This window comes from Paenibacillus chartarius (assembly GCF_042432825.1).
GTDB lineage: Bacteria > Bacillota > Bacilli > Paenibacillales > NBRC-103111 > Gordoniibacillus > Gordoniibacillus chartarius.
The window spans coordinates 1-111,013 of record NZ_JBHLWN010000021.1 but is presented as its reverse complement, the minus strand read 5'-3'; the positions used below and the strand labels follow the sequence as shown (position 1 = coordinate 111,013).

At 56.9% G+C, this 111,013-nt stretch carries 111 protein-coding genes, 1 pseudogene and 1 riboswitch (1 of these 113 cut by a window edge); of the genes and pseudogenes, 72 read left to right on the top strand and 40 right to left on the bottom strand.

Annotated elements, in window-relative coordinates:
• The 3 genes from xylA to ACFFK0_RS04355 all read left to right on the top strand — a co-directional run.
• Positions 1-958, top strand: partial view of a xylose isomerase gene (gene xylA / locus ACFFK0_RS04365; protein WP_377468678.1) — the 3' portion only. Its footprint begins 353 nt before the window's first position; the window shows 958 of its 1,311 coding nt (coding positions 354-1,311); its start codon lies beyond the left edge, outside the window; it ends in the stop codon at positions 956-958.
• Between the two features lie 160 nt (positions 959-1,118).
• Positions 1,119-1,274: a DUF1540 domain-containing protein gene (locus ACFFK0_RS04360; protein ID WP_377468677.1), complete on the top strand. Its 156-nt coding sequence runs from the start codon at positions 1,119-1,121 to the stop codon at positions 1,272-1,274.
• Between the two features lie 797 nt (positions 1,275-2,071).
• Entirely contained in the window at positions 2,072-2,281 is a 210-nt protein-coding gene (locus ACFFK0_RS04355) for a hypothetical protein (protein WP_377468675.1), read from the top strand.
• 73 nt (positions 2,282-2,354) lie between these two features.
• On the opposite strand, the gene ACFFK0_RS04350 is transcribed toward ACFFK0_RS04355, so the two are convergent.
• Genes ACFFK0_RS04350 through ACFFK0_RS04340 form a run of 3 tightly spaced genes read right to left on the bottom strand, consistent with a single transcriptional unit; the run spans position 2,355 to position 5,223 of the window.
• On the bottom strand, positions 2,355-3,167 hold the full coding sequence (locus tag ACFFK0_RS04350) for an ABC transporter ATP-binding protein (protein ID WP_377468674.1): 813 nt from the start codon (positions 3,165-3,167) through the stop codon (positions 2,355-2,357).
• Positions 3,168-3,200: 33 nt separating this feature from the next.
• A complete protein-coding gene (locus tag ACFFK0_RS04345) occupies positions 3,201-4,241 on the bottom strand; it encodes a FecCD family ABC transporter permease (protein ID WP_377468673.1) in 1,041 nt (346 codons plus the stop codon).
• A 1-nt stretch (position 4,242) separates the two neighbouring features.
• The gene (locus ACFFK0_RS04340; protein WP_377468672.1) at positions 4,243-5,223 is read right to left on the bottom strand and encodes a FecCD family ABC transporter permease; all 981 of its coding nucleotides are present in this window, start codon (positions 5,221-5,223) and stop codon (positions 4,243-4,245) included.
• Positions 5,224-5,425: 202 nt separating this feature from the next.
• On the opposite strand from ACFFK0_RS04340, the gene ACFFK0_RS04335 reads away from it, so the two are divergent.
• The 5 genes from ACFFK0_RS04335 to hisC all read left to right on the top strand — a co-directional run bounded on the left by ACFFK0_RS04335 (position 5,426) and on the right by hisC (position 10,353).
• Positions 5,426-6,430, top strand: coding sequence for an ABC transporter substrate-binding protein (locus ACFFK0_RS04335; protein ID WP_377468703.1), 1,005 nt, complete (start codon positions 5,426-5,428; stop codon positions 6,428-6,430).
• Between the two features lie 96 nt (positions 6,431-6,526).
• Entirely contained in the window at positions 6,527-7,339 is an 813-nt protein-coding gene (locus tag ACFFK0_RS04330) for an IucA/IucC family C-terminal-domain containing protein (RefSeq protein ID WP_377468671.1), read from the top strand.
• 130 nt (positions 7,340-7,469) lie between these two features.
• Positions 7,470-7,940: a low molecular weight protein-tyrosine-phosphatase gene (locus ACFFK0_RS04325; protein WP_377468670.1), complete on the top strand. Its 471-nt coding sequence runs from the start codon at positions 7,470-7,472 to the stop codon at positions 7,938-7,940.
• Positions 7,941-8,030: 90 nt separating this feature from the next.
• On the top strand, positions 8,031-8,621 hold the full coding sequence (locus tag ACFFK0_RS04320) for a Uma2 family endonuclease (RefSeq protein ID WP_377468669.1): 591 nt from the start codon (positions 8,031-8,033) through the stop codon (positions 8,619-8,621).
• 604 nt (positions 8,622-9,225) lie between these two features.
• A complete protein-coding gene (gene hisC, locus ACFFK0_RS04315) occupies positions 9,226-10,353 on the top strand; it encodes a histidinol-phosphate transaminase (protein ID WP_377468668.1) in 1,128 nt (375 codons plus the stop codon).
• Here the strand turns inward: hisC and ACFFK0_RS04310 are convergent.
• On the bottom strand, positions 10,291-10,830 hold the full coding sequence (locus ACFFK0_RS04310; RefSeq protein ID WP_377468667.1) for a hypothetical protein: 540 nt from the start codon (positions 10,828-10,830) through the stop codon (positions 10,291-10,293). The two genes, hisC and ACFFK0_RS04310, sit on opposite strands and share 63 nt — an antisense overlap.
• Positions 10,827-11,300, bottom strand: coding sequence for a hypothetical protein (locus ACFFK0_RS04305; RefSeq protein ID WP_377468666.1), 474 nt, complete (start codon positions 11,298-11,300; stop codon positions 10,827-10,829). The genes ACFFK0_RS04310 and ACFFK0_RS04305 overlap by 4 nt, the downstream gene beginning before the upstream one ends.
• 211 nt (positions 11,301-11,511) lie before the next feature.
• Here ACFFK0_RS04305 and ACFFK0_RS04300 point away from each other — a divergent pair, with 211 nt between their 5' ends.
• From ACFFK0_RS04300 to ACFFK0_RS04290, 3 genes are all read left to right on the top strand, one after another.
• Positions 11,512-12,438, top strand: a complete 927-nt coding sequence (locus tag ACFFK0_RS04300; protein WP_377468665.1) for an LLM class flavin-dependent oxidoreductase — start codon at positions 11,512-11,514, stop codon at positions 12,436-12,438.
• 95 nt (positions 12,439-12,533) lie between these two features.
• The gene (locus ACFFK0_RS04295) at positions 12,534-13,484 is read left to right on the top strand and encodes an MBL fold metallo-hydrolase (protein ID WP_377468664.1); all 951 of its coding nucleotides are present in this window, start codon (positions 12,534-12,536) and stop codon (positions 13,482-13,484) included.
• A gap of 21 nt (positions 13,485-13,505) precedes the next feature.
• Positions 13,506-14,762 carry a M48 family metallopeptidase gene (locus tag ACFFK0_RS04290; RefSeq protein WP_377468663.1) on the top strand — a complete coding sequence of 419 codons (1,257 nt, stop codon included), beginning with the start codon at positions 13,506-13,508 and terminating at the stop codon, positions 14,760-14,762.
• 100 nt (positions 14,763-14,862) lie between these two features.
• Here the strand turns inward: ACFFK0_RS04290 and ACFFK0_RS04285 are convergent, their stop codons facing one another.
• The 6 genes from ACFFK0_RS04285 to ACFFK0_RS04260 all read right to left on the bottom strand — a co-directional run bounded on the left by ACFFK0_RS04285 (position 14,863) and on the right by ACFFK0_RS04260 (position 21,777).
• Positions 14,863-16,230 carry an SEC-C metal-binding domain-containing protein gene (locus tag ACFFK0_RS04285; protein ID WP_377468662.1) on the bottom strand — a complete coding sequence of 456 codons (1,368 nt, stop codon included), beginning with the start codon at positions 16,228-16,230 and terminating at the stop codon, positions 14,863-14,865.
• A gap of 21 nt (positions 16,231-16,251) precedes the next feature.
• Positions 16,252-17,370: an aminopeptidase gene (locus ACFFK0_RS04280; protein ID WP_377468661.1), complete on the bottom strand. Its 1,119-nt coding sequence runs from the start codon at positions 17,368-17,370 to the stop codon at positions 16,252-16,254.
• Positions 17,371-17,397: 27 nt separating this feature from the next.
• The gene (locus ACFFK0_RS04275) at positions 17,398-18,564 is read right to left on the bottom strand and encodes a conserved virulence factor C family protein (RefSeq protein WP_377468660.1); all 1,167 of its coding nucleotides are present in this window, start codon (positions 18,562-18,564) and stop codon (positions 17,398-17,400) included.
• A gap of 117 nt (positions 18,565-18,681) precedes the next feature.
• Positions 18,682-19,272, bottom strand: a complete 591-nt coding sequence (locus ACFFK0_RS04270; protein WP_377468659.1) for a guanylate kinase — start codon at positions 19,270-19,272, stop codon at positions 18,682-18,684.
• Between the two features lie 336 nt (positions 19,273-19,608).
• Positions 19,609-20,952: a DEAD/DEAH box helicase gene (locus ACFFK0_RS04265; RefSeq protein ID WP_377468657.1), complete on the bottom strand. Its 1,344-nt coding sequence runs from the start codon at positions 20,950-20,952 to the stop codon at positions 19,609-19,611.
• A gap of 135 nt (positions 20,953-21,087) precedes the next feature.
• Positions 21,088-21,777, bottom strand: coding sequence for a YhcN/YlaJ family sporulation lipoprotein (locus ACFFK0_RS04260; protein ID WP_377468702.1), 690 nt, complete (start codon positions 21,775-21,777; stop codon positions 21,088-21,090).
• 313 nt (positions 21,778-22,090) lie between these two features.
• Between ACFFK0_RS04260 and coxB the strand changes: the two genes are divergently transcribed.
• The 15 genes from coxB (at position 22,091) to ACFFK0_RS04185 (ending at position 34,282) form a co-directional block, all read left to right on the top strand.
• Positions 22,091-23,122 carry a cytochrome c oxidase subunit II gene (coxB, locus tag ACFFK0_RS04255; protein WP_377468656.1) on the top strand — a complete coding sequence of 344 codons (1,032 nt, stop codon included), beginning with the start codon at positions 22,091-22,093 and terminating at the stop codon, positions 23,120-23,122.
• 107 nt (positions 23,123-23,229) lie between these two features.
• Positions 23,230-25,044, top strand: coding sequence for a cytochrome c oxidase subunit I (gene ctaD, locus ACFFK0_RS04250; RefSeq protein WP_377468701.1), 1,815 nt, complete (start codon positions 23,230-23,232; stop codon positions 25,042-25,044).
• Positions 25,044-25,661 (top strand): cytochrome (ubi)quinol oxidase subunit III, encoded by a 618-nt coding sequence (locus ACFFK0_RS04245; RefSeq protein WP_377468655.1) that lies wholly within the window; start codon positions 25,044-25,046, stop codon positions 25,659-25,661. Before ctaD ends, ACFFK0_RS04245 begins: the two co-directional genes overlap by 1 nt.
• 1 nt (position 25,662) lies before the next feature.
• A complete protein-coding gene (locus tag ACFFK0_RS04240) occupies positions 25,663-25,983 on the top strand; it encodes a cytochrome C oxidase subunit IV family protein (protein WP_377468654.1) in 321 nt (106 codons plus the stop codon).
• A 133-nt stretch (positions 25,984-26,116) separates the two neighbouring features.
• A complete protein-coding gene (locus ACFFK0_RS04235) occupies positions 26,117-26,989 on the top strand; it encodes a cytochrome c oxidase assembly protein (protein WP_377468653.1) in 873 nt (290 codons plus the stop codon).
• A 35-nt stretch (positions 26,990-27,024) separates the two neighbouring features.
• Positions 27,025-27,486 carry a DUF420 domain-containing protein gene (locus ACFFK0_RS04230; RefSeq protein WP_377468652.1) on the top strand — a complete coding sequence of 154 codons (462 nt, stop codon included), beginning with the start codon at positions 27,025-27,027 and terminating at the stop codon, positions 27,484-27,486.
• Between the two features lie 151 nt (positions 27,487-27,637).
• On the top strand, positions 27,638-28,378 hold the full coding sequence (locus tag ACFFK0_RS04225) for a hypothetical protein (RefSeq protein ID WP_377468651.1): 741 nt from the start codon (positions 27,638-27,640) through the stop codon (positions 28,376-28,378).
• 19 nt (positions 28,379-28,397) lie between these two features.
• Positions 28,398-28,820 (top strand): GntR family transcriptional regulator, encoded by a 423-nt coding sequence (locus tag ACFFK0_RS04220; RefSeq protein WP_377468650.1) that lies wholly within the window; start codon positions 28,398-28,400, stop codon positions 28,818-28,820.
• Positions 28,817-29,710 (top strand): ABC transporter ATP-binding protein, encoded by an 894-nt coding sequence (locus tag ACFFK0_RS04215; protein ID WP_377468649.1) that lies wholly within the window; start codon positions 28,817-28,819, stop codon positions 29,708-29,710. Before ACFFK0_RS04220 ends, ACFFK0_RS04215 begins: the two co-directional genes overlap by 4 nt.
• A 15-nt stretch (positions 29,711-29,725) precedes the next feature.
• Entirely contained in the window at positions 29,726-30,634 is a 909-nt protein-coding gene (locus tag ACFFK0_RS04210) for an ABC transporter ATP-binding protein (protein WP_377468648.1), read from the top strand.
• Complete coding sequence (locus tag ACFFK0_RS04205; RefSeq protein WP_377468647.1) at positions 30,627-31,928, top strand: ABC transporter permease; 1,302 nt, start codon at positions 30,627-30,629, stop codon at positions 31,926-31,928. The genes ACFFK0_RS04210 and ACFFK0_RS04205 overlap by 8 nt, the downstream gene beginning before the upstream one ends.
• Positions 31,929-32,063: 135 nt before the next feature.
• Positions 32,064-32,390 carry a YciI family protein gene (locus ACFFK0_RS04200; RefSeq protein WP_377468646.1) on the top strand — a complete coding sequence of 109 codons (327 nt, stop codon included), beginning with the start codon at positions 32,064-32,066 and terminating at the stop codon, positions 32,388-32,390.
• Positions 32,391-32,447: 57 nt separating this feature from the next.
• Entirely contained in the window at positions 32,448-33,155 is a 708-nt protein-coding gene (locus tag ACFFK0_RS04195) for a DNA alkylation repair protein (protein WP_377468645.1), read from the top strand.
• Between the two features lie 147 nt (positions 33,156-33,302).
• The gene (locus tag ACFFK0_RS04190; protein ID WP_377468644.1) at positions 33,303-33,794 is read left to right on the top strand and encodes a PCYCGC motif-containing (lipo)protein; all 492 of its coding nucleotides are present in this window, start codon (positions 33,303-33,305) and stop codon (positions 33,792-33,794) included.
• Positions 33,795-33,895: 101 nt separating this feature from the next.
• Positions 33,896-34,282, top strand: coding sequence for an ArsR/SmtB family transcription factor (locus ACFFK0_RS04185; RefSeq protein ID WP_377468643.1), 387 nt, complete (start codon positions 33,896-33,898; stop codon positions 34,280-34,282).
• On the opposite strand, the gene ACFFK0_RS04180 is transcribed toward ACFFK0_RS04185, so the two are convergent.
• Together ACFFK0_RS04180 and ACFFK0_RS04175 are read right to left on the bottom strand one after the other, a co-directional pair.
• Positions 34,247-35,404: an MFS transporter gene (locus ACFFK0_RS04180; protein WP_377468642.1), complete on the bottom strand. Its 1,158-nt coding sequence runs from the start codon at positions 35,402-35,404 to the stop codon at positions 34,247-34,249. The genes ACFFK0_RS04185 and ACFFK0_RS04180 overlap by 36 nt on opposite strands.
• Before the next feature lie 45 nt (positions 35,405-35,449).
• Complete coding sequence (locus ACFFK0_RS04175; protein WP_377468641.1) at positions 35,450-35,794, bottom strand: hypothetical protein; 345 nt, start codon at positions 35,792-35,794, stop codon at positions 35,450-35,452.
• A gap of 135 nt (positions 35,795-35,929) precedes the next feature.
• Here ACFFK0_RS04175 and ACFFK0_RS04170 point away from each other — a divergent pair, with 135 nt between their 5' ends.
• Positions 35,930-36,760 (top strand): DUF2935 domain-containing protein, encoded by an 831-nt coding sequence (locus ACFFK0_RS04170; protein ID WP_377468640.1) that lies wholly within the window; start codon positions 35,930-35,932, stop codon positions 36,758-36,760.
• Positions 36,761-36,937: 177 nt separating this feature from the next.
• Here ACFFK0_RS04170 and ACFFK0_RS04165 read toward each other — a convergent pair whose 3' ends face one another.
• On the bottom strand, positions 36,938-37,807 hold the full coding sequence (locus ACFFK0_RS04165; RefSeq protein ID WP_377468639.1) for a glycoside hydrolase family 43 protein: 870 nt from the start codon (positions 37,805-37,807) through the stop codon (positions 36,938-36,940).
• 140 nt (positions 37,808-37,947) lie between these two features.
• Here ACFFK0_RS04165 and ACFFK0_RS04160 point away from each other — a divergent pair, with 140 nt between their 5' ends.
• The 7 genes from ACFFK0_RS04160 to ACFFK0_RS04130 all read left to right on the top strand — a co-directional run bounded on the left by ACFFK0_RS04160 (position 37,948) and on the right by ACFFK0_RS04130 (position 42,792).
• A complete protein-coding gene (locus ACFFK0_RS04160; RefSeq protein ID WP_377468638.1) occupies positions 37,948-38,109 on the top strand; it encodes a hypothetical protein in 162 nt (53 codons plus the stop codon).
• 478 nt (positions 38,110-38,587) lie between these two features.
• Positions 38,588-38,989: an Rrf2 family transcriptional regulator gene (locus tag ACFFK0_RS04155; RefSeq protein ID WP_377468637.1), complete on the top strand. Its 402-nt coding sequence runs from the start codon at positions 38,588-38,590 to the stop codon at positions 38,987-38,989.
• An 87-nt stretch (positions 38,990-39,076) separates the two neighbouring features.
• Positions 39,077-40,003: an NAD(P)/FAD-dependent oxidoreductase gene (locus tag ACFFK0_RS04150; RefSeq protein WP_377468636.1), complete on the top strand. Its 927-nt coding sequence runs from the start codon at positions 39,077-39,079 to the stop codon at positions 40,001-40,003.
• A gap of 51 nt (positions 40,004-40,054) precedes the next feature.
• Positions 40,055-40,834 carry a class I SAM-dependent methyltransferase gene (locus ACFFK0_RS04145; protein WP_377468634.1) on the top strand — a complete coding sequence of 260 codons (780 nt, stop codon included), beginning with the start codon at positions 40,055-40,057 and terminating at the stop codon, positions 40,832-40,834.
• Between the two features lie 273 nt (positions 40,835-41,107).
• The gene (locus ACFFK0_RS04140; RefSeq protein ID WP_377468633.1) at positions 41,108-41,854 is read left to right on the top strand and encodes an MBL fold metallo-hydrolase; all 747 of its coding nucleotides are present in this window, start codon (positions 41,108-41,110) and stop codon (positions 41,852-41,854) included.
• A complete protein-coding gene (locus ACFFK0_RS04135) occupies positions 41,844-42,431 on the top strand; it encodes a TetR/AcrR family transcriptional regulator (RefSeq protein WP_377468700.1) in 588 nt (195 codons plus the stop codon). The genes ACFFK0_RS04140 and ACFFK0_RS04135 overlap by 11 nt, the downstream gene beginning before the upstream one ends.
• Before the next feature lies 1 nt (position 42,432).
• Positions 42,433-42,792 (top strand): YrdB family protein, encoded by a 360-nt coding sequence (locus ACFFK0_RS04130; RefSeq protein ID WP_377468632.1) that lies wholly within the window; start codon positions 42,433-42,435, stop codon positions 42,790-42,792.
• A gap of 2 nt (positions 42,793-42,794) precedes the next feature.
• Here the strand turns inward: ACFFK0_RS04130 and ACFFK0_RS04125 are convergent, their stop codons facing one another.
• Genes ACFFK0_RS04125 through ACFFK0_RS04110 form a run of 4 tightly spaced genes read right to left on the bottom strand, consistent with a single transcriptional unit; the run spans position 42,795 to position 44,248 of the window.
• A complete protein-coding gene (locus tag ACFFK0_RS04125; protein ID WP_377468630.1) occupies positions 42,795-43,250 on the bottom strand; it encodes an Hsp20/alpha crystallin family protein in 456 nt (151 codons plus the stop codon).
• Positions 43,251-43,274: 24 nt separating this feature from the next.
• Complete coding sequence (locus ACFFK0_RS04120; protein ID WP_377468629.1) at positions 43,275-43,517, bottom strand: spore germination protein; 243 nt, start codon at positions 43,515-43,517, stop codon at positions 43,275-43,277.
• Between the two features lie 12 nt (positions 43,518-43,529).
• On the bottom strand, positions 43,530-43,769 hold the full coding sequence (locus ACFFK0_RS04115; protein WP_377468628.1) for a spore germination protein: 240 nt from the start codon (positions 43,767-43,769) through the stop codon (positions 43,530-43,532).
• A 53-nt stretch (positions 43,770-43,822) separates the two neighbouring features.
• Positions 43,823-44,248, bottom strand: a complete 426-nt coding sequence (locus ACFFK0_RS04110) for a hypothetical protein (RefSeq protein ID WP_377468627.1) — start codon at positions 44,246-44,248, stop codon at positions 43,823-43,825.
• Positions 44,249-44,426: 178 nt separating this feature from the next.
• Here ACFFK0_RS04110 and ACFFK0_RS04105 point away from each other — a divergent pair, with 178 nt between their 5' ends.
• From ACFFK0_RS04105 to ACFFK0_RS04070, 8 genes are all read left to right on the top strand, one after another.
• Entirely contained in the window at positions 44,427-45,530 is a 1,104-nt protein-coding gene (locus ACFFK0_RS04105; RefSeq protein ID WP_377468626.1) for a lactonase family protein, read from the top strand.
• Positions 45,531-45,586: 56 nt separating this feature from the next.
• On the top strand, positions 45,587-46,672 hold the full coding sequence (locus tag ACFFK0_RS04100; protein WP_377468625.1) for a helix-turn-helix domain-containing protein: 1,086 nt from the start codon (positions 45,587-45,589) through the stop codon (positions 46,670-46,672).
• A 129-nt stretch (positions 46,673-46,801) separates the two neighbouring features.
• The gene (locus tag ACFFK0_RS04095; protein ID WP_377468624.1) at positions 46,802-48,310 is read left to right on the top strand and encodes an alpha-glucosidase/alpha-galactosidase; all 1,509 of its coding nucleotides are present in this window, start codon (positions 46,802-46,804) and stop codon (positions 48,308-48,310) included.
• 250 nt (positions 48,311-48,560) lie between these two features.
• Entirely contained in the window at positions 48,561-49,784 is a 1,224-nt protein-coding gene (locus ACFFK0_RS04090; RefSeq protein WP_377468623.1) for a DUF5667 domain-containing protein, read from the top strand.
• Positions 49,785-50,228: 444 nt separating this feature from the next.
• The gene (locus ACFFK0_RS04085) at positions 50,229-50,387 is read left to right on the top strand and encodes a hypothetical protein (protein WP_377468622.1); all 159 of its coding nucleotides are present in this window, start codon (positions 50,229-50,231) and stop codon (positions 50,385-50,387) included.
• A gap of 374 nt (positions 50,388-50,761) precedes the next feature.
• Positions 50,762-51,139, top strand: coding sequence for a winged helix-turn-helix transcriptional regulator (locus tag ACFFK0_RS04080; protein ID WP_377468621.1), 378 nt, complete (start codon positions 50,762-50,764; stop codon positions 51,137-51,139).
• 303 nt (positions 51,140-51,442) lie between these two features.
• Positions 51,443-52,615 (top strand): MFS transporter, encoded by a 1,173-nt coding sequence (locus ACFFK0_RS04075; protein ID WP_377468620.1) that lies wholly within the window; start codon positions 51,443-51,445, stop codon positions 52,613-52,615.
• A gap of 178 nt (positions 52,616-52,793) precedes the next feature.
• A complete protein-coding gene (locus tag ACFFK0_RS04070; RefSeq protein ID WP_377468619.1) occupies positions 52,794-53,492 on the top strand; it encodes a hypothetical protein in 699 nt (232 codons plus the stop codon).
• A 406-nt stretch (positions 53,493-53,898) separates the two neighbouring features.
• On the opposite strand, the gene ACFFK0_RS04065 is transcribed toward ACFFK0_RS04070, so the two are convergent.
• The 3 genes from ACFFK0_RS04065 to ACFFK0_RS04055 all read right to left on the bottom strand — a co-directional run bounded on the left by ACFFK0_RS04065 (position 53,899) and on the right by ACFFK0_RS04055 (position 56,699).
• Positions 53,899-54,627: a hypothetical protein gene (locus tag ACFFK0_RS04065; RefSeq protein WP_377468618.1), complete on the bottom strand. Its 729-nt coding sequence runs from the start codon at positions 54,625-54,627 to the stop codon at positions 53,899-53,901.
• A 90-nt stretch (positions 54,628-54,717) separates the two neighbouring features.
• A complete protein-coding gene (coaW, locus tag ACFFK0_RS04060) occupies positions 54,718-55,575 on the bottom strand; it encodes a type II pantothenate kinase (protein ID WP_377468617.1) in 858 nt (285 codons plus the stop codon).
• Positions 55,576-55,757: 182 nt separating this feature from the next.
• The gene (locus ACFFK0_RS04055) at positions 55,758-56,699 is read right to left on the bottom strand and encodes a C40 family peptidase (RefSeq protein WP_377468616.1); all 942 of its coding nucleotides are present in this window, start codon (positions 56,697-56,699) and stop codon (positions 55,758-55,760) included.
• A 108-nt stretch (positions 56,700-56,807) separates the two neighbouring features.
• A riboswitch (cyclic di-GMP riboswitch) is annotated at positions 56,808-56,898 on the bottom strand.
• Positions 56,899-57,101: 203 nt separating this feature from the next.
• On the opposite strand from ACFFK0_RS04055, the gene ACFFK0_RS04050 reads away from it, so the two are divergent.
• The 10 genes from ACFFK0_RS04050 to ACFFK0_RS04005 all read left to right on the top strand — a co-directional run bounded on the left by ACFFK0_RS04050 (position 57,102) and on the right by ACFFK0_RS04005 (position 71,421).
• A complete protein-coding gene (locus tag ACFFK0_RS04050) occupies positions 57,102-58,760 on the top strand; it encodes an ATP-binding protein (RefSeq protein ID WP_377468615.1) in 1,659 nt (552 codons plus the stop codon).
• Between the two features lie 188 nt (positions 58,761-58,948).
• Positions 58,949-59,722, top strand: coding sequence for an ABC transporter permease (locus ACFFK0_RS04045; RefSeq protein WP_377468614.1), 774 nt, complete (start codon positions 58,949-58,951; stop codon positions 59,720-59,722).
• A gap of 3 nt (positions 59,723-59,725) precedes the next feature.
• Entirely contained in the window at positions 59,726-60,532 is an 807-nt protein-coding gene (locus tag ACFFK0_RS04040; protein ID WP_377468612.1) for an ABC transporter permease, read from the top strand.
• Between the two features lie 29 nt (positions 60,533-60,561).
• Complete coding sequence (locus tag ACFFK0_RS04035; RefSeq protein WP_377468611.1) at positions 60,562-61,683, top strand: ABC transporter ATP-binding protein; 1,122 nt, start codon at positions 60,562-60,564, stop codon at positions 61,681-61,683.
• Positions 61,684-61,717: 34 nt separating this feature from the next.
• Positions 61,718-64,354 (top strand): RNA polymerase recycling motor HelD, encoded by a 2,637-nt coding sequence (gene helD, locus ACFFK0_RS04030; protein ID WP_377468610.1) that lies wholly within the window; start codon positions 61,718-61,720, stop codon positions 64,352-64,354.
• 639 nt (positions 64,355-64,993) lie between these two features.
• A complete protein-coding gene (locus ACFFK0_RS04025) occupies positions 64,994-65,653 on the top strand; it encodes a TetR/AcrR family transcriptional regulator (protein ID WP_377468609.1) in 660 nt (219 codons plus the stop codon).
• 110 nt (positions 65,654-65,763) lie between these two features.
• The gene (locus ACFFK0_RS04020) at positions 65,764-66,429 is read left to right on the top strand and encodes a formylglycine-generating enzyme family protein (protein WP_377468699.1); all 666 of its coding nucleotides are present in this window, start codon (positions 65,764-65,766) and stop codon (positions 66,427-66,429) included.
• A gap of 190 nt (positions 66,430-66,619) precedes the next feature.
• A complete protein-coding gene (locus ACFFK0_RS04015; protein WP_377468608.1) occupies positions 66,620-69,403 on the top strand; it encodes a winged helix-turn-helix domain-containing protein in 2,784 nt (927 codons plus the stop codon).
• A 119-nt stretch (positions 69,404-69,522) separates the two neighbouring features.
• Positions 69,523-70,182, top strand: a complete 660-nt coding sequence (locus ACFFK0_RS04010) for a DUF4386 domain-containing protein (RefSeq protein WP_377468607.1) — start codon at positions 69,523-69,525, stop codon at positions 70,180-70,182.
• Between the two features lie 255 nt (positions 70,183-70,437).
• The gene (locus ACFFK0_RS04005; RefSeq protein WP_377468606.1) at positions 70,438-71,421 is read left to right on the top strand and encodes an aldo/keto reductase; all 984 of its coding nucleotides are present in this window, start codon (positions 70,438-70,440) and stop codon (positions 71,419-71,421) included.
• A 1,465-nt stretch (positions 71,422-72,886) separates the two neighbouring features.
• Here ACFFK0_RS04005 and ACFFK0_RS04000 read toward each other — a convergent pair.
• The gene (locus ACFFK0_RS04000) at positions 72,887-74,869 is read right to left on the bottom strand and encodes a glycoside hydrolase family 127 protein (RefSeq protein ID WP_377468605.1); all 1,983 of its coding nucleotides are present in this window, start codon (positions 74,867-74,869) and stop codon (positions 72,887-72,889) included.
• Between the two features lie 146 nt (positions 74,870-75,015).
• Here ACFFK0_RS04000 and ACFFK0_RS03995 point away from each other — a divergent pair, with 146 nt between their 5' ends.
• The 3 genes from ACFFK0_RS03995 to ACFFK0_RS03985 all read left to right on the top strand — a co-directional run bounded on the left by ACFFK0_RS03995 (position 75,016) and on the right by ACFFK0_RS03985 (position 77,747).
• Positions 75,016-75,879 (top strand): helix-turn-helix transcriptional regulator, encoded by an 864-nt coding sequence (locus ACFFK0_RS03995; RefSeq protein ID WP_377468604.1) that lies wholly within the window; start codon positions 75,016-75,018, stop codon positions 75,877-75,879.
• Positions 75,880-75,968: 89 nt separating this feature from the next.
• Positions 75,969-76,688 (top strand): 3-ketoacyl-ACP reductase, encoded by a 720-nt coding sequence (locus tag ACFFK0_RS03990; protein WP_377468603.1) that lies wholly within the window; start codon positions 75,969-75,971, stop codon positions 76,686-76,688.
• A 24-nt stretch (positions 76,689-76,712) separates the two neighbouring features.
• A complete protein-coding gene (locus tag ACFFK0_RS03985; RefSeq protein WP_377468602.1) occupies positions 76,713-77,747 on the top strand; it encodes an NADH:flavin oxidoreductase/NADH oxidase in 1,035 nt (344 codons plus the stop codon).
• 82 nt (positions 77,748-77,829) lie between these two features.
• Here ACFFK0_RS03985 and gdhA read toward each other — a convergent pair whose 3' ends face one another.
• On the bottom strand, positions 77,830-79,209 hold the full coding sequence (gene gdhA / locus ACFFK0_RS03980) for an NADP-specific glutamate dehydrogenase (RefSeq protein WP_377468601.1): 1,380 nt from the start codon (positions 79,207-79,209) through the stop codon (positions 77,830-77,832).
• 150 nt (positions 79,210-79,359) lie between these two features.
• Between gdhA and gltC the strand changes: the two genes are divergently transcribed.
• Positions 79,360-80,265 (top strand): glutamate biosynthesis transcriptional regulator GltC, encoded by a 906-nt coding sequence (gene gltC / locus ACFFK0_RS03975; RefSeq protein ID WP_377468600.1) that lies wholly within the window; start codon positions 79,360-79,362, stop codon positions 80,263-80,265.
• Between the two features lie 78 nt (positions 80,266-80,343).
• On the opposite strand, the gene ACFFK0_RS03970 is transcribed toward gltC, so the two are convergent.
• Positions 80,344-80,904: a CBO0543 family protein gene (locus ACFFK0_RS03970; protein ID WP_377468598.1), complete on the bottom strand. Its 561-nt coding sequence runs from the start codon at positions 80,902-80,904 to the stop codon at positions 80,344-80,346.
• Positions 80,905-81,047: 143 nt separating this feature from the next.
• Positions 81,048-81,641, bottom strand: a complete 594-nt coding sequence (locus ACFFK0_RS03965) for a spore coat protein (RefSeq protein WP_377468597.1) — start codon at positions 81,639-81,641, stop codon at positions 81,048-81,050.
• Between the two features lie 250 nt (positions 81,642-81,891).
• Between ACFFK0_RS03965 and ACFFK0_RS03960 the strand changes: the two genes are divergently transcribed.
• Positions 81,892-83,556 (top strand): S-layer homology domain-containing protein, encoded by a 1,665-nt coding sequence (locus tag ACFFK0_RS03960; protein ID WP_377468698.1) that lies wholly within the window; start codon positions 81,892-81,894, stop codon positions 83,554-83,556.
• 43 nt (positions 83,557-83,599) lie between these two features.
• Here ACFFK0_RS03960 and ACFFK0_RS03955 read toward each other — a convergent pair whose 3' ends face one another.
• The 5 genes from ACFFK0_RS03955 to ACFFK0_RS03935 form a co-directional block, all read right to left on the bottom strand.
• Positions 83,600-84,010 carry a spore germination protein GerPE gene (locus tag ACFFK0_RS03955; RefSeq protein ID WP_377468596.1) on the bottom strand — a complete coding sequence of 137 codons (411 nt, stop codon included), beginning with the start codon at positions 84,008-84,010 and terminating at the stop codon, positions 83,600-83,602.
• A 2-nt stretch (positions 84,011-84,012) separates the two neighbouring features.
• Positions 84,013-84,201: a spore germination protein GerPD gene (locus ACFFK0_RS03950; RefSeq protein ID WP_377468595.1), complete on the bottom strand. Its 189-nt coding sequence runs from the start codon at positions 84,199-84,201 to the stop codon at positions 84,013-84,015.
• Positions 84,198-84,896, bottom strand: a complete 699-nt coding sequence (gerPC, locus tag ACFFK0_RS03945; RefSeq protein ID WP_377468594.1) for a spore germination protein GerPC — start codon at positions 84,894-84,896, stop codon at positions 84,198-84,200. Before gerPC ends, ACFFK0_RS03950 begins: the two co-directional genes overlap by 4 nt.
• 70 nt (positions 84,897-84,966) lie before the next feature.
• Positions 84,967-85,173, bottom strand: a complete 207-nt coding sequence (locus tag ACFFK0_RS03940) for a spore germination protein GerPB (RefSeq protein WP_377468593.1) — start codon at positions 85,171-85,173, stop codon at positions 84,967-84,969.
• Positions 85,170-85,400, bottom strand: coding sequence for a spore germination protein (locus ACFFK0_RS03935; protein WP_377468591.1), 231 nt, complete (start codon positions 85,398-85,400; stop codon positions 85,170-85,172). Before ACFFK0_RS03935 ends, ACFFK0_RS03940 begins: the two co-directional genes overlap by 4 nt.
• A 204-nt stretch (positions 85,401-85,604) precedes the next feature.
• On the opposite strand from ACFFK0_RS03935, the gene ACFFK0_RS03930 reads away from it, so the two are divergent.
• On the top strand, positions 85,605-86,135 hold the full coding sequence (locus ACFFK0_RS03930; RefSeq protein WP_377468590.1) for an Hsp20/alpha crystallin family protein: 531 nt from the start codon (positions 85,605-85,607) through the stop codon (positions 86,133-86,135).
• Positions 86,136-86,188: 53 nt separating this feature from the next.
• Here the strand turns inward: ACFFK0_RS03930 and ACFFK0_RS03925 are convergent, their stop codons facing one another.
• The 3 genes from ACFFK0_RS03925 to ACFFK0_RS03915 form a co-directional block, all read right to left on the bottom strand.
• A complete protein-coding gene (locus tag ACFFK0_RS03925; RefSeq protein ID WP_377468589.1) occupies positions 86,189-86,683 on the bottom strand; it encodes a C40 family peptidase in 495 nt (164 codons plus the stop codon).
• Between the two features lie 267 nt (positions 86,684-86,950).
• Entirely contained in the window at positions 86,951-88,156 is a 1,206-nt protein-coding gene (locus ACFFK0_RS03920; RefSeq protein ID WP_377468588.1) for a sensor histidine kinase, read from the bottom strand.
• Positions 88,146-88,850, bottom strand: a complete 705-nt coding sequence (locus tag ACFFK0_RS03915; RefSeq protein ID WP_377468587.1) for a response regulator transcription factor — start codon at positions 88,848-88,850, stop codon at positions 88,146-88,148. The genes ACFFK0_RS03920 and ACFFK0_RS03915 overlap by 11 nt, the downstream gene beginning before the upstream one ends.
• Before the next feature lie 148 nt (positions 88,851-88,998).
• Here ACFFK0_RS03915 and ACFFK0_RS03910 point away from each other — a divergent pair, with 148 nt between their 5' ends.
• From ACFFK0_RS03910 to ACFFK0_RS03890, 5 genes are all read left to right on the top strand, one after another.
• Positions 88,999-90,543: a helix-turn-helix transcriptional regulator gene (locus tag ACFFK0_RS03910; protein WP_377468586.1), complete on the top strand. Its 1,545-nt coding sequence runs from the start codon at positions 88,999-89,001 to the stop codon at positions 90,541-90,543.
• Between the two features lie 230 nt (positions 90,544-90,773).
• Complete coding sequence (locus ACFFK0_RS03905; RefSeq protein WP_377468585.1) at positions 90,774-91,214, top strand: chemotaxis protein CheW; 441 nt, start codon at positions 90,774-90,776, stop codon at positions 91,212-91,214.
• 6 nt (positions 91,215-91,220) lie between these two features.
• Entirely contained in the window at positions 91,221-93,860 is a 2,640-nt protein-coding gene (locus tag ACFFK0_RS03900) for a chemotaxis protein CheA (protein WP_377468584.1), read from the top strand.
• 27 nt (positions 93,861-93,887) lie between these two features.
• Positions 93,888-94,226, top strand: a complete 339-nt coding sequence (locus tag ACFFK0_RS03895; RefSeq protein WP_377468583.1) for an STAS domain-containing protein — start codon at positions 93,888-93,890, stop codon at positions 94,224-94,226.
• Between the two features lie 24 nt (positions 94,227-94,250).
• Complete coding sequence (locus tag ACFFK0_RS03890; RefSeq protein ID WP_377468582.1) at positions 94,251-95,546, top strand: PP2C family protein-serine/threonine phosphatase; 1,296 nt, start codon at positions 94,251-94,253, stop codon at positions 95,544-95,546.
• A 174-nt stretch (positions 95,547-95,720) separates the two neighbouring features.
• Here ACFFK0_RS03890 and ACFFK0_RS03885 read toward each other — a convergent pair whose 3' ends face one another.
• Positions 95,721-96,686, bottom strand: coding sequence for an aldolase catalytic domain-containing protein (locus ACFFK0_RS03885; protein ID WP_377468581.1), 966 nt, complete (start codon positions 96,684-96,686; stop codon positions 95,721-95,723).
• A 208-nt stretch (positions 96,687-96,894) separates the two neighbouring features.
• Between ACFFK0_RS03885 and ACFFK0_RS03880 the strand changes: the two genes are divergently transcribed.
• Positions 96,895-97,329 carry a hypothetical protein gene (locus tag ACFFK0_RS03880; protein ID WP_377468580.1) on the top strand — a complete coding sequence of 145 codons (435 nt, stop codon included), beginning with the start codon at positions 96,895-96,897 and terminating at the stop codon, positions 97,327-97,329.
• A 270-nt stretch (positions 97,330-97,599) separates the two neighbouring features.
• Here the strand turns inward: ACFFK0_RS03880 and ACFFK0_RS03875 are convergent, their stop codons facing one another.
• Together ACFFK0_RS03875 and ACFFK0_RS03870 are read right to left on the bottom strand one after the other, a co-directional pair.
• The gene (locus ACFFK0_RS03875; RefSeq protein WP_377468579.1) at positions 97,600-98,874 is read right to left on the bottom strand and encodes a BaiN/RdsA family NAD(P)/FAD-dependent oxidoreductase; all 1,275 of its coding nucleotides are present in this window, start codon (positions 98,872-98,874) and stop codon (positions 97,600-97,602) included.
• A 29-nt stretch (positions 98,875-98,903) separates the two neighbouring features.
• On the bottom strand, positions 98,904-99,308 hold the full coding sequence (locus tag ACFFK0_RS03870) for a CBS domain-containing protein (RefSeq protein ID WP_377468578.1): 405 nt from the start codon (positions 99,306-99,308) through the stop codon (positions 98,904-98,906).
• Positions 99,309-99,762: 454 nt separating this feature from the next.
• Between ACFFK0_RS03870 and ACFFK0_RS03865 the strand changes: the two genes are divergently transcribed.
• From ACFFK0_RS03865 to ACFFK0_RS03850, 4 genes are all read left to right on the top strand, one after another.
• On the top strand, positions 99,763-101,391 hold the full coding sequence (locus ACFFK0_RS03865; RefSeq protein WP_377468577.1) for a type 2 periplasmic-binding domain-containing protein: 1,629 nt from the start codon (positions 99,763-99,765) through the stop codon (positions 101,389-101,391).
• A 68-nt stretch (positions 101,392-101,459) separates the two neighbouring features.
• The gene (locus tag ACFFK0_RS03860) at positions 101,460-102,389 is read left to right on the top strand and encodes an ABC transporter permease (RefSeq protein ID WP_377468576.1); all 930 of its coding nucleotides are present in this window, start codon (positions 101,460-101,462) and stop codon (positions 102,387-102,389) included.
• Positions 102,390-102,413: 24 nt separating this feature from the next.
• Positions 102,414-103,340 (top strand): carbohydrate ABC transporter permease, encoded by a 927-nt coding sequence (locus ACFFK0_RS03855; RefSeq protein WP_377468575.1) that lies wholly within the window; start codon positions 102,414-102,416, stop codon positions 103,338-103,340.
• A 169-nt stretch (positions 103,341-103,509) separates the two neighbouring features.
• Positions 103,510-104,451, top strand: a complete 942-nt coding sequence (locus tag ACFFK0_RS03850; RefSeq protein ID WP_377468574.1) for an ArsR/SmtB family transcription factor — start codon at positions 103,510-103,512, stop codon at positions 104,449-104,451.
• A gap of 341 nt (positions 104,452-104,792) precedes the next feature.
• Here the strand turns inward: ACFFK0_RS03850 and ACFFK0_RS03845 are convergent, their stop codons facing one another.
• The gene (locus ACFFK0_RS03845) at positions 104,793-104,993 is read right to left on the bottom strand and encodes a hypothetical protein (RefSeq protein WP_377468573.1); all 201 of its coding nucleotides are present in this window, start codon (positions 104,991-104,993) and stop codon (positions 104,793-104,795) included.
• 217 nt (positions 104,994-105,210) lie between these two features.
• Here ACFFK0_RS03845 and ACFFK0_RS03840 point away from each other — a divergent pair, with 217 nt between their 5' ends.
• A complete protein-coding gene (locus tag ACFFK0_RS03840; protein ID WP_377468572.1) occupies positions 105,211-105,402 on the top strand; it encodes a hypothetical protein in 192 nt (63 codons plus the stop codon).
• On the opposite strand, the gene ACFFK0_RS03835 is transcribed toward ACFFK0_RS03840, so the two are convergent.
• The 3 genes and pseudogenes from ACFFK0_RS03835 to ACFFK0_RS03825 all read right to left on the bottom strand — a co-directional run.
• Positions 105,387-106,211 carry a serine/threonine protein kinase gene (locus tag ACFFK0_RS03835; protein ID WP_377468571.1) on the bottom strand — a complete coding sequence of 275 codons (825 nt, stop codon included), beginning with the start codon at positions 106,209-106,211 and terminating at the stop codon, positions 105,387-105,389. The two genes, ACFFK0_RS03840 and ACFFK0_RS03835, sit on opposite strands and share 16 nt — an antisense overlap.
• 71 nt (positions 106,212-106,282) lie before the next feature.
• Entirely contained in the window at positions 106,283-106,642 is a 360-nt protein-coding gene (locus tag ACFFK0_RS03830) for an ABC transporter substrate-binding protein (RefSeq protein ID WP_377468570.1), read from the bottom strand.
• Between the two features lie 8 nt (positions 106,643-106,650).
• Positions 106,651-106,821 (bottom strand): annotated as a pseudogene (locus tag ACFFK0_RS03825) (SgrR family transcriptional regulator); the annotation flags it as partial.
• A gap of 312 nt (positions 106,822-107,133) precedes the next feature.
• Here ACFFK0_RS03825 and ACFFK0_RS03820 point away from each other — a divergent pair.
• The 3 genes from ACFFK0_RS03820 to sigJ all read left to right on the top strand — a co-directional run bounded on the left by ACFFK0_RS03820 (position 107,134) and on the right by sigJ (position 110,662).
• Entirely contained in the window at positions 107,134-108,354 is a 1,221-nt protein-coding gene (locus tag ACFFK0_RS03820; protein ID WP_377468569.1) for an MFS transporter, read from the top strand.
• A 75-nt stretch (positions 108,355-108,429) separates the two neighbouring features.
• Positions 108,430-109,806, top strand: a complete 1,377-nt coding sequence (locus ACFFK0_RS03815) for a phytoene desaturase family protein (protein ID WP_377468568.1) — start codon at positions 108,430-108,432, stop codon at positions 109,804-109,806.
• Positions 109,775-110,662 (top strand): RNA polymerase sigma factor SigJ, encoded by an 888-nt coding sequence (gene sigJ, locus ACFFK0_RS03810; RefSeq protein WP_377468567.1) that lies wholly within the window; start codon positions 109,775-109,777, stop codon positions 110,660-110,662. Before ACFFK0_RS03815 ends, sigJ begins: the two co-directional genes overlap by 32 nt.
• Positions 110,663-111,013: the final 351 nt, after the last annotated feature.

Genomic DNA, 111,013 nt, shown 5'->3' with positions numbered 1-111,013 from the left:
TGTGATCGTTGGCATGATGAAGGATTATATGAAATCGAGCGGCGTGAAGCTGCTTTGGAATACATGCAATGCGTTCTCGCATCCACGTTATGTGCATGGCGCGGCAACGACCTGCAACGCGGATGTATTCGCTTACTTGGGCGCGCAGCTGAAGAAGAGCCTGGAAATCGGCAAAGAGCTCGGCGCCGAAAACTATGTGTTCTGGGGCGGCCGCGAAGGCTATGAGACGCTGCTTAACACGGACATGAAGCTGGAGCTCGACAATCTGGCGCGTCTGTTCCATATGGCGATCGACTACTCGAAGGAAATCGGCTTTGACGCCCAATTCCTGATCGAGCCGAAGCCGAAGGAGCCGACGAAGCATCAGTACGACTTCGATGCGGCGACGACGATTGCGTTCCTGCAGTCCTACGGATTGAAGGATCACTTCAAGCTGAACCTCGAGGCGAACCACGCAACGCTGGCAGGCCATACGTTCGAGCATGAGCTCCGCGTATCCCGTCTGCACGGTATGCTCGGCTCGCTGGACGCGAACCAGGGCGATCTGCTGCTCGGTTGGGATACCGACGAATTCCCGACCGACGTTTACGCGACGACCTTGACGATGTACGAAGTGCTGCAAAACGGCGGCCTCGGCCGCGGCGGCGTCAACTTCGACGCCAAGGTACGCCGCGCTTCGTTCGAGCCGGTTGACCTGTTCTACGCGCACGTAGCCGGCATGGACGCATACGCGAAGGGCCTCAAAGTGGCGGCAAAGCTGATCGAAGACCGCGTCTTCGAAGACGTGATCGCAAACCGCTACCGCTCTTTCCGCGAAGGCATCGGTGCCGACATCGTCAGCGGCAAGGCGACGCTGGCTTCGCTGGAAGCGTACGCGCTGCAGAACAAGCCGATCGTGAACGAGTCCGGCCGACAAGAGCAGCTCAAAGCGCTGTTGAACGAATACCTCTTCGGTTAAGAAAAGGCTCCTATTCGGAGCCCCTTCAACGAAACATCAAACGCCCGTCCTAACCGCTGAACATTGCGCGGCAAAGGCGGGCGCTTGCTTTTCACGCCTATGGGAATAAAGTCTAAAAACACGTCAAATAGCCATACTAGAACTCAGGAGGTGAGTACAGATGGCTAAAGACGTGCTTTGCGAAGTCAATTCCTGCAAGTATTGGGCGGCAGGAAACAAGTGCAATGCCAATTCGATCTATGTAGTCAGCCATAGAGGACAGCATGCGTCGAATTCCGAGGAAACGGATTGCAAGACATTTGAGCCGAAAATCTAAAGCTTGGAGGAGGCAGTGGCGACTGTCTCCTTTTTAATAGCTGCCCGGTGAGCGAGAGATATCACACTTGGCGGAAATAAAGGTTTCCGGAACCGTAATATTACTCGATACTGGATGTCTTTCAAGATTAGCGGATTTTGAGGGCGTTATTTTCGAACAATCAGGCAAAATCAAGCCCAATTTCATCGATTGACGTTAGATAGCGCCGCCAAAGTCCGCTATTTTTAAGAAAGGCTACCATAGCTGCGAAATAGAGCCCTCATAATCCGTTAAATCGGAGGCGGGTCAGTGTGGGACACAGCGTGTGCCGCGAAGTTAGAATGTTGTACTATGCAAAACGTGTTCTGCGGAGTCAGAGTGCAGCGCACCATATGCGCCGTGGCTCTCGCGTGGGAGTTGCTTATGCTGCGACCATGCTCTCACGGGGTTTACTAAAGTTAGATTATCTAGTTGCAGGACCTCATCTCAAGTGAGCCGCGCCCAACAAGCGACCGCCAGCAAGCCGCGCCCAAGAAGCAACCGCTAGCAAGCCGCGCCCAAGAAGCAACCGTCAGCAAGCTGCACCCAAAAAGCATCTGCCAACGAGCCGCCCCCAACAAGCAACCGCCTGCAAGCCGCCATCAACAAATTATCGCCAACTATCCGCCCAACAAACAAGCCACCTCCGGCGAGCCGCACCCAATAGCCACTGCCACAAGCGAGCCGCTCAGTAAGCATGTCCAAACGTTCCAGCTCAAGCAACCATATGCCGTGCCAGCAATTCGACGCGACTTAAAACTCGGTAACCATCACACCCCATGAACCATAAACCATCCCGAGCGTCCAACCCGGCAACCGCGCCGAGCGCCTTTCCGGGCACCAGTCCGGCAACCCATCCCATTGTCCGTAAGGATCTTGCCAATTGGCAGACAGAAAGCGGAAAGCCGGACGAACCGGAGCGAATCGGACGCCACCTCGAAGGGCTGCGCAGCGGCATCGCTCTCTACAACAAGTATACCCATGAATGATAATGATTATCACTCGCTTCAGTATAATTTTGTTGTTTGAATTAATCGTTTTCTCGGATGTCCGTTCAACCGGCTATGCCTTAGTCCGTCCGGCCACGTCCAATCTGCCCTTGCCATGCGGTACGCACAGAGGCGTTCCGAAGATCGGGTCGGGAATAATGCTGCAAGACAGGTCGAACACCGCTTCGATCATGGAGGCCGTTACGATATCCTCAGGCTTCCCTTCGGCATAGACGCGCTGATCCTTGATCGCCACGATGTGATGAGCATAGCGGCAAGCCAAATTAATGTCGTGGAGCACCATTACGATCGTCCGGTTTTCCTCGGTATTCAGCTTATAGAGCAGGTCAAGAACCTCGATTTGATGCGTCAAATCCAGATAGGTTGTCGGTTCGTCAAGCAAAATAATATCGGTGCCTTGAGCCAGCGTCATGGCGATCCAGGCGCGCTGGCGCTGTCCGCCGGATAACGAATCGACGGTACGCTCGGCCAGCTCGGTCAGGTTCGTCGCCTCGAGCGCCTCCCGCACGGACTTCTCGTCTTCGCGGGACCACTGCTGGAGCCAGCTCTGGTAAGGGTACCTTCCTTGCTTGACGAGCTGCAGCACGGTCAAGCCTTCCGGCGCCGTCGGACCTTGCGGCAGGATGGCCAGCTGTTTGGCGACTTCCTTGGTGCGCAGCTTGGCGATATCGCTGCCGTCCAGCAGCACCGAGCCTTGCTGAGGCTTCAGGAGCCGGGCCATAGAACGCAGCAGCGTCGACTTGCCGCAGCCGTTGCTGCCGATAAACACCGTGATTTTCCCCTTCGGGATGACCAGGTTCAAGTCGCGAAAAATATAGTTTCCACCGTAAGACAACGCGAGCTCCTTGGCTTCCAAAGCGGTCACGGCGATCCACACTCCTTATAGTTGAATTCGGTGCTACGCTTGGCGCTGCCGGTACAGCAAATAGATGAAGAACGGCGCGCCTACGGCAGCGGTGAAAATACCCGCGGGAAGATCGAGCGGCGACAGCACGGTACGTGCGATCAGATCGGCCAGAACGAGAATGAGCGAGCCGATCAGTGCGCTTACCGGAAGCACGCCGCCGAAGGCCGGTCCTACAAGCTTGCGGGCGATGTGAGGCGCGATCAAACCGATAAACGAGATAGCGCCGCCTACGGATACGGCCGCTCCAGCGAGCGCGATGCTCAGCAGAATCAGAATCAGCCGCTGCACCTGCACTCTGCCGCCCACGCTGGCCGTCACTTCGTCGCCAAGCTGCTGCACGTTGATGTTACGGGCTTGAATGTAGGTAAGAGGCAGCAGTACGAGCACCCATGGCAGCAAAATCGCCACATCTTTATCCCACGAGGTGCCGTAGATGCTGCCGGTCATAAACGTGAGCGATTTGGCTCCAATGAAAAAGTTCGGCGTCGAGATCATCAGCATATAGGAAAACGATTTGAATACGGCACTCATCCCGATGCCGATCAAGACGAGTCTGAGAGGCGATACCCCGTGCTTCCAAGCCAACATATAAATGAGCGCCGTTCCCGCGAACGCTCCGATAATCGTAAAGAAGGGCAGCATGTGGATCGAGACCGCTTCGGACAGGAAAAAGAAAAAGCAGACGGCGCCAAGCGAAGCGCCTTCCGTAATCCCGATAATATCCGGCGAAGCGAGCGGATTGCGGATCATGCCCTGCAGAATCGCTCCGGCCGATGCAAGCGATGCGCCGACCAGCACGCCGATCAGAATACGCGGCAGCCGCAGGTTCAACACGATCATCTCAACGGAAGGATCGCCGAAGCCGAGCAGCACCTTCAAGACTTCGATGGGGGGTATGCGCATCGTTCCTATCCCGGCGCTGATGACCACGGCGACGAAACAAACAAGCAACAGCACTAGCGTTATCAGCAGCGTTCTCTTCGCCATGAGGACGGAGACGCCCTTGCCGCGCAGCGGAATGTATTTGCTCATGTTAGACCCGCGCTCCTTTCCTGGCGATGTACACGAAGAAAGGCACACCGATAATGGCGGTCATAACGCCGACGGGGACTTCGGCCGGCATCGCGATATACCGGGAGCCGAGATCGGCGCTGACCAGCAGAATGGCACCGAGCAGCGCGGAATAAGGAACGATCCAGCGATAATCGTTGCCGATCAAATAACGGACGATATGCGGAATGATAATACCGACGAACGCAATCGGCCCGGCAACGGCGACGGAGGCTCCAGCCAGCAAAATGATACTGACAGCCGCAGCCACTTTCACAAGAACGGTGCGCTGTCCCAGACCGGCGGCGACGTCTTCGCCCATTGCGAGCACATTGATATGTCTGGACAGAATCAGACACAGGACGAACCCTATGATCATGTAAGGATATACGGCATGCAGCATGGCAACGTCCCTGCCGGCGACCGAGCCGACCAGCCAAATCAGCACTTGATCGAACATTTTGCCGTCGGCGAGGAGCAGGCCCTGAGTCATGGAATGGAAGAAGGCGGTTACGGCCGACCCCGCCAATGTGATTTTGACAGGAGTCATACCGTCCCGGCCCATAGATCCCATGATGTATACGATGGCCGAGCTGACCGTGGAGCCGAGGAAGGCGATCCAAGTGAATTCCTGAAAGCCGCCCGCATGGAATAAAGACGTTGCGACGACGATGAAGAAGGCCGCTCCGGAATTGACGCCGAAGAGGCTGGGCGACGCGAGCGGGTTGCGGGTAATCGCCTGCATAACCGCGCCGGCAACGGCAAGACTGGCGCCTACGGCGGCGGCAATCAGCGCCCGCGGAACCCGGGTCGTCTGAATAATCAAGTGCTCCTTGGAGCCGTTAAAGCTCGTATACGAATCGATTACCGTCTGAAGCGGGATATCCGTACTTCCGAAAATAATGCTGCAGCACATGGCGACGGCCAGCACAATTAATGAAAGGAAAATTCCGGCGTATTTCATAAGCTCCTACTTTCACAAGCGTTTTCGGCAATAAACTGATAAAACAAATTGTACAAGGGACCGTTTGCTAAAGTCAACGATTTTGAAAATCATTATCATATTATTGAGAACAGTTTTCATAAAATGATTGACAAGGGCGGGGTGCTTTTGTATATTTGAATCCATAATGATAATCAATCTCACTTGGGGGACAAGGATGACAATGGGAAGAATGCTGCAACTAGGTAAAAGGCTCGGAGTTTGGACTTCTATATTGTTCATATTTGCTTTGGTGTTGTCGGCTTGCGGACAGCAGCCGGCGGCAGAAAACAAAGAAGCGGCCGGTTCGGCGAATGCGGCGGCGCCGGCGGCGGAGCAAGTAAGAAAAGTAAAGCATAGCATGGGCGAAACCGAGATCAAGGGTACGCCGAAGCGCGTCGTTATTTTGACGAATGAAGGTACGGAAGCGCTGCTTGCGCTCGGCGTGAAGCCGGTCGGCGCGGTGAAGGCGTTCACGGGTAACCCTTGGTATGAGCATACGAAGGCACAGCTGGAAGGCGTGACCGTCGTCGGCGACGAGTCGCAGCCTAACATCGAGCAAATCGCAGCGCTGAAGCCGGACCTGATCATCGGCAACAAGATGCGCCAGGAGAAAGTGTATGAGCAGCTGAAGGCGATCGCCCCTACGGTATTCTCCGACGTGCTTCGCGGCGAGTGGAAAAACAACTTCCAGCTGTACGCGGAAGCACTCAATAAGAAAGCCGAAGGCGATAAAATTATTGCGGACTTCGACAAACGCATCGAAGAGTTCAAGAAGCAGGCCGGCGACAAGCTGAACAAGAAAGTATCGGTTGCCCGCTTCATGGCCGGCAAGACGCGCATTTATAATACGGATACGTTTACCGGCGTTATTTTCAAGCAGATCGGCATTGCCCGCCCGGATACGGTACTGAACGCAAAGAATTCGTTTGCCGACGAGATTACGAAGGAAAGACTGCCTGAGCTGGACACGGATATCTTGTTCTACTTCACTTATGAAACGGGCGACGGCGCTGCCAACAAGACGGAACAGGAATGGCTGAACGATCCGCTCTGGAAAAATATGAACGTTGTAAAAAGCGGCAATGCGCATAAGGTGAGCGACGTAATCTGGAATACGTCGGGCGGCGTCATCGCAGCGAACCAGATGCTGACCGAGCTGGCCAAATTCTACGATGTGAAGCTGTAATAGTGCTTTCAACCTGTTCGGAGCTAATGCAGGCTCGTTCAAGCCGATTCTTTCGAGAGTCGGCTTTCTTCCATAACATCCCCAAGGAGGGTCCCCATGTCCAGCGTCGATCCCGATGTATTGCTTGCGAATTATCGCATCGTTCTTGAGCCTGGCGATACGCCCGCGACGGAGAACACGTTCAAGCTTATGGACGATGAAGAGATATTCCGGATGCTGGATGCGTTCGGTCATGCGATCCGGTCTCCGGAGCGAAAGGTTACGGGCTCTTTATTTATCAAGAGGTACAGCGCGCTTGCTGCCGGGGCGCTTTATGCCTGGATTCATCACGGCTGCGGCCTCGATGTATCGCTGAACCGGTTGGCCGTCACCGTGGAAGCTAGCGGGGCTCTTCGATTTCATATTGCGGACGCCTGTGTTCACGAGGATTGTACAGCGGACGGGGAGCGGCTTTGGACGGAAGAAGAAGCTGGACGAACCGAAGCGTATTTGGTTAGCGTGTTTACGACGAATGTCGTTCCCGTCTTCGACAGCGTCATTCGGTACAGCGATATTCCATCGTCTACTTTATGGAGCACACTCTCCTATTTGTTCATATACTGGAAGCGGAAGTGGCTTGAGCAAGCGTCTTCGGTTGCTATGAGAATGAGAATCGAAGAGGTGTACGGCTGTTTGATGTCCCCCGTCAATACCAGCTTCTTCGACGGATGTCCCGTCAATCCGTTAACTCCTTCGTTTCGTACGATTGAGGATCCTCTGCACAGCGGCTGTACGATCATGCTGCGCAGCAAATGCTGCATGAATTATCGTTTGCCGGGCGAGGATCGATATTGCTATACTTGTCCTGCAATCAGCGACGAGCGCAAAATAGAGAAGTATTTGGCGGCGCATATGGTCGCTCAGAAGTGATTGTCTGTGACGATGTCGATGCTGTCGCGCTTGAAAGGGCAGCATCCGTCCTGCAAAGAAAGCCCGGAGCCGAGCCAATGTGATTGGCGGGGCCGGGCTTTCTTCATGAATTGCATAGGAGGCAAAGAAAATGGTTCAAATCTTGTTCGTGTGCTTGGGCAATATTTGCCGGTCGCCGATGGCGGAAGCGGTCATGCGCCGCAAGGTACAGGAGGCCGGGCTGGCGGAGCGGATCAAGGTGGACTCTGCCGGCACCGGCAATTGGCATACCGGGAAGCCCCCTCATGAGGGGACGCGCGGCATTTTGAAGCGGCATGGGGTAGACGACAGCGGGATCAGGGCGCGCCAGGTGCGGGAGGACGACTTTCACGAGTTTGCTTATATCATCGCTATGGATGACAGCAATGTAGTGAATTTGGGCCGCTTCGCCCCCAAGGAGCATCGCTCGGAAGTCAAGAAGCTGCTGGACTTCGTGCCGAAGCATCTCGGCGGCGATGTGCCGGACCCTTACTATACGGGCAATTTCGAAGAAGTGTACGACATGGTGAACGAAGGCTGCGAGCGGCTGCTGGCGTATATTCGGGAGAAGGAAGGGCTGTAGAGCGGTATCGGGTGACCTTGTCGGCTCCTCCTGCGTTTCAGTATCGTCGGTTGTGATATAATGAAGGCAAAAGCGGGATGAGGGATGCGGATGTCGGAAGCGGACAATAAGAAAAAGCTTGTGCGCGAGCACCCGTTCACGTACGAGGCCTATGCTGCTATGCCGGAGGATGGAAACCGTTATGAGATTGTAGACGGAATTCTGGAGCTCATGTCTCCGGGCCCTGCCCTGCCGCACCAGTCGGTCAGCGCAGAGCTGGAGTATTTGCTGAATTCATCGTGCCGCTCGGAATATATGATTTTTCACGCGCCGCTGGATTTGATCTTGAGCCCGACCGATATGCGGCAGCCGGATGTGATGATCGTACACCGCAGCCGGCAGCATATCTTAACGAATCGCGGCATTGAAGGTCCCCCGGACGTCATTGCGGAAATATTGTCCCCCGGCTCGAAGCGGCGCGACCGGTTAAGCAAAGCGGCCACCTATGCCAAATACGGTGTCGAAGAGTATTGGATCGTCGATCCGGACGGGGAATCGCTGGAGCAATATATGTTAAGGGGCAGCGTTTACGAGCTTATCGAGGTATATGAAGGGGACGCGCCCCTGCGGTCGGATAAGCTGCCTTGCGCGACATTTACGATGAACGAGCTGTTTGCGAATGTCGTTAAGCCGGGGCGCTAGGCAAATCCGTCAAGCGACCCGTCATTTGGGGAAATTTGTGAACTATAACGGTCTCCCAAACCATTATTTGGAACGATATGGGATGTATTACAAGTTTAGCGGATTTTCAGGGCGCTATTTTCCAGAAACCGGGGAAAATCAAGCCCGATTTCATCAATTGACATTCGATAGCGCCTCCAAATTCCTCTATTTTCAATGACAAGTGCGTTAGCGGTAAAATAGAGCCCTCAAAATCCGTTATCGAACCGTATCAGCCACGCCCAAGCTCCCGTAGTAAAAGACGAGGCCTATCCCTTAAACGGGAGGCCTCGTTTATATTACACGGCGGAAATTATTTTGCACAGCTCAGTAAATCGGCTTCTAATTCACCGGGAAACAAGCGCGTCCGAAGACGGCGAAAACCGTTTTCCTCTGGTTGGATCGATATGGCTCCCGGAGCTTGTAAGGATGTCATAGGCATTTCCCCCCTTTATACCGACGGTAATAAAAAGAGATAAAGCTGCCCATTTACTTTAACATAGTAATGTGTTAACGTATTAACAGGATAACATACTACTATGATAAAGCAACATGTCCATTCTTATTCCAAAGGAGATGTGTCTCTATGTCCATCCGTACACGACAAGCAGTCCTTCAGCTCAAGCCTTATTCCCCCGGCAAGCCGATTTGGGAAGTGCAGCGCGAGCACGGGCTCGACCGGGTTGTGAAGCTCGCCTCCAACGAGAATCCGCTCGGTCCTTCGCCCCTCGCTATGGAAGCGCTGCTGCGCAGCGCCGCGGAGCTGCACCGTTACCCCGATGCGGGCTTCAGCGAGCTGCGCTCCGCTTTGGCCGACACGCTCGGCGTAACGCCGGAACATATCATCGCCGGGAACGGAGCCGACGAGCTGATCAAGCTCGTCGCCGAGGCGTATTTGGAGACCGGGGATGAAATGATCGTCCCGAGTCCGAGCTTTACGGAATACGAGTTTACCGGCGTGCTGATGGGGGCGAGGGTCGTACCGGTACCGCTTCGTGCTGATTTTACATACGATATTGCCGCGATTCTGGGAGCCGTGACTCCCCGGACGAAGCTGGTTTACGTGTGCACGCCGCACAATCCCACAGGAACGTATCTGCCGCGCGGCGAGCTCGAGAAGCTGCTTGAAGAGCTGCCGCCGAGCGTCCTCCTGATTGTCGACGCCGCCTACGGCCATTACGCCGATGCGGACGATTACACCGACGGCCTCGATCTGCTAAGGCAGGGCCGGACGCTGCTCGTCCTGCAGACATTTTCCAAAATATACGGTTTGGCCGGCATCCGGGTCGGTTATGCGGTTTCCCGGCCTGAGGTGATCGAGGCCTTGCTCAAAGTGAAGGAGCCGTTTAATGTGAATGCGCTCGCCCAGACAGCCGCCGCTGCGGCATTGGCGGATACGGACCATGTAAGCCGTTCGCGCGAGCTTAATGCCGACGGACGCCGTTATTTGACCGAGGAGCTTACTGCGCGCGGCTTCACGGTCGTCAGGCCGAGTCAAAGCAATTTTATTCTGGTACGCTTGGGAGCGGAGGCCGGCCGCATTTACGAGGGGCTGCTGCAAAGAGGAGTGATCGTTCGTTCCGCAGCGGTCTGGGGCCTCCCGGAGTACGTCCGAATCACAATCGGTACACCGGAGGAGAACGATCGGCTGCTAGAAGCGCTGGCGGAGTTGGGAAGAAGAGCGGAGGTACCAGCGCCTCGAGTAGCGGAATAGGTACAGGTAGGCAGCCTGGACGATTAAATAGACGGTAAGAGAATGCCACATGTCCCACGTTTTGTAATGGAACACGCCGGCTTCGTACGTAATCCATTCCACGAGAACGCCGCCGGTGGACCAAACCAAGATATACATCAGCGTGAAGAAGCCGCTGAGCTGCAGCCGAGTGTACAGGTAAAGAAACAAGAACCCGAACGGCGGATAAGCCAAATAGAGCAGCAGATCAAACCATTCGACCTTGTTGGTGTCATTCATGTCGTACATGTCGAGCGGGGGACCTGCCAGCATGAGGTCGAGGGTCATGGCGGACATGAGACCGGCACTTAGCAGGAGCATAAGCAGACTTCTCGGAAAATGCCGCCCCCACCGCAGCACGGCAGTCCAGCCCCCGGCCGTTAAGAGGAGAATCGTCCACTCGTTCGTATCGAAGCTTTGCGGAAAGTCAAACCAGCCGATCCAAGCGAACACGTTCATGACAGTCCGAGCTCCTTTCGCAGCGTGCTCCGATAGAGTCGTAAGGACACGTAAATCAGTACGCTGAAGATCAGCCAGAAGCGAAAAATGCCAAGCGGTCTCCAGTCCTCATAGGTCAGGATGCCGATGCGAAGCATGATAAAGGTCTCGAACGTGGATACCGCGGCGAAACCGAGCATGAGACCCGCCTTGCTCCAAAAACGGCGTGCGAATTCCAATAGCTCCATGAGCCATAAAGCGAGAACCGGCGTCAAGATGAAGCGGATAAGCAAAAAAGTGAGGAACGTATCTCCCGCAGCATTCACTGAGAAATTGCGTTGATTGACGCCGGAGACAAAAAAATGGAAGGCATATATAAACAGGGACAAAAATAAACCGAAGAGCTGCTCCAGCGGGTGGAGGCGCCGGGGGAATATGATGTAGGCCGCACAAATCATAAAGGTGGCGGCGAAGCCGATGGCAAGCAGCATCGTAACCTCCGTCGGAACGCTCGGGCCCGTGCCCGAGCTTTTTTTCACGCTTGTAAGACGGCGAAAGCGGGTTCCTGTTGCTAGAAAGTGATGCGATGTATTTTTCTGCGGGAAGTTAAGGACTTTGTTTTTGCATAGTATGGAAATGTGGGCCAGCGAATATACTTCGGACGAGGTAGACCGCTTGGTTTGAAGGGGGAGGCTGGTAAGAATGCGGCCGCTGAAGCTGAGCATTCTGGATCATTCGCCGGCTGCGGCCGGCGCTTCGCATCGTACGGCGCTGGCGCAGACGGTAGAGCTGGCGATGGCTGCGGATCGGCTCGGGTATACAAGGTTTTGGGTATCCGAGCATCACAATTCGATGGAGCTGGTCGGTTCGGCGCCGGAGGTGCTGATTGCCGCAGCTGCGGCGCGGACGTCGGGGCGGCTGCGGGTCGGGAGCGCCGGTGTGCTGCTTTCGCATTATAGTGCGTTAAAGGTCGCGGAGCAGTTCCGCGTACTGGAGGCGTTGTATCCGGGCCGGATCGATCTCGGTGTGGGCCGAGCTCCGGGCGGTTCCGCACGGACGGCGGAGGCGCTGCGGGACGGCCGTGCGGATGAGCCGGAGCGATACCCGCAGCAGGTCGCCGAGCTGGTGCAGTTTCTCCACGATACCGTGCCTGCCGGCCACCGGCATGAAGGGGTTCGGGCGATGCCGCTCGTCGAATCGGCGCCCCAGCTCTGGGTGCTCGGCTCCAGCGGGATCAGCGCGCGGCTGGCCGCCCGAATGGGAGCGGCATTCGGCTATGCGCAGTTTCTAAGCAGCGAGGATGGAGCTCAGACGGTCCACGCTTACCGGCGCGAGTTTCTTCCATCGGCGCTCGGTGCCGTTCCCCAGTGCTGTACTGCGGTGTTCGTTATCTGTGACGAAACCGACGAAGCAGCGGCGCGGACGGCCGGCTCCGGCACGCTGCCGCTTTCCACGCCGCAGCGTGAGAGAATGATCGCCGGCGGACCTGAAACCGTTAGGCGGGAGCTGTTCGCACTCGGCAGCAGGTGGGGGATCGACGAAGTTGTCGTCGTTCCTGCCGCAACCGCCTACAAGGACCGGCTTCGCACGTGCGTTCTGCTGGCGGAAGCCTTCGGATTGCCGGGGTAAAGCGCAGTCGTTCACATTTTTGCGTAACCGTTGTACGCGCGGTATGATGGAGCTGTCAATTGCAATTCGTATACAGTTTCTGGGAGAGATTCAACATGGGGAGCAAGCGCTACGGCAATTTGGATGGAGTCGTCAACGACAAATCCTTTCTCGACGTCATGAAATGGATGCGAAACCGGCCGAAGAAGGCCGTCCGGTGGAATGTGCCGCAGCATGCGGCGAAGCGGCAGGAGTGGCTGCGAAGCAACCGTACGGAATGCTCGGTCACGTGGATCGGCCATTCTACATTTTTGATTCAATACGCCGGGCTGAACATCGTTACCGATCCGGTCTGGGCGTCCCGGATGGGCATGGCGCGGCGTCTGACGGAGCCGGGTCTGAAGCTGGGCGAGCTGCCGCCGGTCGATATTGTGCTGATCTCGCATTCGCATTACGATCATTTGCACTACGACTCGCTGCTTCGGCTGCCCGGCAAGCCTGCCGTATTCGTTCCGGACGGGCTCGGACTGGCCGTTCGCCAAAGAGGAATCGACACAGTGGCAGAGCTGCCTTGGTGGGGGAAAACGAAAGCCGGCGGCGTGGCGTTCAGCTTCGTTCCGGCCCAGCACTGGACCCGGCGTTCGCCGTGGGATATGAACACGTCCCATTGGGGAGGCTGGGTCATTGGGAGGGAAGGCGAAGGAGCGGAGAACGGCCGCGGACGTTCGATCTATTATGCCGGCGACAGCGGGTATTTTCGCGGATTTCGGGACATCGGGGAACGGTTCCGCATCGGAACGGCACTGCTGCCTATCGGTGCTTACGAGCCGGAATGGTTCATGCAGGTGTCGCATATGACGCCGGAGGAGGCTGTGCAGGCGTTTGAGGAGCTGGGCGCGGAGACCTTCGTGCCGATGCACTATGGAGCGTTCATGCTTGCCGACGATACGCCGGAGGAAGCGGTGCGGCGGCTGCAGGCGGAATGGACGCGGCGCGGCTTGCCTGCAGAGGCGCTGCGCTTGCTGGAGCTCGGCGAAACGTGGATCCCGGGTAACTTCGAAGAATAAAGGAAAAGGATGTGGTGAGGGATGAAACGGTGGACGGCGCGGCTGGTGATCGGGATGCTGCTGTACGGCGTCGTGATAGGGCTGTATTTTACGTTCGGGAACTTATACGAGCCGTCGCCTCAATACGCCGGCACCGCAGCGGATCCGAGCACCTTTCTGGCGCCGGAGCAAATCCGCAAGGGCGAGTCGTTGTCGCGCATTCATTCGTTGGCGTACTTCATCATGACGCCGCTACAAGTCGTCGTCCTCCTGCTGCTGCTCGGATTCGGCGTCGGCCTCAGGACGCGTCTGGAGCGGCTGACCCGATTTTCGCTGCTGCGCATAGGCGGGTTCGTGCTGGTGTTCCTCGCTGTAACCGGAGCGCTGTTTCTGCCGCTTGACTATGCCATGCTGCAAATTGATCGGGCCTATGGACTGTCGACCACGACAACGGCTACCTTCTTTGCCGATTTGGGGAAAGATCTGGCGATTGAGTGGGTGTCGACGACCTTTATTGTAGTGATTTTGCTCTGGCTGATGAGACGCAGTCCGAAGCGGTGGTGGCTGTGGCTCAGTATTGTGGCAATACCGATCAGCGTGTTCCTGACGTTCGTACAGCCTGTCGTGCTTGACCCGCTGTATCATACGTTCCAGCCGCTGCGGAAGGAGCCGCTGCGGACGGAAATTTTGGAGCTGGCCGCCAAGGCGGACATTCCGGCAAATCAGGTGTTCGAGGTCAACATGTCGGAGCGGACGAACGCCGTGAATGCCTACGTGAACGGCATCGGCAGCAACGCGCGTATCGTGCTCTGGGATACGACGCTGAACAAGCTGAAGGATGACGAAATCTTGACGATCATGGCTCACGAGATGGGACACTACAAAGAGAAGCATATTTACTGGCAGGTCGCCGTGGGGATCATCGTGACGTTCTTCTCGCTGTGGGCCGCATATCGGCTGTACGAGTGGCTGCTGCGAAAAGCAGCCCCGCTGGTCGGCATTCGGCAGGGAGGGAAGGGGCAGGATCTGGCGGCGCTGCCGGTGCTGCTTATTGCCGTCAGCTTGGTCGGCATCGTGCTTACTCCGGCGCAGAACGTATTCTCGCGCTTCCTGGAGCAGCGGGCGGATGCTTATGCGATGCAAATGACCGGGGACGGGGACGCGGCAATTCGCGCCTTCCAGAAGATTGCCCGCGACAATTTGAGTCCGATTAAGCAGCCGCTGCTTGTGACGCTGTTTCGGGGTACGCATCCGAGCATCCAGGACCGGATCCTATACTTCTCGCAATTCGAGAAGTGAGGCTTGTTTCTTTGGACAAGCGACAGCCTTGCGGGGACGCAGCAACGAAGGGCAGACCCCGGCTGCTGCGCGCCGCCCGCGGGCGGCGGCCCCCGGTGTATTACGCCTGATCTGCAACCCATTGCACCAGAGGGGCATGCTTCCTCCACGTATTCAGACGAGTAACGATGTAGTCCTGCGCTTCACTGTCTTCGCCCGGACGATATGACTCCGGCAAGCTGCTCGGGGCCTGTTTCTTCCCGGTCAAATAAGGAATCACATGAGGATTGCTTCGCTTCGCTTCGCGGAGCAGCTCCGGCAGCTTGCCGCTGACCCCGCATCGGCCGTATTCGATCAGAAGGCGGTCGTACCGGACGGAAGCCGTATCTTCCCCGAACCGCTCAAGCAAATCGGCGGCCTTGTCATATTGCTTCAGCTCCAAATAGGCGGCGGCAAGCATGTCCCTCACGCCTTGATTATCGTTTGGATTCAGCTCCAGCAGGTCCTCGTAATGACGCGCCGCTTCCTTATAGCGGCCCAGGTACAAGCAAGCTTCCGCATACCCGGCTTTAGCCCTCATATAAGGTCGGGTCTCGATTAACCCCCAGAAATGCCCTCTATTCTCTTCGATGTACGCCGCTCCCAAATCCCGTTCGCCCGCAACGAGGCCGCGGCGGAACTGTTCGAGAATCTGTTCGGGGGCTTGCGCATGCTCAGCGAGCAAATTATAAGCATCCGGATACAGCTCGATCGCTTGCCGCGCCAGCTCGATTCGGCGGTTCGGCGTGGTCTCCGTCCTCGCCTGCTCAATCAGGCGCATAGCCGGCTCGCGCTGCGGGTTTCTGGCTCCGGCGACGTTGAAGTCGTAAGCTTCCGGCGCCAGGGTGCCGACAATGGTTTCCAGCGCAGACTCCGTAATCCCCTGCTCTCTATGCAGTTCCTCAACGTAAGTGGACCCATCCAGCGGCTCCATATGCTTTTGGATAAAATCGAGCATATCCTGCGCCTTCTTGGCAATCGTGGCAGCGGAAACTTCATAGATCCGGGCCACCTCGGCCTGTGTCGTCGAGAGACCGTGCGCGTAGGAGGCCAGGCAATATTCGGCAGCCGCAGGCAGCACGCCGGGATTCCGGAATGTCGGATTCCGCTTTGACGTATAGCCATGCAGCAAGGTGACCGCCTGGGCGATTATGCCCCAATCGTAGCGGTTCGTCATCTTGTCTACCATGAGGCGCGCGAGATCGGGGTACTGATCGTTCGCCCAAGGCAGCGTATCGATCATGCCCAATATGGTATCCGCTCCCCAAGTGTCCGGGTCGTTCGGATCAACGCCGCCTTGAATTCCGCCGCCCGCCGCTGACGGCGTACCGGGCTCCGGCGAAGGAACGATGCGGGTCACATGGCCCCGCTCGTCCTTCTCCAGACAGCATTTCTTATACTTTTGCCCGCTTCCGCAATGGCATGGGTCGTTTCGTCCTAGTTTGATCATGGTTGCTAATTCTCCTGTACCTTATTTCAAATGCTCCGGGTTCAGCTGCTCCAGCTCCGGCACGACGAACAAGCCGTCTTTGCGGATCAGAACGCCGTCAAACCAAATTTCGCCGCCGCCGTACTCGGGACGCTGAATATTGACCAAATCCCAATGTACGGAGGAGGAGTTGCCGTTCGGTGTGGATGGAATGCAGCTGCCGGGCGTAAAATGGAACGAGCCTGCGATTTTCTCATCGAACAGGATATCCTTCAGTGGATTCATTATATATGGATTGACGCCAATCGCAAACTCTCCGACATAACGGGCGCCTTCATCCGTATCGAAAATTTGGTTCAAGCCGTCGACATTCGCCGCCGCCGTCGCGTTCGTAATCCGGCCGTCGGCAAATTCCAGCCGAACGTTGTCGTAGACGTAGCCGCCGTACGGAGAAGGGGTGTTGTAGGTGATGAAGCCGTTCACCGAATCGCGTACCGGGGCGGTGAATACTTCGCCGTCCGGCAAGTTGCGGTCGCCGGCGCACTTGACGGAGCCGATGCCGCGGATCGAGAACGACAAGTCCGTACCCGGGCCGGTAATGCGCACCATGTCGGTGCGGTCCATGAGCGCTTTGAGCGGGTCCATGGCGCGGTTCATACGGGCATAATCCATCGTGCACACGTCAAAATAAAACTGCTCGAACCCTTCGGTGCTCATGTTCGCGAGCTGGGCCATCGAGGCGTTCGGGTAGCGAAGCAGCGTCCATTTCGTATGCTCCAAGCGCTGGTCGAAGTGCACCGGCTTCGTGTGCAGCTTGCGGTACAGCTGCATCCGGTCGGCCGGTACGTCGGACAGCTCGGAAATGTTGTCGCTGCCGGCCAGCGAAACGTAACCCTGCATCTGCTTCATAAAGGCGAGGTCGTTGTCGGCCAGCGTGCGAATTTGGTCTTCCGTTGCCGTGATAAGGAACTGCCGCAGGATGCGCTGGTTGACGTTCTTTACATAAGGCTTGCCGCCGCGGGCGGAAATGGCGCGCATCAGCTCGATCGCCAGCGACGGGTCGGAGACGCTGTTATCGATCCAGACATTGTCCCCGGGCTGAACGTCGATAGAATAAGAAGCGATCAGCTCGGCGAGCTTCGTTAGACGGGAGTCGTGCATAAGCGAACATCCTCTCTTAGGTCAATATTAGTCGTTGCGCCGGGTCATTTGCTGCCAAACCGAGCCTTCGGCGGCGCGGCCGCCTTCGATGCGCTCGAGCGCCAAATTCGCCTGCATCCGAATCTCAAACTCGGTATCGTTCGCCGCTTCGCGCAGCGCCGGGATCGCGGTCGCATCGCCGACCTCATACAGGAAGCGGGCGGCGCGCCAGCGCACCAGCTTATTGTCATCGCGCAGCGCGTCGATCATCGCCGGGATGGCCGCCGGATCGCCGATATCGGACAGCGTGTCGCCGGCCGTCCGGCGCACGGACGGCGTGCGGTCGCGCAGAGCGCGGAACAGGTGCGGCAGCGCCTCCGGCTCGCGAATGTCGCCGATATAAACGACGGCTAGACGTCGCACCGAGGCATTCTCGTCATCCAGCAGCCCGGCCAGCAGCGGGAGCGTCTCCAGCGACGGCTGAATGCGCTGCATCGCGGCGTAGCGTTCCTTCCAGTCCGGCGAGCGGAGCTGCTCGGCGAGCCCGGTATCCGATTGCGGCGGAGGCGTTACGCCCGGCGAAGCGGCGCTGCTATCGGCCGCGGCTGCGTACGAAGCGGCGACGAGCTGCTGCAGCCGTTCATCGGAGTACGAGGCGTCCTGCTCCTGGACGATCTCGGCGAGCACGTCCTGCAGGTCGCCGTAGCGGACGCCGAGCTCCTGGAGCTGACGCTCCTTGATCAGATTGGGCGCCGCTTTGCCGGCTTCGATCGCCGCATTCGTGAAGCGCTCCGGCATGGAGACGCGGGCTTCTTGACCTCCGGCCTGCGCGCGCACCTGCAGCGGAATGCCGCGGAACGTTTGCAGCAGCACCGTCACTTCGCCGAACGCTCCGTCCGTTTCGCCGGCCGCATTGCCGGGGGAGGCCGCTTCCGGAGAGGCGGGCGCCGCACCGGGCGCTTCGCCCAGCACTGCGCGAGCCGCGCTGAGAATCGCCTGCCAATCGCCTTTCGGCGTCCGGTCCAGCGCGATAAAATCCGCCGCATGATACAGGCTCCGCACTCCCGGAATCGCCAGCAGGCGCTGGGCGTACTCGGGAGCGGAAGACGCCTGTTCGGCCGTATACGTGCGGCGCTCGTGAGGCGGAAGCGACTCGTCGAGATTGAGCTTCATCGAGTTCGGGCTCGGGGTCGGTTCGATCGATATGAGTTTCATGATTGGTTGACTCCTTTACGGGCAGGACCCTGTGGTCCGAAATGAACACAAAAGCAGCCCCGGCTCCCGGAAGAGCCGCAGCTGCTGTAAGGTCAGCATTTTACATGTTGGCGGTGCTCAATCAAGCTCCAGCAGGTTGCGCTGCAAGTAGCTGTCGAGCGCTTTGGTCAAATCGAACACCGTATGCGCCAGATCGATATTTTCGAAGGCATGCTCGCACTTGCTGCGGTACGCCATCTCCTCATCATAGTGGGACAGCTGACGGGCGATTTCCTCTTCGCTGAAACCGCTGTCGTGCAGACGCTTGGCCACGAGGTTGCGATCCGCATAAATAAAAATCCGAACGACATGTTCTCCGTACGCATCCTTCAGGTGCTGCGCGCCATGACTGTTCAGAATCAAATATAAGGAGCCCTTCTGCTGCTGAAACTTCTTCTCGATGTCGCTGTGCTTAATGCCGTACAGGTTGCCGTCGATCTCCGTAATCTCGAGAAACTCCCCGCTCTGCTGGGCCTGGAAAAACTGCGCCGGATTCAGAAAATGATAGTCCTGGCCATCCACTTCGTTCGCACGAGGCGGGCGGGTTGTATACGAAATGACCTGCTTGATCCCGAGCGTCGAACCGGACATCTCCGCAACCGTACGGCGACCGGCTCCATTCGGTCCTGTGAATACGAATATCATTTCTTTCTCTTTCAGTTCGTACATAAGCCTACCTCCTGTAAGTGGAATTGGGGGACGCTTCCGCATGAATGCGGTTACCTTATCGCGACAACGGTGGATTGTTTTATTTTACCACAAGTTAAAACGTTTGCTCTACGGCGAATCGTGTCGATATCAGTGAAGATCGTGACGATTTTGGTCAACCCGGCTAAGAGGATGCCCGAATATGCGGGTGATTATGCTAAAATGTTCCTGCTTCCAAGCCGGACGGAAGCGGTCCTTGTCCGACAGCAAAAAATTCGGACCCTCTTCCGCGAATTGTCCGAATTTTTTGCTTCTATTATATAGTGCATCTGTTTGAACGAATGGAGAGGGCGGACGTTACCGTCCGCGCCCGCTGCCGCGCCCCCCGCGGCCGCCGCCGCGGGCTCCGCCGCCCTGGGCCCCGCCGCTGCGGGGCCCTGCCGCGCCCCGTCCTGCGGACCGGGGCGCACGGCCTCCCGGCGCCGCCGAGCGGGCGCCGCCCGGGGCTGCCCGGCCGCGGCCTGCGGCACGCGGCCTGCCTGCGCCCGCCGCGCCGCGCGCACGGGCGCCTCCCGCGCCGGCGCCGCTGCGCCATGCGCCGCCGCGCAGCGCGCTTCCGATCAGCTCCACATAGCGCTGATCGCGCGGCGTGGCGAACGTCGTCGCCAGCCCCGTCTCGCCCGCCCGGCCGGTCCGCCCGATCCGGTGAACGTACGTCGCCGCATCGTGCGGTATATCATAATTGTAGACGTGCGTTACGCCTTCCACGTCCAGCCCCCGCGCCGCCAGGTCCGTCGCCACCAGCACCTGCACCTTCGCTTCGCGGAACCGGCGCATCGCCTGCTCGCGCTTCGCCTGCGACAAGTCGCCGTGCAGCTCGTCGACGTCGACGCCGCGTTCCTTCAGCGCATCGGTCAGCTCGATAACGCGCTGCTTCGTATGGCAGAATACGAGCGCCAAATACGGATTGTGCTCGCCAATCAGATCGACCAGCTTATTCACCTTGGCCTCATCGTCGGCAACCTTGACCAGTTCCTGCTTGATCTCCTTGGCCGGGGCCGAACGGGACTGCAGCAGCAGCTCCTCCGGCGACTTCATATATTCGCGGGCGAGATGGCGCACCGGCTGCGGCAGCGTCGCCGAGAAGAGCAGCGTCTGGCGCCGGGAATTCGTCTGCCGCAGCACCTCCTCGACTTCCTCAAGAAAGCCGAACTGCAGCATTTGATCCGCTTCATCGATGACGACCATGCTCACCTTGTTCAGCAGCACGGAGCCGCGCTTCAAATGATCGAGCAGCCGGCCGGGAGTCGCCACGATCAGCTGCACGCCGTCCTTCAGCTTGCCGAGCTGACGGTCGACGTCTTTGCCGCCGTACACGGACATGACCGTTGCGCCGACGGCCGGAGCCAATCGCTCGAGCTCTTCCGTTATTTGTGCGGCCAGCTCGCGGGAAGGCGAGAGCACAAGCCCCTGCACATGCATTTTGCCCGGCTGCAGCGTCTCCAGCATCGGGAGCACGTACGCCAGCGTTTTCCCGGAGCCGGTTTGCGCCTGAGCAATGACGTCCCGCCCGCTGAGCAGCTTCGGAATCGCCTCGGATTGAATCGGCATCGGCTCGTTGATGCCTTGCTTGCGCAGCAGGTTGATCAGCTCCTCGCGTATGCCGAGCGCCGCAAACCCCGTTTTCGTTGTGTTCTTCATTATATACATCGCATCCCTTCATGCCGTACTCATTATGTATCAGACTTCCATTGTAAAGGAAAATGCTGCCGGAATCGAGCCGCACAGTGAAAACGGACGCCTGCATGGCGCCCGCCGTCGATGCGCTGCTTCATCTTATTCGTTCATCGTCCACTGCCCGGTGCCGAATACATTCGTAACGATGCGGTTAAAGTCGCCCACATACGGATCGAGAGGCTTGCCCTTCCAGCTTTCCTGAGCCAGGTTGTTCATTGAATTGATGAAGTCCCGGTTTGCCGAAATGTACACGTCCAGAATCGACGGCTGCAGATAACGGATCTTTTGGGCGATTTTCTGCTTAATGCCGTGGGACAGGTCGTTATGATTGGATACGGTATAGTAGCTGTTCACGCCGTTTGCGACGTTGTTCGAGCTCGCGCCGTCGTTTTGCGTGGAGTACACATTGTACAAGCCCCGCACGGTACCGGCGTTGTTCACCTCCAGGCGGCTGTCTCCGCCATGCGTGCCGATGCCGCTGTTATCGAGCATGACGGCGACGTACGCGTATTTATCCGTCGTCATGACGATGGCGGTGCTGATTCCGTACATCCCGGCGATTTGATCGGTTAAATATTGGTTATAATACAAATGCGCGTTATCATGGATCACATTACCGTACAGCTGCTGTGTCTGATAAGCTCGAGTCGTGTCGCTTGTCTGAGCGCCGCGGTGCGCCGAATAGTTGTTGATTGCCGAGTCGTCGGTATAGTTGCCCTGCCGCGAGCATCCGACAAGCCCGGCAGCCAGTACGGCCGGCATGAGCCATGCCCAAGTTTTTATCCTCATCACCCTATGCTCTCCCTTCCGATCACCTATGGATAGGATTTGATTTTCGAACGGATTTATGCGCTTTTCGGTGTGGGTTTCATGCATAATCGAACCGGATAATGGAAAACTTGAAGGGGAGAAAAACCGCGCAACAACAGCGATTTGACAACTTTGAGAACAATTTGTGAACTGTTCCAGATTCATTGACAAAAAACAGTAGCGAATTTATATTTATTAGAGTGTGAATAGGCTATGCGTTTTTTCACTGATTGTAGGCAGTTCGGGCTTTTGTTGGAATACAAACTGTTTGCTAAATGGGGTTGATACTGAAATGAGTCGTGTGAAAAAGTTGTTGCGTCTGATCCCCCTGTTTGCGGTGATGGCGTTCCTGCTCGCCGGCTGCGGCAGTGACAGACTGTCGGCTTTGCAGCCGCAAGGCCCTGTCGCTAGAGAGCAGTTGTTCTTGATGAAGCTATCATTGTCTATCATGGTCATCGTCGTCGCTGTCGTATTCGCGATTTACCTGTGGGTAATCGTTCGGTACCGCCAGCGCAAGGGCCAGGAGAACATGGTGCCGAAGCAAGTCGAAGGAAGTCACGTTCTGGAGATTATCTGGACGGCGATTCCGATTATTTTCTTGTTGATTCTTGCAGTTCCGACAGTTTACTACACGTTCCAGCATTCCGCTGACCAACGTGCGAACAAGGATGCCATTCACGTCAAAGTTACGGCCCATCAGTTCTGGTGGCAGTTTGACTATCCGGACTACGGGATCGTGACCGCCCAGAACATGGTCGTTCCGAAAGATAAGGTCATTGCGCTCGAGCTTTCGTCCACCGATGTGAAGCACTCGTTCTGGGTTCCTTCGCTCGGCGGTAAAGTCGACACGAACACGGGACCGGTGAACGTACTTTACTTGAAGGCGGATGAGATCGGTCTGTTCCAAGGCCGCTGCGCCGAGCTTTGCGGAGCCTCTCACGCTTTGATGAACTTCACTGTTCAATCTTATGAAGAAACCGAATTCCAAAAGTGGGTCGACAAGATGAAAGCGCCGGTAACGGTAGCTGCAGCGAACAAAGAGGGCGAGACGCTCTATAAGGAAAACTGCATGTCTTGTCACCAGGTCAGCGCTCAAGGCTTGGGTCTCGGACCGAACCTGAATGGCTTCGCTTCCCGTCCTTACATTGCGGGAATATTGGACAATCAAGGACCGGAGAAGGAAGAGAACCTGCATAAATGGATTACCAATCCGCAGGACCAGAAGCCGGGCAATAAGATGCCGGCGTTCGGACAAAACTTCGGCGGCAAGCTTACCGATGCCCAAATCGACTCGATTGCTAAATACTTGCATAGCTTGAAATAGTACAAAATCCGTCACGGCGGATAAGGAGGCAACTGAAGTTGGCTAACGCACATGCCCATGCGCCGCACGCGGCCTTGCACCATGAGCCTAAACGCTACACGGGCTTAATGGATTGGCTGACAACCGTAGACCACAAGAAGATCGGCATTCTGTATTTGCTTGCCGGCGGTTTGTTCTTCTTGGTCGGCGGACTCGAAGCCATTCTGATTCGGGCGCAGCTCATGTATCCGGATCAGAAGCTGTTTATCGGTGATACGTTCAATCAGTTAACAACGATGCACGGCACAACGATGATTTTCCTTGCAGCCATGCCGCTCCTGTTCGCGTTCATGAACGCAGTCGTTCCGCTCCAGATCGGCGCGCGCGACGTTGCGTTCCCGTTCCTGAACTCGCTCGGCTTCTGGCTCTTCTTCTTCGGCGGCGTGCTGCTGAACACGAGCTGGTTCCTCGGCGGAGCGCCGAACGCAGGCTGGACCGCCTATGCGCCGCTTTCAACGATTATCGATCCGACCGGACAGTTCCACGGTGTAGATTTCTACGTACTTGGTCTGCAGATCGCCGGTATCGGTACGCTGATCGGCGGCATTAACTTCCTAGTTACAATCATCAACATGCGTGCGCCTGGTATGACCTACATGCGTATGCCAATGTTTACTTGGACGGTTTTTGTAACATCGCTGATTATTTGTTTCGCTTTCCCGGTCATTACTGTAGCTCTTATCGAGCTTATGTTCGACCGTCTGTTCCACGGGGCGTTCTTCGAAGCGGCCCGCGGCGGTAACTCGGTACTTTGGGAGCACTTATTCTGGATCTTCGGTCACCCCGAAGTTTACATTCTGATTCTCCCTGCATTCGGAATTATTTCGGAAATCGTCAGTACGTTCTCGCGCAAGCGACTGTTCGGATACAGCTCCATGGTGTTTGCAACCGTGCTGATCGGCTTCCTGGGCTTCATGGTGTGGGTTCACCACATGTTCACGACAGGCTTGGGTCCAGTTGGTAACTCGATCTTCGCGATCGCAACGATGGCGATTGCCGTACCGACCGGCGTGAAGATTTTCAACTGGCTGTTTACACTGTGGGGCGGCAACATCCGCTTTACCGTAGCGAACCTGTTCGCAACAGCATTCATTCCTACGTTCGTCATGGGCGGCGTAACCGGGGTTATGCTGGCCGTTCCGGCAGCAGACTTCCAGTATCATGACACGTATTTCGTTGTTGCACACTTTCACTATGTCATCGTAGGCGGTCTCATCTTCTCCGTCTTCGCCGGCCTGTATTACTGGTGGCCGAAGATGTTCGGCATGCTGCTGAGCGAAGGTCTTGGCAAAGTGCATTTCTGGCTGTTCTTTATCGGCTTCCATCTGACTTTCTTCCCGCAGCACTTCTTGGGTCTGATGGGTCTGCCGCGGCGTTACTTCACGTATATGCCGGGCTTCGATCTGGAGGTAGGCAACTTCGTGTCGACGATCGGCGCGTTCATGCAAGGTCTAGCTACGATTGTGTTTATCATTAACATTCTCGTTTCGATGCGCAAGCCGAAGACGGCCGGCAACGACCCGTGGGATGCACGTACGCTGGAGTGGACGATTCCATCCCCGGCGCCGGAGTACAACTTCAAGCAAACTCCGCTCGTACGCGGATTGGATGCACTGTGGAAAGAAAAGATGGCGGGCAACAAAGAGATGACGCCGGCGGAACCGGTCGGTCCGATTCATATGCCTTCGCCGTCCTTGATTCCGATTATTATGTCGATCGGATTGTTCATAGCCGGTTACGGCTTCATCTACCACAACTACTACGTCGTAGTTGCCGGCATGCTCCTGACGATCGTAGCGATGTTCTGCCGCTCGATCTTCGACGATCACGGCTGGCATATCGAGCCTTCCGAGCTTGAGGACAAAAAAGGGGGTCACCACTAATGGCACAGGCACATAATGCTGGAACCTTACCTGTAGAGCTGGAAAAGGCGACCCTCGAAGGCAAAAACAAGCTGCTTGCCTTCTGGCTCTTCCTCGGTGCGGAATGCGTACTGTTCGGCTGCTTGTTCGCAACGTATATTGCCCTGCGCAACCAGGTGCCGGACGGTCCGGTTGCCCAGGAGCTGTTCGATCTTACCCTGGTCGGCTGGTCGACGTTCCTGCTCTTGACTTCGTCGCTTACATCGGTATTCGCCGTAATGGCATTGCACAAGCACAAGCTTGGTGCGCTGCAGTTCTGGATGGCCGTAACCGTACTGCTTGGTTTCGCATTCTTGATGCTCGAGATCCAAGAGTTCTTGCACTATGTTCATGAAGGACACAAGTTTACAAGCAGCGCGTTCGGCACATCGTTCTACACGCTCGTCGGCACTCACGGCGCTCACGTTATTTTTGGTATCGTCTGGATTACGACCTTGATTCTGCAAAGCTTCAAGAAGGGTCTGACGACCGTAACGGCGCCGAAGTTCTACGTCGCTGCTCTGTACTGGCACTTCGTCGACTTGGTATGGGTGTTCATCTTTACAGTCGTATACTTGATGGGGAAGGTGGGTCACTGATATGAGCGAGCATACTCATGAAGTAACCACCGGCAGCAAGCGCCCGCACAAGCATGAAGGGCCTCGGAATCATTACTTGACGTACTTGATTTCGATTCTTCTGACGATATTGGCATTTGCAGCCGTATTGTACGGAGTGCTGGATCGTTCGTTCCTCCTTGTCTTCATCGTCGTGCTTGCCCTGATTCAGGCCAGCTTCCAGCTATTCTTCTGGATGCATGCCAAGGATAAGGGACATTTCTTGCCGGTGATCGGGATCGCGTTCGGTTTCTTCATCGCACTGACAGCCGTGGCGGCAGCGGTGTTCTGGACTTGGTGGTAATATGCATTTCGCTAGTTGATCATTGATGGCATGTTCATAGGTAGGGGAGGCGGCTGGTTGTTAGCAACGGTCCCTCCCCTTTATGTATGTTTAGGAACGTGGTTGCTTTTAGGATAGAAAGGAAGTGCCCGGGATGGATTGGAATTTGCTGGAGCAAATGATGTCCGGCAGCTTCGTTGAACTGTGGAGTCCTGTTACGGTGCTGCTGCTGGTAGTAGTCGGCTATGCCTACTTGCACGCTGCTAGAACAAACGGCTTTGATCCTCGTATAAGCATTGGCCAGAAGACTTCCTTCTTGTTTGGTTTGGTGCTGTTCTATGCAGCGGTCGGCAGTCCGCTCGATTGGCTCGGCCACCATTACTTCTTCAGCATTCATATGCTGAATCAATCGATTCTGTATTTGATCATGCCGCTCTTCATTCTGCACGGTATGCCCGGTTGGATGGTTGAGCGCAGTATGAAGGCGCTTCGGCTGGAACGGCTGTTCAAGTTCTTAACACGGCCGTTGATTGCGGTATTCACTTTCAATATGCTGTTCTCGCTGTACCATATTCCTAAAGTGATGGATACCGTAATGAACAACGATTGGCTGCTATTCTCTTATCATACGGTGCTGCTGATTGCAGCCTTTGCTATGTGGTTTCCGGTGGTCGGCAACGTACAGTACTGGGAACGGATGTCCGAGCTGAAGCGGATGGGATACATTTTCCTTAACGGGGTTCTATTGACGCCGGCTTGTGCGCTCATTCTGTTTGCGGGCAAGCCGTTGTACGAGATGTACCGGGATGTTGTAATGCCGATTGCAGGGTATTCGATCGTAGACGATCAGCAGCTGGGCGGCGTCATTATGAAAATTATTCAAGAAATTACGTATGGCGCGGCGCTTGCGTTCACCTTCTTCCGTTGGTATCGCACGGAACGGAGCAAAGAGGATGAGGACGAGCTGGCGGAGCAGGTCGGGCAGCAGACGTCGCCGAATTCGGTACCGAAGCTGAACGGTGTGTAGATACAATTGTATGGTACAGGTGGTGAATGTAACAGATGCAGATCGAAATTCTCCCTACGATATGTACGTCTTTGATTGTGATCAGTGCGATATTGGTCGGCTTCGGCTGGTATCACATTGTGAAGGGAAACACACAGACCCACATCCGGCTTATGGTTACAGCCGCAGTTGCGGCGCTGCTGTTTTTCATTCTGTATGTGGCTCGTACGGTTTTCGTCGGCAATACGGATTTCGGCGGTCCCGCAGGGCTTAAGCCTTATTATTTGGCGTTCTTGATTTTTCACATCTTTCTGGCTACGGCCGGTGGTGTGTTAGGCTTAGTGACAATCTGGCTGGCTTATAAGCAGAGGTTTCTGAAGCATAAACGATTGGGGCGATGGACCGCAATCACGTGGCTGCTGACGGCGCCGACAGGTGTGCTTGTCTACGTGCTTTTGTATGTCATGTATCCGGGCGGCCACACGAAGCCGGTCTGGCAAGTGATAACGGGTAGTTAAATGGTTGGCGATAGCCGGCGGTTCCCTTGAACGAGGGGGCTTGCCGGTTTTTTTGTTGTGCTCGCAGTTATAGCAGCCTCTTGCAATATAAAGAAGCACACATTATACTGTGTATATCAATATATACAGTATGAACATTGGAGGTAAAGCTATGAGCCTTTGGAGTACGTCCTGGCAGCTGGCGCGCAAGGAGTTGAGCGGCAATGTTTCGGGCTGGGTCATCAGCGTTATTTTTACGCTATATACAGCATTCATGCTGATGGTGCTAGCGCGACAAATCAACGAGAGCATATTCAATCAGGAATATGTACCCTTCCATAATTTCGGGTTAAATTTATTCGTCCTCGCAATGGCGCCGAATTGCAGTTTTTTATTCGGCGGAAGGTACTTGAACTTCCATAAAAATGATTCCTTTACCCGGCACTTAAGGGTTATGAAGGCACTGCCGATCTCGAATAAGCAGCTGGTTGTTTCGCGGATGATGCAGCTCGTTGTTACCGCCATCATCATGAACACGTTATTGTTTATTATGCTCTTCGTCTGGAATGAGCATGACCCGCTGTCCTTGCAGCTGAACGCGGTAAACTTCATTCAGCTCGCTCTGAGCTGGTGCTTCTGCTCGATTACATTGGGATCTGCTTATGTTTACTGGGAAATGGGATATAACGGGAAAGTGTACCTGATAAGCGGTTTATGGTTTTGCGCCGTGATTCTATTGATTTCCGCTGCCGCTGTTTTCGTACTGCCCCAATCGTTCTTGAAGCTGTTGGCAGATTCCGTGCAAGCTTACGGTTGGTGGATACCGCTAATTGGTTTGGCAGCGGCGGCCGTAGTCATTTTGATAAGCGCACGCACCACCGAACGGCGGATCGCCGCCCGGGATTTGTTCTAGAAAGGCGGTAAACACCGAGATGCGCATACCTATCCAACTCAATCCCGATTCTGCTGAGCCGCTATATCATCAAATCGAAGTGCAGCTGCGCGGTATGATCGTCAGCGGCCGATTGCCGCCGGGAACGCTGCTGCCATCCATTCGGGAGTTTGCACAAGAATTGAGCTGCAGTGTCATTACGATTAGAAGAGTATATCAAGACCTGGAAAGCGAGGGGATGCTCCGCACCAGACAAGGCACGGGAACGTTCGTAGCTCAAGTCGAAGAGCCGGAGCGAGAGCAATACCGGCAAGAAGCGGTTGCCGCAGCGCTCCGCACGGCGATCGATACGGCGCTGCAGCTGCACTGCCCGCCGATAGAGCTGCGCCGCATGTTTGAGGAGGAGCTCATCAAACGCCTCACTGACGAACCAGGTCCATCCCGGAAAGGAGATCGGAAATGATCATGACGACGGATACGCACGACTTCGTTATTGAATTGAAGGATGTAACGAAGCCGCTGGAGCGCTTTACGCTTGGCCCCCTAAACCTGACCTTGGAGCCGGGATATATTTATGCCCTTGTCGGTCCGAACGGCTCCGGGAAGAGCACCTTATTCCGCATGCTGATGAATCTCGTGAAGCCCGCTAGCGGGGAGGTGCAGCTGATCGGGCACTCGTACTCCCCCGATGCCGAGCCGGTGATCAAGCGGCGTATCGGCTATGTTCCGGAGCTTACGGAATGGGAGGAAATTGCCGGCACGATCGGGGAGCTGACGGCGTTTATCCGCTATTGGTATCCGGGCTGGAACGAGGGCTTATACCGGGAGCTGCTTGCCAAATTCCAGCTGGATGAAGGGCTGAAGCTGAAGAAGCTGTCCAAGGGAATGCAGCGGAAGCTGGCGCTCGTCTATGCACTTGCCCAGGAGCCGGAGCTGCTGCTGCTCGACGAGCCGACGGCCGGTCTTGATCCGCTCGCATGGCGCGACTGCATGAAAGAAATATCCCGATTCATGGCGGACGGCCGGCGAACGGTTGTTATGGCGACGCATATTCTCGAAGAAGTGCGCCGAATGGCCGATTATGTCATGTTCCTGTACGAAGGCCGGCTGCTCGGAACCTTCGAGAAGGATACGCTGCTGGAGGAGTGGAAGTCGCTGTGGGTCGACAGGGCGCCCGAAGGAGCGGAGCGGATTCCCGGCGTCGTTCATGTCGAGCGCGGACCGGTTGCGGATCGGCTCATAACCCGGCAAGCGGCTCAGACGGAATCGGCGCTGAAGGAACGAGGAGTAACGATCCGTACGATGGGAGCGCTTGAGCTGGATGAAATTTTCGCTTACATGATCGGCAAATAAGGAGGGATCCCTACCGTGAGTCCACTCAGTATGAATGCGATAACCAAGCATTTTGGCGAGAAAGCGGCCGTCGACGGCATTACGCTGGAGGTGAAGGGCGGCGAAATTTACGGGCTGCTCGGAGCGAACGGAGCGGGCAAAACGACAACGATGCGAATGGCGCTAGGCCTGATATACCCCGATCAAGGAACGATCCGTTGGCACGGACGCGGCTACTCGGAGGAGCTGCGCCGTGTGCTCGGGTATTTGCCCGAGGAACGCGGCTTGTACCCGAAGCTGATGGTGAGCGAGCAAATCTTGTACTTTGCGGAGCTGCGCGGCATGTCCAAGCGGGACAGCGTGACGGCCCTCAAGGGGTGGCTGGACAAGTTCGATATTCCGGATTATTACAACAAACGTGTCGAAGAGCTGTCCAAGGGCAATCAGCAAAAAATCCAATTCATCGCTGCGGTCATTCACGATCCGAGCATTCTCATTCTCGATGAAGCGTTCAGCGGACTCGATCCGGTTAATGCCGAGCTGCTCAAGGAAACCGTCGTCGAGCTGCGGGATGCGGGCAAAGCGATATTGTTCTCCAGCCATCGGATGGAGCATGTGGAGGAGCTGTGCGAGAACATCTGCATGATGAAGGCGGGACGCGCCGTGCTGCAAGGCTCGTTGACGGAAATGAAGCGCGCGTTTCCCCGCGAACGGCTCATCTTGGAGACGGAGCATGACGTGCAGGGGATCGAACGATTGCCGGGCGTCGTGCAAGTGAACCGCAGGGCGAACGGCATGGAGATTCGTATCAATCGGACCGATACGGCACAAGCGGTGCTCCGGCTTGCGGCGGAGCAGACGGCGGTGTACCGGTTTCAGCTGATGGAGCCTACTCTGCATGAGATGTTCATCGCCAAAGTGGGAGGAGAAGCGAGTCATGTCTAATGTGTGGTCGGTCATCCGGTTTACCTTCAAGTCCCGGGTACGAACCCCATCGTTCCGGATTATGACGATGGTCTTTATTGCACTTATTACCGTCTTGGTTAATCTGCCTAGTGTAATCGCCTATTTCATGAACCAATCGAAGGCTGCGGAAGGGGAGCCGGCCGTCGGCGTATTCTTGTCGGCGGGTCCGGCAGCACATAAGCTGATCGAGAGCGGCTTCTCCTCGAAGCAGCCGCAGCCGCTGCTGCGCTTCGTCACGCTTCCCGAACAAGGCAGCGCGGCGGCGAACGAACGGATGGCCAAAGAGAAAATCACCGCCAAAGAGATTCAAGGCTACTTGGAGCTGAGCGAACCGAAAGACTCCACATTCCCGGATGTGATCTACAAATCGCCGGACTCTCTCACGTCGAATCAGGAACAGTTCCTTCAGACGCTGCTTCGCTCGATCAAGATCGACATGGCCGTGGAAGGAAGCGACTTGACCGCCGAACAGAAGGCGGAGATCCAATTGCCGGTGCGCTTCGAGTCACGCCAGATCAGTCTGGATGCGGCCGGCGCGGGGGAGAAGACGGAAGACGAACTGCGCGTTGCATACGGGCTTGTCTATGCGCTGCTCATGTTCATTTATATCGGCGTTATCGGCTACGGCAATATGGTGGCGATGGAAATAACCGCGGAGAAGAGCTCGCGGGTCATGGAGGTGCTCATCGCCAGCGTATCACCGTTAAAGCAAATGTTCGGGAAAATCGTCGGCATCAGCTTGCTCGGGCTGATGCAGGTCGGCATCCTTCTTGTAACGGCTATAGTCAATTTGAACCTCCCGCACAATGCCGAGCTGCTTGCTGCTTTCAACATGAATTGGACAGACATTCCGCTGTCGCTGCTGGTGTACTTTGTTTTCTTTTATCTCGGCGGCTTCTTCTTGTATGCTACGATGTTTGCGGCCGTCGGCTCCCTGGTCAGCCGAACCGAGGATGTCGGCCCGGCGATCATGCCGGTTACGTATGTAATCATCGCCGCTTTCATTGTAGCGATGGCAGGCTTGCAGAGCCCGAATGCCGGCTACGTCGCCGTCATGTCGTTCATTCCGCTGTTTACGCCTCTGCTCATGTTTCTGCGCATCGGGATGTCGGAGCCGCCGCTTTGGCAAATCGTGCTGTCGATGGCGGAGCTCGTCGCTTCGATCGGCTTGCTGGGCTGGCTGTCGGCGAAAATTTACCGCACCGGCGTGCTCATGTACGGCAAGCGGCCGTCGCTTCGCGAGCTCCGCAGGGCGATGCGGGCGTATAAGTGAGGTTATCATAGATAAGTGAAGCCGGAGCATTTCGAATGTCATGCATGTTGATTGGATGTTTGAATACAGTTTATGGCAAAATAGAAGTGTCCAGCGAAGTTGGAAAATACAAATAAACAATACGAGGGAGTCGCAATGTCGGAGAATAACTCTAACCATACGGGAAAAATGCACTTCATGTTATGGTCTACACCGCCGAGAGCAACTTTTCGCCAGGACATGACCGAAGAGGAACGGAACATTATGATGCAGCACGTCGCTTACTGGACGGATAAGCAGCATCAGGGGATCGCTCTTGTGTTCGGACCCGTCCTCAAAGATCCGTCAGCTCCTAATGGACTCGGAATCGTTGAGGTTGAGAATGAAGCTCAGGTCTCAAAACTTATCGCTGAAGACCCTGCCGTAATAGGCGGAATAATGACCACGGAATTTTACCCCATGTTGGCTACACTGCCGAAATAAATCAAGCGGGAAACGAAAGAAAATCGGCGACTCTCGAAACGAAGGAAGTGTACAACAATGAATTTCGAAATGGTCATGCAGGAGCTTGAGGCTCTCGGCAAGGAACGACTCAAGAAAATGTACTTGTCCAACGGCGCGCGGGAGCCGCTTTTCGGCGTGGCTACAGGAGACATGAAGCCGATTTTCAAAAAGACCAAGCTCAATCAGCCTTTGGCGGAGCAGCTTTATGCCACGGGGAATTACGACGCCATGTACTTTGCCGGAATCATAGCGGAGCCCAACTCCATGACTGAGGCGGATTATGACCGTTGGCTGGATTCGGCATATTTTTATATGTTGTCCGATTATGTAGTAGCGGTCACATTGTCGGAAGCGGATATTGCGCAAGATGTCGCCGATAAGTGGATCGCATGTGGCGAAGATTTGAGAATGTCAGCAGGCTGGAGTTGTTATTGCTGGCTGTTGGGCAGTCGTCCCGATAGCGAATTTTCGGAAAGCAAACTTGCCAAGATGCTTGAGCAAGTGGAGAATACGATTCACGATGCTCCCGAGCGAACGAAATCCTCGATGAATAATTTTATGTACACAGTGGCGACTTCCTATTTACCGCTCCATGACAAGGCTGTCGCAGCCGCGAAGGCGGTATGCCCGGTTGAAATCAAAAGCGATAAGGGAAAGAGCAAGTTCCTTAGCGCCGCCGAAAATATTCAAAAGACTGTAGCAAGAGGCAAGCTTGGCTTCAAACGGAAGCATGTAAGGTGTTAAATTTTCTACGGTAATTGTGTTGTGCAAAGATGAGTAAGGTGCTCGAGTGAGCGGTTTTACGCTGTTATTCATTGGTACGGATTTTCTGTAGAATACAATCAACTGTGATATATTCGTGTAAACTAATGTTGATGAGGTGGAATTTTGTTGAAATATAAAAAGCCTATACTTTTACTTACGTTGACATTGGCTCTTACCGCTTGCGGCTCCAAACAGGCCTCTTCTCCGGCAGCAGGACATCCGGAAACCCAAGACCATGCGCATCATGACATTCAGGAGACAACGAGCTCGGTAGACATATTGCCGTCTTTTCTAAAGTCGCAGAACGAAGATATCCGCTTGGTGTATCAAGTAGCCGGTAAGGCGGCGGATCTTATACAATGGATTCCTTGCTATTGCGGCTGCGGGGAAAGCAGCGGTCATAAGAGCAACCTGAATTGCTTTATCAAAGAAGTTACCCCCGATGGCTCGGTCGTGTGGGACGACCATGGTACCCGCTGCGGCGTTTGTTTACAAATTGCCGTAGAGTCGGTCAAAATGAAACAAGAAGGCAAGTCCATCAAAGAAATTCGAACGATCATTGACAACACATACAAGAAGGGATACGCCAAACCAACAGACACTCCAATGCCTGCATAGCTTGAGAAGCCCCGTCTAAAAGATGGGGCCCTTCATGGACACACGTATTAGCCAAAACTAATATGATGAATATATTAGTTTAGGCTAATTTGTTAGGGGGATTGTGCAAGGTGAATCAAGCACATCTGGACATCAAAGCAAAGCTGATCCGTGGGTTTTCAGATAAGACCCGGCTGCAAATTTTAGAATGTATCAAAGATAAGGAAAAGACGGTTTCCCAAATTGTTGAAGAGCTGCAGGGGAATCAATCGAACATCTCGCAGCACCTTGCTTGCCTGAAAGGGTGCGGCCTTATTGTCGGAAGACCTGAGGGCAAATATATGTTGTACGGCTTGAGCAGCGGGAAGATCAAGGAATTGCTGATGATGTTCGATTCCGTGTGCGCTCTTGTGAGCGAAGACCTTAGCCTAAGACCCCTCCGGATCTGGGGGAGTTCTTTTTACCGTGAAGGCTTAGAGCAGCGCTTTGGACGAGAGTGTTCGATATAGCAGCACCGAGGCAAACAATGCGATAATCCCATTCATGTAGAAAGAAACTTCCGCACCGAAAGTTTGCCACAACCAACCTGTGAGCAATGAGGCAGGAAACAATCCAATCCCCGTTATCATCGAATAAAATCCAAGTGCTGTCCCTTTATTCTCTTTTCCGGCGATATCGGCGACAAGGGCCTTTTCGACACCTTTAGTAAAAGCTGAATACAATCCGTATAACGCAAACAATGCAATAAAACCGGCTGTTGTGCTGACTTGGGCAAAACCAATATAGACAAGTCCGTACAGTACATATCCGATTGCGAGGATCCCTCTGCGGCCAAACCGGTCCGAAAACAATCCTGACAGGTAGGACAGCATAGAAGCAACTAAATGAAAGAGCAAGTATAACAATAATACATTACTGACGGAAACCCCTTGTTCCGCGGCCCGGAGCAATAGAAACGAGTTGGACGAGTTTACAATGGTAAATAGAAATACGATAAGCAGTAACTTTTTCACGTCAGGTGCGAGAAGCGTCCAGTTTAGCTTTGGAACCGGTTGCGTCCCCACTTGGTTTTTTCCAGCCTCTCCGTTTCGTTCCTTTACCCCCCACAGCAGTAGCCAGCCGATGAGAACGGGAATAAAGGAATACAGGAATACCATACGAAAGCTTTGATCTCCCCGCCACTGCAAAATCAGATACGCAGCTCCGATACCTATTGAGGCCCCCAGCATATCCATCATTTGGTGGAGGCCGAAAGCCTTTCCTTGTTTTTTCTTCCCGCCCGCATCCGAAATTAAAGCATCCCTTGGCGCCGTACGAAGCCCTTTTCCAGTACGATCAATGAGCTTCCACAAGAAAACGCCCAACCAAGAATATGAAACGAAAAGGAATACTCTCCCTAAAGCGGACAGGCCGTATCCACTTAATGCCATCCGCTTTCTATTGTTCATCTTATCCGACCTGCGGCCTGAATAATATTTCAATAAGCTTGCCAGACTTTCGGTTATTCCGTCGATGACCCCAATAATGAGCGGACCGGATGAAGCTAGCAACACTGGGATTAATGGGGTGACCATATAAGTTCCCATATCCGTAAAAAAACTCACAAGACTCAGTATCCAAATATTTGCCATCTACGAATCGCCCCTTATATAAAATCCGTTATCGCAGATCGGAAGCTAGCCAATGGAGAATGATAAGGCCATAAGCAGCAAGCAAGCGATCCATAGAAGCATGTAGGTCGAAGAGAGCAGCTTCGCCTTGCGAAGCTGCGGTAATGCTTGCTCTCCGGCTTCTTTAAGGGAACGGAGCCGATTGTGTGACATGAGGTACAGAACCAAAAATACGATGAAGCCAACCTGAGCAAAAAACCAAATAGGCATGTTGATCTCCTTAAGATATGATTTGAAATAAGCAGCGGTTGAACGTAATTGCTCATGCTGATGAGTATCGGCGCCGGGAACGTGAACCTGGAAAGGAAATGTGATCGCATTGCCATTCTCTTCTTGAGCCAATACATTCATATGGACGGTTCCCGGTGAATGAAGGACATTTCCCGTCAATCCGTACTCTCCGTGGAACAAACCAGCTTATCCAGTGACATAAATTTCCTAGCCCCTCCTATATATAACATAGCGTGATTTTTAGGAGGGATGGCTTTGTCAAACGGGTTTGTCATTCGTTCTCTAGACGAAATCAGGTTCTGGTCTCGAATCATGAAGGAACATTCGCTCTTTTTGAGGCTCGGGTTCAGGTGCGAAGATACGCAGCTCATCCAAGAAGCAAATCAGTTTTACGCTACTTTCGAAGCGATTGAAGCCAGATCACACAGCTTTGATGGCACGGCAGATCCACAGGTCATTCATAGGTTTAATGCCGAAGTTCATATTGCGGTTTCCCATATTTGGGTGTTTAAACGAAAGGTTCTAGGTTTGATTTTACAATGCCAGCTGCCGGGACAGAACAACTTCCCCCTTCTTGTTGATCATGTTAGCAGGGAAGCTTTTTATTTCAGGAATCGTCTCGAACAGCTCAATTCAGGCAGGCTGGATCCGCTGCCCGATGCAATTATTAATGAAAATGTGTTTTTCCTGAGAATCATGGCGGATCATGCCAAATTTATCGGCCATCTGCTCGATCCTTCGGAAAGGAAGCTGGTTGATCAAGCGAGGCAATTCAGTGAAGAGTTTGACCAGTTACTATTTCAAGCGCGAGACTTGGACTCTATGCGCCCTCAATCCCAGACCGTTCCGCTTCTCGATCAATTTTTAGATCAAAATCGAGTCTCCGTTAAATCACTTCGGGATTTTAAGAGAACGGCCCGCGACTTGATTGAATCCTGTCGAATCAAAAGCATTATTCACCCGCTGCTTGCCGATCATGTATTCCGTGAAGCGGAAAGATTTTTAGTTATTATCGACATGTTTGAAAGTACACTAACAGGAAGGCCGATTCCGACCGAACAGTTGATGAGTTTGGATGAACATTGAGTCACGCTGAATACTGGTTTTGAGGTATCAAAGAGGCCGCCAATTGGATGCAGCCTCTTTTCATTATTCTACGATTTCGCTGCCGGTAACGCCATAATACGAATGTGCATGCTCTATACAATTTGCGAGAATGCTCTGGTAGAGATAACCGAGACTTGGGAGGTGTAACGGATCCGCTTAACGGCGCCGGATGAAGGTGCGGTCGGCCTCTTCAAGCTCGATAACGATCGGGCGTTCTTGCGGATTTACGTTAGGGGCGTGCAGAGTGAGCAGCAGGCTGCCGTGGAAATCCCGAAAGAGCATGCCGTGTCCGCCGTCTTCACCGAACAGAGGCTCGGGATCATGACACCATGGACCAAGAAGCTGTCCGCTCTCGGATCTGGCAAGCCCCATTGCATACCCATCGCGGCCTAAGCTGGACCACAGCATCACGAGCTCGCCGTCCTGCATCCGGTACAAATACGGACCGTCGGTAACATATTGACCTTCTTTTCCCGGTACCGACCAAGGGGCTTCCGACGCTTTGAACAGAAGCACCGGATCGCCGATCGTGCCGGTCAGGCCGGGTGTCAGCTGTACGGCATACATTTCTCCGTCCGTAACCTGCAGCCATTCTCGGCAAAAGACCATCCAGGGGACACCGTTCACATCGACAAACAAGGTGCCGTCCAAGCATTCCCAGTCGTCCGGTGTGACCGGACCCGCGCCATGAGGCGCAAAGGGGCCGATCGGGTGGTCCGAGGCCAAAATTTGCGTAGCCCGCGGGCGGCCGTCGGCTTTGAAGGAAGCGAACATATAATACCGGTTGCGATAACGGTGCACCTCGGGCGCCCAATAGTGATGATCGGCCCAAAACCCGGCTTCCGGCCGAAATGCGGGGAACGGCCCTTCCCATTGAGTCAAATCCTTGCTGCGGTACACATCGAAGCCTTGCGGCTGGCCTTTCCAGGCTGTCGCCCCTTCCGTTCCATACAAATAGTACATTCCTTCTTCCGGAACAGGTAAAATAAACGGGTCTCTAAAATTAATATCCGATATATGCTTCATGACCGACCGGCTCCCATCTTTACTTGGGGTTTAGGTATATTTTACATGTTTCGGGGCTGGTCCGCTTGTTTTTTTCAAGACTCCATTCCGGGCGGAGTATGGTATAATGCTGTCATAGCATGTAACCGGAGGGAACAAGCATGTCGGGAGAAGCATCGCGGGAAGGCAAGACGAATGAGGAACCGAAAGTGCTGGGACGATGCCCATGCGGTGAGGGGAAAAGCTTCCAGCTGATTTACATTGAGCATCGGCTGCATCGGGTGTGCAGGACCTGCGGCGATTCGGTCGATATGGAGAAGTAAGAGGTAAGGGCAGGGCCGGCGCGGGAAACCGGATTGTGCATATTGGGCACCGTTCGACCTGACGTATGACGCGTCGCCCCATGCCGCCCGTTTCGCTTGCCAACCGATTCACTTCCTGCAGCTGCGCATTTGCGTCCAGTCTGAATGATGCTGATACAAACAGGAGCGAAATAGAGGATTGACGGGGAGTTATTTTGTCGGTTTGGTCGATGGTCCCCAGAATAGAGGATCGGCAGACGCTTATTTACCTGCAAATCGTGGCAAACAGGGCATTTTGAGGCAGCTCGGGAAAAATAAGACCTCGCGGGTCCGCTATTTGAAAATTTCATTGGGTATCAAGCAAAATAACGCCTTCAAACTCCCTAATCTATACCGCGGAAGCAAAGGGTCATGGCTCTGTGGGGGGCTGGAGCTGATTGACGGCCAGTTATTTTATGGTTATTATAGATACATGAAGTCTGTGATTGGGGCGATGGACATGAAGTACTCGAAAGCGACGAACTACGCCCTCCACACCATGCTGTATATGATAGCCTTTGCACCGGACAGACCGGTTGGCGTGCAGCAGCTTGCCGACCAGCAAGGCGTATCTCCCACCTATCTGTCGAAAATACTGACCAAGCTTGTGAAAGCGGGGCTGATCGAGTCGGCTTCGGGCGCGGGCGGGGGGTATCGGCTGAGGGGCAGGAAAGAAGATATTTCCTTTCTGGACATTATTCATGCGGTGGAAGGCACCGCTTCGCTGTTCGAATGCTGCGGCAGCGAAGATTCAAAGTGCTTGATCCATCAGGTGATGGTGGCGGCTGAGGATGAGATGGAGCGGCATTTGAGGAACACCAAATTGATCGAGCTTGCCGATCGAGCTGCATTGTCCAAGTGATGTCACTGGGCAGTGCTAAGCTTTGATTAATTATAGACATAATAAATCTGCAATATCTTTGAATCAACAAACGGAGGGATTGAGCTTATGAAATACGATTGTGCCATAGTCGGCGGCGGACCGGCGGGCTTAAATGCAGCGCTGGTGCTGGGCAGAGCGAGACGGAGCGTTGCGCTGTTTGACGACAGCCGTCCAAGGAACGGCGTGACGCGCGCCTCGCACGGGTTTATTACGCGGGACGGCATTCAGCCGGCCGAGTTTCGGCGCATTGCTTACGAGGAGGTGCTGAAGTACCCGACAGTCCGGCATTGGCCGGCCGAAGTGACCGATATACGGAGAACGGACCATGGCTTTGCGCTGCAAACGATGTCGGGAGAGCTCGTCGAGGCAGGCAAGGTGATTTTGGCTGGCGGACTGAAGGAGGTGCTTCCGGAGATCGAAGGGCTACGTGATTTTTATGGGAAAAGCTTGTTCAACTGCCCCTTCTGCGACGGATGGGAGCTGCGCGATCAGGCACTGGTTGTCGTTGCAGAGCATCCGGCCGTTTTCCATATGATCAAGCTGCTGCTCAACTGGAGCCGGGATGTGGTCGTGTGCACCAACGGCCGCGATTTGTTCACTGCCGGGCAGAGGCGGCAGCTGGCCTCCAAGGCGATCCGTATCGTGGAAACTGCTGTTGCGGCATTTTCCGGGCGGGACGGCTCGCTGGAGCGGGTGCATTTCACGGATGGCACGCATATTGATCGAAGCGGTGGTTTCGTGGGTCCGACTCTGCAGGCTAAAGCAAGCTTCGAGGCGGCGCTCGGCTATCAGGTTGCGGATAACGGAGGGATTGTTACCGATGCCATGGGCAGGACGACCGCAGCCGACGTATACGCGGCGGGGGATGCCGCCTATGTGATGCCGTCACAGCTCATTTATGCCGCGGCTTCCGGCAGCAAAGCGGCTGTCGCCGTAATGCAAGATCTGACGGAGGAAGAGTGGCCGTCGGCTGATGAGGAGCAGCCGCATTAGGCGAGGTCGGGGATTGTTATCGATATTATTCAACAAGAGGAGAAGGTGCGGATGCACAACAAATCTACTGAGGCGGATGGAAGTAAACGGGATGCCGCTGCGAAGATGGGAGCCGAGCTGCTCGCCTTGCTGCAGCCCCGTCCCGGGGAGCGAATATTGGACATCGGCTGCGGGAATGGGGACTTGACGGCCGAGATCGCAGCCGCGGGAGCGATCCCTACCGGGATCGACTTCTCGGAGGAGCTGGTGCGGCGGGCGAAGCAGAGGCATCCCGGGCTGCATGTTCTCGCGGAGGACGCTTGCCGGTTTCGGACGGATGTCCGCTTTGACGCGGTGTTCTCCCATGCAGCTTTGCACTGGATTCGGGATGCTGAGGCTGTCGCCCGCACCATTTGGCTGGCCCTGCGGGAGGGCGGCCGATTCGTGGCCGAATTTGCCGGCAGCGGCAACGTCGCCGTGCTGACCGGCGCTATGAAGGAGGTGCTGGAGGAGCATGGCTTCGCTTGGCCGGGACGGAACCCGTGGTATCATCCGACCGTCGGTGAGTACGCCGGGCTGCTGGAGCGGTTCGGCTTCCGTGTTACGTTCGCTCAGCACTTCGACAAGCCGGCTCCGCTCAGAGGAGATAAAGGAATACCGGACTGGCTGGGCAGCTTCGCCGAATATTTCTTTATGGACGTTGCTGCCGCTGACAGGACGTCGATGTACCGCACCATTGAGGCCAAAGTGAAGCCGTATCTTTACCGGGAGGGGCAGTGGATGCTGGACACCAGCCGGCTGCGCATTGTGGCCGTTAAGGAGTCTGAAGGTAAGGTAGATTGTACCTCGTGATTGAATTGGAGCACTTGTGAATGAAATTCCATAGAAGAAGCGTACTTTCCGCTTTAATCGGAGTTGTTGTATATGGAAAATCATACAAAGCGCGGTTCTTGGCAGAACAAGCCACAAAAGTAAAGGGAGCTGCCGGGGCAGCTCCCTGTTAATCACGTTCTGATCATATGACTGTCGTCAAGTTTTCGGGAGAAAAGTGAGGAATGCCTATTGCGAAAACTAATAACATTAGTTATTATATAAATATAATTAGTTAACGGAGAGGTGTTTCTCATGAAAATCACGCAAATCGGCGCCGTATACCAGCTTACCTTCATGCCAAGGCTGTTCCCCGTAAATTGCTATCTCGTTGAAGAAGAGAACGAACTGACGCTTATCGACGCAGCGCTTCCTTTCAGCAAGGCAGGCATTCTGCAGGCGGCGGAACGGATCGGCAAGCCGATTACCAAGCTCGTGCTGACCCATGCTCACGAAGATCATATCGGCGCGCTGGACGCGCTCAAGGAAGCTTTGCCCAAGGCAGCGGTATGCATCTCCGCACGAGATGCCAGGCTGCTTGCCGGCGACCTGACGCTCGATGCGGGCGAGGAGAATACGCCGATTCGCGGCGGCGTGCCGAAGAAGGTGCAGACGAAACCGGACGTCCTGCTGCAGGACGGCGACCGCATCGGCTCGCTGCTGGCCATCTCGACGCCGGGCCATACGCCGGGCTCGATGTCGTTCCAGGATACGCGCAGCGGAGCTATCATCGCCGGAGACGCGCTGCAGACGCAAGGCGGCATCGCCGTATCCGGACAGCTCAAGCCGCTGTTTCCGTTTCCCGCCTTCGCTACCTGGAGCAAGAGCACCGCACTGGACAGCGCGCGCCGGCTGCTGGCTTGCAGCCCGTCCGTGCTTGCCGTTGGACACGGCCGTATGATTGAGAACCCCGCAGCGAAGCTGAGGCAAGCGATCCAGGCGGCCGAGCGCAATCTGCACGGATCCTCCGGGAACGGAAATGGGGCGATCCATCGTGCCTAGAGCGGGACTTGATCAAACGACCGTACTGAACGCCGCAGCGGAGCTTGCCGACGCCCACGGCTTCGACCAAGTGACGCTGGCGCTGCTGGCCCAGAAGCTTGGGGTACGCACACCGTCGCTTTACAATCATATCGACGGCTTGCCCGGTTTAAAGAGGAAGCTGTCCGCCTACGGGCTGCAGCAGCTGTATGACCGGCTGCTGCTCTCCGCTGCAGGCCTCTCCGGCGACGATGCGGTTCGCGCCTTCGCCCATGCCTACTTATCGTTCGCGCGTTCCCGTCCCGGCCTATATGAGCTCACTTTAAGAGCCGCGGAGCCCGACGAGACCGAATTCGCCCGCGTGGGCGGCGAGATCGTCGAGCTGATCGTGCGGATTCTCGGCGCTTACCAGCTTCAGGAAGACGCGGCGATTCATGCCGTTAGAGGGCTGCGCAGCATTCTCCACGGCTTCGCTTCGCTGGAACGGATCGGCGGCTTCCGCATGCCGGTAGGCTTGGACGAAAGCTTTCGCGTTCTTCTCGACACATTTCTGGCCGGCTTACGTGCGATAAAATCCAATGAAGGAGGCCCCGCCTGACATGATGATTGCGATCCAAGGGCTGCTCCTGCTGATCATATTCCTGTGCGAGCTTGCGGCTTTGGCGGCTTATGGCTACTGGGGCTTCACTTCCGCTTCGAACAACATGGCTCTGCGCATCGTCATTGGCGTCGGAACACCTCTCGCGGTTGCCGTCCTGTGGGGAACCTTCCTGGCGCCGCGAGCTTCCATCCCGCTGCACGGCTTGCTTCATCCGCTGCTTAAGAGCGTTGTCTTCGGCGCCGCAGCCGCCGCCTTATTCGCGGCCGGAAAGCCTCGGACGGCTGTCCTCTTCGCCGGGATCGCGCTCTGCGCTCATGTTCTGTCCGCCGTCGCAGGCGAGCCCCGGACCGCTCCTTAACGTTACTCCACCGTTACTTTCGCCTCGGCGCTGAGCAGCGTCTTCAGCCGCACGACCAGCACCCCGTCCTGAAGCTTCGCGCTCACGATATCCGTACTGACGCTGCCCGGCAGCTTTACGGTACGCTCGAATGCGCCCGCATACCGTTCGGCGGCATAGGGCTGAAGCTCGGCTGCCGGCGAATGCTTGAAGCCGCGGATGACGACCGAATCGCGCGTGACTGAGACGTGCAGGTCGTCCCGGCGCACCCCCGGAAGCTCCGCCCAAACGATCGTTTCATCGGCTGAAACGACGATATCGACGGCCGGGCTCCAACCGGCTGCCGTTCGGCTCTTGATTCCAGGCATGACGGAAGGGGCGGAAGAGCCGACGGACTCCATCATGGAGGTCCAGAAGTCGGAATCCCCGCACTGCTCGGCAAGCGCCATCCACTCCTTGATTTTGTCCAGCTGCATCATCGAGTCCCCCTTCCTTAAGCGGCATTACACTTGAGTTGACATCGGCAACGACGGGTTGCCGATCTGGCCTTGGTCGCTCACGTCCGTATCGAGCATGCCGCTGCCGGTAAGCACCAGAGACGGCGAAAGGTCGCCGTTGATTTCGACGACACCGAGCCATTTGGAGTTTGCGGTATGGCTGTTGTGCACCGTAGCGCCTACTTGGATGTTGGCATTGCTCATCATCCCGTTCGCTTTTATAACGCCGATGTTGATGAGAAAAGGCATGTGCGTTCCTCCTTACGACTGGCTTGGTATGGCGATATCCCTGTTCAAATATTCGTTCTGATCGTTGACGTCCGGATCGATGTACAAGCTCTTCATGTTCGCTACGGTCGGAGCATGGTCGCCGTAGGAGGCGTTCTCGCCTGTCGACTTGGAATTCGCGGTATGGCTGTTGTGCAGCGACTCCCCGATATTGACGGAAGCGTTGCTTGTAATGCTGTTGATTTTGATGGAGAAAATGGTAATAGTCGTCATCCGGATCACCTCCGAGCGTCATGCTCTACTATATGCCGGCATTCGCCCAGAGGTTAACGCTGCGGCCGCGATGATTGTTCGTCGTTGTCGGGAGGCGGCTGCTCCAGAGGCTTGCCGTTCATTTTCACGGTCGTGCCGTTCGGTTTCGCCGCATTCTTCCCGGTTCCCGTCATCGACTCGAACACCTTCTCCGGAATCGGTCCGAAATAATTGGCGCCGATATTCAGCTTGCCGGTCAGCTCGTCGACATCCAGACTGCCGATGTGATTGTTGTAGTTCACGTTCTCGATCACCGCATGCTCGATATGGAGATGATCGATATGAACCGGGTACCAGGGGGCCTGCTGTCGTTCATGCGCCGCCTTCAGTTCGCTCAATTGGAGCTCCAGCTCCCGGATCCGCGCTTCGTAAACGGCGGAAGCGTCCGGCTGCTGCGCCTTGGGGCGAAATACGGACGTGAGTCTGGATCTTAGCGTCATGCTCGATCACCGCCTCGGGGTTGTATTCGATATACAACTAATATCGGAATGGATCGAAATTCATGCCTGGGAACTAAGAGGGCCGGACATTTCTTTAACCGGAATGCAGTGCGGCTTGCAGGTTGCTTATTTTGCCTGCAGTGGGGTAAGATTTTCCTATAAATGGAGGTGTGGCGGGATGTCCTTATCCAAGGAATATGTGGTGTTTGCAGGTACTTATGCGCCGGCGAGAGAGGAAAGCATTCATGTGCTGAAATTCGATGCTGCTGCAGGCCGATTGGTGAAAATGTCGGGTGTATCCGGTGTCGATCAGCCTTCCTTTCTGGCGTTCGATGAGCCGCGCAACAGACTGTATGCAGTCAGTGAGCTTGAGGACGGAGCTGTCGTGTCGTTCCGGTACGATCCGGAAAGCGGAACGCTGGAGGAGCTGAACCGGCAGCCGACTCACGGTGCGCATCCGTGTCACCTGCGCGTCGACCGGGAGAGCAAGCGGCTCGTGCTTGTCAACTATTCCGGCGGTTCGGTAAACGTGTATCCGCTGGAGCCTGACGGAGCGATCGGACCGCTTGCACAACAAATTGCCCACGAGGGCAGCAGCGTGAACACGGCGCGGCAGGAGAAGCCGCATCCGCATTCGATTTTCCCGGTTCCGGATAAGAACAAGGGTACTGAAGCGATTGAGGCTTCACCGCAATGGATCGTGCCGGACCTCGGGACGGACAAGCTTTATCTGTATGAGCTGGACGAGGCGGCGCCGAAGCTGCGGCTGCTGTCGGAGACAATCGTGACGCCGGGGGCGGGCCCTCGTCATGCCGAGTTCCATCCACAGCTGCCGATCGTCTATATTATCGACGAGCTCAGCTCAACGGTCTCGGTCTATGAGCATGATCGCTCCGCAGCCAAACTCACGCAGCGGCAGCAGCTGTCCACCCTGCCGGCCGATTTCACAGGCGCCAATACTTGCGCGGACATTCATATCGCTCCGTCGGGCCGGCTGCTGTATGGCTCCAACCGCGGGCATGACAGCATCGCCGTCTTTGATGTGCTGCCTGACGGAACGCTGGCATTCAAGCAGACGGTAGCGACCGAAGGAAGAACGCCGCGCAATTTCGCACTCGTCCCAGGCGAGCCGTTCCTGCTTGCTGCCAATCAGGACTCGGATTCGATCGTTGTGTTTCGTATCGCCGATACGGGGGAGCTTGCTCCGACAGGAGAACGGCTGCAGCTCGCTAAACCTGTGTGCCTGCAGGTGCACGGGATCGTCCGCAGCGCCGGTCGGTAGACAACGGGGGGCGCAGGATAGCGGGATTGCGGGAAAACGGTACACAGGGGCGGGGGATGACAGAATTGCGGGATACGGCAGACAGGACGTCAGGCACGCCAGCAGGCACATCCGCCTGTACACCAGCAGGCACACCTGCGGGTGCACAGGCGAGCAGGCGGGCAAGCACTCCAGCATCTGCGTCGGCAAGCACACCGGCTGGGACTATGGCAGGTACACTGGCGAGCACACCGGCGGCAGCACGGTGCCGGGCGGGAGCGGGTGAGGGGTTCAGCTTGTATCGGCCTGCGCTGACTGCGGGCTTCTACCAGCCCAAGATCGAGGCGTACTACTACACGCAGTGGGACGGCTATGAGATGCCGCTGCATGCTCATAACCGGGCGGAAATCATGTACGTCATCTCCGGTCAATGCGAAGTGCATACGGAGCGGGAGCGTATTGCCCTGAAGAAGGGGGAATTCGTACTGCTCGACGGGAATGTCGCGCATCGGCTGCTCGTAAGTAAAGATGTGTCATGCCGCATGCTCAACATTGAATTTTTGTTTGTCGAGGAGCCGGGGACGAGCTTCCCGCCGCTGCGGGAGCTGGCCTTCGGGGATCCGGCAGTGGCCGAATTCTTGTCCGAGCCGGCTCCGGTGCTGGTGCTCAAGGATCCGAACGATGTTTACCATACGCTGAAAACGCTTGTGCTGCAGCTCGACCATCCGGAGCCGGGGAGAGAGCTGATGGTGAGGCTGCTGTTCTCGCAGCTGCTTCTGCAGGTGGCAAGGCTGACGGTCAAGGCGAGGTCGCGGGAGACGATGCCGGGTGAGGCGTATGTCCGGCAGGCGATCCGCTATATACATCAGCATTACGACTGCGAGCTGCAGGTGAAGGACATCGCTGCTGCGGTGAATGTGCATCCGGGCTATCTCCATCGCATTTTCAAAGCGCAGACCGGCGTGACCGTCCTCGATTATGTAACGGGGTATCGGATCGATAAGGCGAAAATGCTTCTGGCGAAGGCGGACATCCCGATTACGGAAATCTCGGACTATATCGGATTGAGCAGCCGCCAATATTTCAGCGCGGTGTTTAAGAAGGTGACGGGGCAGACGCCGCTCGAGTACCGCAATTCGGTTAGGGCGAGCAGCTGGAGCTGAAGGAAGAGGTTAGGATTTTATACATGGGCGAGGGCAACGGGTTACGATCTTGAAAGCACTTACTGCCTCGGTTTTGCTACACTGGGCTTACGGGTTTCAGGAGCCGAATCGATGAAGGAGTGAGTGTTGATGTCGTTTAAGGTAGCGTTCATTGGAGCGGGCAGCATCGGTTTTACGCGGGGGCTGTTGAAGGATTTGCTGGCGGTGCCGGAGTTCCGGAATGTTGAAGTTGCTTTTACGGACATTAATGAGCGTAATCTGGATATGGTCACGCAGCTCTGCCAGCGGGATATTCGCGAGAACGGCTTATCGGTTGAGATTCAATCGACGACAGACCGGCGGGAGGCGGTGCGCGGGGCGAAGTATGTGTTCGTCGTTGTGCGTGTCGGCGGGCTGGAGGCGTTCCGTCACGATATCGACATTCCTCTGCAGTATGGGGTCGATCAATGCGTAGGCGATACGCTCAGCGCGGGCGGCATTATGTACGGGCAGCGGGGCATTGCCGCGATGCTGGACATTTGCAAGGATGTGCGGGAGGCTGCGGATCCGAATGTGCTGATGCTCAACTATGCCAACCCGATGGCGATGCTGACGTGGGCCTGCAACAAGTACGGCGGGGTGCGGACGATCGGGCTGTGCCACGGCGTGCAGCACGGGCACCATCAGATTGCCAGGGCGCTCGGCCTGCGGCAGGAGCAGGTGGACATCATTTGCGCCGGCATTAACCATCAGACCTGGTACATCTCGGTCAAGCATAACGGCGAGGATATGACGGGCAAGCTGCTGGAGGCGTTCGAGGCGGATCCGGAGCTGTCCAGGACGGAGAAGGTGCGCATCGACATGCTGCGGCGCTTCGGCTACTACAGCACGGAGTCGAACGGGCATCTCAGCGAGTATGTGCCGTGGTACCGCAAGCGTCCGGAAGAGATTGCGAACTGGATCGATCTCGGCTCCTGGATCAACGGCGAGACCGGCGGGTATTTGCGGGTATGTACGGAAGGACGCAACTGGTTCGAGACCGATTTTCCGAACTGGATGAAGGATCCGGCTGTGCGCTACGAGGCGTCGAACCGCAGCCAGGAGCACGGCTCGTACATTATCGAGGGGCTGGAGACGGGACGCGTGTATCGCGGGCATTTCAACGTAGTGAACAACGGCATAATATCGAATCTGCCTGACGATGCAGTGATCGAGGCGCCGGGCTACGTCGACCGCAACGGCATCAACATGCCGCGCGTCGGCGACCTGCCGCTCGGCTGCGCCGCGGTGTGCAGCGCCAGCATCTCCGTGCAGCGGCTCGCGGTGGAAGCGGCTGTTCATGGCGACGACCGGCTGCTGCGGCAGGCGATGATGATGGACCCGCTCGTCGGGGCCGTATGTACGCCGCCGGAGATTTGGCAGATGGTCGACGATATGCTTGTCGCCGAAGCCCCGTGGCTGCCGCAGTACGGCGAGGCGATCGAGGCGGCGAAGCGGCGTCTTGCGACCGGGGTGCGGCTGCCGACCCGGCAAGGCTACGAAGGAGCGGCGCGTCTTAAAGTGAAGACGGTTGAGGAGATGCAGTCCGACCGTGCGGTGGCGAACCGCAACGCGGGCGAAGCTGACAAGGCGAAGGAGCGTCCGGCTGCGGCGCGTTAAAGGGCTGGAGACGGTTCTGCCGAAGGCAGGGCCGGCGCGATTTTCATAACGTTGTATCTATGTAGAGGACGTTGTCTCGGCGAATGGCCGGAGGCGTCCTTTATGTTTTTGGCGGAGCGGGGAAGCGTCCTCGGATTGCGGATTAGCCGTACAGATAAATTTTCCCATGCTTGGGGCACCCTCCAAAAAGGCTTGTCCACGGCGAAAGCTCTCATCAACAAAGCGAAACATACAACAGGGAGATGACGACATGTTGAAAGGGAAGCTCGCGAAAGCCATTGTTTACGGAGTGTTGGCTGGGGCTATGGTGGTCGGCGCGGGAAGCGCAAGCGCGGACGGAGAGGAGCCTGCGGCGGTGTCCATTGAAGCGGAAGCGAAGGCTGCTGCGCAGGAGCCCGCGCTGCTGCCCGGGGACTTCCTGTATTTTATGAAAATGATGATCGAGAAAATCGAGCTTGCGCTAACGTTGGACGATACGAAGCAGGCGCTGCTTCTGCTTGATTTTGCCCAGGAGCGAATCGGAGAGGCGAACGCGCTGATGGCCAAAGGGAATGACGATTTGGCTGCGGAGACGTTGAGGAAGGCAGCCGAGTTCCAGAAGCAGGCTTTGGACGTTTCCGAACCGGCAACGGCGGCATCGAAGCCGGCTGGGTCGACGGAAAGCAAAATTGAGGTTCAAGCTAAGGTTGAAGTGGCGGCGGGGACGCAGACTGTACCGGAGGGTGCTGCAAACCCGCCCGCGCAGGAAAACGAAACGAACGATGGCAAGGTAACCGGGGCGGAAGCATCCGCAGCTGTGGCAGAGGGCTCCGGTGAAGTCGCCCGTGAAGCTGCGGAAAAAGCTACAGGGGAAGGTAGCGAGGAAGCCGTTAAGGAAGCTGCCGCAAACCAAGCCGCTGAGCAAGCCACCGAGGATGCCGCCGAAAAAGCTGAGCTGACTTCCAAATTAACGAAAAACGTTCGGGCTTTGATGCACGCGCTGGAAAACGTGAAGAACGAAAACGCGAAAGCGTCCCTTCGTAAAAATATTGCAAAAAGCTTGGCGCGACTGGAAACGAAAATTGTGAAGCTTGATCCGGAAGCCGCAGCCGAACTCAAGGCAGCCGCGGAGGCTGACGCAGTCAATCCCGCCGCCGAGCCGATCTCGTTGGAACAAGCGGCAGCGGTAACGGAAGATCGGCCGATGGAGAGCACGGTAACGAACTCGGCAAATATAGGGAATGGCGACCAAGCTCAAGCCGGAGCCGAAGCCGGAGCCGAAGCCGAATACCAAGCCCAAGCCGTAGCGAAGAGCGCGAAAGCCGAGGCGAAGGCTGCGATTGCGGAGGAAAAGTCGAAAGCGAAGCAAGAGAAGCGGGATGCACAAGCCGAGGCGAAGCAAGAGAGGCATGAGATGCAAGCCGAAGCGAAGCAAGACAAGCAGGAAGCGAAAGCCCAATCGAAGCAAGACAAGGCGAACAACAAACACGAGTAACCTCGTTCGCTGACGTGACCCCGCCCGCTGAAATATGGAGTGAAACGAAGGTTGCCGACAAACCGGCAGCTTTCGTTTTATTTTCCTATAGGGACTTCTCCCGGCGGTCACGTCCATTGACCTCGTACATACGGCACCGCTCCTCTTACGCCTTGATGCAATGCAACCCCATGCTCCATGCTCGTTTCAGCGATGCATTAGTGCTGCTGAGAGCTTTCCAGCCCATATCCATGCCAAAATACAGGAATAATTTTCTCACCCAGAACACGAAAGTGCAGGAATCTCCATGATTGAAGCTGACGCCGGGCTGATTTTAACTAAAAAGATTGTATTTTTTACAGTGATCGGACTGGGGGGGGGGATTTCAACAAAAATTCCTGCACATTTGCAGGCTTCCTCTTCTACAAATCCCTCATTGCTTCGGAATGGAGCGCGCATCCATCGATGAACGAAGGAGAACAGATGGTGCTGGAGCAAAATTCGTTCATCAAGTTCAACCTGCCGGATGAAGAGCCGGCCCGATACCGCCGGCCGTTTCTGGAGCCGGGCGAAAGCTGCCGGCCTATATGCTTAGTCGGGAGTGGATACGATGAAAGGAATTGAAAACGGAGGGACTGACGGGGTAAACTATTTGTAAGCCGCCGGGGCATCAGGAGGGCTTTGATCGCCTCGGTGCCGGCCGGGGGAGACTGCCCGAATTTGCAAATATATTCGTCAAGAATGGGTTCCCTTCGCATATGCTGAGTCGGAGCATCCGCCCGTCGCCTCAATCCGGGAAGGGTGCCCGCCACTCGTCCGAAGGAAATCGCCGGAAGCCGGGCCGCCGTCCGCGATATGGATATGCGCCCGACGGCCGCGTTGATCGGCAGTGCGGCTTTGGTCATCGCCGGCCGGGTAGATGCGGTGACGGATGTTTACAAGTCAAATGACCTCGGTCGCTCGCTTCACCCACATGCCAGTAAGGAGGCGTTACGCCAATGGCCAAGCAAGACAGCGCGAACATGGAACCTGCGGAGTCGCACGCCCAAAGCATCTGCGAAGTGCTCCTGATTCTAGGCTCCAAATGGGCGCTCCTCGTGCTCGAGGCGTTGCTCCCCGGAGCGCAGCGGTTCAACCAGCTGCAGCGAAACGTCGCCGTTGTGAAGACCCAATCGCTGACCGACACGCTTCGCCACCTGGAGAAGTACGATCTGGTGCACCGCGAGGTTTTCCCTACGATTCCGGTGACGGTGGAATATTCGCTTACCGAGAAGGGCAGAGAGTTCTACGCGGCACTGCAGGAAATGAGCACGTGGGTGCGGAAATGGGGCGGCACGGCGCAGCAATCCAACGACCGCGTCGGCAGAATGCCGTAATTTCCATTTTCGGATAGGAACGGAAGCAGCTGTATTCATAACCGCCTGGGGGAAGCCTTGGGCGGTTTTTTTTGCGTGCTCATCCCTCTGGCCTCAACTAACTTTTTGTTAGCTGGTCAAGATCGAAGGACGTAATCCAAATCGTTTGCGTTCTTACGCAATGAAACGATCCCGCTTATAATTCGGTTAATCGCATCGCAGTGGTTGTGAGGACGGCCGTCCAGCCAGTATGTGGATGAAGATTGGTCTCACCGGCCTAGCTATCCGGGAGCCGCAAACGAATTACGAAAGGGTTGGTCCGTTATGAACCGAATGGTCATTTACCTTCTTACTATAGCTGTATTCTTCACAGCGACGTCCGAGCTCGTCGTCTCCGGCATTCTGAATGTGCTGTCCGAGCAGCTGCATGTCTCCGTTGCATGGGCCGGGCAGCTGATCACCGTTTACTCACTGGCGTTTGCTATCGGAACTCCGATCATCATTTCGCTGACGGCACTGATGAAACGGAAGCGGCTGCTGCTCCTCACGATGCTTGCGTTCACGGCCGGCAATCTCGTCTCCCTGATCGGCTCAAGCTTTACCCTGCTGCTTGTCTCCCGCGTCGTGCTCGGCGTCAGCTCCGGCGTGCTGACAGTGGCCGCCTTCAGCGCCGCCGCCAAGCTAGTCTCCCCGGATAAAATCGGAAGTGCGATCGGCACCATCATTCTCGGGTTCAGCAGCGCGATGATTCTCGGCGTGCCGATCGGCATTGCCTTGACCGAAATGTTCGGCTGGCAGATGATCTTCGTCTTCCTGGCCTCAGGGAGCCTGCTCATTCTGGCCGGTATGGCGCTGCTGCTGCCAGAGATGGAAGGAGACGAGCAGGTTCCGTTCGGAAAACAATTGTCCGTACTGACGAATCCCGTTATCTTCGTCGCGCTGCTATTCGTCCTGCTCCGGGAGGGCGGCACTTCCGTCATGTACACCTACATGTCCTCGTTCCTGGATTCCATCCTGCACCGGAGCCCGGCTGACATCGGCCTCATTATGCTCGCGATCGGTGCTGCCGGCGCAATCGGTTCCAGGGCCGGCGGCTCCGCGGTCGACAGATGGCGCAGCGTACCGGTCATCGTGGTCAGCATGATTGTGCAGGTGACGGCGCTCGCGCTGCTTCCGCCGGCGGTGCATTCGTTTCCGCTTGCTATGGGGCTCTTGGCGCTGTGGGTCATGTCCATGTTCGTTATGGGGCCGGCTACGCAAACGTATTTTATCGAGAAAGCACCGAAGTCGGCTAACCTGATCATCAGCTTGAACTTGTCCGTCACGCAGATCGGCCTTGCGGCAGGCGCAGCCGCCGGGGGCATGGCCGTAACGGCGAATGCGACGGTGCTGTACAATCCTTGGGTTGCGGCATTCGCTTTGCTGCTGGCCTTTACCGCAATCATCGTATCGATCCGCAGGAGCAAAGCGAGCGTAAAGAAGTCTGCTCTTGCCTGAGCCGCGCCCGTCCGGAAAGCCGCGAAGGCGGCCTTCGGGGCTTTCCGGACGGTAAGGCTGCTTGCCGCCCCTTTTACAAATAATTCGAAATGAAAAGCTAAACAATTGATTGATAAAACTAATATAATTAGTTAAAATATATTTGATATTAGTTTTGGATTGAGGAGGGAGAACGAAGATGATTAGCAGAAGGGAACCCGACATTGTCATGAAAGTTACTCGGTTTGGGGCTGCCGCTTTAGCGGTCGCCGGCGTCCTGTTTGTCCTATACCCGGCTCTTCGCCCATTCTCCGATGAGGCGACGATGCAGGGAGCTGCAGCATTCGCGTCCACAGGATGGATTGTATCGCACGTGTTCGCCATACTTGGTTTTATTTTGATGATGCTGGGAGTATTCGGTCTTTACATTCTGCTTCAGGGAAGCTCTGTGGAGCGGCTTGCTTATCGCGGTATGCTGATAAGCTGGATCGGAACCGGGCTCACACTGCCGTTCTATGGCGCGGAAGTATTCAGCTTGAATGCAATCGGCCGGGAAGCGATGAACCAGCAAAATGTCCAGCTCATCAGCTTAGCGAACGCTGTCCGGTTCGGACCGGGATTCGTGATGATTACGGCCGGCCTGATTTTATTGGGATTGGGTACCGCTCTTATGGCCGCAGCCATATGGAAGTCTCGCCTCATAACCAAATGGAGCGGCATTCCGTTCGCTCTAGGATTTTTGCTGTACCTCCCCCAGTATATGGGCAGTCAGCCAATCCGCGTGGCTCACGGGCTGCTGATCACGGTCGGGTGTTTATGGATGGCGGTCACGATGTGGAGACGGCAGCGGGCGGGACCGCCGCGGCCTGTATCCCACCAACGCCTTCAGCCGAAATGATTACGGGTTATTACGCCGGCCAGGCCTAATGTTTTCACGGATTTCATGTGCATTACTAGTCTAAAGCGGCCAGCTGATCGAGCAAATAGGCTCTGGCCGCGGAATCCCTGCAAAGTCCAATTCCGGGAAGCCTGCCCAATATTGCTGCATCTTTTCCGGATCGTTCCGATGGCCGAAATGCTCCGGTTTCTCATAAACCAACATAGTAAACTGCCTATTCATCACTCCTCGTATTGGTGTGAGCTTGATTTAATCGCTCGGTACGATGGCGTTCGGGCAACACCGATTTCGACATCAACGATGAAAATTATGTATCGGGGACCGGCGGCCCTTCCTTCAATGAAGTTACCGAGTTCTACCGGCGAAGAGCCAAATAACGACCGGCTGCTGAAGCTTGCCAAAAAAGTCAAGAGAGCGAGTTTAACGCCCTCTGCAGTGCGTCTCCATACGTAGTGCCGGACTGGTTGATGATCAGCGAGGGCCAGTAGAGCAGCAAAACATTGCCGCGGCGGAAAATGACGGGATTGAGCGGGGGACCCGGACTGCGATAGGCAAGCTGCAGCTCATCCTCAGCGATGACTCGCTCTGCTGCGGATTTGAAAACATAAACGGCGATCGTCTCGTCGGCGGGTACGTCCGCTGGCGCCGGCTCGGCCCCCGACTCCCGCGCTGCAGACCCTTCCGCCGGCATAGGCTTCTCCTTCGCTGCGGACTCCGGCTTCTGCGCTGCAGACCCCGCCTCCGGGCTTGGCCCCGACACCGGCCGTGACTCCGCCTCCGTCGCGGGCCCCGGTGCCGGGATGCTGTCCGTCTCCGTTCGCGGAGGCGCGTTCCCGGCGGACGCTTCCGCGGTGCCGATCCGATACCGCTGCGGCCAAACGCCCGCAAGCGGACCGATGTCGATTCCGTGCAGGCTTGAAGCGGCTGCGCCGGCGGCATAAGCCGTATCGCCGATCGGCGTGAGCGCAAGCCCCTGCCCGCGAAGGCTTTGCTCCAGCTGCTGCGAGCCAAGCGTATCATGCTGCTTCGGAAAGACAGGTAAAGCTGCGGAAGCTGCCAGCAGCAAGCCGCATAAGACGGCTATCAAGGTTCCGAATGTACGAGTATGACGGATATAGCGCTGCAATGCGGCCAAAATAATCGGCCTCCTTTGCCGTGTTGAAGAGGTGTTTTACTCTTCTGACGGTGCGGAGGCCGATTTTGTTGTAAAGTTCATGTGGAAAATTTACCCTTGCAGAGCAAGCAGTGCGCCAACCGCCCCGCTGTATTCGCCGTCCGGCAGCACGTAGGGCTCGCCGCCGCGAAGCCGGGTGTACCGGTAAACGATGTCCGCGAGCAGCTTATTGCCGAGAAACGTGGAGCCGATATAAATGATGTCCGCCGTACCTCGTTCGCGGGCGGCGTGCACGCTTACCGTCGTTACCGTCTCGCCGACAAGCCCGACGACGGACGCCAGCGCGTCCTCGATACCTACCGGCTCGGACTGCCTGCGCACATTGCCGAAGTTGCTTGCCGTCAAATCGCCGGGAATGGGGGGCGTTACACCTGCATAGATGTGGGAAACCTTCAAGTCGACGCGGGACCTGTCTCCATCCAAAGCAGCGGTGACCAAATCTTCGTAGCTGCCGTCCCTCCACCCGAGCAAGGCCGACAGCCCGATGATGGTGCCGCCGCCGACGCCGGTGCCGCCGACCCGTTCATGGCCATCTTGCGTAACATAATGGATCGAAGTGCCGGTTCCTACATTCGTCAGCAAGAACCGTTCCATGCTCCGGCCTTGACGCTGGAGCAGCCAGCGCGCGCCGGTACAGGTCGCCTCGAACTCCGGAACGGCGAGCACATCGACGCCAGAAGCGGTGGCTACCGCTTCCCGCTCAGCCAAAGCGCGGAGCATGCCGGCCTTGCCTCCGGTGAAGGCAAGCACCGCACCGTTCGCTTCAGCGGCCAGCCAGGCCACCGTTCGTTCAATTTCAGATGAAGGAAACTTGAGAAACTTCAATGCTTCCGCAGGTGCGAGATGATCATTCATGATTGCAATCTTGGTTAAGGTACCCCCGGCGTCAATCCCGATTCGCAATGTCATACCCGTTCACCCGAAACCGACGCTGCTGCTTTGATTTTGTTTTTGTTTATCACGCCAAATTCCCCCTCTGGCCGTCCGCTGCTGTCACACGTTATCATACAACGAATTCGCCGGATTGCCAAAACAAAAGAGGCCCCTGCAAGACGAGGCCTTGCAAGGGCCATTCCGATATTATGTATTGTTTAGTATGCCGAACCGCCGAACAGGAAGCGCTTCTCCCACTGCGAGCCTGCGATCGTATCGATGCGGACGCCGCCGGAGGCAATGGAATACGTGTGCAGAATTTGACCGTTGCCGAGGTAGATGCCTACGTGCGTGATCGGCTCGGTCGTCTTGTCCACACCGCTGTAGTTGGAGCGGGAGGACATGAAGAACATCAGATCGCCGCGCTTCAGCTCGTTCCAGGACCAGACGTCGTTGCCCATCGAACGGATTTTGTCGCCCTGCGAGTCGGAATCCGACGGCAGTACGGTACGAGCGCCGTCCCAGAACGCCGTCATCGTGAAGTCGGAGCAGTCGAACGTCGAGGTGTTCCAGCGAGTCGAGCCGAACTCATAAGGAGTGCCCATGTACTGCTGGCCGGCGGCAATAATCGCTTCGATCCTTTCTGGCAGCGGCAGCACAACGCCGGTCACTTCGAAATTGGCGTCGATGACGGCTGCGGACGTTGTCACGTATCCGGAAGCGCCGTTCACATCTTCGGCACGGTACCAATCGGCATTGATTTTCTCCCTGATATCGAGCTCCGTTCCGGCTGCAAGCGTTCGAATGACCGTCGAGGCCGCCGAAGGCTGGCTGCGGAATGCCGTGGAGGCCAATGTTTTGGCATTGGAATAAACCGTCGTGTACGAAGCTCCGGAGCTTACGTAGCCGATGACGCCGGAGGCATCTTTCACTTGATACCAGCTCGGTGTCGGCATGTCCAGTGCAGTGACGATTTCACCGATCTTGAGATAGCGCATAACGGTGCTGGAGGTTGAAGGTTTGTCGCGGAACGAAACGCTGGATTTAGCCTTCAGCTTCGTCGAAACGGTTGATGCGGCGGATGCGGCGGAAACCGGAAGCAGCATAGCGGTGAGGATGACGAGTACAAGTGCGGCGATGAATGCGGACTTTCTTCTCATGATGGTTAGCCTCCCTCGGGTATGGCAACCGGCACGTAGCCGCTTCTCCATGAATGAAGGCAACCCTGCGCCATACGCGTGATTGCCTCGATCCGTCCCTCCAAATCGTTCGGCGGCTGGCTGGCATACCGCATGATCGTGCGGCGAAGCCCCTGTAGCTTTGCGTCCCCAACTTTCGTCAGGTTTGCCATTATCGGGATGTAGAAGCAGGTTTTATGCGGCTGTTGATGTCATTATATGACGAATAGTATTTCTTGGATATGAGCCTAAATGCCCTATTTGTCGAATTATGGTGAACAGGATATTTATAGGTCAAATTACCCAGCCGTACTAATACTTTCTAAACAACTAAACCGTACCATTAAAGCGATGACATCCAAGATCCGAAAGGTACGTGAACCTATGAAACGTTCATCCTTGGGAATCGCCGGCGCTTGTCTCGGAGTCCAGTTGCTGGTCGTGTACGGGCTGCTGTCCGTTTTGTATGTTTGCAGCCCGAAGCCGTCCGCGCTTGGCGCTTTGCTGTGGGGCGGAGCCATTGTCGCCGTATTGACCGGGCTGATCTTCTATATATTCATGAGACTGATGGAGCGCGAGCGGCACTCCAGGGAAGTACGCTACCGCCGTGTTGTCGAATTTCTTCCGGAACCGGTCGTCGTGCATCAGGCGTTTCGGATGCTGTATGCCAATGCCGCTGCTGCGGCGATTGTCGGCGAGGATTCGGCGGCTGCGCTAAAGGGACGCATGATCTATGATTACATTCACCCTGGGGACGTCCAGCGAATGTTGGATCGAATCCTGCGGTTGAAGGAGAGCGGACTTCCGACAGAAATCGACGAAACCCGGCTTGTATCGAAGAACGGAGGCACGGTCTATGTGGAAGTTACTTCGACGATGATCGATTACGACGGTACAGAGGCGGTACTCACATCGGTTCGGGACGTTACGGAGCAGCGTCTTGCCGAACAACGGATCGACGAGCACCGCCGGCTCATCGACCGGGTGCTGGAAGCCCAATTGGACGGTATCCTGCTCTGCGACCAGGACGGTGTGATTTTGTTTGCGAATGAGCGGTTTTTGAGCTTTTTCCATTGCGGAGACCTGACCGGGCGGACGTTGGCGGAAAGCTACCGCAGCTTGGAGTGGGGGCTGGAGGCGGATCCGTATTTTCTGGAACGAATGACGGCATATGCCCGCGGCCACGCACCGGGTTTTCAGGAAAAGTACGAGCTGCATCGGCCGGAAGCCACGCTGCATATCGAGGTGCACGGCATTCCCATTACGAATGTGACGAGGCAGGGCAACCGGCGCGAGACGTTGTTCGTGTTCCGTGACCGCAGCAGCGAGGAGCGTGTGAATGTGCTGAAAAATGAGCTGATTTCGACCGTTTCCCATGAGATGCGAACTCCGTTGGCTTCCATTCAAGGGTTTGTGGAGATTTTGCTGACGCGCGAGCTGACTCCGGAGAAGACGAACCATTATTTGGGGACGGTGCATCGGGAAGCGCTTCGGCTCGGCCGGCTGATCGAAGATTTCCTCGACATTCAGCACATGGAGCAGGGAAAGCTCGCCTATCGCAAGGAGAGGATCGATGCGGCCGTGCTGCTGAAGGAGGTCGCCCGGCAGTGGCGAGGGAAACAGAAGCATGCCGTGCAGTTAAGCGTAGAAGGAGACAGGTGCTTCGTACTGGCGGATTCCGGTCGGCTGCGGCAGGCGGTTAACCAATTGATCTCCAACGCTATCAAATATTCGCCCGATGCCGACCGCGTCGACATCCGTTTGGCTGCGGCCGGGGACACCGTCGCCCTTTCGGTGCGCGACTATGGCCTCGGCATCCCGGATGCGGCGAAGCCGCAGCTGTTCTCCAAGTTTTACCGCATCGACAACAGCGACAGCAGGCAGAGCGGTGGAGCCGGGCTAGGACTTGCGATCGTCAAAAGCATCGTGGAAGCGCATAACGGCACCATCGTGCTCGACTCGGAGCCGGGGAAAGGGAGCACGTTCACGATCCGGCTGCCCAGGCATTCCCGCTTGGACGATGCCGCCGAATTTGCAGTGTGAACGATATCCATCCGGCAGTCCGGGAGCCGAGTCTCCCTTCGGCGGACGAACCGCCTGAGGATTACGAACCTTTACTCAAAAATAACTTGCAGCGGCATACCCCTTCTAGTATGATAGAAAACGCTCTCTTTTTTGAAGTTGGGGCTATTTTCCATCCGCGGGGAGGGGTTTGACTGCTGTTCACCGTTTTGGTTCGCAAGTCGTTCAAGCGCAATCATCAATATCGGATGGCCAACTGGATTCAAAATATCGGCTCCGCCGTGTTCGGCTTCGTCTACGCCTCGATTTGGGCCGGCATCGGAGCGTCCGGCGGCACCGCGAATGTGCTGGGGGTCTACGGCACCGGGGGGATGGTCGCTTACATCGCCTTCAACCAATCGGTGCTGCATATCGTGCTGTTCCTTACGAACGGGCTCGGGCTCGAGCAGAGCGTGCGCACCGGCCAAATCTCGCTGGAGCTGATGCGGCCGACGCCGTTATTTTACCAGCTGATGGGCAGAGAGTGGGGCCAAATCGCCTATCAGGCGCTTTACAAATCGCTGCCGATGTTCGTCTTCTACTACCTCATCTTCCGCTTTCCGCTGCCGCAGCAGCCCGCCGTCTACGCATGGACCCTGCTGAGCCTCATCTGCGCCGCTTACCTATCGATTTGCCTGCAGTTTCTGATCGGCATCGCCGCATTGTGGACGACGGAATCGCGCTGGCTGTTCTGGATCAATTACGCCTGCCATACGCTGCTGTCGGGCTTCTTCATCCCTCTCGAATGGCTTCCGGAGCCGTTTCGTCAGCTCAGTGCGGTCACGCCGTACCCGTACATCCAGTATCACACGACACGCATGTTTATGGGACTCGAGGGACCGCAAGCGATTGTGCCCGCTCTGTTATGGGGCGCTGCGCTGACCGGGCTTTGCCTGTTCGCGACGCGGCTTGCAAGACGCAAGCTGGAAGTTCAAGGAGGGTAAGCGATGAAACGGCTCGATGGCTCGTCATTACGCATGTATCTCTTGCTGGTAAAGGCTTCGGTCCGCAGCCGGATGCAGCATCCGTTTAATTTTGTCGTCGGTACGATCATGGCGGCGTTCGTCAACGTCATCGATTTCGCCTTGATCGCGGTTGTGCTCCGGCGTTTCGGCCAAGTGCAAGACTGGAGCATGGCGGAGGTCGCCTATTTGTACGGTGTGATTGTGCTGTGCAAGGCGCTGTACCGGACCTTCGCAAGCGATGTGCACCAGCTGGAAAAATATTTGGTCAGCGGCGACCTCGATCAGCTCCTGACCCGGCCCGTGCCTGTACTGCTCGCGCTCATGTCGCAGAACGTGACGCTGTATACCGCTGAGCCGCTGCTTGGCGTAACCATGGTGGCCTGGAGCCTGCAGCAGCTCATGGCCGCCGGGCAGGTAGGCTGGGCCGCCGTGCCGCTCACGCTGCTCATGGTCGTCACCGGCGCCGTCATCCTGTTCGCGATCGGACTCGCTACGGCAACCGCCGGCTTCTGGATTACGCGCATCCGCGAGCTGCAGGTCGTCACCGAGGACGCCTCCAAGTTCGCAGCCCAATATCCGCTGTCGCTGTATCCCAAATGGCTGCAGTATGTGCTCTGCACGCTCATTCCCGTAGGCTTTGCCAACTATATTCCGTCGCTGTACGTGCTGCGCGGTGAGCCGGGCTTCTGGGTGATGGGGGCGACCGCGCTGGTTGCAGGGCTGTGTCTGATGCTGTCGCTGCGCTTCTGGAGGTTCGGTCTGAGCCGCTACCAGAGCGCCGGCAGTTGAACGCTGAATGAAGGGAGACGAGGCAACGCATGATATCCGTGACGAATATTAGCAAAACTTTCCGGGTCCCGGTTGCTGCGGAAGGGCGCTTCGGCGCGCTGCGCAGCCTGTGGTCCGGCGCCAGGCTGGAGAAGACGGCGGTGCGGGACGTGAGCTTTACGATTGAGCGCGGTGAGTTTGTCGGCTATATCGGCCCGAACGGCGCAGGCAAGTCGACGACGATCAAAATGTTAACCGGCATTCTCCATCCGACCTCAGGCAGTGTGCGCATCGCCGGGTTCAGTCCGCACCGCCAGCGGACGGAGGTGGCGAGGCGGCTTGGCGTCGTGTTCGGCCAGCGGACGCAGCTGTGGTGGGATTTGCCGGTAAAGGATTCCTACGATATACTAGCAGCCATGTACAAGGTGCCCGGCGAAGACAAGCGGCGGCGGCTGGAGGAATTAACGGAGCTGCTCGGGCTGGACGAATTCATGCAGACGCCGGTCCGCAAGCTGTCGCTCGGTCAGCGGATGCGCGCCGATCTGGCCGCCGCACTCCTCCATGCGCCGGATGTGCTGTTTCTCGACGAGCCGACGATCGGCTTGGACGTGCTCGCGAAACGGAGCATACGGAGCTTTCTGCAGAAGCTCAACCGCGAGCTGGGCGTGACCATTCTGCTGACGACCCACGACATGGACGATATCGAGCAGCTGTGCTCGCGGGTCATGGTCATTAACCGCGGCGAGCTGGCTTACGATGGCTCGATCGCGGCGCTGCGGGAGCGGATCGGGCTGCCGACGGTCATACGGGTGACGTTCGAAGGCGCCGGGAGCGGCAGCGTTAGCAGCGGCGGAGACGTTGGCGTTAGCGGTGTCGGTGCTGGGGGAAACGGCGGCATCGTTGGCGTTGGAGAAAGCGTTGGCAGCAGCACTGGCGTTGAGGCTGGCGGAAGCGTTGGTGCCGGCGGCGCATCGGGCGGCTGGTCGGTGCCGGAGCGATGGGAGGGGGCGTTCCGGCTGACCGGGCGGACGGACAGCGGCGTAACGCTGGAATGCAACCGGACGACGATCAGCGTCATGGACATGCTCAAGACGGTCGGCACATGGGGGCCCATTGCGGATGTGCATATGGAAGAACCGGATTTCGAAGACATCATTCATCGCATATATTAAACTATAGAAAATGCAGTCGTCAGGGGGAGTCGTCATGTCAGAGAAAGAACGTTCGGAGCAGGAGCGGAACGAATACGAACGGGAGTCGGTGCGTCTCGGCGGGATCGTCAAGCTGATGGGGAGGCTGAAGGAAAAAGCGCAGTCGCTCGTCTCGGACCGCCGCGAGCGGGTCGTGTCGATCCGCCGCGACTTCTGGGACGATGTGAGCTTGAACGCCGAGCACGACGATGATCTGATGGAGACGGCTGCCAGCATCCGTGCGCAGGCGAACGTGCTGCGCCAGCAGGAGCGCACGTTCGAGCAGGCGTACGATACGCTGCGCAGGCTGGAGCGGAGCATGGAGGAGCCGTATTTCGGGCGGATTGATTTTACCGAGGCGGAGACGGGTCTGCAGGAGAAGGTGTATATCGGACTGATGTCGGTCGTCGACCCGGAAACCGACGAGCTGCTCGTGTACGACTGGCGCGCGCCGATCTCGGGGATGTTCTATGATTTTCCTCCGGGGCCGGCTTCCTACAGCGTTCCGAAGGGCGAGACGATTCACGGCGAGCTGACGCTGAAGCGGCAGTACTTGATCCGCGGCGGCAGGCTGACGGACTATTTCGATACAGGCCTGCGCATCGGCGACGGCCTTCTCGCGCAGCTGCTCGGCCGAAGCGCCGACGACAAAATGAAAAGCATCGTCACGTCGATCCAAAGCGAGCAGAACGAGATCATCCGCGATACGACGAGCCGCGTCGTGATCGTGCAGGGAGCGGCGGGCAGCGGCAAAACGTCCGTCGCGCTGCAGCGCGTCGCGTATTTGCTGTACCGGTACCGCGACTTGCTGTCGAGCAGCAACATGGTGCTGTTCTCGCCGAACCGTCTGTTCAGCGACTACGTGTCGAACGTGCTGCCGGAGCTGGGTGAAGCCAATATGCGGCAGACGACGTTCCAGGAGCATCTCGAGCGGGAGCTGGACGACCTGGGCGCGGTCGCGGCGGGAAGCGGGGCCGGCGCTGATCAAGGCCCGGCGGTCGAAGACGCCTACGACCAGTTCGAGGCGCAGCTGCGCCGTCCCGAAGGCGAAGAGCTGGAGGCCGTGAGGACGGCGGGCGTGCGGTTCAAATCGTCCACTGCGTTCGCGGAGGCGATTCGGCTGTATGCGAAGCTGCTGGAGCGGGAAGGCATGAAGTTTCGGGATTTCATGGTTAAGGACCGCGTCGTGCTGCAGGCCTCGCGTCTAGCGGAACGGTTCTACGAGCACCGCACGACGCGGCCGATATGGGAGCGGATGGAGCTGCTCTCGGAATGGCTGCAGGAGGAGCTGGAGACGCTGAAGGCCGAAGCGGAGAAACGGTACTATCGCCGGCTCCGCAATGCGCCGCAATATCTCGGTGCGGACCCCGAGCTGCAGACGATGGCGAAGAAGCAGGCGAAGAAACGGTACGGACCGCTCATCGAACAGGCGAAGCGGTTCGAGTTCTGGGACCTTGGGGGATTGTACGCGCGGCTGTTCGAGGACGAGTCGCTGTGGACCCGTCTGGCGGAGGAGGCAGGGGCCGACGCTCCCGCCGTGCGGGAGCGGATCGCTGCGGCAAGGCCCGGGGGCGAGCTGTGGAACGGCGTATGCCGCGATACGCTGGAGCGGCTGGGGCGCGGCCTTATTCCGTACGAGGATGCGACGCCGATGGTCGATCTGAAGGGCCGGATCGAGAGCAGACAGACGCTGTCGGCGATCCGGCACGTGCTGATCGACGAGGCGCAGGACTATACGCCGTACCAGTTTTCGTATTTGAAGCGGCTGTTCCCGCGTGCGAAATTCACGCTGCTCGGCGATTGGAACCAGGGCATCTATCAGCATGCGCAGGGCGGCGGCGAATACGGCTCGATCGCGGAGCTGTTCCAGGAGGACGATACGCGCATTTATCGGCTGACGAAGAGCTACCGCTCGACGACCGAGATCGCGGAGCTGGCCGCCGCCGTGCTGCCGGAGCGGGAGTCGGTCGAGCCGTTCGAGCGCCGCGGCGAGCCGCCGCAGGTGCTGGCGGCGGCCGGTGCGGCGGAGCTGCCGGCGCAGGTATGGCGCGACGTCGTGCGGCTGCGGGCGGAGGGCGCAAAGACGGTCGCCGTCATCTGCAAGACGCAGGCGGAGGCGCGCCGGGCGCACGAGCGGCTGCAGGAAGCGCGCGCCGCGGCGGGGGCGGAGCTGCCTGCCGGCGCGGGGGCTGCGGCCGGCGGGGAGCAGCCGCCGCTGCAGCTCGTCACGAAGGAGTCCGCCGGCTTCAGCTCGGAGCTCACCGTGATTCCGGCTGCGCTCGCCAAAGGACTCGAATTCGACGCCGTCATCGTGTACAACGCCGGCGCATCCGTCTACCGCAGCGAGCGCGAGCGGAAGCTGTTCTACACCGTGTGCACGCGCGCACTGCACCGGCTCCACCTGCACATCGCGGGCGAGCCGACGCCGTTCCTGCAGGGCACGCCGCTTGCGGCCGCTGTGGCTGCAGCCGGTGCTGCAGGCGGTGCTGCGGCCGGTGCTGCGGCCGGTGCTGCAGGCGGCGCTGCGGCCGGTGCTGCAGGCGGCGCTGCGGCCGGTGCTGCAGGTGGCGCTGCAGGCGGTGCTGCGGCCGGTGCTGCAGGCGGTGCTGCGGCAGGCACTCCGGCCGGTGCTGCCGAGCCGCAGCTGCAGTAAGGTTTTGACGATAGATGATGGATTTGGCGAGCCGCTCTCCCGCGATTTGGTGTGGAGGGCGGCTTTTGTTGCGTGTTGGGTCTAGGGGAGTTGTAGCGGGTAGGTCCGTGGAAGGTGAAACAATCGTAGATGTGACAGGCTAATTAACGGTTTCGCAGGGAGCTATTTGCTTCAATTGGTTGATTTTCAACCAAATAGCGGATTCGCAGATTCTTAATTTCCTGCAAAGCCGAGAAAAGGTGGCGTTTTGGGTCAGCTCAGAAAAAATAAGCCCCCGCCGCTCCTTTATTCCAGCTTTCATAGGACAAAGAGTAATATTAGCGCCCTCAAAATCCTCTATTTGGGACATGCAGCGGTCGCTGTACTGCACCGGCAAGCTCTTGCCCGTGGCTGGGGCGCTGCGATCGGTGATTGGCATAATCAATGCGGCACGAGCTGGCTAGGATCGAGAAGAGGAGCCCGTGAAGTACCGTTTCCTAGTATCGGGCTCGGCGACTTCACGTGCCATAGCTGCATGATGAAAGCAGCCGCAGATGGAACTCTACAGCTTCGCCGAGCATGGCTTCACAGTTGACAATAACAGCCATATTCGCTATTGTTTTTTTATACTGACCATTCGGAATAAAAAGAGGTAACCGCATGCCCAAAGTAGGAATGGAACCGAAGCGCCGCGCAGATGTCATCAACGCCACGTTAACTTGTATCAGCAAATACGGGATGGACGGGATGACGCTCGATAAAGTTGCCGAGTATGCCGACTGCTCCAAAGGAGTCGTCACGTATTACTACAAGAATAAGGACCACTTGACAGTCGAGGCTTTTAAGGCGTTCTTGGCCTATTATGGTCAAAAGATCCAATCGGAGATCGATACTACCATGCCGGCCGGGCAAATGCTCGACGTTGCGCTTAAGCACATGCTCCCGCCGTCAAGTGAAAGTGCGTCAAAGGCGATCAATGTGTCGGGGCTCGATGGAGTGGAGAAGATGCACATTCCGTATGAAGACCAGGCAAGGCTATTCCTGCAATTTTTCTCGAAGGCGGTGTTGGACCGCGGGCTGCAAGAAGTGCTGTCCGAAAGCTATTTGGCCGATCTGCAAGGCATAGCTAAAATTTTTGAGTACGGCAACAAGACGGGACATATGAATGTTGAGGATTCCCAAAGCGCCGCTTACGGGCTAATGGCGATGGTCGTAGGGCTGGGCTTCTTTCGCGTGGCGAACATTAAGCCTAGCAATGGCGAAGATAACCGGTACATCTGCGAGGAGTACGTCGGGAGGTTTAAGATAAAAGAAGCTTAGCGGGTGAAGCTGAAGAAGGAGGAAGAATGATGTCAAACGAAGGGCGATTGGGCGGTGAACGCGATGTGCACGAGCATAGTCAGGCCGACGATTTGATGGTGAACATTCCGATGAAGAAAATTCCGATGATGAACATTCCGGCCGGCGAGATTCAGTTAAGAGACGATCGGATCCAATCGACGTGGACGGTTACGGTAGATTCGTTTTTGCTGGCGCCGGTTCCCGTTACGAAAGCGTTGTATAATTCAGTGGTGCCGCATTCAGCCGAACCGGATGCCGAATCTCAGGCCCCGGTTACGGAAGTGTCTTGGAATGACGCTGTCGGTTTCTGTAATGCGCTTTCCCGGCGGTCCGGGCTGCAGGAATGCTACTCAGTGAGCGATGACGGTGAGCGTGCCGTCTGGAACATAACGGCGAACGGATATCGTTTGTCTACGGAAGCGGAGTGGCAGTTTGCGTGCAAAGCGGGAACGTCCGGCTACTATTACGGCGAGCTCGACGACATTGCCTGGTATCGCGGCAACTCCGGGGGTAAGGCGCATGAGGTCGGGAGGAAGCTGCCGAATGCGTGGGGGCTCTACGATATGCTCGGCAACGTATGGGAGTGGTGCTGGGATTTATATGACGTGAACGTGTACGGCTCCTACAGGATTTTCCGGGGCGGCAGCTGGGCGGAAGAAGCGAGAGGCTGCGGCTCCACGTGCCGCCGCCGCAGTCATCCTACGTTTCGCATCGACGATCTCGGCTTTCGCCTAGCCAGGTCGGTTCATAAATAGCCTTCAAACGAGGAATGGTGCTGATTTTGTCGGCGATGCGTTACTCCGGCACATGAGCGGCCCAGCGGCAGAACTCCGACATTTTTGCCGAGGATGACGGCCGCAAACATGACGCTGCTCAAGCTGCTGTGATATGATCGTCTCAGACTTGTAAGGCTATTCAGCCCCCTCCGGGAAAAGGTGAGATCGTATGCTGTTTCCACTCGTAGCCACGAAACTGTATATTCCCCGGGCCCGGCCCAAGGCGCTGCTCCGCCGGCGCTTGACGGAGAAGCTGAGCGAAGGTTTGCACCGTAAATTATCTTTGATTTCAGCTTCCGCCGGCTACGGCAAAACGACCCTGGTAAGCGAATGGCTGTCGGCCTGTGACCGTCCGGCAGCATGGCTGTCTCTGGACGAAGGAGACAACGAGCTTCATCGCTTTCTGGCGTATGTCATTGCGGCGCTCCATACGATCGCAGAGAATCAAGCCCGCAATGCCCTGGAATTGCTTCAATCGCCCCAGCCGCCGCCGATCGAATCGATACTGGCTGTGTTGATTAACGATATTGCCAGCATCCCTGGACCGTTCATCCTCGTTCTTGACGATTACCATGTCATTCACCATACATCCGTTCATACGGCCCTCATGTATCTGCTGGAACATCTGCCGCCCAATATGCACCTTGTCGTCGTGACCCGGGAGGAGCCGGGTTTACCGCTTGCCCGAATGCGGGTAAGGGACGAAGTAACCGAGCTGGGCGCTATGGATTTGCGGTTTACCGAGTCCGAGACGGCCGCATTTCTTACCGGAGTGATGAACGTAAAGCTGACTGCGGAAGCGGCAGCGGCGCTGGAAAATCGTACCGAAGGCTGGATCGCCGCGCTGCAGATCGCCGCCGTTACCCTGCAGGGGCGTCCGCCAGCCGAGCCTCTCCCGCAATCGTTCGCCGGCAATCAGCGTGTCATGCTGGATTATTTGGTGGAAGAGGTTCTGCATAAGCAGCCGGAAGCAACCCGGACATTTTTACTCTATACATCCGTGCTTGACCGGCTGTGCGGGCCGCTTTGCGAGGCGGTTCTGCCCGGCGATGCATCCGTATCCGGAGACGAGGTTCTGTTATCGCTCTATCGCGCCAATTTATTTATCGTCCCGCTGGACGATGAGAATCGATGGTTTCGCTATCACCACCTCTTCGCCGAGCTGCTGCGGCACAAATTACAGCACCGCCTTTCCTCCTCCGCCGGGCTGGAGAGCGTTACCGTATTACATGACCGAGCCAGCGTGTGGTATGAAAATAACGCCATGCCGCTCGAAGCTTTCCGCCACGCCGTTGCCGCCGGACATGTAGATCGCGCCGCAAGGCTCGCTGAAGGCGAAGGCATGCCGCTGCATCTTCGCGGCGCGGCTTCTCCGGTACTGAGCTGGCTGGAAACGCTACCCAAAGCTGAATTGGATGCGAGACCTTCGTTATGGATCATCTATGGCTCAGCATTATTGATTACCGGCAGACCGACGGAGATCGAACCGAAGCTGCAAGCTGCCGAAGCCGCCATGGCTATGCAAGGCTTGGACACGAATGCCAAGCCTAACGATCTGCTCGGCATCATGGCTGCCACGCGAGCCGCGGTCGCCGCCATTGCGCTTGCTGGACAGCCGTTCGCCGCCGAGCCTCACCCTCTGCAAGCCGCCGAAGATGCGCTGCAAACGACGGTGGCCGAGGATAAGACCGATGACCTTGTGGGACATATTACACCGAGACATGCGGCGCCGGTGCTCGAGCCGAGTCAGGCGGATACCGTGATCGCCCAGTCGCGCCGCTCCTTGGAGTATCTGAATCCGGAGCTGCTTCCTGTCCGAGTCGCCGTATTATGGATGATGGGAGTTGCTTACCAGCTTCGCGGCGACCGTAAGGAGGCCATGGAGGCTTATAGCGAAGTTTTGTCGGTCAGCCGAAGAATAGACAGCAGTTTGATTGGAATTATGGCCGCTGTAAGTCAAGGCAGCCTATTGGAAAAGGATAACCGCCTGTATGAGGCAGAGGAACGGTACCGGAGCGCTTTGAAGCGAACCGGCGAGGTGCCGCTGCCGGCGGCTTGCGAGGCCTATATGGGCTTGGCCCGCATCCGCTATGAATGGAACGATCTTGAGAATGCCATGCAATATGCGCAGAAGTGTGAGCATCTGGCACGGCAAATCCATAGCAACGATGCGCTTGTAACTTGCGGATTATTTTTCGCACGAGTGAAGCTTGCCGAGGAGGATGCGGAACAGGCATCCGGTATTCTGGCCGATGTGAAGCAATTCATCCGTGAGCATAGATTGCTGAATCGCTTGCCTGACATTGCCGCGGTTCAGGTGCAGACGGCGATTCGGCGGGGAGATATGGAGGGAGCTGCACATTTGGCCCGGATGAACGGGCTTCCCTTATGTGCGGCCCGCGCTCACCTGGCCCGCGGCGACACGGCTGCGGCGCTGGCCGTTCTGGAGCCTATTCGCTCTTTGGCAGAAGCAAGAGGCTGGCGGGACGAGCGGTTGAAGGCGACGATTTTGCAAGCGGTTGTGCTGCAGGCTCAGGGGGCGAAGAGTCAGGCGTCCTTGCTGCTGCTTGAAGCGCTGGAGCTGGCTGAGCCGGGGGGAGTGATCCGCAGCTTCGTTGACGAAGGACCTTCAATCGTGCCGCTGCTCGCTGAAGCGGCTGCTTATGGGCGGGTGTCCGACTATGTCGGAAAGCTGCTGGCCGCATGCGAAGCGGAACAGACAGGGGGCGGAAGCCAGTCTGCGGCTATGACCCCTATAGAGACATTAACCCCACGCGAGTTGGAGGTGCTGCAGCTGATTGCCGACGGTCTCTCGAATCGTCAGATCGGCGAACGGCTGTACCTTGCCCTGGACACGGTGAAAGGACACAATCGAAGAATTTTTGAAAAGCTGCAGGTGCAGCGGCGTACGGAGGCGATAGCGCTCGCCCGGAAGCTTGGATGGATCCGTTAGCTGCTGCCCCGGCCCGGATGCCTTGGGTTATACCCACACCCACACTTAAGTGTCTGTTCGTTCCTCTCCGCCGAGGATATACTGCAAGTAAATCCAGGATCGTAAGGGGAGAGGGACACATGACCGCAAATCGGGGTACCGCCAGGCTGGCGGGCGCTTTATTTTTAATATCGACGGCTGCATTTTTGATCGGGAGCGGACTCATCGATTCGGTGCTCAATCAACCGGAATACCTTGCTAGGCTGTATCCGGATCGAATGAAAGTGATGCTTGGCTTGTTTCTGGAGCTGATCAACTGCGCAGCCGTGGTCGGCATTGCCATGCTGATGTACCCGGTGTTGAAGCGGCATCGGGAGTCGATCGCTCTCGGTTACTTCGGTTCGAGGCTCATCGAGTCCGCGCTGCTTCTGATCAGCATCCTCGGAACGCTGGCGCTTCTTGCTATAAGTGAAGAGTATATCGCCGCGGGCGGCAACGGAGACGCTTATTTTGTGACGATAGGGAAGCTGGCGGTGAGAGGCCAACATATGGCTTTTGAGCTGGCGATGCTCGTTCTCAGCTTGGGCAGCGTTTTGTTCTGTTCCTTGCTGTATCGGACGAAGCTGATTCCGCGAGCGATGTCGATACTCGGTATGATCGGTTATTTCGCGTTAATGGCGAGCAGCTGCTTAACGATGATGGGGTATGAGCCGGGGAGCGTTTTGTTTATACCGGGCGGGATTTTTGAATTGATTTTCCCGGTATGGCTGATCTTGAAAGGATTTGAGCGGGCGGAATGAGAGCAGCAATGAAGCAGCTACGAAACAGCAATGAAGCGGCTATGAAGAGCGGCTATGAAGCGGCTATGTAGCTGCAATGTAGCTGCAATGTAGCAGCAATGAAGCGGCTATGTAGCTGCAATGAAGCAGCAATGAAGCGGCAATGAAGCGGCTATGAAAATGCAGAATTTTCAAAGCTACATTTCACGGGTTTTATAAGGTAAGATAAGGGAGATGGCGTTCTGATTTCATTTTCACTTGGAGGTTGACTAGGGCATGCGATATCGGGAGCTTGGAAATACGGGAATTCAAGTCAGCGAGGTTAGTTTCGGTACGTGGGCGATCGGCGGCAGCTGGGGACAGACGAGCGACGACGAAGCGCTGGCGGGACTGCAGCGGGCGATGGATGCGGGCGTCAACTTCTTCGATACCGCGGACGTGTACGGCTCGGGGCATGCGGAAGAGCTGCTGGCTAAGGCGACGAAAGGGAAGGAGTCGGACATTTACATCGCAACGAAGTTAGGCCGGGGACTCGATTTCCGGGATCCGAAGACTTACAGCGAAGCGAATGTACGCGCGTTCTGCGAGAACAGTCTGAAGCGTCTCGGGCGGGAAACGATCGATTTGTACCAGCTGCACTGCCCGCCGCTTGCCATTCTGAAGGATGGCCGGGTGTTCGAGGTGCTGGATAAGCTGCAGGCCGAAGGCAAGATCCGTCACTACGGCGTCAGCGTCGAGTCGGTGGAAGAGGGCTTGTTCTGCTTGACCGTGCCGGGCGTGAAGGCGCTGCAGGTTATCTTTAACCTGTTCCGCCAGAAGCCGGCCGAAGAGCTGTTCCCGAAAGCGAAGGAAGCGGGCGTCGGCATCCTGGTGCGGCTGCCTTTGGCGAGCGGTCTGCTGACCGGCAAGTTTACGGCGGACACGACCTTCGAGGCGGACGACCATCGTCAGTATAATGCGAATGGCGAGCATTTCAACGTAGGCGAGACGTTTGCCGGCCTCCCGTTCCGGAAGGGCGTCGAGCTTGCGGCGGGACTGTCGTGGATCGCGGAAGGCCGCGGCAATATGGCGCGTGCGTCGATGCGTTGGATTTTGCAAAATCCGAACATTACCTGCATCATACCCGGCTTCAAAAACGTTCGTCAAGTCGAAGACAACCTCGCTGTGGTGGATACGCCGGCGTTCGCGCAGGATGAACTCGATAAGCTGAGCGCGTACTACAAGGAGCAGGTTGCCGCGCATATTCGGGGGTCGTACTAAAATTTATTGTCATGAGCCGCATGATTTGCGGCTTCTTTTGTTTGCCCGCGCGCGGGGGCTGAAGCGGTGCAACAAGGCCCGAATGGGCGTTGTTGCGGGAGGCCCGGGGGCGGAAGTGGTGCAACAAGGCCCAAATGGGCGTTGTTGAGGCTGGCCCGGGGGCGGAAGCGGTGCAACAAGGCCCGAATGGGCGTTGTAGCGGCTGGCCCGGGGGCAGCAGCGGTGCAACAAGGCCCGAATGGGCGTTGTTGCGGGAGGCCCGGTGGCAGAAGTGGTGCAACAAGGTCCGAATGGGCGTTGTTGCGGGAGGCCCGGGGGCAGCAGCGGTGCAACAAGGCCTGAATGGGCGTTGTTGCGGCTGGCCCGGGGGCGGAAGCGGCACAACAAGGCCCGAATGGGCGTTGTTGCGGCTGGCCCGGGGGAGGAAGCGGCACAACAAGGCCTGAATGGGCGTTGTTGCGGGAGGCCCGGGGGCAGCAGCGGTGCAACAAGGCCCGAATGGGCGTTGTAGCGGCTGGCCCGGGGGCAGCAGCGGTGCAACAAGGCCCGAATGGGCGTTGTTGAGGCTGGCCCGGGGGCAGCGGCGGTGCAACAAGGCCCGAATGGGTGTTGTTGGGGCTGGCCCGAGGGCAGCAGCGGTGCAACAAGGCCCGAATGGGCGTTGTTGAGGCTGGCCCGGGGGCGGAAGCGGTGCAACAAGGCCTGAATGGGCGTTGTTGGGGCTGGCCCGGGGGCAGAAGCGGTGCAACAAGGCCCGAATGGGCGTTGTAGCGGCTGGCCCGGGGGCGGAAGCGGTGCAACAAGGCCCGAATGGGCGTTGTTGGGGCTGGCCCGAGGGAAGCAGCGGTGCAACAAGGCCCGAATGGGCGTTGTTGCGGGAGGCCCGGGGGCAGCAGCGGTGCAACAAGGCCCGAATGGGCGGTGTAGCGGCTGGCCCGGGGGCAGCAGCGGTGCAACAAGGCCCGAATGGACGCTGTTGCGGCTGGCCCGGGGGCGGAAGCGGTGCAACAAGGCCCGAATGGGCGTTGTTGCGGGAGGCCCGGGGGCAGCAGCGGTGCAACAAGGCCCGAATGGGCGTTGTTGCGTCTGGCCCGGGGGCGGAAGCGGTGCAACAAGGCCCGAATGGGCGTTGTTGAGGCTGGCCCGGGGGCGGAAGCGATGCAACAAGGCCCGAATGGGCGTTGTTGCGTCTGGCCCGGGGGCTGAAGCGGCACAACAAGGTCCAAATGGGCGTTGTTGCGTCTGGCCCGGGGGCTGAAGCGGTGCAACAAGGTCCAAATGGGCGTTGTAGCGGCTGGCCCGGGGGCGGAAGCGGTGCAACAAGGCCCGAATGGGCGTTGTTGCAGCGGAGCTAAGGCATTAGCAAGCAACAGCCGGCACCACGAAAAGAACCTTCACATCCCCAGCGAACAGGGAGGTGAAGGTTCCTGTGAACAACGAGACCTGACCGTACAGCAGGGTTACATTATTCGCTGCAGGTACGAATCCACACCGTCATTTCGCCCGGCTTCCGGTTGCCCCACAAGTAATAAGGCACCGCCGTCAGCTTCACGGGCACCGCTCCCTGCAGTTCAGCGAGCGGGCGGTATGGCGTATCCGCTTGCCAGGAAGCGTGCTCCTCGGCGCGGCCATCCGCTTCGATGACGACGGCTCCGCCCGGCAGCTCCGGTGTCATGTACGAGCGCAGCTCCGTACCCCGAACGATCGACAACGACGCGAGCGGGCTGCCGTTGTCCGCTTCCTCCAGGCAATACACCAGTGGTCCCCGTTCGATTGCGGCTTTGCCCGCATTGGCCCGGATCTCCGGATGGGCTGCGGTCAGCTGCGCTTCAAGCCTAGGCTCCCATTCAACGATGTCGCCCGGAGCCCACACCCGTTTCACGACGGCATAGCCGTTCACGACGTTGAACGACACAGCAGCGCCGTTAATTTTCAACCCGGCCTGCCCGCCGCTCCAGGACGGAAGGCGAAGCGCCAGCGCAAAGGCACCGCCCGGCACAGCCGTGAGCTCGAACCGCGCATACCCTTCCCAAGGCAGTCGCGATTGCTGCAGCAGCCCGACCCGGCCGGCGTCCAGCTCGAACTGCGCTTCGCTGCCGATGAACAGATGGACGTACACCGTATTCTCTACGGCTGCAGCCGTATAAATATAGTCGTTCAAGGAGCTGAGCAGCCTGGCCACGTTCGGCGGGCAGCAGGAGCAGCCGAACCACTTTTGCCGCACCGCCTTCACATGATGGCGGCCGGGATTAAGCTCCGAAGCCTTCGGCCATACTTCAAGCGGATTGACGTAAAAATAATGCTTGCCGTCCTGCGACATACTGCCGATCACATTGTTGTACAGCGCCCGTTCCATGACGTCGGCGTACTCGCTCTTCGCTTCCAGCTGGAGCATACGGTTGGCAAAGAAAATTAGACCGATAGACGCGCACGTCTCCGCATATACGGTATCGTTCGGCAGGTCATAGTCGAAGGAGAACGCTTCGCCGTGATGCGTCGAGCCGATTCCTCCCGTGATGTACATCTGCTTCTTCGTCGTGTTATCCCACAAGCGGCGGCACGCCTCCAGCAGCTCGCGGTCGTTCGTCAGCCTGGCCAGGTCGGCCATCGCGGTGTACATATATACCGCCCTGACGGAATGCCCGACGGCGGCGTCCTGCTGACGAACAGGCACATGCGCCTGGTTGTACGCCATCTGGCGAACCGTCGGAATCGGCAACACCTTCTTCGCCCAGTGGCTGTATCCGCCCCGCTGCTTGCACTCCTCGACCAGAAAATTCGGCTCCGTCCCGCGCTCGTCAATGAAAAATTGCGCCAGCTTCAAATACCGTTCTTCGCCCGTCACCCGATGCAGCTTCACGAGCGCAAGCTCGATTTCCTGGTGGCCGTCGTAGCCTCTCAGCTTTCCGGGCTCGCTGCCGAATACCGTGTCGATATAATCGGCGAACTTGCATACGACATCCAGCAGCTTGCGCTTTCCTGTCGCCTCGTAATAAGCAACCGCCGCTTCGATCATGTGCCCCGCACAGTACAGCTCGTGAGCTTCGTGGAGGTTGGTCCACTGTTTGCCGGGCTCCTTGATCGTAAAATACGTGTTCAAATAGCCGTTCTCATGCTGGGCTTGGGCGACAAGCTCGATCAATTCGTCGGCGGTCCGCTCCAGCTCGGGGTCCGGATGGCTTGCGAGCGAATAGCCGACGGCTTCAAGCCATTTCGCGATATCGCTGTCCTGGAACACCATCCCGCCAAATTCGCCTTCCTCCAGCCCGGCGGCAATCCGGAAATTCCGGACCGCATAGCTCGGCTCGGCATCCGGAATCCGATCGTTCAAAGCTTCCCACTGATAGGGGATGACCGTCTCCCGAACAAGCTCCGTAAACGGATTCCAGAATCCGTCTTGGATCCGTATGCGATTTTTGCTGTGCTGACCGCTCGTTGAAATTCCCACGCGAAATCCCACCTCGTACTGTCGAATTTTATATGACATTTGATTATTGCTTGAACTCAGTTTATCCTTCAAATGAAAGGGAATCTACGAATAATTCAAACCTGTTTTTTATAAAATTTCACACTAAACCGGAAGGGGGCTTGAGCATGGGCGAACAAGGGCTGATCTGGATGGAGCAGCCGCCGCTGCCGTATTACATCGCGACCGGATTGACGGTGCTGCAGCCGGGCGAACAGCATCCGAGCCGGCGGAACCTCGGCATCTTCGATTTGCTGTGGGTCGTGAAAGGGACGCTCTATATCGGGGAGGAGGAGCAGGCGTGGGAGGTGGCGGAAGGACAGACGCTGCTGCTGCTGCCTGACCGCTATCATTATGCGGTGAAGCCCTGCGAGACGGAGACGGTATTTTATTGGAATCACTTTGACTTTACCGGAACGTGGTACTCTACGGCGGACGATGCCGCAAGCCCGGCCCATCCGGTCCGGCAGGTGTGGGCCAATCCGTATCCGGTGCGGATTCGGCAGTACGCCTCGCCGCCGGAATTTCCGCTGGCCGAGCGGCATCTCGGCCAATTGCTCGCCTACTCGGGCCGGCAGCGCTCGGCGGCGTATTGGAACGAGCATCAGCTGTTCATGGAGCTGCTGGGGCTGCTGGACGAAGGGTATGGCGGCAGCGGCGCGTCACCCGCCCTGAAGCTGGCGGAGAAGACGGAAGCCTATCTCCGCCAGCACTATCAGGCCGACGTCACGAATGAATCACTGGCGGAGGCGCTGCATTTTCACCCGAACTATATTGTGAGATGCATGAAAGAGATTTACCGCTGCACGCCGATGGAGTATTTGCACGAATACCGGCTGGAGCAAGCCAAGCTGCTGCTTATCAAGACGGAGTGGCCGGTTGCGCAAATCGCCGAACGTGTCGGGTTTCAGTATGCGCCGTATTTTTCGAGCTGCTTCAAGCGTTATGCCGGCATCTCGCCGCTGCGGTTCCGCCAGCAGTATACGCCGTAAGATGCGAACGGGCCATAATGCTTATATAATTTAAGGGTATCCTGTAACAGGAAACGTCCACCACAAAATTCCGTTAGGAGTGAAGAGAGATGGAACTGAAAAATCGTACCGCCCTCATTACGGGGGCCGGCAAAGGCATCGGCAAAGCGATTGCGCTGGAGCTGGCGAAGGAGGGCGTGCATCTGGGGCTGATGGCGCGCACGGCCGCCGATCTGGAGGCGCTGCGCGATCATGTAACGAGTACATACGGAGTCAACGTGTTTACGGCGGCTGTCGACGTGGCGAACCGGGAAGAGGTCGATGCAGGCGTACAAGAGCTGCTCGGCAAGCTCGGATCGGCGGATATCTTGATCAATAATGCGGGCACGGCCAGCTTCGGTACGGTGGCGGAGATGGAGCCGGGCACGTGGGAACGGATCGTTCAGGTGAATTTGATGGGCACGTACTACGTAACTCGCGCGGTGCTGCCAACCATGCTGCGGCAAAATAGCGGCACGATCATCAACATCGCGTCGACGGCCGGGGAGCGGGGCTTCGCGACGGGCTCGGCGTACTGCGCCTCGAAATTCGCGGTGATCGGCTTTACGGAGTCGCTGATGCAGGAAGTGCGCAAGTCGAACATTCGAGTTACGGCGCTGAATCCGAGCACGGTGAACACGGAGCTTGCGGTGAATACGGGTCTTAAAATCGGGGACGAGGACCGGATGCTGCAGCCTGAGGATGTGGCGGAGCTCGTAGCGGCTACGCTCCGTTTGCCGAATCGCGTGTTCGTCAATAAAGTCGGCATTTGGACGACGAATCCGCAATAAGCGGCAGGAAGGGGCGGGACGAAGATGACGGCATCTTTATTTTCTCCATATCGGATGAAGGGACTGGAGCTGCGCAACCGGGTCGTGATGGCGCCGATGTGCCAGTATTCGGTCGAAGCCAAGGACGGAAAGCCGAATGAATGGCATTACGTTCATTATGTCAGCCGCGCGGTCGGCGGAACGGGTTTAATCATTATCGAAATGACGGATGTGCATCCGGACGGCCGGATTACGGACTTCGATCTGGGGCTGTGGTCGGACGAGCAGGTTCCGGCGTTCGCGCGGATTATCGAACGCGTCCATGCGCACGGGAGCAAGGTCGGCATTCAAATTGCGCACGCCGGCCGCAAGGCGGAGGATGCCGAAGTGCCGGTCGCACCGTCGGCCATCAAGTTTCCCGGCGACCGGTACCGCATGCCGCGGGCATTGACGACGGATGAAGTGAAGCAGATGGCCGGGTGGTTCGGCGATGCCGCGCGGCGCGCTGTGCAGGCAGGGGTCGATATGATCGAGCTGCACGGGGCGCACGGGTACTTGATCCATCAGTTCCAGTCGGCGCTGACGAACCAGCGCGACGACGAATACGGCCGCGACCTGGCCCGCTTCGGTGTCGAGGTCACTCAGGCGGTGCGCAAGGAAATGCCGGCCGATATGCCGCTGTTCTTCCGCATCTCGGCAGTGGAGTACGCCGACGGCGGCTACGATATTGACCATGCGATTCGGCTGGCGCGGGCTTATCGGGAAGCGGGAGTCGACGTCTTTCACGTCAGCTCCGGCGGGGAAGGGCCGTTCGGCGCGCGCCGCCCGGGAGGACATCCGGGGTATCAGGTGCCGCTGGCCCGGGCGATCCGCGAGGCGCTGGAGGTGCCGGTCGTCGCGGTGGGCCGGCTGGAGGAGCCGGCGCTTGCCGAAGCCGTTGTGGCCAACGGGGATGCCGATCTGGTCGCCGTCGCCCGCGGCATGCTGAAGGATCCGTACTGGACGACGCATGCGGCTCTTGCGCTTGGGGTCAAACCGGAGGATGCGGGAATACCGAAGCAGTACGAGCGAGGGTACTAAGCATTCGGATAGGCCGCAAGCGGCGCAAAAAATAAAGGTTTTGCCCGTAGGATCGTTCCATACGGGCAAAACCTTCTATTGCTTATATTCCTTGTGCAATCATGGCATCTGCGACTTTCACGAAGCCGGCGATGTTGGCACCGACCACCAGGTTGCCGGGAACGCCGTATTCCTCGGAAGCCTTCATGCTCTCCCGATAAATATTGCTCATGATCGTTTGCAGCTTAGCATCGACCTCTTCCATCGTCCAAGACAGTCTTGCGCTATTTTGCGCCATTTCCAACGCTGAGACGGACACGCCTCCTGCATTTGCCGCTTTTGCGGGAGCGAATAGGACGCGGTTTTCCAGGAAGACATCGATTGCATCCAGGGTAGAAGGCATGTTGGCGCCTTCACCAACGGCTTTTACTCCATTTCGCACGAGCAGCTCGGCAGCCGCTTTGTCGATCTCGTTCTGTGTGGCGCATGGCAATGCGATATCGCAAGGAATGGTCCAGATTCCGGAACAACCTTCCGTATAGACGGCATCGGGATGCTCCTTGACATAATCCGAGCATCTCTTGTTTTCTACTTCCTTTAATCGTTTGATCGTAGCGAGGTTAATGCCGTCTTTATGATAGATATAGCCGCTGGAGTCACTGCATGCAACGACTTTTGCACCCAGCTGCATCGCTTTCTCCATCGCATAAATCGAAACGTTACCGGATCCGGATACGACTACCGTGCTTCCGTTAAAGCTCAATCCCTTGCTCGACAGCATCTGTTCAACAAAGTACACCGCACCGTAGCCGGTCGCCTCTTTACGAGCCAGACTCCCCCCGTAGCCGATGCCCTTTCCCGTTAAAACGCCTGCCTCGTAGGCGCCGACCATTTTTTTATACTGCCCGAACATATAGCCGATCTCTTTAGCGCCAACACCAATATCCCCAGCCGGAACATCGGTATCCGGTCCGATATATTTGCTTAGCTCGGTCATGAAGCTTTGGCAGAAGCGCATAATTTCCAAATCGGATTTGCCTTTCGGATCAAAATCGGAGCCGCCTTTGCCGCCGCCGATCGCCTGCCCCGTTAGCGAGTTCTTAAAGATTTGCTCAAACCCCAAAAATTTAATAATGCTGGCGTTAACGGAAGGATGGAATCTTAACCCGCCCTTATACGGACCGATCGCATTGTTAAACTGAACGCGGAATCCGCGGTTCACTCTAACCTTGCCCCGGTCATCGGTCCAAGGAACTCGAAAAGAGATCAGCCGATCCGGCTCTACCAATCGATCCAGGACGGCATGCTCGATGTATTTCGGGTTTTTGTCGAGTACCGGAATTAAGGAATGGAGCACTTCTTTGACAGCCTGATGGTATTCAAATTCGTTTGGATTGCGTGTTTTAACCGTTTCAAATAAATCGTTGACATAGTCTTGTGCATGACCTGCGCGCGTTGCTTCAACTTCTTTTAGTAGACTCATGGATCCCGCTCCTTATTGTGCCTATTAAGCAGAAATATTACTTTTACTTTTTTTTGTCATAGATAAATTTTATAATTGAATAATTCATCGCTTCAATATTCATATCAGATGAAGTTCATGCATTAAACGCATGAGTGGGAGGCAGAAGTCATGGAAATGAGGCAGCTGCGCTATTTTATGGAGGTCGCCAAGAGAGAACATGTTACGGAAGCCGCCGATGCCTTGCATGTTGCGCAATCTTCCGTGAGCAGACAGTTATTTAACCTGGAAAGTGAATTAGGGGTAGACCTCTTTATACGTGAAGGCCGGAGAGTGAAATTAACGCCGATCGGAAAGGTATTTCTGGAACGAGTCAAGCAAGCCATGAACATCGTGAACGAGGCCGAAAGAGAGGTGAAGGAATATTTGGACCCGGAGAAGGGGACGGTGCGGATTGCTTTTCCCATCAGCTTGGCGGCTTATGTGCTGCCGACGGCCATCTATGCTTTCCGTCAAAGATACCCGGAAGCTAAATTTCAGATGAGACAAGCTCTATATCGCGACTTAATTGACGGTGTGATTAATGGTGAATTTAACCTTGCTATGATAGCCCCGCTGCCAAGGGAAGAGAAGAAGATCAAATCAAAGATTTTATTTACGGAAAATATAGTTGCGCTGCTGCCCGTACATCATCGACTTGCGAGCCGGCCGGCCATTCAATTGAGAGAGCTGAAAGACGATCCGTTTGTCACCCTGCCTGAAGGGACTGTCTTTCGTAAAATTGCGCTGCAAGCTTGCCATGAGCTCGGATTCACGCCGCATATCGCCTTCGAAGGCGATGATATCGATGCCTTGAAAGGGTTAGTTTCGGCAGGACTCGGCGTAGCCTTGATGCCCGAGGTCACATTGGTGGATAACATTCCGCGATCAACGGTGAGAATTCCGATAGTCGATCCCGGTGTGACTCGAACGGTAGGGGTCATTTGTCCGACGGAACGCAAATTGCTTCCTACGGAACAGTTGTTTTATCAATTTATTTCCGAGTTCTATGAGCAGTTCATTTATTTTAAAAATTGAGCTTGCGTGGGTTTTGCATAAATCCGGGATCCGGGAACCCCGTATCGTGCGGCAGCCCGGATCGGGGCTCTCGCGGACTTAACTCCTATGCGTACGTTCATAAGTATCTCTTTTGGTCAGCCAATCGCAAAATACATACAAAAGTATGTAGATCGGAGCAGAGTAATAGTACTGCCAGCCGGTGAGAACATAATACCCGGCCCATGCGAATATCGGCTCTCCGATAAAAGCGGTAGACAAACCGTAAAACAGCCCTTTTTTCCAAGGGGCTATATGAGGTTTAGTCTGGATCAAATACATGATGGTAACCGGCAGCATACAGAAGTTAAACGGCAGCCAGGCGGGGAAAGAAGGCGTCAGCTTGCCCGAATAGTACCACAAGCCTAGCGAAGTCCCGATATAATCGAGGCATACGGAGAGAAGGATTGCGACTATTCCTGCATACAAGAGGCGGTGCGTACTGTTCTTTTTTCGGTAACCAATCCATAAGCTCCACGAACCGAGAGATAGAACGACCGAAATCCACCAATCCCAATGCAGGAACGTATGTTCATACCATAAACGCCCGAATTCCTCGTGAAGCTGATGAAAGCGCTCATAGAGATCACCTATGGCATCCATCTTGTGTTCTTTGTCCATGAAACTCCCCCCGACTATAGCTGACTGACGGAATTCAAGCATCCGTTTCATAAGAGATTGTACCGGTTTCCGATTGAAAATAAGAAGGTAACCGCCTTCTCAAAAGACGGTTAACCTGTGCGCTTTCATCAAAGTATGTAAGTTTACATTAGTGGCATGTGATGCTGACCCGCAGGGGCAGCGGCATAGGCATGAATAAAATTGGCTTGAGTCGTTTCTTGAAGGGTGGGCACCTGGTAAATCCCTCTTTGATTGGCGGCTTGGAAAGCTTCATACGCCATATCGGCGGAAGCGTTAGCGGACTGCTGCACCATGCGCCGGAGCATCGGATTCGCCATTTCAAGTGCGGCTTTCATTTTTAACGCTGCGGTTTGTTTATGACAGTTGACAAGGCACAACATGACATCTTCGTCGTTAATTTCTTCTATGCTTGGCGCGGGCGATTGGGTTTGTGGATGACGCAGACCGTAGGCGGGCTGGAAGCGATCGGCCGGCACCATTCCTGTTACGGCCGCACCGAGGCGAGTAGGGATAGCTTGGGGAATGTTCTGATGCGTGGCCATCTGGACCATGTTATTGTAGTCCATTGTCATCGCACTCATGTGCCGATCCACCAAGGCTTGCAGCTGAGGGTCTTTTGCGTGCGGACGGTAGAGCTTTAGCGTATTCAAACCATGAATCGCATCGCTCAAAACCTCGTGTAATTCCAATACTTCGTGGGCACCAAGTTTGTTCAAAGGAATCAAAGCCTCCAAAAGTTAGTCTGTGTTTGTGTTCCAACACAGACAAATCATGCCCGAACGGGATCCTTCATATTCGCTTTGCAATGTAAAAAAACCAATATTTGGGACCCGGTTCCCTCTTGGACGCAGGGCCGACCCATACCAGCAATTGCCGCTAGATTCGCAGCCTCCGATGTTTCATAGTGTAAGAGGAGAAGTCTCTTGATTCTTACAACTAGATTCGACGGAGGTAGACTACTTGAAAGTGAAAGCTCTTTTATTCCGCTTAACTTTGGCCGGTTTACTGCTGCTTGGATCGGGCGCCGCCCTGTCGGCTCCGTCGCCGGCTTCCGCCGAGCGATTCAATATGTCTTATGTATATTTCGGGATTTCCAACAATTATATCGAAGAGGTTGACGCTGCGAACGGAGCGCTGCAGACGGTCGCTCCGAACTATTTCGAGCTGAATGCCGACGGCACGCTGAGGCTGACGCCCAAAGCGGAAAGCACGTTTACTCGAGAACTGCACGCGCGCGGCCTGAAGGTCGTGCCTTATCTTACCAATGATTGGTCGCGGGAGGTAGGACGCCTCGCTCTGCAGCAGCGCGAGAAGCTCAGCGGCGACATCGCAGCTGCAGTGGCGAGGCTGGGCGTGGACGGCATTGACGTCGATATTGAAAATGTGACCGAAGCCGACCGGGAAGCCTTTACCGATTTCATCCGGCTGCTTCGTCAGAAGCTGCCCGCAGACAAAGCGGTGTCGGTCGCCGTAGCGCCGAATCCGTACGGCGCCAAGACCGGCTGGGCTGCGGCCTATGATTACCGGGAGCTGGCCCGCTATGCCGACTATATGATGATTATGGCTTATGACGAAAGCTATCCGGGCGACCCGACGCCGGGGCCCGTAGCGAGTCTGGGATTCGTGGAGGCGTCCGTACAAGCTGCATTAAAGCAAGTTCCGAGCGATAAAATCGTACTCGGCGTACCGTTCTACGGCAGGCTCTGGAAAGACGGTGATTCGACCTTCGACGGCAGCGGCCTGTCCAATGCGCAAGCCGAAACGTTCATCGCGCGTTATGACGGAAGGACGGAGTATGACGAGAAGCAGGGAGCGATGAAGGCGGCCTTCACGGTCGAAGCCGGGGACCCGGTATCGAAAGTGACCGGCCGTACGCTGACGCCGGGCTCATATACGATCTGGTATGAAAACGACCGCTCGCTGCAAACGAAGCTGCAGCTTGTCGGCAAGTATAACCTGAAAGGGACCGGCAGCTGGAGTCTGGGCCAGGAGTCCAATTCGACTTGGTCTTATTATTCTCTTTGGCTGAACGGAGCATACTTCAGCGATATAGCCGGCCACTGGGCCGAGCAGGATATCCGCACAGCGGCCGCCAACAACTGGATGACGGGCTCCAGTGCGAGCCTGTTCGTGCCGGACCGCGCTCTTACGCGCGCGGAAGCGGCGGCCGTGCTCGTCCGGGCGCTCGGCCTGAGCGGCGACGCCGCCGCCGGGAATGGCGCTGCGGCGGCGTTCGCCGATGTACCGGCCGCGCACTGGGCGGCACGGGACATCGAGGCCGCCGCCCGGGCCGGCCTCGTGGAAGGCGTCGCGGCCGGCCGGTTCGCGCCCGACAAGCCGCTGACGCGCGAGCAGATGTGCGCGCTGCTCGTTCGTGCGCTTAAGCTGTCCGCAGTGGAAGCCCCGGCCGGGTCGAAGCTGGCGTTCCGCGACGTACCGGCCGGCAGCTGGTCGGCCCCGGCGATTGCCGCTCTAAGCGCGAAGGGGGTCGTCGACGGCTACGGCGACGGCACCTTCCGTCCGCAGGCATCGGTCACGCGCGCGCATATGGCGGCGCTGCTCGTACGACTCGAGTCCAGCTTGTCCCCCAAAGCCGAAACCGGTACGGATACCGGTTCCGTTTCGCCATAACGTAAACAGTGAAGCCCCGCTGCAATCGATGCAGCGGGGCTTTTTATCCGGCTTCCTGCGCCGCGCCGCTGCCCAGGCTATAGCCTGTTTCGGTCTGCGGCAAGAACTGCCGGATATGCTTGATTCTCGTCTCCAGATCGACACAGACGCTGGAGCCGGCCTGGAAGATTGCATCCGTCGATACCGAAACGATTCGGACAGCTCCGACGGAGATGACCGGCACCGTGTCGCGCTTGACCATCGTTACATCTTCGGCCGGCGACAGCTGCGGAATCGGCCGGCGGAAGATGCCGAACTCCTCCAACGGGTATTCGTTGGCTTCGAAATCCGCTTGCTGCCGCTGCAGGGCGAAAATTTTCGTATTCGCTTGAATATAGCGGGTGTCCCCCAAATGCACGATCCCGCCGAATAACACAGTCAGCACCTCGACGCTCCCGATGACCGAGGTTCTCATCGTCAGTCTCCTTGGCTAGGCGGCGGCAGCTGAGGGCGGCGGCCTACAATCAGCGACTCGGGCGGCGTATCGAATATGGAGGAGCAGGTGATAACCTCCGTATCGCCGATCAGGAATACCGAAGAAGCGGAAACCCCCAGTATGTCAACCCGGCCGATGGCGATTTCTTTATTTTCCACATAAAAGTTCATTCGTGCTCTCCTTCCTCAGCCGGCTGAAAGCCGGTCACATAGGTGGTAATCGCCGTATGAATATCGCGCTTCGTCCGTTCGATAATATCGCGGGCTATGGAATCGAGGGTAACGCCCGCGGCGGCGCGATTGCCGTTTTCTTTGGCGTAGTGGCGAATGCGGTCGTCCAGCTGCGCCCGGATGTCGTCCAATACGAGCTTCTGCGCATCGGCATCCAGCGGCAGCTGACGCTCCTTCACCCAGCGCTGCAGATCGCGGGCGATGTCCTCGTCCAGGTAAGAAGCGACTTGCCGGCCGATTTCGGCGATCCAGCCGCCCGCTTGATCTGCCGCACTACGGCTATTGCTGCCGGATTCGGACTGGTCCTGAGGAGACGGTCCCGATCCATGTTCCGGGCCCGGCTGAGCGCCTAGCGGCGCCGATTGTCCGTTCACGGCAAACTCCTCTATCGATTGCAGGCCGCCCGGAGTTACGCCGATATTTAACGTCCCTTCCAGCCGCTCCACCTTCAATTGATCAAAGTTATATTCGATTTTGTCGATTCGGACGCCCTTTTGCTCCTTCACCGCGGTAAGCTCGCTGCTTAGTCCCGACACAGTCCGCTGAAGCTCCAATATACGTTCCGTTTGCCATTTCATATACGCTTGCAGCTTGCGAAAATATTCCGGCCACGACGTTTCCTCGCTGCCACTCATCGCCATCCCTCCCGCCGCTGGTCATCTTTACACAGCTTATGCGCGGAGGCACATGCGCATGTCCGTATTTCTACCGTACCGGCGATGGCAGAGGGACGAGCGAAAGCGGGCTCGGGGCCGCGAGCCCGGGGGCCGGCTCGGTAAAGCCGCCGGTATTGTATAGATTGGACAGCGACTTAATGACGCCCGCTGCACCGATTTGCAGGACGGAGGAATTGGAGATGCCGCCGACCCTTAACGTCTGAATGACAATTTGCTGATGAACGATAAGATTCATGCCACAGTCCCCACCTTATTCGCATTGGCTTCAATACCATCGCTGTCGTTCACATTCGTTGTGCTCGTGCCGTTATATACCCGGGCGTTATGACCGGTATTGAACGATCCGGCGCCGGCGAACGTCTTCGTCGTGCTTGTCGGTGAGATCAGTAGGGAGTCGCCAATATGGACGACGGAGCTTGGGCCTACGCTTAAAATTTTGACATAGCCTACTATAGCCGGCATCGCATATTCTCCTCGCCGCATGAGACGTCTATAGCCAGTATATGCGGGCGGATGCCCGGATTTTCCTGGGAATCGTAAGCGTTTGGCAATTCGGCGGACGCCGCCGGACAATGTGGGGGGGACGCGGTTACCCTGTGTCCTGTGCCAAGTGTCAGAGGGCGGGAGCCCTGCATAAACTAGGTACGTGAAGCGGAGGGAAGCGAAATGAGCGAAAACGGCGGAAGCGGCAAAGGGAAAGGTGTCCGTCAAGGAACGGGGGCCGGGATTTGGGATCAGATAGAGAAGTTTATCGAAGGCAAGCTGTCGTTCATGAACCCGGGCGGCCCCGCTGCGGCCCAATTCCTGCAGCAGCCGGAATGGGTGCAGGATATCGTCCGGCAAGCGCTCCTTCGGACGCTTCCGGATGGAGGGGGAAAGCGGAAAACCGTCCATGCGGAAGCTAACACTAAGCCGGAGCGCAAACAGCACGCGCTGTCGCCCGAAGTATTTGAGACCCATCGCAGTGTCATCGCGCGAGTCAAGCTTCCGCCGAAGGAAAATCCGCGGGCGCTGCAGGTGCTCGTTCGTTCGGACCGGATCAAGCTGCTCGGACTGGCAGGCGGCGAGCCGGTGTTCATCGCGCTGCCGGCGGCCGTAGTGGCGAAATCGGCCCGGGCCCGATGCCGCGAAGGCGTCCTGGAAATATGTGCCCGGAAGCGGAAAAAGGGTATGTATTATGAAGCTTATGTAGAATAAAGCGAAAAAAGATAAGGCCCATGAAAGGATCATGGACCTTATCGCTGCACCTGTTATCGAATGACACGGCGGGCTGTTACATACTTGGATTTCCAGTACGTGTTGATGGTGGACACTTTCACGCCGCCCGCTCCGTACGTGTTAAGGAACTTGTTGTTGCCCAGATATACGCCTACGTGACCGATTCCGCTGCGGCCAGGGACACGGAAGAACACCAGGTCGCCGCGCTTCAAGTTGCGGAACGATACGTAAGAACCGACTTTTGCTTGCTGTGCTGCAGTACGCGGCAAGGTAATACCGTATTTCGCGAAAATATATTTAGTAAACGACGAGCAGTCGAAATTTCTCGTCTGGCCGTAGGTCGCACCGAACTTATATGGCGTACCGAGGAAGCGGTAGCCGTAATTGATAATTTGGTTCGCCTTCGTTGTTGCCGATACTGCTGCTTGCGTCGGCTGAGGGTTAACGACAAAACCGCCGGAGATGGCGATGGTCGTGCTCAGAACGGCAGCAGCCACTCGTTTGCTCCATAGTTGCTTCAGTTTCATGATGAATCCTCCTCCGAGTTGTATATAATTTCGGCAGGTAACGTTCCCGGAAGCGGCGCGGCAGCTGTTCAACTTGCTGCTTGGACGGCCCGGAACCGAATGCCTGACGTCAGTATAGCAGACGGAGAAGGACATAGAATTTGGCAGAAACGGGCGAATACGCGGTATCCGGGCGGTAGCGGCGAAATATTAGAAAACGATGAGAATCCACTCATACAAATTTCTTGACACGGCCCGACCGGCTCCGGTCCCGGTCCTGTGCGGGCTTCACCGCATCGGCAGCGACACCGTCACGGCGGTTCCGGCGCCCGGCTTGCTGTCGATGTCGATCGTTCCGCCGTGACGTCGCACGATGTCATAGGCGATGGACAGGCCCAGCCCTGCGCCCGACTTTCGTTTGCGGACACCCGCCCCGCGGTAATGCCGGTCAAACAGCATCGGCAGCTCCCGGCCCGGTATGCCGATCCCTCTGTCGCGCACGGTGACGCTGGCATGGCTCTCATGGATCGCAGCGGCCACGTCAATCTCGCGATCGCTATATTTAATAGCGTTATCGAGCAAAATAATCCAGAGCTGCTCAAGCTCTTCGGCATCGCCTGTGATCGGCAATGCGCCCGGCAGCTCATCCGTAACAATAGTACGCCGGTACGAGGTGCTCAGCCGGCGGCAGGTGCTGCGAAGCTGCTCCGCGAGGTCGATGGTGCTCAGTTGCAATGGTGCGGCGTGAGCGCGGTCGTCCGCGGCTTCAAGCAGCCGCGAAGCGAGCCGGCGCAGCCTGGACGACTCCGATACGATGACGTCGAGCGCTTCTTCGCGCACCTTCGGATCGTTCGATGCCCAACGCTTCATCATGCCGGCGTAGCTCTCGATCACCGTCAGCGGCGTCCGGAGCTCATGAAACAAATCGGCCCAATAGCGCCGCTGCCGCTCCAGAGTCGAGTTACGCCGCAAATTGCCGTAGACGGCCGCAGCCGCACCGGTTACCGCCAGCGTGACGCCGGCAAGCGTCAGCAACCCCGTCAAATGGCGGCGCTGTCTGCGGCGCAGCTGCTCCAGCGTGCGGCCAAGCTCGATGACGCCGGTCTGGCTGTTTCCGCTGAAGATGGGGGCCATCACATACAGCCGGTCGGGCTCCAGCTCCACGACGCTCGGCTGCCGCAGTATGCGGTATGATGGGGGACGGAGCGTCCCCAGCCTCGGCTCGGTGGCCAGTTCGATGCGCACGGCGCCCTCTGCGTCGATCCAGCGAACGGACGAACCGGGCCTAAGCAGCGCGCGCCACACCTCGGTTTCCTCCGGGTGCTCGGCCCCTCCCCGCTGCACCCAGGCGGACAGCTGATCGGCTTGCGACAGTAATTGCTCTTTCTCATATCTGATCGTAACGGAGCAAAATTCGCTGTAGGCGTACAAGCATAAAACCGCGAGCGGAATGAGGAGCCACAGGAGGAGCAGAAGAGGCGCCCTATTCCTCATCCGAGGGCGGCTCCTCTCTCAGCATGTAGCCAGCGCCGCGCACCGTATGAATAAGCTTGGGCTTAAAGCCTTTATCGACTTTTTGGCGAAGGTAACGAATATATACGTCCACCACGTTCGTTTCCCCGACAAAATCATACCCCCACACTTCGCTCAAGATTTGCTCCCGCGTCCGGACCTCGCCTTTATGCTGAAGAAGGTATACGAGCAGATCGTATTCCTTCGGCGTCAGGTCGATGGGCGTTTCCTTCCGAGTGACCGTCCGGCGCTTCAGCTGCACTTCCAAATCGTCGGTCGACAGCACGGACGGACTGTCGTCTTCCGCCGTTCTTCCCGTCAGCTGAAGCAAATTGCGGATGCGGGCGAGCAGCTCCTCGATGGCATACGGCTTCGTCACGTAATCGTTCGCCCCTTGATTCAACCCCGCAACCCGGTCATGGACGTCGCTTTGACCGGTTACGAGAATAACGGGCATCGTCATGCCTGCCTGCCGCAGCCGGCGCAGCACCTCCAGGCCGCTCAGCTCCGGCAGCAGCACGTCGAGCAGCACCAGATCCCAGCCGTTCTCCTGGGCCAGCCGAAGCCCTTCTCTTCCGTCCGCGGCCCGGCCTGTCTCATAGCCCTCATGCCCGAGCTCGAGCTCGAGCGCCCGGGCGATGGCATCGTCGTCCTCAACGATCAGAATGCGAACCACTTCGCACCACCTCATGCCTGTAGTACCGATAGTATTCGCGCCGAACGTAAAAACTATTTGGCAGGAAAGCCCGAGTTGGCTCGCGCCATGCAGGATTCAAGAAGGTTCCGCGAGTATTATCCTAGGTTATAAAGGAAGGTGCGGAGCAATGAGACGGGACGAAAAACATTTGCGGAAGCTGCAAAGCTTGCTCAGCGCATACGGAGCTATGCTGGAGCTGCCGTTATACCTATATGAAGGCGACCGGGTTCTGCTGGAATCGGCCGCAGCGGACGATGCAGCTTCGGAGCCTGTACCGCTGGCCGAAGCCGTAGTGCGCCGTCCGGGCGAAGCGGCCTGGCTGCTGAGAATGTACGGGCCTGCCGGGGCGGAGCCGAAAGCGTCTCAATATGCCGGCTTCGAATTTCTCAAGGAGCTGATTGAGGAGTTCGTTCAAGCGCAAGAAGAACGGCGGCTGGCGATACAGCGGCTGCAGTTCGTGAATGCGCTCACGCTGCTGCAGGCCGAACCGGCCGCATGGATCGACAGCTTGATGGAGGTGTTTCGCAAAATTACAGGCTTTGACGTGACCGGCTATGCCCGGGCCGCCGGAGAAGGACGGTTCGTCGTTGAACGCGCGGATGGAACGCCGGAAGCCGCCCGACTGCTAGGACTGGAGTTTACTGCGGCGGACGGCTTGCTCGGTCAAGTGGCGCTGACGCGTCAGGTAGGCTACTGGGAACAGCGGCAGTGGGAGGGGCGCTTTGCTGCCTTCGGCCACACGGGATTGCAGCTTCGTACCCTGATTGCGCATCCGGTCAAGCATAGCACCGAGCTGTACGGGATCCTCTTCGGAGGCTGCTGCGGCGAGGGAGGGATCGGCGAAACGGCATCGGAGCTGACAGCTCTGCTCTCGCATTTGCTGGCCGCGGAAACGGAAATCCGCCTTGGCCGGCAGCGGCACGCCGCCTACGGTAAGGCCATGTCCGTTCTGCACCAAGCCAATGCTTCTTTCGCCGAAGCCGTTCGGCTGCGGGATATGACGGCCTCGCTGGTCGATTGCATCTATGCGCTGACGGATGTCGTTTTCACCTATGCCGTGCTGTTCGATCGAGCGGGGGGACTCGACGAAAGCACGATCGAAATCCGCGGCGGCGCTCGCGCTGCCGCTGAACAGCATATGAAGTCGATGCTTCGCCGTCTCGAGACTGCAGGGGGAGATGCGCAGAACGAGCTGAGGGAGGAGTCTAACGGCTTGCTGCTGGAGCTTCCCCTGGTAGAAGCTGACCGGATGCTGGGGGTGTGCGGCGTCATGCTGCCGCTTGGATCGGCGGGTACCGAGCTCCGGCTGACGCTGAAGCTGATCGCGGGGGCCGCATCGGCGTACTTGGTGCGGCTGCACGGAGAAGAAGCCCCTCCGAGGGAGACGGCGGGCCTGTCCGACCGGCCGTCGCTCCGCCGCACTCAAACGGTCCGGACGGGGCCGGACGAAGCGGAACGGACGAGCAGCATACCGCTCGAAGGGTTGACGTCCCGGGAACGACAGGTGCTGCGGCTTGTCGCCAAGGGGCTCGGCAATCAACAAATCGCCGAGCAGCTGTTTATCAGCGTACATACGGTGAAAAACCATTTGACCCATATTTTCGGGAAGCTCGGGGTAGAGGACCGTGCGCAGGCGATTGCCAAGGCGTACCGGGAGAAGCTGGTGGAGTAGTCTTGCTTATAGGAAGATCTTCCTACATACCATACCGGACTCTCCGAAAAAATAGGAGCGGCAATGGGAAGCGGCGGCGATAGGCAGCGTAGGAACCTTCTAGGACAATAGAGGGTAAAGAACCGTTATGATCATGAACATCGCAGGTAACTGCGGCGTCCTCGTGTCCCTGTCCCGGCTTGCGCAGGATCTGCAAACGGCCGTCGTAAGGCCAAATGGAGGAATGTAATATGGTGCAAATGAAAGAAGAGACGAATATACGAATTCCGATTGTTCATATCGGTGTCGGGCAAGAGCGTTATGCGCTGCGGCTCGAGCATGTGCGCGAAGTGATCCGCATGCGGGCGGTTACCGAGCTGCCCGGCAAAGCGTCGATCCTTGGCGTTGTGCATGTGCGGGGGACCATCATCCCGATCGTAAGCCTGCGCAGCCGTCTCTCGATGCTGGAAGAAGCGCCGACGAAGTCTACGCGGATCGTCGTTATCGCACTTGGCGATACGCTGGTGGGGCTTGTCGTGGATCGGGTATATCAGGTTACCGAGCTCGGCGAGCTGCAGCCCCCGCCGGAGCGGATGGGAGCGGCCGACAGCCGATTCTTGACGGGTATCGGACAGCTGGACGGCGAGCTGATCGGACTGCTGAAGCTGGAATATATACTGGAAGCGGGGTGATTGGTAATGATGGACGATATACAGCTATCCGCGTACTTGGGCGTGTTCCTCGACGAGGTCGACGAGCAGCTGCAGGTGCTCGATGAACAGCTTCTGCGGCTGGAGAGAGACGGCTTCGAGAATGCAACGATACAAAGTATTTTCCGTGCTGCGCATACGCTGAAGGGCTCTTCGGCTGCAATGGGCTTCGAAAACATGAAGGCGATCACACATGCGATGGAAAGTGTGTTCGATCTGATCCGCAGCGCCAGACTCGAGATTGGACCGGAGCTCATGAGCGCCGTGTTTGAGGGCGTTGACGGAATTCGAGCCATGAAGCAGGCGATTGCGGACGGCCGGGAAGAGATTGATTGCGCCGACCTGATTGACCGATTGGGGTTTCTGGCGGCGGGAGGACGCAGTGAAAATCCGAAGGAAGCCCGGACTTCGGCAGCGGGTGCGAAGTCAAGGGCATGCGGGGAAGATCAGGTGCAGGATCCGGGTCCGGACAGTGCCGTTGCCGGTATTGCGCTTCGCTTCAACGACTATGAACGCAGTGCGATCGAGCAGGCGTTTGGGCAAGGCTATCAAGCCTACGCGGTATTTGCGAAGCTGGAGACCGAGGCGCTGATGAAATCCGTCCGGGCTCTGTTGATATACAACAATCTTAAGGAGCTGGGGGAAATCGTCACGTCGTCCCCAGCCATCGAAGAAATGGAGAACGAAGACAAATTTCAAGGCAGCCTGGTTTTCGTCCTTCTCACCCGGGACAACCAGGAGGCCATTCTTCATTGCATGAATCAAATTTCTCAGATCGAGACGTTTCGCCTGCAGCAGATCACCGCATCGAATTTATCCGCTTTCTGCGAAGGGCGTACGCTCGGCAGCGCTCGAAGCGATGTGCCGGAAGTACCCGTTCTTGCTGACGGAGACCAGCCCGCCCGGACGAAAGCGCCGGCCGGAGAGATGCGGAAGTCGGGCACGACGGTTCGCGTCGATGTGGAAAGGCTCGAGCATCTGCTTAACTACGTCGGCGAGCTGATTATCGACAATACCCGGCTTCATGATGTACGTAACCGACTGAACGAGCAATTTCGCGATAATCCGGACATTCATCTGCTCAATGAAATCAGCCATCACCTTAGCCGCGTCATCAGCGAGCTGCAGGACGGGATGATGAAGACGCGGATGATGCCGATCGAGCAGCTGTTTTCCCGCTATCCACGCATCGTTCGTGATGTTGCGCAGCAAGCGGGGAAGGAGATCGAGCTGCTGGTTGAAGGAAAGGATACGGAGCTTGATCGTACCCTGATCGAAGAGATAGGCGATCCGATTCTGCATATTTTACGCAACGCCGCCGATCACGGGATCGAACCGCCGGATGAGCGCGAGAAGCTCGGCAAACCGCGCAAAGGGCATATTTTGCTGAAGGCGGCGCATCAGGAGAACCGGATTGTGATCACCATCGCCGACGACGGCCGCGGCATCGACCCGAACCGGATCAAGCAATCTGCGGTGAGCAAAGGCCTGATCACCGAAGAGGAAGCGGAGGGAATGGGCGACAAGGAGCTGATTTTCCTTGTTTTCCACTCGGGCTTTTCCACGGCGCAGTCCGTTACGGAGCTGTCCGGGCGAGGCGTCGGGATGGATATCGTAAAGTCCCACATTGAGAAGCTGAACGGGATCGTAGATATCGAAACGAGCGTCGGCGAGGGGACGATCTTTACGATCAAGCTGCCTCTGACGTTGGCGATTATTCCGACATTGCTGGTGAAGCTGGGCTTGCGCGATTTTGCCGTGCCGCTTGCCAACGTCGTCGAGATCGTCGCCCTCGAGGAAGCCGATATTAAGACGATTCGCCAGCAGGAGGTATGTGTGATTCGGGGAGCCGTGTTCCCGCTTGTCCGTTTGCACGACAAGCTGGGCATACGGCGTGCGGCCGGTACGGACGCCGCTTCCGCCCGCCGCCGCACCTTCGTCGTAGTGGCCGGCATCGCCGAACGCCGCGTATGTCTCGTCGTGGACGAGCTGATCGGCAACCGCGAGATTGTCATCAAGTCACTCGGCCCCTTCGTCGGCAACGTTCCCTATGTTACGGGATCGACGATTCTCGGCGACGGGGACGTGGCGCTCATCCTCGACGTTGCGGCAATGATCCGGGAAGAAGGCTCACATTCGCTGGATAAGCTCACGGCCGCAGCGGAAGCGGCGCAGAACCGGCGCAAGGAGAGGCAGCTTGTTACGTTCGGCATTGCCCGAGAGCAGTACGCCTTGGACATCGGGGCCGTGAAGGAAATCGTAACCGTGCCTGAAGTGTCCAAGGTCGTTGCGGCTCCGGAGCACGTCCTTGGCGTTATGAACCTGCGCGGCACGACATTGCCGCTGGTCGACGTGCGAACGTGCTTCCGCTTGCCGAAGCAGGAGCCGTCCAAGCATTCCCGCGTCCTGATCGCCGATATCGGCGGGCGCTTGGTCGGGCTCCTGGTGGATCGCGTCGCCGAGGTGCTGAAAGTGCCCGTTGACAGTATCGAGGCCGTAACCGGCGAGAACGGTGCCGGTTCCGCTGCATGGATCGGCGGTCTGATCAAAAGGCGAGACCGGTTCGTGTTCCTGCTGCGTCCCGAGCTGCTGCTCGGCAACGCCGATGAGGCGTTTGCCTATGCGTAACCGAGCTGCCGGAATGAGGTGTTCCCTATGCTAAAATGCCCGGAATTCATTCATATTCTTACATGGAAACAGGATGTCACTCTAAAAAATGTCGAAGCGTTTCGCCAAGTGATCGGTCAGCTTCAGGATAGGACGGAAGAGGCGATCGTGCTGGATTTGGAGCACGTGACGTATTTGAACAGTGCGGCGCTGGGAGCCATTGCCGAGGGTGTGCTTTCCGCCAAACGGAAGGGCAAGGAGCTCGTCATCGGCGGCATTCAGCCGTCCGTCGGCGAGATTTTCCGGATTGTGAAGTTCGAGACGTTCATGAGACTGTTCCTGACCATCGAGGATGCGGTCGCGTATTTGGCTTCCAAGGCGGAATAGCGTGCGGAGGAGGGGTGAGCGACGGTGCCGGAATACGCGTTGATGCTGTCTCTTGCCGTGCCGGTGCTGTTGGCCGTTTGGATAGGGGCCCATATCCGGCGAAGCCGGGCGCTGATTGAGCAGGAAGAAGCGGAATTTCCGGCAGCAAGCTCGGAGGCTGTGACGCCTTTCATGCGGGCACAGGCTGAATGGAAAGCCGCGCAGCAGGAACTGGAGCATATTTTCAACAGTATCGATACGGTCGTTGCGTCCTGGAATGCGGTGGAGAAGCGTTATATCAAAATATCGGCGGTCTGCAGTAAAATGTTCGGTTACCCGGCGGAACGCTTCTACGAGAACGGCAGCCTGATTACGACGCTGATTCATCCGGACGATGTCTACATGGCTCCGCTGATAATGGAGACGGCGGGCCGGGGAGAGACGGCGTATTGGGAGTTTCGGGTTGTGTTGTCCGGCGGAGAGGTAAAGTGGCTGGAAAGCCGCATTTTTCCCGAGCTTGAGGAGAACGGAGCATTGCGCGGCATCACCACGGTGCTCACCGATATTACCGTCAGGAAGCAGCTGGCGCTGCGCGAAGCGGCGGATCTGGAGCTCGCCGGACGGGTACAGCGCTCGGTGCTGTCGGCTCCGCTTCAGGCTCCCGGCCTTGCCATCGATGCGCGCTACTTGCCGTCGCAGACGCTTGGCGGGGATATGTATGCTTGGTATCCGCTCGAAGACGGCCGGTATGGCTTGATAATACTGGACGTAATGGGCCAGGGCGTGCCGTCTTCGCTGGTCGGGATGTACGTTCGCTCGCTGCTGAAAGGGCTGATGAATCGGGTGACCGATCCGGGACTCGTCGTCGATGAGCTGAACCGGCACATGCTGAGACTGTTTCGAGAGAACGGCGGGGAGATGGCGGCGTTCTTCTTTACGGGGATCTATGTGCTGCTGGATCCGGCTGCGGGCAAGCTGCAATACGTGAACGCCGGGCATTGTCCCGCGCTCCTGATCGACGAAACGGATACGGTGCGGCGTCTCGAACCGACGACGGTTCCGGTCGGTCTGCTCGACACGATATCGCTTCACGTCGAAGAGCTCGCATTCACCGGGGAGACTCGGTTGCTGCTCTTTACGGACGGGCTTGTGGAAGGAATCGGCAGCTCCATTGGGCCGGCGCTCGATTCGGTAGCCGTCCGTCTGAGGCAGTCGTTTCGCAGGAGGGAAGGGCTGTCGGAGCTTCTATGCGCTCTGGTGCGCGGAAGCGAGAATGCGATGGAGGCGAAGGACGACATCAGCGTCGTCGGGGTCGATATCGGCAAGGTGTCGGCAGCATAGTCCGAGCACAGCCCTGCGCAAATCAAAGCCCTCGGTCTCGCCGCTAATCGCGGAAAGGCCGAGGGCTTATTTGGCAATCTAAGAATTTATATCGCAGAGCCCAATTAGTTGGCTGCTATTTCTCCGGGAAACGCGCGTCTGAAAGACGGCGAAAGCCGGCCTCTTGCATCGGAATCAGTCTTTGTTCTGGGCCGTTACGGTCGTCTCTACCGACGTCAGCTTGTCGTAGAAATCGACGTATTTATCCTTGTCTTCGGATGCGCGAAGCGCCATTGCAATGCGCGGATGTTCGTTCAGAGCGCCGGCGACCATGTAAGGGATGATATAGCCCCACTCCCACTTCTCACGCATAGCGACCATGTGGTTCTCGATGATGCCCAGTACCGGACGCACCTCGTAGCGCGGGTTTTTCAAGTAGCTGACGAGCAGCTCCGTCGGGCAGTTGCCCGCCGCGCGGCCCATGCCGTATACGGACGAATCGAGGAACGTAACGCCCTTCGCGGCACCGGCGATCGTGTTGGCAAACGCCATCTGCATGTTGTTATGCATGTGCAGGCCCAGCTCCTTCTCCGGGAGCAAGCGCTGGAACTTGGCGACAAGATAGTCGATGTCCTTGAAATCCATACTGCCGTACGAGTCGACGATATAGACAACATCCACCGGACTTTGGCGGATTTCCTCAAACGCTTCGGTCAGCTCGTTGTCCATGACATGCGTCAGAGCCATAATATTCAGCGTCGTTTCGTAGCCCATGTCGTGGAATTTCTGTACGAGCTCCAGGCCTTTGTCAACGTCCTTGATATAGCAGGCGACGCGGATCAAGTCCAGCTGGCTGTGCTCGCGAGGCAGGATGTCATTCTCATCGACGCGTCCGATGTCGACGAGTGCGGACAGCTTCGTCTCCGATTTCTGCGGAATGACTTCCTTCAGGAAATCTTCGTTCAGAAACCGCCACGGGCCGGAATCGCCGCCCTTGAGCAGCTTCGCCGAGTTTTTGTAGCCGATCTCCATGTATTCGACACCGGCTTCGCTAAGCCCCTTATACATATCCTTCACGAACTGCACGCTGAAATCCCAGTTGTTGACAAGTCCTCCGTCACGAATGGTGCAATCCAAAATTTTGTGGTGGTGATGTCGCATGTTTCGCTCTCCTTTTCCCGCATTGTGGCGGGTCTGCTTGGGAATCATTATGGCAAAGCCGCCTGTTCTTGTCAATCGCTTCCTCTATAGTTCCCTGTAATACGGCCTGGTTTCGGCCTGCCTTATATCCCGCATGGAAACGCCGCCGGATGTACAACCTATTCCAAGAGAACCAAGAGCACAGCCCGACAGGAAGGGGAAGCGTCATATGAGCGACTCACCGATTTTTTTCGAATTTGATGAAGAACGATCCGCCTATTTGGCGCTCGATACGCTGCATGAGCTTGGATACCGGCCGAATTTCGTATCCGGAACCGAAAAGCCGACGCTGCATATTCATATCGAGAAGCAGGACCTCACTTCGGCTCTCGAGATTGCCCAGGCTTACGGCGGCCGCATGATCGAGCTCGAAGACAAGGCGCCTTCCGAGGAGGAAGCTTACGCCGTCGCTTACGATCTTGATGAAGGGATCCGAATTCCGGCGCACGTGGTGGCTGAGGATTTCCCGGAAGACTACGCGCATCCGCAAGCAGAGGCAGGGGATGCTTCCGGTACGCTGATCGACGACGCCAACGCGTTCCATGGCGCCTTCGATCCGTCCGGCGACACCTATGACGGCTTCTCTGCCGGCGTACGGCTGTAGCGATCATCAGAGATCAAGGCCGTAGCGATATCAGAGATCGAGGTTGTAGCGAACATTTCAGATCGGCTGACGGTAAAAGCCTGGCCGGAGCTCAGCAGTATCGCTGTCCCGGTCAGGCTCTTTGTATAGCGGAGGGTTGTCCCAATGGTAGTTGGAATCTGCTGTTAGGACAGCCATTTGCTGAATTTAGCTCGTGATGTTGGTCGGCTATCTATGTACAATATTCATAAAGGCAGCCTTGGCCTAAGATGACCAAGACTGCCTTTACCTTTATACCCTTTCCTGCAAAGCTGTCTCCGCCGCGCTGCGCCCCGCTGTATATCCCGTGGAGAACGCCGCCGTAATATTGTAACCGCCCGTATACCCGTGAATGTCCAAAATCTCTCCGCAGAAGTACAGTCCTCCGCACAGCTTCGATTCCATCGTCCGCGGATCGATTTCCTTCAAGCTGACGCCGCCGCCGGTGACGAATGCTTCCTCTATGGACAGTGTGCCGCTGGCGTGAAACGGGAACGCTTTTGTCAGCCGGGCCAGCTCCCGCCAAGGCGCCTTCGGGATGTTGTCGAACGTAATCGCTTCGTTCAGACCGGCCTTCTGCAGCAGAAGCGGAATAAGCCGCTCCGGAAGAAAGCCCTTCAGCACGTTCTTGACCGCCTTCTTCGGCTCGGCCTGCGCCAGCGTATACGTCTGCGAATAGATCTCGTCTTCGCTAAGCTCCGGCCGCAAGTCGAGCGTCAACAGCACCGACGGTGCGCCGCTCTTCTTCAGCTCCTTGACGACGAACTGCGAGCAGCGCAGCACAGCCGGTCCCGACACGCCGAAGTGAGTGAAGATCATATCCCCCGCGTGCTCCACAACCGCCTTGCCCTTCGCATTCCAGACGGTCAGCGTAATGTCGCGCAGCGACAGCCCCTGCAGCTCCTTGCTCCGCACCCAGGCGTCGTCGGACGTCAGCGGCACCTCGGTCGGGTACAGCTCCGTAATGGTGTGGCCGGCCGCTTCGGCCCATGCGTAGCCGTCGCCGGTGGAACCGGTGTGCGGTACCGACTTGCCGCCGGATGCCACGATGACGCATCGCCCTCGAATCGTTTCGCCGGTTCGCAAGCGGACGCCTGCGATTTCACCCTCATGAATCAGAAGGGAGTCTACAGGACTATTCGTGCGAATGGTTACCCCTTGCCGCTTAACCTGATTAATGAGCGCTTCCACAACGGTTTTCGCCTTGTCGCTGACGGGAAACATGCGGCCGTTGTCTTCTTCTTTCAGACGGATTCCCAGATCTTCAAAGAACCGGACGATGTCCTTATTGCTAAAGTTCGAGAGCGCGCTATAAAGAAACCGGCCATTGCCGGGAATATGCTTGATCAGCTCGTCCAGCTCTTTGTTGTTTGTAACGTTGCATCTGCCGCCGCCGGAGATGCCCAGCTTGCGCCCCAGCTTATCGCCCTTGTCCAGCAGCAGCACCTTCGCTCCGCCGCCGCTGGCCGCAATGCCGGCCATGAGCCCGGCAGATCCGCCGCCAATCACGATCACATCGTATGCCATATGAAGCTCCTGAAATTGTATTGTTGTAGTCAATCGGTGATGTTCGTCGTGTAATATTCAATAATGTCTCTGCGCCGGATAATCCCGATAAACGTACCGTTGTCATCGATGACCGGGACGAAGTTCTGGTCGGCGGCAAGATGGAGCATATCGCCCAAATGAGCTTGGATAGAGACCGATTCGTTATGAATGCGGCGGTTGATCTCATGGACTTTAACCTGATTCAGATTGTCGAAGGTCAGCCCCGGAGTCTGCTTTAATTTCCAAAATAGATCGCCTTCGGACAGTGTGCCCACATACTTGCCTTCTTCGTCAATGACAGGTATCGCCGTATAATGGCAGTTCTCCAATACTTCCATCGCTTCGAGCATCGTAGCCGCCGATGCAATATACGCCACTTTATCTTTGGGCAATAAAAAATCGGAAATTTGCATGTCGGAACCTCCCTTGTCTTATGTGAAGTTACAGGATTTGTAATCAGGCTATGATTATAACACGATTCATGTCAGAAATTAAACCTTTCTCCGCTTGCCGCCGAGTCGCAGTACCTTGTCCGGAATACCGGGATGCAGCTTTATTTTGCGGCGGGATACGCTTGCCGGCTGTCAGCTTCGCAGGTTTCATTAATAACATTAATATAAATAATAAAACAAATTACGTAAAGTCAAAAATGGATCAATACCCAAAAATAGGGTTTACAACGGAAATGTAAACGCTTATATTAGGGTTACACATCAAAATAGAAAGCATAACATGTAAATATTAATAATAAAAATATTAACAACAAAGCTGGTTCGCTCTCGTGATTTAGTCTGTAAGCGGCATACCGTCATGAAGGCTTCTGCTGCTGCTTACGACTGTTTCTATATCCCAAAGGAGGAATTCACGATGAGAAAGGCTTTCTCCACATTGCTTGCGATTAGTCTGGGGGCAGGATTGCTGGCAGGCTGCAGCGATTCGAACGAGAGCGGCACAGCCGGAACGGCGGCCGCCGAGGGCGGCGGAGCTTCCAAAGTGAAGCTGAAGGCGATTATGCTCAAGCATCCGCTGACGCAAGAGCTCGCCAAGATGCAATGGCTGCAAGAAGCGCAGCAGCGCGCCGGCGTCGAGATCGAGTGGCAGGAGGTGACCGCGGACTGGCCGCAGAAAAAAGGGGCGCTGCTGGCCAGCGGCGATATTCCCGATCTGATCATCGGTCCTAACGCCATTACGGATGCAGATATGGCCCAGTTCAACGGATTGTTCCAGGAGCTGACCGGCCTGATCGACAAAAACGCGCCGAACGTAAAGAAGATGTTCGAGGAGAAGCCGGAGACGAAGGTGATCGCCACCCAGACGGACGGTAAAGTGTACGGCTTGCCGAAGTACCAGCGGTATTGGCCGGCGACCGCGACCCGGCAGTTCATCAACAAGCAATGGCTGGACCAGCTGGGCCTTAAGATGCCGACGACTTGGGATGAGCTGTATGCCGTGCTCTTGGCGTTCAAGGAGCAGGATGCGAACGGAAACGGCGATAAGAACGACGAGATCCCGATGGACTTCTCGCCGGTCGGGACGACGGGCTTCGGCTTCTTCCAGCCGACCGTATTGCTGGGCAGCATGGGCCTTACGTTAACCGACGCCAGCGGGCAAGGCTACTTCGCTGAAGACGGCAAAGTGAAAAACTTCCTGGTCGACGAGCGGTACAAGCAGCTCGTAGCTTTCCTGAACAAATGCTGGGCGGCCGGCTTGATCAATCCGGAAGCGTTCACGCAAGACTACTCCAAGTTCCAGTCGGTCGCCCGGGGCAGCGGTGACAAGGCGAAGGTCGGATTTTCGTGGGGCTGGGAGGTGACTGACCGGTTCGGCAACACGCTCGCACCGCAGTATGCCTCGATGGCGCCGCTCAAAGTATCGGCGGATTCTAACGCCCAGGTGTCTTGGGACTACACGTACAACGCTCTGAATTACGGCGTCAACATGGTGACGATGTCTTCCCAGACGAAGAACAAAGACGCGGCGATGAAGTTCATCAACGAGCTGTATGATCCGAAGGTCAGCATGCAGGTGCTGTTCGGCTCGCTCGGCACGAACATCAAGGATAACGGGGACGGCAGCTATGCCGTACTGCCGCCTTCCGATCCCAATATGGACCCGGGCACATGGAAATGGACGACGACCTGGGCGGACAACGGTCCGATGTATATTGCCGATTCGCTCAAGCTGATCCTCGGTACGGACATGCAGACCGTAGCGAAGCAAACGGAGCCGTTGATGGACGCGATCAATAAAATCGACAAGAAGAAGAGCGTCCTGCCGGCCATGTTCGTCAAGTACAGCAAGGACGACTACAATGCGATGAGCTTGGTCAATACGAATATGATGAATCTCGCTATGGCCAAATTTTCGCAATGGGTTACCAAAGGCGGCGTCGACAAAGAATGGGATGCGTATGTGAAGGAGGTCGGCAGGATCGGCTTGGATAACAACTTGAACATTATGCAGAAATACTACGATGAATATATGAGTAAACATTAACCGAAAGCTTCGGCCGGGATGCAGCTTCGCTTGGAGAGGCGCATTCCCCCGGATGAAAGGAGGCTGCTATGACCTCTCTCGTTCATCGTCTTCCGCGCGGGCTGCTAAACAGCTTTCGGCGCGATTACCAGCTATGGCTGATGGTGCTCCCGGCGGTCGTCGTCGTTGTCATTTTCAACTATATTCCGATGTACGGCATTCAGCTGGCATTCCGCGATTACGATTTCACCAAGGGCTTGACCGGCGGGGAATGGCGGGGATTCCATTACTTTGAGCAATTTATCCGGAGCAATCTGTTCGCCGATCTGCTGAGGAATACGTTTCTTATCAGTCTGGCGTCGATCGTACTCGGCTTTCCGGCTCCGATCGCGCTTGCGCTCATTCTGAATCAGGTCAGGTGGGTTCGGGGCAAGCGAATTTTGCAAACCGTCGTGTACATGCCGCATTTTATTTCCATTGTCGTCCTGGTGGGCCTGCTGAATGTGCTGCTGTCGCCCAACACCGGTATCATCGGCAATCTCGTCAAAACGCTGGGGTATGCCGATCTCAATCTGCTCGCGTCGACCGAAACGTTCATTCCCGTCTATGTGTTGTCGGACATTTGGCAGCACTGCGGCTGGAACAGCATTATTTATTTGGCGGCGCTGTCCACGGTGGACCCGAGCCTGTACGACGCAGCGAAGATCGACGGCGCGGGCCGGTGGCAGACGATTCGGCACGTCGATATACCGGCCATTATTCCGACGATGATTATTTTGTTTATCTTGAGCATGGGCAGCGTGCTGGGAACCGGCTTCGAGAAAGTGTTCCTGATGCAGAATCCGCTGAATTTGCCCGTCTCCGAAGTCATATCGACGTATGTGTACAAAATCGGTATCGTGTCCAACCAGTTCAGCTATGCGGCGGCGATCGGCTTGTTCAATACGGTCATCAATTTTATTTTCTTGTATGCGATGAACGCTATTGCGAAGAGAAGCTCGGACACGAGCTTATGGTAAGGTGCAGAAGGAGGGAGGGGACATATGGAGCTCTTGCGCGGGGTCGCGAGCAGCCGGATTAGCCGTCGTAGCCGCAGCCGCGGCGAGTGGGCCTTCGACATCGTCATTGCGGTATTATGCGGCCTGGTGTTCTTGATCGTGGCGTATCCGCTGTATTTTGTCGTTATCGCCTCGGTCAGCGATCAGACGCTCGTATCGACCGGCCAGGTGACGCTGTTTCCGAAGGGCTTCAGCACGTTCGGGTTCGAACAGATTTTTAAGGATCCGCGAATTTGGATTGGTTACCGGAATACGGTGATGTATACAGCGCTCGGCACGGTCGTCAATCTGTTGTTCACGCTGCCGGCCGCCTACGCCTTGTCGCGCCCGGAGTTTCGGGCCAGACGTGCGCTGATGTTCATGTTCGTGTTCACGATGTTTTTTAACGGCGGTTTGATTCCGACCTATTTGCTGATGAAGAGCTTGCATTTGACGAATACGATGTGGGCGTTCATCCTGCCGTTCTCGGTCAATGTGTTCAATCTGATCATTACGCGCACGTTCTTCGAGTCGGCGCTGCCCAAGGAGCTGTACGAGGCCGCTTCGATGGACGGCTGCTCGCACTTCAAATACTTCTCGATGGTGGCGCTGCCGCTGTCCAAAGCGGTCGTATCCGTCATTGCGCTGTACTATCTTGTCGCCCATTGGAACGACTTCTTTACAGGACTGATCTACATTCGATCCAACAGCTTGCAGCCGCTGCAGATCGTCTTGCGAGACATCCTGATCTCCAACCAGGTGTTCTCGCAGGGCGCCGGAGCCGGCGGCAACGCGGGAGGTTACGCGCAGCAGTATGCTGACCAGGTGAAGTACGGCGTCATCATCGTCTCTACCTTGCCGATTTTGCTCGTGTACCCGTTCATCCAGAAATATTTTGAGAAAGGGGTCATGATCGGCTCCGTCAAAGGGTAAGGGCAAAGAGCGGGGGAGTGTGCCTGGATACAGGCAAGGAAAGAGAGCAAGGACAAGTGTCGGATGCGCGGGCAAGCGGAGTCCAAGGCAAATTGAATACTAGCCGGCAATAGTATATGATTAACCAATATATTATTGTAGCGATCGTTGTTTGCGGAGGTCTGCCTGGATGAAACTGGACGCGTCCGACAAGTCGTTGCCGTTCTACGAGGCAATGGCCAGCAGCGTAAGGCTGCAGATCATCGGGCTCTTGGCGAAGCAGCCCATGAACATTCGCGAGCTGGCTGAAGCCGTTGGCCTCAGCAGCGCGATCATGACGATGCATGTGAAGAAGCTGGAGAACGGCGGCATCGTCCGTACCGAGCTTCACCCGGGAAGGGGAGGCATGCAGAAAATTTGTACGCTCGCGCTGGAGCAGGCGGAGATCGTATTCCCGAACAAGATGGAATCGATCCGCGAGTATCATCAAAGCTTTATTCCGATCGGCCATTATACGGACTTTGCCGTAGAGCCGACCTGCGGCTTGGCTACGGCCCAGAAGTTCATCGGCGAGGTGGACGATCCGCGGTATTTTCTCGATGTGGAGCGTTTCCAGGCGCAGATTCTGTGGTTCAGCGAAGGATATGTCGAGTATAAAATCCCGAATTTCCTGCTCTCGACGGAGAATCCGCTCGAGCTGGTCATTTCCTTGGAGATTGCTTCCGAAGCGCCGCTGACCAACAATACCTGGCCGTCCGACATTACGTTCTACCTCAATCAGGTGAAGCTGGGGACGTGGACAAGTCCGGGCGATTACGGGGATAAGCGGGGGAAATACAACCCGGCCTGGTGGCCTGACGGCGTGAACCAGTACGGCCTGCTGAAGCATCTGAAGGTTTCCAACAACGGTTCGTTCATCGACGGCAAACGGATCTCGGACGTTACGCTGGAGGAGGTCAATGTGCGCGAGAAGCAGTGGACGTTCCGCATCGCCTGCGAGAAAGATGCGCGCAATATCGGCGGCGTTACGCTGTTCGGCAAAGGCTTCGGCAACTACGATCAAGATATCGTACTGCGGCTGTATTATGAGAAGGTCGTACCGGCGGCGGACCGCATCGGGGATGGCGTGTAGGTGTATGGAGCGGGGTTTGGAGATTGACGGTGCTTGGAAATACGTAGCGGATTTCCGCTCCATCATTCCTTTCAGCGAACAAAGTGTCATGAGTCATCGGTTAGCGATATGAAGATTGCCGGACCGGAAAATAGGGACAAGACCGTTACAGCCTGTACCCATGGCTAGAACGGTCTTTTTTTGCATGATAGGGGACGTTTCGTCAGCCTCAAGCATACGGAAGGCGGAAGCGTCTTTATTTTCGCTGAAAGGTCGGGGCCAGCTGTCATCATAGCTGTAAATCTTTAACTCCGATATGGCGAAGATACATGATATTGCCGGTTTTCAGCCACATAAGGAAATTAAGCCGATTTCGATACGTCGTTGGTTTGCGCATATGGATCACGATAAATTCCTCCTTCGCCGTTTCGATGTTCATGATACCCCCAGAACATTAAAGAACAGACCAACGCGGCAAAAGCGAGCATGATCCAATAAGGGCGATAAGCGTTCTTGACGATTGCGGCAAGCCGGGAACTTGATAGATAAATAAGATTTTGCAAAGAGATTACCTCCTGACCGCACTTATGAAGACGTGTATGATGGCCGAATCTAGTAATATCTTTGCCAAATCTATGAGAGGCTAAACGTTCGGTGATAGATTTGATGTGCAGCAGGAAAACGGCGGACACCGAGCGCTGTCTCGGGTTTCGGCCGAAACCGGTACCGCCGCCGTCGCGTATTGTACAGAGAAGTCTAACAACTTGGAGGGATCAGAGTATGATCAAGCATATATTGAAGAAGCTGCTGCATTCTTTGACGGAGTCCAAGCATGGCCACGGACACGGAAACGGCTACGGTCAACGCCCTTACTACGGCAAGCGCTCTTCTTCGAGTCATCATTCGGGTTACGGCTACAAGCAAGGTCATTCTTACTATAAGAACAAGTTCGGCCGTCACTCGAGCTCCTGAATCGCGCGTTCAAGGTCGGAAGCCAACGAAAGGCCGTCTCCGTAGGGCGCCTCGATCTGAAGCAGCTTGCGGAGCAAACGGCGTGTCGCGGGGGCGAGCGTCAGCTCCTCCTCCCAGCCGGCGTCGTCTGCGGTAGTTTGCCCGTCTGCAGACGGCTCCGGATATGAAGTGTACAGGATGTACAGCAGTACGTGCCCCAGCGCGTACAGGTCGCTGCGCGGCTCGGGACTACGGCGGCGCAGCATTTCCTCGTCCATGCCGCCGCCAGCCAGTCCCGATCGGTCGCCGATACGCCGGGCCAGCCCGAAGTCGATCACCTTCAGCTCTTCGCCCCTCCAAATGATGTTCGGTATCCGCAAATCCAAATGCACGATTCCCCGTTCATGAATGTACAGCACGACATCCGTCAGCCGCCTGACGATGCGCAGCGAATCCAGCTCCGAGAACGCCGCGCCCCGGTCGAACACGAGCTGCTCCACCGTATCTCCCTCCACATATTCCATGACGAGAAAATCATGCTTTCTTTGGCTGAAAGTGCCGTAAAGCTTAGGAATGGCGGGGTGCTCGAGCATCCCCATCAGTTCGGCCTCCCGCTTCAGCAGCTGCTTGCCCAGCCGACCCTTGCTCGGCTTCGCCTGCTTGACGACGACGGGGCCGCCCTGCCGCACATCCGTGCACAAGTAGCTGAGCCCATAGCTGCCAGCGCCGAGCATCCGCTCGATCCGGTACCTCCGGCTGGCAAGCAGAGTGCCAGGGCGGAGCGGGTAATCGATCCAGGTCTGTATGAAGCGGCGCCAGTAGGACAGCATTGACTTGACCTCCGTATGCGTATCGCGGCTGACGCCGCTATTGGTTTTTCTTGAACCATACTTGTTGAAAATCAACGCAGCCCAGCGTGTTTAACGACATACCGCCCACCATCGGGCTGTAACACGGTTTGATGGGTCCATGCGGCGTCGCCCGCGGTAAGCTCCCTGCCGTGGTGAAAGTGAACGCCCTTGCGCAAGTAGAACGTCCAGCTGCAGGCCGATTCGTCGCATTCCCAAGCATAGGCGAGATGAGGCTCCAGCGACTGGTATACCGGATCGAAGCGGACCAGCGTGTCGAACACCTGCTTGATGAAATGCAAATCGCGGGAATAGTAGAGCTGCGCCGGATCCAGCGACCGAACCCGGGAGCATGCGCAGAGATGAGCAGGCGAAGCTGCGAGCAGTTCCCGCGTCCGCGTCCGGGCGTCCATTCGATCCAGCCGAGCTCGGACATTTTGCGGATCAGCAGCTTGACGTTACGTTCCGTGCAGTGAAGAGCGGCGGCGATTTGCTCTACCGTCACGGGAAGCGGCTCCCGGGAGCCTGCTTGGAGCGAAACGGCTCCTCCTAATGCATGCTGAAGCTGAGCGTATTGCAGGGCAATATTCATCGTACAGCCTCTGTTCGGTCCGTCATATGCTCAAAGTATAGAAGGGGGCCCGGTTTCCGTCAACGAGACGGTCAGCATGAAACAGAGGCCATACGGTTAAGCTGCCGAAATTCGATCGTTCTCTTCGTGAACATGCAGCTTTCGTACAGATGCGGCATTTTGTGGAAGGGACGTCCGGGCTGTCCGCTTTATCATTACACATTGGCCGATTCCGCGGCGGTGTTCGCAATATTTTCACTCTAGGCAAGCGGTAGGGAGAGGACTATAATTTGGGGGAACCATCACGGATTATTGGGCGGGGAGGTCCTTGCTATGAAGACGGCAACACTTGCAAAGGGGGCGGCGCTCCCGATTCGGCCGAATTACCGCATCCCGCTGTTCTGCGCCGTTACGCTGCTGTTCTGGATGTCGATGTACACTTGCGTACCGATCTTGACCCCGTACACGGAGCATTTGGGCGCTTCACACCAGACGGCAGGGCTTATCGTCGGCATGTACGGACTCAGTCAAATGCTGCTGCGCATTCCGGTCGGCGTCCTTTCGGACCGGCTGCACAAGCGCAAGCTGTTTATTGTGTTCGGATTGGCCTTCTCGGTGCTGGCGGGCGTCGGCATTATGATTTCGCAGGAGCTGACGTGGATTCTTATCCTCCGGGCGCTGGCCGGTGCGGCGGCGGCAACTTGGGTTGATTTTACGATCCTGTTTGCCAGCTATTATAAGAAAGAAGAAACGACCCAAGCGATCGGCACGATTACGCTGTATAACTCGCTCGGGCAAATGCTCGGCATCTTGGCGGGCGGCGCCGTGGCGGACTGGTACGGCTGGGAGGCGGCGTTCCTGCTCGGTGCGGGCGTAGGAGCCGTCGGTGCGATCGGGGCGATGTTCATTGTGGAAAAATTCGACCGCGACGCGCAGCCGATCACAATGCAAGGTGTGGCGGAGGTGGCGTCGGACCGCATTCTTCTGACCGTATCGTTCCTGGCGATTTTGTTCCAGCTGCTCACCTTCGCTACGGTATTCGGGTTTACCCCGGTGTATGCGCAGCAGCTCGGTGCGACGAAGCTGGACATGGGGATCCTGACGTTCTGCTCGACGCTGCCTACGGCGATCGCGGCATGGATCGGCGGCGGCGTGCTGGCCAGGCGCATCGGGGAACGGAACGTGATCATTCTCGGCTTTGTATTAAGTGGTGTATTCACCGCTGTCATACCGGTGACCGGTTCGTTATGGCTGCTTATTGCGACGCAGGCGCTGGCCGGATTCGGCCGCGGCTTTACGACCCCGGTGCTGATGGCGCTCAGCATCAAGCATATGAGCGGCGGACGGCGGGCGACGGCCATGGGCTTCTATCAAGCGATCTATGGCTTCGGCATGTTTGCCGGTCCGTATTTGATGGGCATTCTCGGCGACGTGCTTACGCTGGAGCAGGGCTTTTTCATTGTAGGCTTGCTGGGCTGCGCGGCGGCGGCGCTCAGCTATGTCATGCTGCGTCTGGCCGGTGCCGGGACGACAAGACCGCAGGTTGGCGGGTAAGATTTTGCCGATTCCGTCACAAACCGCTTCCGTCAATCGTCTTAGGGTTATCAAGACGAAAAGGCGGGATGAACAATGCAGCGCATGGAAAATGGTACTGCGAGCGAAGTGTGGGACGTTGTCGTAATCGGTGCAGGGGCGGCCGGGCTGACAGCTGCGGTGATACTGGCGCGCGCCGGCCGGCGGGTGCTGGTGCTGGAGCGGGGTGCAGGAGCGGGCGGCCGGGCGATATCGACCGGGCTGGGAGGCGCCTCCGTCAACCTCGGAGCTCATGCACTCTACGAGGAGGGGGCGGCTGTCCTGCGTGAGCTTGGTGTCGAGCCGCAGGGGGCGCCGCCGAAGCAGAACGCGTCGTTCGTCTTCGGCGGCGGAAGCAGAGGCGCTGCGGCGCAGCGCTTTGAGGCGGCTGCGTTAAACGGCCTGCTGCTTGGCCGGCGGCTGAGCTGGGGGGAGAAGACGGAGTTTCTGCGCTTCTATATGTCGCTGCGCCGGATCGATACGAAGCCGCTGCAAAAATTGACGTTAGAAGAATGGATGCGCGGCCGCTTTCGGCACGTGCGCGCTCGCCAGCTGGCGGAAGCGTTCGTTCGCGTATCGTCGTACAGCAACGCACCTGCACTGATGAGCGCGGGTGCGGCGGTCGACCAGCTGAAGCGGGCGAATGTGCTGTATGTTCATGGCGGCTGGCAGACGATCATCGATGCTCTTGCCGCGGAGGCTGGCAAGGCGGGGGCTGTCGTGAGGACCGGGGCTGCGGTGCAGGCGATCGAGGGCCGGTTCCCCGATATGGCGGTGCGGCTCAAGGACGGCGAACGGATTCAAGCGCGAAGAATCGTGTCCACCTTAGGGCCGTCGCAGCTGCTGTCGGCGCTGGACACAAGGCTGCCTGCGTCGTATGAGCTGAAGCTGAAGGGGGCGGTTCCTATTCACGCCGCTTGCTTGGATATCGTGCTGGATGGGCTGCCGGCGCCGAAGACGAATTTCGCTCTCGGTCTGGAGCGTCCGCTTTATTTTTCCAACCATTCGAACGTCGCCCGCTTCTCTCCGAATCCGGAGCATGCGGTTATTCATCTGATGAACTATTTGCCTGCGGGCGAGGACGGCCATGCCGGCGGAGCCGTTTTGGAAGCGGAGCTGGAGCGGATGCTGGATACGCTTCAGCCGGGCTGGAAAGGCCGCGTCATAGCCAGACGCTTCCTGCCGCACATGCTGGTAGCCCACAGCGTCGCAACGGCGGCGGACGGCGGATTGGCGGGGCGGCCGCCGGTTGCCGTGGAAGGCAAGCCGGGCCTGTATGCAGCGGGAGACTGGGTCGGCCCGGAGGGGATGCTGGTGAACGCATCCTTGTTAAGCGCCCGGCGGGCAGCGCGGGCTATTCTCGAGGAAAGCCGTCACGATGCGGAGAGGATGCTGACAACTGATGGAAGTCGAAACGTTATATCGCGAGTTTAAGCCGCTGCTGTTCTCCATCGCCTACCGCATGCTCGGATCGGTTGCCGATGCGGAGGATGCGGTGCAGGAGACGTTCGCAGCGGTGGTGTCGGGAGACGGCAAAGTGGCGAACTGGAAAGCGTATTTGTGCAGGGCCGTGACGAACCGCTGTATGGACATATTGAAATCCTCCCGCCGCAAACGCGAGCTGTACGTCGGCCCGTGGCTGCCGGAGCCGCTTGTGCAGGATGCGGGGCCGGACCGCACAGCCTCGGATCCGCTGCAGGCTACGCTGCTGGAGGAGACGGTGTCTTACGCCTTCCTGGTGCTGCTGCAGCGGCTGACTCCTCTCGAACGGGCCGTCTTTATCCTGCGCGAAGCGTTCGACTACACGTACCGGGATATCGCCGATATCGTCGGCAAGACGGAGCTGGGCTGCCGCCAGACGTACAGCCGCGTCCGGCGCAAGGTGCAGGGGGCGCCGGAGGCTGAAGCCGTCCCCGATCTCGGCGAAGGACGCGTGCTCGTCGAGCGGTTCCTGCAGGCGGCCTACACCGGCGACGTCGCTTCGCTCGTCGCGCTCCTCAGCGACGATGCGGTGCTCGTCAGCGACGGGGGAGGCAAGCGCTTTGCGGCGCTGCAGCCGATTGTCGGCAGCGTGCGCGTCGCCGCGTTCCTGGCCGGCGTAGCGGCCAAATCGGGCGCCGGCGGCAGTGTCCGCTTCGCGCTGGTCAACGGCTCGGCCGGAGTTGTGCTGACGGCGCCGGACGGTCCGACGGTGGTGACCTTCGCGCTTTCGCCCGACGGACGCTGTTCGCGAATGTACTTGATCCTGAATCCGGATAAGCTGACGACCTTGCAAGCGATGGGGATTTGAGGGAAAGAGGCTCCGGTAGTCTTGAATCCCTGTGCACGGGGCTGGAAGTCCGGCTGACGAGCTGATGTATAGCTCCGACAGCCGGACTTTTGCTGTGTCTAGCGTTTGGACGGTAACGGTTTTGAGCTCGGCGGAGTTCAGATGGCCCTTTTTCCGATTTCCGTCCATCATCGGCATTCGGGCCGGGGGCAGTGTTGTCGCGGTATTACGGCAGATCTGTCGATGGTCAAGCGGAAATCCTCCATCTAATTCGGCAATTAATTGCTCTTATTTTGATTTTGGTGGAAAAGTGGACCTCCGTCAAGAAAATAGACACGCGTTACGATGTTTTTCTCTTAGAAACCTGTATGG

What these genes read in the sequence shown, in the direction of transcription:
- ACFFK0_RS03930 (WP_377468590.1), top strand. Translation starts at nt 85,605, where the DNA reads ATGAGCGAAAACGGCGGAAGCGGCAAAGGGAAAGGTGTCCGTCAAGGA.
- ctaD (WP_377468701.1), top strand. Translation starts at nt 23,230, where the DNA reads ATGGATTGGCTGACAACCGTAGACCACAAGAAGATCGGCATTCTGTAT.
- ACFFK0_RS04010 (WP_377468607.1), top strand. Translation starts at nt 69,523, where the DNA reads ATGACCGCAAATCGGGGTACCGCCAGGCTGGCGGGCGCTTTATTTTTA.
- ACFFK0_RS04345 (WP_377468673.1), bottom strand. Translation starts at nt 4,241, where the DNA reads ATGAGCAAATACATTCCGCTGCGCGGCAAGGGCGTCTCCGTCCTCATG.
- ACFFK0_RS04215 (WP_377468649.1), top strand. Translation starts at nt 28,817, where the DNA reads ATGATCATGACGACGGATACGCACGACTTCGTTATTGAATTGAAGGAT.
- ACFFK0_RS04035 (WP_377468611.1), top strand. Translation starts at nt 60,562, where the DNA reads ATGATATCCGTGACGAATATTAGCAAAACTTTCCGGGTCCCGGTTGCT.
- ACFFK0_RS04020 (WP_377468699.1), top strand. Translation starts at nt 65,764, where the DNA reads ATGAAGAAAATTCCGATGATGAACATTCCGGCCGGCGAGATTCAGTTA.
- ACFFK0_RS04300 (WP_377468665.1), top strand. Translation starts at nt 11,512, where the DNA reads ATGCGGCCGCTGAAGCTGAGCATTCTGGATCATTCGCCGGCTGCGGCC.
- hisC (WP_377468668.1), top strand. Translation starts at nt 9,226, where the DNA reads ATGTCCATCCGTACACGACAAGCAGTCCTTCAGCTCAAGCCTTATTCC.
- ACFFK0_RS04225 (WP_377468651.1), top strand. Translation starts at nt 27,638, where the DNA reads ATGAGCCTTTGGAGTACGTCCTGGCAGCTGGCGCGCAAGGAGTTGAGC.
- ACFFK0_RS03935 (WP_377468591.1), bottom strand. Translation starts at nt 85,400, where the DNA reads ATGCCGGCTATAGTAGGCTATGTCAAAATTTTAAGCGTAGGCCCAAGC.
- ACFFK0_RS03830 (WP_377468570.1), bottom strand. Translation starts at nt 106,642, where the DNA reads ATGGACGCCCGGACGCGGACGCGGGAACTGCTCGCAGCTTCGCCTGCT.
- ACFFK0_RS04175 (WP_377468641.1), bottom strand. Translation starts at nt 35,794, where the DNA reads ATGAATGTATTGGCTCAAGAAGAGAATGGCAATGCGATCACATTTCCT.
- ACFFK0_RS03905 (WP_377468585.1), top strand. Translation starts at nt 90,774, where the DNA reads ATGGTGCAAATGAAAGAAGAGACGAATATACGAATTCCGATTGTTCAT.
- ACFFK0_RS04245 (WP_377468655.1), top strand. Translation starts at nt 25,044, where the DNA reads ATGGCACAGGCACATAATGCTGGAACCTTACCTGTAGAGCTGGAAAAG.
- ACFFK0_RS04040 (WP_377468612.1), top strand. Translation starts at nt 59,726, where the DNA reads ATGAAACGGCTCGATGGCTCGTCATTACGCATGTATCTCTTGCTGGTA.
- ACFFK0_RS04005 (WP_377468606.1), top strand. Translation starts at nt 70,438, where the DNA reads ATGCGATATCGGGAGCTTGGAAATACGGGAATTCAAGTCAGCGAGGTT.
- ACFFK0_RS04085 (WP_377468622.1), top strand. Translation starts at nt 50,229, where the DNA reads ATGAACGAAGGAGAACAGATGGTGCTGGAGCAAAATTCGTTCATCAAG.
- ACFFK0_RS04025 (WP_377468609.1), top strand. Translation starts at nt 64,994, where the DNA reads ATGCCCAAAGTAGGAATGGAACCGAAGCGCCGCGCAGATGTCATCAAC.
- ACFFK0_RS03880 (WP_377468580.1), top strand. Translation starts at nt 96,895, where the DNA reads ATGAGCGACTCACCGATTTTTTTCGAATTTGATGAAGAACGATCCGCC.
- ACFFK0_RS04150 (WP_377468636.1), top strand. Translation starts at nt 39,077, where the DNA reads ATGAAATACGATTGTGCCATAGTCGGCGGCGGACCGGCGGGCTTAAAT.
- ACFFK0_RS04290 (WP_377468663.1), top strand. Translation starts at nt 13,506, where the DNA reads ATGAAACGGTGGACGGCGCGGCTGGTGATCGGGATGCTGCTGTACGGC.
- ACFFK0_RS04235 (WP_377468653.1), top strand. Translation starts at nt 26,117, where the DNA reads ATGGATTGGAATTTGCTGGAGCAAATGATGTCCGGCAGCTTCGTTGAA.
- ACFFK0_RS04275 (WP_377468660.1), bottom strand. Translation starts at nt 18,564, where the DNA reads ATGAAACTCATATCGATCGAACCGACCCCGAGCCCGAACTCGATGAAG.
- ACFFK0_RS03970 (WP_377468598.1), bottom strand. Translation starts at nt 80,904, where the DNA reads ATGGACAAAGAACACAAGATGGATGCCATAGGTGATCTCTATGAGCGC.
- ACFFK0_RS04145 (WP_377468634.1), top strand. Translation starts at nt 40,055, where the DNA reads ATGCACAACAAATCTACTGAGGCGGATGGAAGTAAACGGGATGCCGCT.
- ACFFK0_RS04320 (WP_377468669.1), top strand. Translation starts at nt 8,031, where the DNA reads ATGTCGGAAGCGGACAATAAGAAAAAGCTTGTGCGCGAGCACCCGTTC.
- ACFFK0_RS04295 (WP_377468664.1), top strand. Translation starts at nt 12,534, where the DNA reads ATGGGGAGCAAGCGCTACGGCAATTTGGATGGAGTCGTCAACGACAAA.
- ACFFK0_RS03940 (WP_377468593.1), bottom strand. Translation starts at nt 85,173, where the DNA reads ATGAATCTTATCGTTCATCAGCAAATTGTCATTCAGACGTTAAGGGTC.
- ACFFK0_RS04115 (WP_377468628.1), bottom strand. Translation starts at nt 43,769, where the DNA reads ATGACGACTATTACCATTTTCTCCATCAAAATCAACAGCATTACAAGC.
- ACFFK0_RS04195 (WP_377468645.1), top strand. Translation starts at nt 32,448, where the DNA reads ATGAATTTCGAAATGGTCATGCAGGAGCTTGAGGCTCTCGGCAAGGAA.
- ACFFK0_RS03920 (WP_377468588.1), bottom strand. Translation starts at nt 88,156, where the DNA reads ATGAGGAATAGGGCGCCTCTTCTGCTCCTCCTGTGGCTCCTCATTCCG.
- ACFFK0_RS03870 (WP_377468578.1), bottom strand. Translation starts at nt 99,308, where the DNA reads ATGCAAATTTCCGATTTTTTATTGCCCAAAGATAAAGTGGCGTATATT.
- ACFFK0_RS04330 (WP_377468671.1), top strand. Translation starts at nt 6,527, where the DNA reads ATGTCCAGCGTCGATCCCGATGTATTGCTTGCGAATTATCGCATCGTT.
- ACFFK0_RS03900 (WP_377468584.1), top strand. Translation starts at nt 91,221, where the DNA reads ATGATGGACGATATACAGCTATCCGCGTACTTGGGCGTGTTCCTCGAC.
- coaW (WP_377468617.1), bottom strand. Translation starts at nt 55,575, where the DNA reads ATGACATTGCGAATCGGGATTGACGCCGGGGGTACCTTAACCAAGATT.
- ACFFK0_RS03985 (WP_377468602.1), top strand. Translation starts at nt 76,713, where the DNA reads ATGACGGCATCTTTATTTTCTCCATATCGGATGAAGGGACTGGAGCTG.
- ACFFK0_RS04260 (WP_377468702.1), bottom strand. Translation starts at nt 21,777, where the DNA reads ATGAGGATAAAAACTTGGGCATGGCTCATGCCGGCCGTACTGGCTGCC.
- ACFFK0_RS04310 (WP_377468667.1), bottom strand. Translation starts at nt 10,830, where the DNA reads ATGAACGTGTTCGCTTGGATCGGCTGGTTTGACTTTCCGCAAAGCTTC.
- ACFFK0_RS03990 (WP_377468603.1), top strand. Translation starts at nt 75,969, where the DNA reads ATGGAACTGAAAAATCGTACCGCCCTCATTACGGGGGCCGGCAAAGGC.
- ACFFK0_RS04120 (WP_377468629.1), bottom strand. Translation starts at nt 43,517, where the DNA reads ATGCCTTTTCTCATCAACATCGGCGTTATAAAAGCGAACGGGATGATG.
- ACFFK0_RS04265 (WP_377468657.1), bottom strand. Translation starts at nt 20,952, where the DNA reads ATGAAGAACACAACGAAAACGGGGTTTGCGGCGCTCGGCATACGCGAG.
- gerPC (WP_377468594.1), bottom strand. Translation starts at nt 84,896, where the DNA reads ATGAGTGGCAGCGAGGAAACGTCGTGGCCGGAATATTTTCGCAAGCTG.
- ACFFK0_RS04165 (WP_377468639.1), bottom strand. Translation starts at nt 37,807, where the DNA reads ATGAAGCATATATCGGATATTAATTTTAGAGACCCGTTTATTTTACCT.
- ACFFK0_RS04055 (WP_377468616.1), bottom strand. Translation starts at nt 56,699, where the DNA reads ATGAGAAGAAAGTCCGCATTCATCGCCGCACTTGTACTCGTCATCCTC.
- ACFFK0_RS04100 (WP_377468625.1), top strand. Translation starts at nt 45,587, where the DNA reads ATGACAGAATTGCGGGATACGGCAGACAGGACGTCAGGCACGCCAGCA.
- ACFFK0_RS04285 (WP_377468662.1), bottom strand. Translation starts at nt 16,230, where the DNA reads ATGATCAAACTAGGACGAAACGACCCATGCCATTGCGGAAGCGGGCAA.
- ACFFK0_RS04070 (WP_377468619.1), top strand. Translation starts at nt 52,794, where the DNA reads ATGATTAGCAGAAGGGAACCCGACATTGTCATGAAAGTTACTCGGTTT.
- ACFFK0_RS04050 (WP_377468615.1), top strand. Translation starts at nt 57,102, where the DNA reads ATGAAACGTTCATCCTTGGGAATCGCCGGCGCTTGTCTCGGAGTCCAG.
- helD (WP_377468610.1), top strand. Translation starts at nt 61,718, where the DNA reads ATGTCAGAGAAAGAACGTTCGGAGCAGGAGCGGAACGAATACGAACGG.
- ACFFK0_RS04205 (WP_377468647.1), top strand. Translation starts at nt 30,627, where the DNA reads ATGTCTAATGTGTGGTCGGTCATCCGGTTTACCTTCAAGTCCCGGGTA.
- ACFFK0_RS03840 (WP_377468572.1), top strand. Translation starts at nt 105,211, where the DNA reads ATGATCAAGCATATATTGAAGAAGCTGCTGCATTCTTTGACGGAGTCC.
- ACFFK0_RS04335 (WP_377468703.1), top strand. Translation starts at nt 5,426, where the DNA reads ATGGGAAGAATGCTGCAACTAGGTAAAAGGCTCGGAGTTTGGACTTCT.
- ACFFK0_RS04340 (WP_377468672.1), bottom strand. Translation starts at nt 5,223, where the DNA reads ATGAAATACGCCGGAATTTTCCTTTCATTAATTGTGCTGGCCGTCGCC.
- ACFFK0_RS04075 (WP_377468620.1), top strand. Translation starts at nt 51,443, where the DNA reads ATGAACCGAATGGTCATTTACCTTCTTACTATAGCTGTATTCTTCACA.
- ACFFK0_RS04130 (WP_377468632.1), top strand. Translation starts at nt 42,433, where the DNA reads ATGATGATTGCGATCCAAGGGCTGCTCCTGCTGATCATATTCCTGTGC.
- ACFFK0_RS03995 (WP_377468604.1), top strand. Translation starts at nt 75,016, where the DNA reads ATGGGCGAACAAGGGCTGATCTGGATGGAGCAGCCGCCGCTGCCGTAT.
- ACFFK0_RS03950 (WP_377468595.1), bottom strand. Translation starts at nt 84,201, where the DNA reads ATGAACTTTTATGTGGAAAATAAAGAAATCGCCATCGGCCGGGTTGAC.
- ACFFK0_RS04155 (WP_377468637.1), top strand. Translation starts at nt 38,588, where the DNA reads ATGAAGTACTCGAAAGCGACGAACTACGCCCTCCACACCATGCTGTAT.
- ACFFK0_RS03895 (WP_377468583.1), top strand. Translation starts at nt 93,888, where the DNA reads ATGCTAAAATGCCCGGAATTCATTCATATTCTTACATGGAAACAGGAT.
- ACFFK0_RS04140 (WP_377468633.1), top strand. Translation starts at nt 41,108, where the DNA reads ATGAAAATCACGCAAATCGGCGCCGTATACCAGCTTACCTTCATGCCA.
- ACFFK0_RS04360 (WP_377468677.1), top strand. Translation starts at nt 1,119, where the DNA reads ATGGCTAAAGACGTGCTTTGCGAAGTCAATTCCTGCAAGTATTGGGCG.
- ACFFK0_RS03875 (WP_377468579.1), bottom strand. Translation starts at nt 98,874, where the DNA reads ATGGCATACGATGTGATCGTGATTGGCGGCGGATCTGCCGGGCTCATG.
- ACFFK0_RS04230 (WP_377468652.1), top strand. Translation starts at nt 27,025, where the DNA reads ATGCAGATCGAAATTCTCCCTACGATATGTACGTCTTTGATTGTGATC.
- ACFFK0_RS03865 (WP_377468577.1), top strand. Translation starts at nt 99,763, where the DNA reads ATGAGAAAGGCTTTCTCCACATTGCTTGCGATTAGTCTGGGGGCAGGA.
- ACFFK0_RS03820 (WP_377468569.1), top strand. Translation starts at nt 107,134, where the DNA reads ATGAAGACGGCAACACTTGCAAAGGGGGCGGCGCTCCCGATTCGGCCG.
- ACFFK0_RS04160 (WP_377468638.1), top strand. Translation starts at nt 37,948, where the DNA reads ATGTCGGGAGAAGCATCGCGGGAAGGCAAGACGAATGAGGAACCGAAA.
- ACFFK0_RS04355 (WP_377468675.1), top strand. Translation starts at nt 2,072, where the DNA reads ATGAACCATAAACCATCCCGAGCGTCCAACCCGGCAACCGCGCCGAGC.
- ACFFK0_RS04305 (WP_377468666.1), bottom strand. Translation starts at nt 11,300, where the DNA reads ATGCTGCTTGCCATCGGCTTCGCCGCCACCTTTATGATTTGTGCGGCC.
- ACFFK0_RS03835 (WP_377468571.1), bottom strand. Translation starts at nt 106,211, where the DNA reads ATGCTGTCCTACTGGCGCCGCTTCATACAGACCTGGATCGATTACCCG.
- coxB (WP_377468656.1), top strand. Translation starts at nt 22,091, where the DNA reads ATGAGTCGTGTGAAAAAGTTGTTGCGTCTGATCCCCCTGTTTGCGGTG.
- ACFFK0_RS04220 (WP_377468650.1), top strand. Translation starts at nt 28,398, where the DNA reads ATGCGCATACCTATCCAACTCAATCCCGATTCTGCTGAGCCGCTATAT.
- ACFFK0_RS04080 (WP_377468621.1), top strand. Translation starts at nt 50,762, where the DNA reads ATGGCCAAGCAAGACAGCGCGAACATGGAACCTGCGGAGTCGCACGCC.
- ACFFK0_RS03925 (WP_377468589.1), bottom strand. Translation starts at nt 86,683, where the DNA reads ATGAAACTGAAGCAACTATGGAGCAAACGAGTGGCTGCTGCCGTTCTG.
- ACFFK0_RS04105 (WP_377468626.1), top strand. Translation starts at nt 44,427, where the DNA reads ATGTCCTTATCCAAGGAATATGTGGTGTTTGCAGGTACTTATGCGCCG.
- ACFFK0_RS04280 (WP_377468661.1), bottom strand. Translation starts at nt 17,370, where the DNA reads ATGCACGACTCCCGTCTAACGAAGCTCGCCGAGCTGATCGCTTCTTAT.
- gltC (WP_377468600.1), top strand. Translation starts at nt 79,360, where the DNA reads ATGGAAATGAGGCAGCTGCGCTATTTTATGGAGGTCGCCAAGAGAGAA.
- ACFFK0_RS04095 (WP_377468624.1), top strand. Translation starts at nt 46,802, where the DNA reads ATGTCGTTTAAGGTAGCGTTCATTGGAGCGGGCAGCATCGGTTTTACG.
- ACFFK0_RS03815 (WP_377468568.1), top strand. Translation starts at nt 108,430, where the DNA reads ATGCAGCGCATGGAAAATGGTACTGCGAGCGAAGTGTGGGACGTTGTC.
- ACFFK0_RS03860 (WP_377468576.1), top strand. Translation starts at nt 101,460, where the DNA reads ATGACCTCTCTCGTTCATCGTCTTCCGCGCGGGCTGCTAAACAGCTTT.
- sigJ (WP_377468567.1), top strand. Translation starts at nt 109,775, where the DNA reads ATGGAAGTCGAAACGTTATATCGCGAGTTTAAGCCGCTGCTGTTCTCC.
- ACFFK0_RS04180 (WP_377468642.1), bottom strand. Translation starts at nt 35,404, where the DNA reads ATGGCAAATATTTGGATACTGAGTCTTGTGAGTTTTTTTACGGATATG.
- ACFFK0_RS03910 (WP_377468586.1), top strand. Translation starts at nt 88,999, where the DNA reads ATGAGACGGGACGAAAAACATTTGCGGAAGCTGCAAAGCTTGCTCAGC.
- ACFFK0_RS03855 (WP_377468575.1), top strand. Translation starts at nt 102,414, where the DNA reads ATGGAGCTCTTGCGCGGGGTCGCGAGCAGCCGGATTAGCCGTCGTAGC.
- ACFFK0_RS04090 (WP_377468623.1), top strand. Translation starts at nt 48,561, where the DNA reads ATGTTGAAAGGGAAGCTCGCGAAAGCCATTGTTTACGGAGTGTTGGCT.
- ACFFK0_RS03850 (WP_377468574.1), top strand. Translation starts at nt 103,510, where the DNA reads ATGAAACTGGACGCGTCCGACAAGTCGTTGCCGTTCTACGAGGCAATG.
- ACFFK0_RS04200 (WP_377468646.1), top strand. Translation starts at nt 32,064, where the DNA reads ATGTCGGAGAATAACTCTAACCATACGGGAAAAATGCACTTCATGTTA.
- gdhA (WP_377468601.1), bottom strand. Translation starts at nt 79,209, where the DNA reads ATGAGTCTACTAAAAGAAGTTGAAGCAACGCGCGCAGGTCATGCACAA.
- ACFFK0_RS03885 (WP_377468581.1), bottom strand. Translation starts at nt 96,686, where the DNA reads ATGCGACATCACCACCACAAAATTTTGGATTGCACCATTCGTGACGGA.
- ACFFK0_RS04270 (WP_377468659.1), bottom strand. Translation starts at nt 19,272, where the DNA reads ATGTACGAACTGAAAGAGAAAGAAATGATATTCGTATTCACAGGACCG.
- ACFFK0_RS04325 (WP_377468670.1), top strand. Translation starts at nt 7,470, where the DNA reads ATGGTTCAAATCTTGTTCGTGTGCTTGGGCAATATTTGCCGGTCGCCG.
- ACFFK0_RS04125 (WP_377468630.1), bottom strand. Translation starts at nt 43,250, where the DNA reads ATGATGCAGCTGGACAAAATCAAGGAGTGGATGGCGCTTGCCGAGCAG.
- ACFFK0_RS04240 (WP_377468654.1), top strand. Translation starts at nt 25,663, where the DNA reads ATGAGCGAGCATACTCATGAAGTAACCACCGGCAGCAAGCGCCCGCAC.
- ACFFK0_RS04110 (WP_377468627.1), bottom strand. Translation starts at nt 44,248, where the DNA reads ATGACGCTAAGATCCAGACTCACGTCCGTATTTCGCCCCAAGGCGCAG.
- ACFFK0_RS04015 (WP_377468608.1), top strand. Translation starts at nt 66,620, where the DNA reads ATGCTGTTTCCACTCGTAGCCACGAAACTGTATATTCCCCGGGCCCGG.
- ACFFK0_RS03955 (WP_377468596.1), bottom strand. Translation starts at nt 84,010, where the DNA reads ATGAGAACCTCGGTCATCGGGAGCGTCGAGGTGCTGACTGTGTTATTC.